Source organism: Arcanobacterium phocae (assembly GCF_900105865.1).
GTDB lineage: Bacteria > Actinomycetota > Actinomycetes > Actinomycetales > Actinomycetaceae > Arcanobacterium > Arcanobacterium phocae.
Map to the genome: position 1 here is coordinate 57672 of NZ_LT629804.1, position 115343 is coordinate 173014.

Consider the following 115343-nt stretch of genomic DNA (forward strand, 5'->3'; position numbering starts at 1 on the left):
AAAACTGTCCTAGCGACGATCAGTGTTACCTTTAACTAACGTGAGCGACCAAGAATTCATCATAATCATGACGCTGCTACAGAGGTACCTGTAGCATGCTTTTTATATCCGGATATGCCACAGTGTAAGAGTGCAAACACGTAAATCTTTTTATACCATTGGGCAAATAACAGAGAATTCCACATCAGTTTCTATGCCACTACGCGCAATACATACACCGATTTATTTACTCCTGGCTACGCTTAGTGTGTTGGCAGAAATCGGATTGAACCCAGCAGTTCTTCGGCTTGACCAGCCACAGTTGTGGATCGTTGTCGTTTTTGGAATTACCCTCGCAGTGAGCGCTTGGAAACATTCGGCACAAATCCTTTACATACTCATTTTCCTCGCGTCATCTTTTTGGCCAGCCACATCAAACCTAGCCTTACCCGCCTTGGGTGTTTATCTGATTTGTATTACTTGGATGATCCGAAAGCGGTTGATTCCAGCGCTCATCACACTTGCATTAACCGGATGTATGTTCCTAGATTTCAGCGAACCCCTACGCCCCCCAACTCTTTCGTGAAATCGTGATGTTTGCGTCGATAACATCTATTGGCACAGCCCTCTGCTTCCTAGTAAACCGGGTAAAGCTCTCTGCACAAAACCTAGAGGAAGCTCGTCAAGCAAGTGCGACTATCCGCGCAAATCTCGCCGCCGAACTTCACGACACGATCGCGAAAGATTTAGCACAAATCGCTATCACTGCACAAAACATTAGCCTGAACCATCCGCATCTAGCTCACGAGCTTGATCCCCTATCCCACATGGCACAAAACGCCGCACACCGGATCCGCCCGATAATCCTCAACCTTGACTCGCATGCACAACAGCAAAGCCTCGACGAAGCGATCACCATGTCCGCTACCATGCTCACCACTCGTTCGATCACACTCAATATCGATAGCGAATCTCACCTTGATGCCAAACTAGACCATCAAACCATCAACCTGACTTCACTATTTATCCGTGAAACTGCCACCAACGCACTCAAATACGCACCGCCTAACAGTATCGTTGACCTCATCATCGAACTAAGCTCAAACACTATCAGCCTAACCATGCGCAACGACATCGCCGAACAGAATATCCCTACCCACCTCACCGGGGGTTATGGACTAGCAAACCTCGAACAACACATTCACACCAGTGGCGGAAACCTATCCTTCTTCCGCCACGATAACGAGTGGGTTATCATCGCCACCCTCCCCCTAACCCAAGGAAATCATTATGAGTGACACTCTTCGCCTCCTGATCGCGGACGACGACGAAATAATCCGTGAAGGACTAGCAAACCTACTCGACCACCAAGAGGGTATCGCCGTCGTCGCAACCGCATCGAACGGAACTGAAGCACTTGCGACAATTGCACACACGCAACCCGATATCGCCCTCATTGACGTTGATATGCCCACCCTCGACGGAATTGAAACAGCGAAAATCTTAGCTAACGACTACCCACACATCACCGTCGTCATACTCACCGCGTTCGAACACGAAAACTCTCTCGCGCAATCACTAGCAGCAAACGTCCGCGGATTTCTCACAAAGGATATCCCCGCCCCACAACTTGCCACGCTTCTCAAGCAAGCACATGCAGGTATGAATGTACTCAGCCCGCGCCCCATCCAACTGCTAGCCCAAACCTATATTGAGAGCCAAGCGAGCCGGGAAGACTACCAAGAATTCATCGCCACAATCGAAAACCTCCCGCACTATCTCAGAGCGGTATTCGATCTCGTTATCAAAGCAAAACCCAACAAAACAATCGCCAAAACACTCAACCTCAGCGAAGCAACCACCCGCTCCTATATCAGCGAACTATTCACCCTCACCGGTTTTAATAACCGCGGCGAACTCACCATCACCGCACGCAAAGCCGGATACTAGCAGTGCAAACCGTCAGATAGCTACGCCTATTACTTGCAGCCAGAAGCCCCAACTTTCGCTTTTCTCTTGGAATCAACAAGATAAGCAACGCAAAAAACTAGCAACGATAGATAGCCAGGCAAGCCCGTTTCAATGACGTCAAATGCATAAAGCACAGCAAAAACAAAAGCGGCTAAACCTGAGAAAAACATGACGAAAGCAAGGAAAATTTTCATTAGCTGAGAGCCTTCCTCTATCTTCACATCACTGACACTTATAGGGATATTTTACCAAAGACCGATACGAAGCAATATTCGGATGGAGCAGGGCAATCACTCAATCCACTATCGGACACGCCCACCTACAAACAAACGCTCGCAACACAAAAGATGAACACGAGGGCTACCCATGTATTCCACCAAGAATATGGATGAACCCCACGCAGATTTCCACCTACTTTACTGAGAAAACTGACTGTATTTGACGGAAGTTATCTCAATGGGGGGGGAATTGGAGGTTGAATCCCATTATATCGTTCCATACACTAAATAATTGACGTAAATGCACACTATGTGACAACCATAAACTTTGCAACGAGGCCGGGCAATATGCTGAAAGAGATTCGCGATTTCATTCCAATGTTCGTAGCAACCCTCAGCATTTCCTCCATTTCTTGTTGCCTCATCACGCTATCTCTGAGCACGACTATCGCTGGCGCACAGTTACCAACTGGCCCAGCTGCAGAGCAATTCTCCGTTCTTGGAGGCTTCCAGATGGCGTTGACTATTATGGCAATACTTTTCTGCGTTCCAACCATTATCCGGCTAGCGGTCGAGGAAGATTCGAGAAGGATCGCACTATGGCAAGTCATTGGCGCTTCTCCAGCTGCAGCACGATTACGGTACGTTACTTTAGCCTACCTTGCGGCCGTTATCGGCTGTGTGCTTGGCACTGTACTTGCAATGTCACTATGGGATTTCTACATAGTTCTGATTCAGAAAACTGGACTTCTCCCAGCTGATTCAGAATACATACATCAAAGTATATGGGCAATCGTGTTCGCACCGATTACATCACTTCTCACCGTCATTCTTCCGTTAGTTTTAACGACTCGCTCTCTACTCAAACTCGATCCTGTTATCGCAGTAAATGGCCCTCTTGCAAATCCAACTGAACGCCAGTGGGTGCGCTATCTTTTCTCTTTCCTCGTGACTGGAGGAATGATCGCATCTTATATAGCAATATCAAAAGTGCCTATCACCACCAGCTCTGAGATTCTTAGCGGTTTGATCAGTGCTTATTGGGGAATCGGACTTGGGCTATTACTCGCGTTTGGCATATCAAGCAAAGCGATAGTTAAGTCCACGATCACGTTCATTGGACTATTCCGCCCATTTAATATTTTTGAAAGCTGGATGATTGCGTTTACTTCTGCGAAGCGCCGAGCATTTCGCTCCACAGCGTTCATCACTCCGCTAGTTTTAGCAGCAACCTCAGTCGGCCTAGTATTTGGCATGATTGTCCAAACACGTAACGTAATGTTCGCAATTGGGGCCTCCAAAGAGAGCCTTCAAGTCAGCCCTAGTTCCCAGATTCTATTAATTTTCAGCACACCAGTTATTCTGGCAGCGGCAAGCGGAGTATTAGCTGTCTATTTAACAAACCGTTCCCGAGTACACGACATTGCACTACTACAGGTTCTCGGTTGCAAGCCTTCGACCATCACACTCGCAGCATTTCTAGAATCCCTTATTTATCTACTGGTCGCATCCTTAATCAGCACAGCGATCCTTTTCATCAACAGTCTAGCTATGGGTTTGGCGCTCTCGGCTGGGCCAGTTCCAGATACGCAATCAAGTGGCATACCTCTTGAAACATACATTCTTTTAACCGCTGGATTTTTACTGATAACACTTTTTACCGAAATCTCAACTTTGATTCAATCTCGCTCACTAAATATGCAAGCTATTGTCCGATAAGAGGTTTAAGATGCAACCCATAGTCCAGGTAGAGGCTCTATCGAAGAGTTTCCCAATAAACAAGAATGAATCAGTACACGTGCTGAAGAACTTATCGTTCCAGGCTCAAGCAGGAGAGTTTGTGTCTATTGTTGGCCCTTCAGGGTCTGGCAAAACAACCTTTCTTTACTGCATGTCTGGACTAGAACAAGCAGATTCCGGGATAGCAAAACTATGCGGCAGCGATGTAGTGTCTGCCTCCAGAAAGGAAAGAAGCGCGATACGTCGTAAGAACGCAAGCTTCATATTTCAAGATTACAATCTGATTGACTCGATGACAGCGCTTGAAAACGTCAAACTTGGCCTTCGTTTCAATAAAAAACGACTCTCCGCAAAAGCTATCAAAAAACTATTCGACCGCTTCGGTCTTTCGGATAAGTTAGATTCTTATCCAGCCCAACTCTCCGGAGGTCAACGACAGCGAGTTGCAATTGTCCGGTCTCTCGCGGTACAACCAAAAATTCTTTTTGCAGATGAGCCCTCAGGAGCACTCGATTCAGCCTCAACGCGCCTACTTCTCGATCAACTCGCCCAGTTACATAAAACTGGGACCACTGTAATCATGGTTACCCATGACCTTGCAGCTGCCGCTAGAGCAGACAGAGCCATAGTTTTACGCGATGGTATCATCCATAGCGATATACTAAGCCCCACCGCCGAACAACTATTTTCACTCATAGGTTCCACGGACTGATCCGCCCAGAAGTTACCACTAGGAAAACCACGTCGTTTTGAGCTTTAGATAACTCCCACCTGTCCGCCGTCGCAAGACCCTTTGCCAGAACTCCGTGAAACGTCACGCTTCACAACTATGTGAAGCAAAAAGTGGTGGCACGGCACGCTAGACTAGAGGGCATGAGTGAAAATAATGCGCAACTCGCCCTGGAGACGGCAACATCGGATGCTTCGCTCGAAGCTACCCGCCAGATGAGCGAGAAAATCAACCTAGCTATTGACGAAGATCCCTCGAAGTTCCGGGTACTGACCGGCGCACGGCCAACTGGGCACCTGCATATCGGCCACTATTTCGGCACCCTGCAAAACTGGCGTAAACTCCAGCAGCGCGGCGTCGATACGTGGCTACTTATTGCTGACTATCAGGTGATTACGGATCGCGATGAAGCCGATTCGATCCGCGAGCGCACCATGTCTCTCCTCACCGATTATCTCGCGGTGGGTATGGATCCTGAAGAAACCGTATTCTTCGCACACTCGCAAGTCCCTGAACTCAACGAACTTGTTTTACCATTTCTTTCGGTTGTTTCCGACGCCGAACTGCGCCGCAATCCTACAGTCAAAGCCGAGTTTGAGGCAACGAACGGCCGGCCGATGTCTGGCCTTCTGCTCACCTACCCGGTTCACCAGGCTGCCGATATTTTGTTCTGCAAAGCGAACCTAGTGCCAGTTGGTAAGGATCAGCTTCCACACTTGGAGCAGGCGCGCGTGATCGCTGATCGGTTTGAAAAGCGTTACAACAAGGGTAAGAAGGCGAAGCGAATCTTCCCTCGTCCGCATGCCCTTTTGTCCGATGCGGCGCACGTGCTCGGTTTAGACGGTGAGAAGATGTCGAAGTCGCGCGGCAACACGATCGAGTTGCGGATGAGTGCAGACGAGACAGCTAAGAAGCTCAAGCGCGCAGTGACCGATTCGGATCGCCATATTACTTACGATCCAGTTAATCGTCCCGAAGTTTCCAACTTGTTACTTATTGCCTCAATGTGTACTGGACGTTCGCCTGAAGTTATCGCCGAAGAAATTGGCGACGGCGGTGGCGGCACCTTGAAGAAGGTCGTAACCGAAGCACTCAATGAGCACCTGGCTCCGATTCGTGCGCGGCGCGCTGAACTAGAGCAAGATCCTGAGTATTTGCGTAGCGTGCTGATGCGTGGCATTGAACGCGCCCGGGAGCAAGCTCAAGAAACACTGAGCGAAGTACATGCTGCACTTGGCATGACCTACTAATCACCTACACGTAGGACTTTTGAACTATAGCTGTGGTTAACTAGTACCGAAACCACTGCAAAGAATAAAAGTCCTACGTGAAATAATTTTCGCAACGTTACATCTACGCTACGATTACGATGTAAGGAATCGGGCTAACTGCCCGCAACAGTCCTGAAAGGGAAAACATGACCCGTCCTGATACTACTTCAGCAATCGGCATGCAGGTGCGTGCCGTGTCCGGTCGCAACGAGCATTCCGGAACTCCGATGGAATACTGGTCGGCAACGTCTAACGCCGTCGTCGACCGTATCGCAGACAACTGGCAGCGCACCGAAGAAACATACAACGCTACCCGTATGCAACACTACTTCTCCGCTGAGTTCCTCATGGGCCGTGCGCTCCTGAACAACCTCACCAACCTCGGAATGGTCGATGAAGCCACCGAAGCTCTCAACGCTTTCGGGCAGAACCTCTCCGACGTTCTCGAAGAAGAACACGATGCTGCACTCGGAAACGGTGGTCTTGGCCGCCTAGCAGCATGCTTCCTTGATTCGTGTGCAACGATGGATCTGCCAGTGCGCGGCTACGGCATCCTTTACCGCTACGGCCTTTTCCGCCAGCTGTTCAATGACGGCTTCCAAGAAGAAGAACCAGACGCATGGATGGAAGAAGGCTACCCATTCGTTATTCGCCGTGAAGAAGAACAGCGCATCGTCAAGTACGCTGATCTCGATGTTCGCGCAATTCCTTACGACATGCCAATCACCGGCTACGGCACCAAGAATGTCAACACCTTGCGTATGTGGAAGGCTGAGCCAACCAAAGAATTCGACTATGATGCCTTCAACTCCCAGCGCTTCACCGACGCTATCGTTGAGCGTGAGCGCGTCCATGATATTTGCCGTGTTCTTTACCCGAATGACTCCACTTACGAAGGCAAGGTCTTGCGTGTTCGCCAGCAGTACTTCTTCTGCTCGGCATCATTGCAGGCAATCGTAGACAATCATCTAGCACATCACGACGCCCTGGATGACTTCCACGAATTCAACTGTATCCAGCTCAATGACACCCACCCAGTTCTCGCAATCCCAGAGCTCATGCGCCTACTACTCGATGAGCATGGATACTCTTGGGAAAAGGCATGGGATATTGTCTCCCACACCTTCGGCTACACCAACCATACCGTGTTGGCAGAAGCCCTCGAAACCTGGGAAATGACAATCTTCGATCGTCTCTTCCCACGTATCAGCGAAATCGTGCGCGAAATCGATCGCCGGTTCCGCGAGGAACTCGCTGCCGGCGGGTATCACCCGGGCAAGATCGAGTACATGGCACCAATCCAGGGCAATCGTGTTCACATGGCTTGGATCGCCTGCTACGCCGCATACTCCATCAACGGTGTTGCCGCGCTGCACACCGAGATTATCAAGAAGGATACGCTCCACGACTGGCACGACATCTGGCCAGAGCGGTTCAATAACAAGACCAACGGTGTTACCCCACGCCGTTGGCTCAACCAGTGCAACCCACGTCTAGCATCACTCCTGACCGAGCTACTCGGTTCGGATGCTTGGGTACGCAATCTTGATGAGCTCAAGAAGCTGGAGCACTTTGGTGACGACGACGCCATCTTGGATCGCGTCAATGACATCAAGGCAGCTAATAAGGCTGATTTCGCAGCGTGGATCAAGAACCGTCAAGGCGTCAGCGTTAATCCAGATGCTATCTTCGACGTTCAGATCAAGCGCCTACACGAGTACAAGCGTCAGTTGATGAACGCACTGTACATCTTGGACCTCTACTTCCGATTGAAGGACGATCCAACTCTTGACGTTGCCCCACGCCTGTTTATCTTCGGCGCGAAGGCAGCTCCTGGCTACGTGCGCGCTAAGGCAATCATTAAGCTCATTAATGAAATCGGCCGATTGATTAACAACGATCCAGACATGGACGGCAAGATCCAAGTTCTGTTCGTGGAAAACTACAATGTTTCGCCAGCAGAGCACATTATTCCAGCCGCTGATGTTTCCGAGCAGATTTCTACTGCCGGTAAGGAAGCATCTGGAACATCAAATATGAAGTTCATGATGAACGGTGCGTTAACACTCGGTACCCTCGACGGCGCAAACGTTGAGATCCTCGACTCCGTAGGCGAAGAGAATGCTTACATTTTCGGCGCTAAGGAAGAAGAGCTTCCGGAGCTTCGCGCTAACTACAACCCACGCGCCACCGCAGAGCAAACCCCTGGTTTGAAGCGGGTACTGGATGCGTTTGTTGACGGCACGCTCGACGACGGCGGAACCGGAATGTTCCATGATCTGCTCAACTCACTCTACGAGCCAAGCTGGGAGCCGGCTGACATCTACTACGTACTCGGTGATTTCGCTTCTTACCGCGAGACTCGTGACAGGATGGCTGCTGATTACCGAGATCGTCGCCACTGGGCCAAGATGACGTGGAAGAACATCGTTGAATCTGGCCGGTTCTCTTCGGACCGCACCATCGGCGATTACGCCCGCGAAGTGTGGAAGATTACGCCACACACAATCTGATCAGCTGATCTTATCGTGGCAAGAGATTCTGACGGTAAGGCAACGTTCTAGAGCACTCCATGCAAACAGAGCAGTCTTACTAATAAGTCACAGTGGGCCGGGTTTCGAGAATTCTTTCGAAACCCGGCCCACTGACTACACATCTATGAGCGAGCTACGAGCTAATAGCATTGCATCAATTCTGCAGTTGAGCATTCTCCAGCTTGAAATAGCGCACGCCAAAAATCACACCAGCCAGAACTAGAGCTAAGAATGGTAGCGTTGCCTCATTCCAATAATCAAGATAAATATTAGGAATAGTGAGGGCGGTTTTACCGAAAATGATGACACCCGCCACAAAAGAAGCCCCAATTGTAGCAAGTATAAGATTAAGGAACAGTAAAACTCGTTGAACCCCAACTCGATTCAAATCGGCAATTATATTGATCGCAGCGAGGATGACAATAACTACGCCTGCAACATAAGTTGCAGGATACAATGGATTAATATCTGTATTCAAAATAGTGTGCCAAATCCACAAGGCAGGCAATATCACCCAAATCACCAACCTTGCCAATATTACGTACATAATCTCTTAAACCTTTCCCCTTTGAAAATATAAATTCTTAGGATACGTGGACAATATCATTGTGCATGCATGTAAATTATAAAAAGTTGCTCTAACCTAAAACACTCTTATCGCAGGCTCCACCAGCTTTTTGATGCAGTCGCCATACCAACCACAGGAGGCCGCCGATGCTCACCATCCCGCTTCACACCGGCGATCCCATTATCGATGCATACAGTTTTGCGCGTCCTGACCGACGGCGCTGTTATCACACAGATAACCTTCGTCCCCTACGAACACGACCCACAAACTGACCCGCACGATCCGCTCGCACCTCTCATCACCCAAGCACTCTCAGCCTGGTTCGACGGCGACGTCAGCAAACTCCATGCCCTCCCACTCGTCTCAGCAAACGACACCGAGAGCGGCCCCAATTCGCGCAACGCTACACAACTTTTCTCTCGATGAAAACTTAAGCTATGCCCAGCTTGCCGACCGTACCCATAACCCACGGGCAGTGCATGCCACTACCAGCGCCTGCGCCCGAAACCCGTTTCCGCTCGTCATCCCCTGCCACGCCGTCGTCCCCCAGCCAGCACAAAACCACCTCGAACGCGACCCCACACTCGTCTCAACCGAACATTTCCCAAGTGGAAACTACGCATTCGGCCCCGATCTCAACGAGCACTTCTAAAATTCGACCATCAACATTCATACCAAAACGTCTAATAATTTTTGAGACGTAGGTAACTATATTAGACTAGGTATTGTGACTACTTCGCAACGTAAAACCAGACCAGCTCGCAAGACTTCTCAGCAGCGAGTACGCGCTCCTAAGCAAACGCCAATCCCGGCTATTAGCCGCATCCCTATCGTTGAGGTAACTCCACAGTTGCTCGATGGGACGGCTCCAGTGAAGGCGACTGTTAATGAGTCATTCCCGGTACAAGCCACTGTTTTCCGGGAAGGACACGATAGGTTTGCAGCCGCAGCCGTCTTAGTTGACGCTAATGGGCATGTGCTTGAAGAATCTCCGATGCGCGACGTCTCCCCTGGCCTGTTCCGTTACGAAGGCTGGCTAACACCACATATACCTGGAGCTCATCGCTTTTACGTTGAAGCATGGTCTGATCCGTATGCTACTTGGTTGCATAATGCGGAAATCAAAGTGCCAGCTGGAATCGATATTCCACTCGTATTCGCCGAAGCAGAGATCTTGTTCAAAAAGGCAGTTAAGGCCGCTCCGGTACGGTCTGCCGAACGCGCTGCAGTACGCGAAGCTCTGACAGTCATCTCCAAGAAACGTGCACTGCCCGAAATCAAGCTAGCTGCCGCCCGAGCACCTGAAGTTCAAGAAGCGCTAGCTAAATATCCAGTTAAAGAACTGGTGTCTCGGTCGAAAGAATATCCGCTCTTCGTAGATCGGCAGCGCGCACTTGTCGGATCATGGTATGAGATTTTCCCACGCTCTATCGGAGCTAAAAAGGATCCGGCAACCGGCGAATGGACATCGGGTACCTTGCGCACTGCAGCCACTGATCTGGATCGTATTGCCGCGATGGGCTTCGACGTCGTCTACCTAACCCCAATTCATCCAATCGGAACGTCGAATCGCAAAGGCCGCAATAACTCACTTACTGCACAACCAGGCGATCCAGGTTCACCTTACGCCATTGGGTCAGCTGACGGCGGTCACGATGCTATCGATCCGACGCTCGGCACCTTCGAGGATTTTGATGCCTTCGTAGCGAAAGCTCATAAGCTGGGCATGGAAGTTGCCATGGACGTAGCCTTGCAATGTTCCCCGGATCACCCGTGGGTAACTGAGCATCCTGAGTGGTTTACCACCCGAGCTGATGGAACGATTGCTTACGCCGAAAACCCGCCGAAGAAGTATCAAGATATCTATCCGTTAAACTTTGATAATGATCCAGAAGGTATCTACCAAGAGATCAAGCGCATCCTTGAACTGTGGGCAAGCCACGGAGTTACTATCTTCCGAGTCGACAATCCGCATACCAAGCCGGTGGCATTCTGGCAGCGACTCCTTGGCGAATTCCGCCAAAACCATCCGGACATTATTTTCCTAGCAGAAGCCTTCACCAACCCGCCGATGATGCAAACCCTTGGCACAGTCGGATTCCATCAGTCCTACACGTATTTCGCGTGGCGTAATGAACGCCAAGAAATTGAGGAATACTTCTGGGAGATCTCGCACGAGTCGGCACATCGTCTGCGCCCAGCTTTCTGGCCCACAACCCACGATATTCTCACCCCGTACATGCAGCGCGGTGGAATCCCAGCGTTTGCAATCCGCGCGATTCTGGCGGCCACCGGGTCGCCAACGTGGGGAATCTACAACGGATACGAGCTCGTGGAAAATATTGCGCGCCCAGATGCCGAAGAACAGATCGACAACGAGAAATACGAGTACAAGCCCCGCAACTATGCGGTTGCTGAACATAACGGCATGTCTACATTGCTGAAACTACTCAATTCGATTCGCAACAAGCACACAGCTTTGCAGCGGTTACGCAATGTCACAATTAACGCCACCTCAAATGACAAGATCGTGTCGTTCACTAAGATTGCCCGCCCCGAGGAAACTCCGGATGGCACACTGGATGCAGTTATCGTCGTCGTCAATCTCGATCCGTACGCATCCCGGGATGCTAATGTGTATCTTGACCTCTCCCCGTTTGGTATTTCGCCGCGATGGGATAACGGACCAATCCTCGAAGTTACTGACGAAATGAACGGCGAAACCTATCTGTGGAACGAAGCTCCATACGTACGTCTTGATCCGCACGGTCAAGTTGCCCATATTCTATCTGTGAAGGTGTTACCTTGACCAAATCCGCTATCAATGTGCCACCGCTCGACCGTCCTGGCATCGTAACCGATCCCAACTGGTTCCGCACCGCCGTCTTTTACGAGGTGCTGTTGCGTGCCTTTGGCGATACACACGGCACCGGAACCGGTGATTTTCGTGGCCTGATCGATCACCTCGATTACCTGCAATGGCTCGGCGTTGACGCACTGTGGATTCCACCGTTCTATCCGTCCCCGATGCGCGACGGCGGATACGATATTTCGAACTATACTGCGGTTAATTCTGAATATGGTTCGATGGAGGATTTTGCCGAGCTCGTCGAACAAGCACATGAACGCGGTATTCGGATCGTGATCGACGTCGTCGCCAACCACACGTCCGATCAGCACCCGTGGTTCCAAAGCTCGCGGGCAAACCCGGACGGCCCCTACGGTGATTTTTATGTGTGGCGAGACACCGACGACGACTACGCCGACGCCCGCATTATTTTCATCGACACCGAAGCCTCGAACTGGACGTTCGATCCGGTTCGCCGGCAATACTTCTGGCACCGGTTCTTCTCCCATCAGCCAGATCTTAATTTTGAAAACCCGGCTGTACAGGACGCCATTATCGACGTCGTTAAGTTCTGGTGTGAGATCGGCGTCGACGGATTCCGCCTAGATGCTATTCCTTATCTTTTCGAAGAAGAAGGAACGAACTGCGAAAACCTACCGCGGACACACGAATTCATTGCGCGGTTGCGGCGGGAAATCGATGAGGCCTATCCAGGGCGAATCTTCATTGCTGAAGCGAACCAGTGGCCTGAGGACGTAGTCGAATACTACGGCACCGATGAGAATCCGGAATGCCACATGTGCTTCCACTTCCCCGTCATGCCGCGAATCTACTATGCGTTACGCGACCAGCGTGCCACCGCTATTCGCGAAATCCTCAAAGCTACCCCGGATATTCCAGCCGGCGGGCAATGGGGAACGTTCTTGCGCAATCACGACGAGCTGACCTTGGAAATGGTCTCCACCGAAGAACGCGCAAAAATGTATGGCTGGTATGCCGAAGACCCGCGTATGCGCGCGAATGTTGGTATCCGACGCAGATTGGCTCCGTTGCTGGGTAACTCCCGAGCCGAATTGGAGTTAGCGAACGCGTTGCTACTCTCGCTGCCCGGATCACCTTGCCTCTACTATGGCGATGAAATCGGCATGGGAGACAACATTTGGCTCCCCGACCGCGATTCCGTCCGCACCCCAATGCAGTGGACACCCGATCGCAATGCCGGTTTTTCCGATGCTGACCCGGGTCAACTGTATTTACCACTCGTACAATCACTTGCCTACCACTATCAAAGCACCAATGTGGAGTCCCAGCTGGCACAGTCCTCCTCACTGTTGCATTGGATGCACGGAATGTTGCGGGTACGTTCACAATATCCAGTCTTAGGCAATGGTTCATTTGAGTTGCGCGATGCCGACGACGAATCCGTCCTAGCTTTCACCCGTGTGAATGACGATCAAGCAATCTTGTGCGTGATGAACTTGGCTAACACTGCCCGCGCTGCGAAGGTCACAGTTTCCGAGTTCGCTGGTTACGCGGCGAGAGACGTGTTTGGCGGAGCGCAGTTCCCTGCTATTGGCGAGGACGGCGACTACCATATGACGCTCGGCTCTCGTGACTTTTTCTGGCTAGAGCTAACAAGGGATCCACAATGAGAATCGATTTCTCTCATGTTATTGCTGAGCTAAAACCGTGGATCGGCGGGGCGCGCTGGTTCCGCGGTTCGCAAGCCAAACAGATTACTGTGCTGGCAAGCTGTGCCTTACCGTCAACTGCCGACGATTCCCAAACCATTATCCACGTGCTCGATATCGACGGCCTTGTTTTTAGCGTGCCGTTGACCTATCAGATCGGAGCCCAAGAAGGCGCCGGACTTATCGGGATAATCGATGGAGGTAACAGCGATTCCGCGGCAGTGACGATATTCGATGCTACTGACCATCCCCATGGACAATCCGATCTCTACGCGTTGCTCGGGGGGACGACGGCGAACACTCCTACCCCGGCATTCACCGTTGACAATACTGGCGAAAACCTAGCACTCCGCCTCACCCCGGCCCGCAATTGCACTCAATTGCCACACCCAGTTAGTGCACACAAACTAACATCCGAGCAGTCAAATACGTCGATTATTTACCGCTACGATTCCGGTCTCTCCGGAGATCCCGTCGGCTTGATATGCAAGCTATTCCGAGTAGTCAATGCAGGGCACAATCCAGATGTTGAACTACAGCAAGCCCTCGATGCTCGGGGTGTTTCCAGCGTGCCACGCCAATATGGTTCAGTTATTGGATCGTGGCCGGGCGTAGATTACGCTGACTTGTTCGTCGCTCAAGAATTCCTTGCCGGCTCAGTAGATGCCTGGCAAGTTTTCACCGACGAATTAAACACGCATGGACCGGTCATGTCTGCCCCGCAGCGGGAACGAATCACCGCGTTAGGAGCCATGACTCGCGAGATTCACCAACAGTTAGCCCAACGTTTCGGAACACGTAAGATTTCGCCTGAGTCCGTCGTCGAAACATGGAAAGAACGCGCATCCCAAGCGTTACGCGACGCCCCGCAACTCAGTAATACGCAAGCCGATATTTTTGCCGTTTACGACGACGTCGCCCACATCGATTGGCCACTCGGACAACGCATCCACGGTGACTATCACCTGGGCCAAGTCCTCGATGTTCCACACCGCGGCTGGGTAGCATTGGATTTCGAAGGTGAACCATTACGCCCCCTGGCTCAGCGGACTGAACCTGATTTGGCGTTGCGCGATGTTGCTGGCATGATTCGATCGTTCCATTATGCTGCTGGTTCGGCCGCCAAAGCCGGTGCTGATAAGCACCAATGCGACGTGTGGGCGCAAGAAGCTCGCACCGCGTTTCTGGATGGCTACGGTGTTTTAGACGCTACCGCTATGCGCCTTCTGAATGCACTTATTTTGGACAAAGCTCTTTACGAAGTCAGCTACGAAGCGATTTCACGCCCCCATTGGATCGATATTCCTCTCGCCGGAGTAAAAACTGCACTTTTCTTTTCAAAACATACCGATTAATAGATGTACATCACACAAAAACATGGGAAAATAGATTTATGAACGCACAATTAGAACCAATTCATGTTGGCACCGATATCCTCGATGCCATCTCCAACGGCTACTATCACGCACCACACGATATTCTCGGACCACATTCGGACGGCAACAACGTGACAGTGCGCGTCATTCGGCAACTGGCAGACGAAGTTACTGTTATTACTTCGAATGACGAATACCCGGCTACCCACGAATACAACGGTGTATGGGTGGCGGTGTTACCCGGAAAAGATATTCGCGACTATCGCATCCGTGCCCGCTACGGCGATTTCGATTCCATCGGCGACGATGGATATCGTTTCTTGCCAACTGTTGGTGAAATGGACATCTACCTCTTTAACGAGGGACGCCATGAGCGCCTCTGGGAGGTGATGGGTGCACATCTACGAACCTATGAGACTTTGATGGGCCCTGTTTCTGGAACTGCCTTTGCAGTATGGGCTCCGAATGCGAAAGCCGTGCGCGTCGTCGGCGATTTCAATGCTTGGAACGGAACTGTCTCTGCTATGCGCACGATGGGCGCATCGGGCGTGTGGGAACTATTCGTCCCGGGTGCCAAAGAAGGCGCCCGTTACAAGTTTGAAATCCAATATGCGGACGGCTCCTGGCATCAGAAGGCCGATCCTTTTGCACGCCGCACCGAGGTTCCACCGTCAACCGCATCCATCATTACGGATACCCATTTTGATTGGAACGACGAAGAATGGGTCACTAAACGTGGCGAAATTGATCCACACACGGGTCCAATTTCTATTTACGAAGTACACCTCGGCTCGTGGCGGATGGGCCTCGATTTCAAAGACCTAGCAGAACAGTTGATCGGCCACGTCAAGTACTTGGGCTTCACTCACGTTGAGTTCATGCCGCTGGCAGAGCATCCGTTCGGTCCATCGTGGGGATACCAGGTTACTGGCTACTACTCCCCAACCGCTCGCTTTGGAAGCCCTGATGAGCTCCGTTATCTCATCAACGAACTACATAAGGCCGGCATCGGCGTCATCATGGACTGGGTTCCAGCCCACTTCCCGAAGGACGATTGGGCACTGGCCCGATTCGATGGCACTCCACTGTTTGAAGATCCAAACCCGTTACGTGGCGAACATCCAGACTGGGGCACATATGTGTTCAACTTTGGCCGTAACGAGGTGAAGAACTTCCTAGTAGCCAATGCACTTTACTGGCTCGAAGAGTTCCATATCGACGGTATCCGTGTCGACGCCGTTGCATCTATGCTCTACCTTGACTACTCACGTCAAGCTGGACAATGGGAGCCGAACCAGTACGGTGGCCGAGAAAACCTCGAAGCAATTTCGTTCATTCAAGAAACGAATGCTACCGCCTACCGAAACCATCCAGGCATCATGATGATCGCAGAGGAATCCACCTCATGGGAAGGCGTCACCCGGATGACCACCGAAGGCGGACTCGGATACGGCCTAAAGTGGAATATGGGCTGGATGAATGACACCCTGCGCTACATGCAAGAAGAGCCAATCAACCGGCGCTGGCACCATGGCGAAATCACCTTCTCCTTGGTGTACGCATTCTCTGAGCAGTTCGCATTGCCTATCTCGCACGACGAAGTCGTTCACGGAAAAGGCTCTCTATACGAAAAGATGCCTGGCGACGCTTGGCAAAAGCTAGCTGGTGTACGATTGCTGTTCGGTTATCAGTGGGCGCATCCAGGCAAGCAGCTTTTGTTCATGGGTCAAGAGTTCGCTCAGATCTCGGAATGGAACGAAGGCAAGGGTCTTGATTGGTGGTTGATTGACAATCCAAATCATGATGGTGTCATGTCCTGCTTAGCTCGGTTGAACCAGGTCTACAAAGAGCATCCAGCCTTGTGGTCGGACGATTTCACCCAGCGTGGTTTCGAATGGATTGACGGATCCGACGGCGACAATAACGTCCTAACATTCATCCGTAAGTCCTCGATTGACGACGACGTCGTTGTTGCCGCGATCAACTTCGCCGGTACACCACATATGGACTACCGCATCGGCTTACCAGAAGCTGGTGAATGGGAAGAGATCGTCAACACTGACGCCCTCGAATACGGCGGTTCTGGCGTTGGGAACATGGGCGCGGTCCACACCGAAGACGTGCCGTGGAACGGCCGGGCACAGTCCGCACTAGTCCAGCTGCCACCGCTCGGCGTCGTCTATCTGACACCGAAGAAGTAGCATACTAGATCATGTTGAGGGGCCCAGGTTCGTAATGAACCTGAGCCCCTCAACTATGCCATACCCCAGATACTGTCTGAGAGAATCGCTTCAGCTAAGAACATAAAGTGGCGGGATGAGCAGTGCGCTCATCCCGCCACTTAACTTGAGGCTTAGCCCTTCACAGCGCCACCGGTCAAACCAGAGACAATGTACTTTTGCAAGAACAAGAAGAGCAACAGAATCGGAACAGCCGCGATGATGGAACCCGCCGCGAACCAGTCCCAATTCTTTTCGTTGCCGCCAACCCACAGGTTCATACCGACTGCTAGTGTCCAGTTCTCTTGGGACGTGAGAATTGTACGCGCCAGAATGAAGTCATTAAAGGAGCTAATAAAGCTTAACAGCCCCACAACGGCGAGAATCGGTATCACGAGTGGCATAATGATGGTCCAGTACACCTGAGCGTGCGTAGCACCGTCAATCTTTGCAGCTTCATCTAGTTCCATCGGAATGGAATTAAAGAAGCCATACATAAGGAAGGTGTTAGCACCCAATGCGCCACCGAGGTAAACACAGATCAGCGCTAACTTCGAGTCAATACCGAGTACTGGGAAAACATCTCCCAGGGTGGTTAGCAACAAGAAGATCGCAACGAAGGTCAACAGCTGAGGGAACATCTGAATAACCATCAAGGACATCAGCGTCATCCTGCGTCCGGAGAACCGGAAACGAGAGAACGCATAAGCCGCTGCGGCACCCATCAGGACTGTTCCGATAGCAGTAGAGACACCAACGATCAGAGTGTTCGAGAACCACGTCCAGAACATTGTGTCTGACAATTCAGTGAAGTTTTGTGCCGACACTGATGAGAACATCTTGTTCGCACCCGTAAGAGTGGTTTTGATATTCGGATTTAGCGCTGCCGAGATAATGTACAGGATTGGAAATGCCGCATAGAGCACTGCCAAAATTGCGATGACATGCCGGAAACCAGTCTCACGGAACCATTTCCCGAACGGAACTTTATTTGCTGTTACCGCTGGAGCTACAACAGTTTTTTCCATGATCACAGCGCCTCCATCGACTTAGACTTCTTAAAGGAGTAGAGCGATACCGATCCAACGATCAAGAAGATAACTAGCGACATTGCCGCAGCCAAGCCGTAATTAGGTGCAGCCTCACCGGTCAAACCGGCTATCTTGTAAACCATCGAAATCAAAATATCAGTATGTCCAACTGGAACAGACGCATCACTCATTCGTGGGCCTCCTCCGTTCAACATGTATATCAAGTTGAAGTTGTTGAAGTTGAAGGCGAATGAAGCAATAAGGAGCGGGGTTAGCGAAATCATTAGCTGTGGCAACGTCACGTTGCGCCACACCTGGAACGAGGTCGCTCCGTCGATCTTAGCTGCTTCAGTTAACTCACCTGGAATCGCTTGCAAAGCACCGGTAACGATCAAGAACATGTATGGGAAGCCCATCCATAAGTTGACCAGGATTACCGAAACTTTAGCCATCGTTGGATCCGTTAGCCACGGAATTTCTAGGCCAAGCATCTGGTTGAAGAAACCATAGCTACGATTCATCAAACCTGCAAACAAGAACGCCGTCATGAATGATGGGAATGCATACGGCAGTAGCAGCAATGTTCGATAAATCTTGCGTCCCTTCAATCGTTCGTCGTTCAAAACGATTGCTAAGGCCATGCCCAACAAGAATGTCGTAACAACAGACATGAAGGCGAAGATAACGTTCCAAACAAGAACTTGGAAGAACGGCTGAGCGTAACGGCTATCACCGAAGCCCCTCACGAAGTTGTCAAATCCGACGACGACGCGCCAACCCACATTGATGGTTGATCCGTCTTCAGCTTCGAAGAAACCCGTCTCTTCGTTGGCTGTGAAGACTGTTCCAGTTGATAGGTCCGTCATGGTGTCAGCGTCAGCATCATATTTCACGGTTGAAATGAACTGATAGCCAACGGTACCGGTCTGCGTTCCGATAGCTCCCTCATCAGGGTCGTTGCTGATTGGAACACGAAGCTGGGTAACCTCATCTTGCCGTGCACCAAGTTCAGATAATGGAACAAGCGTGTAGCCAGATACTTCAGTAATTTGAGTTCCGGAGAACTTTCCAGCTACTTCAGAAAGCTGCTCTTTTTCAGTTCCAGCTTTCAAGACTTTTTCTTCCGGGTCAATAACAGCGAAACCGAGTTCCCCGTCCTTCTCAACTACAGCAAGTGGGTACTGAGGAGAATTCTCGACACGTTGAGATGAGTTTTGCAAAAGAATGGACTCGATAGCAGTCTGCTTATCCAACGTGTGCTGATGCCCGTAGTTTGTGAAAGCGATATATGCGGTGTACACGATAACAAACGCCTGGAAGATCAGCAAGAATACGAGACCTGGAGCCAAATACTTCAATGCTAAAGTGCGGCGTGAAAAATATACCCAGTCTAAAGCAAGGAGCAAAACTACCATGAGGCTTCCAAGCGTAAGGGACCCTACGCCGAAAGCGGTGAAAATAATAAAAATACCTAGTGCGTTGACGATACCCATCAACACGAGTTTGGTTATGAAGCCAGCTCCCCATTTCGTTGCGGAAGAGTCAAGCTTGGCCCGTTCTACCCGTTGTGCTGCGCGTTTCTTCGACGCCTCGCTAGGCTTGATCATCTGCGACATTTTATTCTCCTGATAAGAGGGCGGCCTCGCCATACCATGTGACGACGAGGCCGCTACTCTTAGCTAGATCACTTCTTGGCGATCTCGGTTTCGATGTCTGAGATCATCTTTTCCCACGTTGCGGTTGTATCTCCGCCACCCATTACCTGAGCTTCGGTTGCGCCCCAGAAGCCCCATACAGCACCCATCTGTGGGAGTGCTGGCATTGGCAGACCAGCTTCGCCAGCCTTAGCAAATCCAGCGGCTACTGGATCAGACTTGATCTTCTCTGCAGAAGCCTTGAGAGCTGGGGTACGCTGACCAGCTTGGTAAAGTGCGTCCTGAACCTCTTCGGTACCAACATAGTTGACAAGGAAGTCAGTTGCGAGGAGCTGGTTCTTGGAAGTTGCTGAAATGAAACCGCCCTGAACGCCAACGAATGGAGCAGCAGGCATATCACCAGCAGATGGAATTGGATCAACAGCAACGTTCATGCCATCGAAATCGCCGAGCATCCATGGACCACCAAGAATGAATGGAACTTCGCCGTTCTTGAAGGCTTCGACGACGATATCGTAGGTCCATGCAGTAGAAAGCTCACCGGCAGCAGACTTATCTGCCAACCACTGAGCGAATGCTGCACCCTTTTCGCCACCGAGGTTAAGCTCAGGCGTGTAGTTGCCATCAGCATCGGTCTTGAATACCGGGCCAGTGAAGGAAGACTCGAATGGGTACATGTGGAACGGATCGCCCTTTTCGCCAACCTGAACCATAAATGGAGTCTTAGCGCCAGTGGCCTTGCCTGCAGCAATCATTTCATCGAATGTTGCTGGGGTTGGATCCTTGGCGAGATCTGCATTGCGGATAATAGCGATGTTCTCTACTGCATAAGGAACACCGTAGGTCGTACCGTCGTACGTAAAGCCCTTGATAGCAATATCTGAGAATTCACTTGCCTTGTCACCCAATTCGATTGGAGCAACAATACCGTTAGTAACAAATTCGCCCAACCAGTCATGTGCACCGAATGTAATATCTGGGCCCTTACCAGTTGGAACCTGGGCGGCAAACTCAGAACGGATCTGATCGTTTTCCTTAACAACCAGTTCAACTTTGTTTCCAGTAGCTTCTTCATACTTATTAGCAGCAATTTCAAATGCTGGCTTACGGTTATCATCTACCCAAACGGTAAGAGCTGCATCCGACTTACCTTCAGACGCTTTTGTCTTGCCGTCATCCTTAGCCGAATCATTGGAACCACAGGCCGCTAGACCTGCAATTGTCATTCCCGCAACTGCCACGAGTGCAATGCCACGACGCATATTATTCTCCTCAAGTGTTAAACTTTGGCACCTATAAGCTTTACGCGAGCACTTCTCATATTGAGCGACGCTGCTCACATGCCGTGATAACAAGTATAGTGACGAATATTCCTTATGCAACATTTTGCACGGCACGTGTAAAAAAATTATTGATCTGTCATCAAAAATTCACTTTGCACAGCGGTTCATAGGGAGTTCTTTGGATAGAAATTCCTTGCAAAACGAGCAGTTCACACCAAATTCACGGTAGTGTAAGGGACTAGGCATAAAATAATTTCTGCAAACTTTCTTCCCGCAAGTCTCAAGCAAAGGAGCTCACATGGCGAAGCGGATTCGACTAGCGGATCTTGCAACTCAAGCAGGTGTATCAACAGCTACTGTTTCTCGCGTTCTTAACGGCAAACATTCGGTAGCACCAGAAACACGGCAGGCGGTACTCGCCGCATTGGACTTGCTAGGGTATGAACGCCCTGATCAGCTTCGCGAGCGCAACGGCGGACTTATCGGTCTGATACTACCCGAGCTCACCAATCCTATTTTTCCACAATTTGCGCAGTCACTCGAAGGCAGCATGGCCATACACGGTTACACGCCACTTGTTGGTACTCAGATCGCTGGTGGCGCTACCGAAGATTCATATGTGGAAGCAATGCTCGAGCATCACGTCGATGGGCTAATTTTTGTCTCTGGCCTCCACGCTGACTCAACTGCTAATCTCGAACGATACCACCGTATTACTGCCCGAGGGGTCCCTTTCGTCACGATGAATGGATATAATGCTGGACTCGAGACGCCTGATTTTTCTGCCGACGACGCGTCTGCCATTCGTCAAGCAATCCGACATCTGGTTGGCTTAGGACACCGGAAAATCGGCTTAGCAACAGGTCCGCTACGTTTTGGACCAGCTCGTACGAAAACAGAAACATTCCTCGAGACAATGGCGCGAGTTCTTCCTCATGAAACTCCGTGTCATGCACACACCTTATTTACTGTAGAAGGTGGTTTTTCGGCATGTGCCGAGCTCGTATCGCAAGGTTGCACGGGAATTATCTTCGCCTCTGACATCATGGCTTTTGGTGCTATCCGCTACTGCCAGTCGTCGGGCATGAGGATTCCAGAAGACTTATCGATCGTAGGATTCGATGATTCGCCGTTGAACGCTTTTACGAATCCTCCATTAACCACGTTACACCAACCGGTAAAAGCCATGTGCGATGCTGCAGTTACCACTCTTCTAGGCATGATTAATGGTACTCATTCACCAATCGGCCCCTTACTTTTTGACCCCGAGCTCATTGTTCGTGAATCTACCGCATTACCCCATCGATGACACTAGTTGGAAGGAACACAGTGATAATCCATCAGCAAACAACCCCACAACAATGGTGGCAAGACGCCGTCATTTACCAGATTTATCCGCGCTCATTCGCGTCATCACATGGAAAGATTGGGGATCTTGCCGGAATTAGCTCACGACTAGAATACGTAGCTGACCTAGGTGTCGATGCGATTTGGCTTTCCCCGTTCTATCGGTCACCACAAAAAGACGGTGGGTACGACGTCGCGAATTATCGGCTGGTGGACCCTCTGTTCGGCACAAACGACGACGCAGTTAACCTAATTGCCACAGCACATCGCAATAACCTCAAAATTATTGTTGATCTGGTACCTAACCATACCTCGGATGAACATGAGTGGTTCCAGGCGGCCCTTGCTGGCGACGAAGCTGCCCGTGCCCGCTACTACTTCCGGGATGGCATAGACGGCAACCCACCGAATGATTGGATCTCTATTTTCGGAGGCAGTGCTTGGACTCGCGTCTGTGACCGTGCAGACGCCCCAGGCAGTCCTTGGGAAAGCGATACAAGCTGGTACTTGCACCTTTTCGACTCGTCACAGCCTGACCTGAATTGGGATAACCCTGAAGTACGCGAGGAATTTGATAATATTCTGCGTTTTTGGCTCAACCTCGGAGTTGATGGTTTCCGCGTAGATGTCGCTCACGGCTTAGCTAAGGATCCAGCACTGCCAAACTGGCAGTATCACTGGGATATGGTTGCCGGCGGCTCTGAGATTCCAGAAAACGTTCCCCGACCCCCAATGTGGAACCGTCCCGAAGTCCATGAAATCTATCGACGCTGGCGCTCAGTCCTTGACGAATACGGTCCAGACCGGATGCTGGTAGCCGAAGCATGGGTAGACAGTGAAGAAGACCTAGCAAAATATGTCAGGTCAGACGAGATGAGCCAAGCTTTCAACTTTGCATTCCTGCTGACTCCGTTCACTGCGCATGATCTGCGTAAAACCGTCTTGACTTCCCTTGGCGCAATGGATTCGGTTGGTGCTCCAACTACCTGGGTATTATCGAATCACGACGTCGTCCGGGCCACCTCGCGCCTCGGCTTGTCACACACTGGTAAAGGACCCAACGGCATTCGTTCATGGGAAGAACAACCAGACGTGGAACTCGGCCACCGGCGTGCACTTGCCGCTCACCTACTACAGGCAGCGCTACCTGGTTCAACGTATATTTATCAAGGCGAAGAGCTGTCATTGCCCGAGCACATGGATCTACCAGACAACGTTCGCGAAGATCCTGCATTTTTCCGGACGCAGGGACGTGAAGCCGGACGCGACGGCCAGCGTGTTCCAATGCCGTGGGAAGCAGACCAGCCTGCATTTGGATTCTCTCCTAACGGAGAAAGCTGGCTACCGCAACCAGCTCAATGGGCAGACATTGCGGTAGATGTGCAAGCAGACCAGCCTCATTCTTCCCTCAACCATTTCAAACGTATGATTGCGCTGCGTAAAACACTCGCTATGGGCACAGCACAGCTGGTCGATCAAGAGCCACAAGCAGATTACCTGCATTACGTTTCGCAACGAAACGATCGGGCAGATATTCACGTCGTCGTAGCGTTTGATAATCCTGTTTCGTTACCTGAAGACGCAAATCTTCTGATCGCGACCTGTGAAATCTCGGATGGCATTCTCCCTGCTAATTCTGCCGTTTGGTTCGAACAGGACACCGAACGGGTGAATTAAAACAGTATGTTGGTCAGCGCTCTGCGAGTTTGTTGAACTAATTCAGAGTGCTGACCGACGACGTCGAACAACTCTAACAATCGGGTGCGGGCTTTATCTCGGTCATCTCCGCTAGTGACTTTAACCACTTCGAGAATGCGAGCAAAGGCTGACGCAGCATTTCCCGAAGATAATTCCACATCAGCAAGTTGTAGGTGCACCTCAACCTCAGTAAACGGCGCTACTGCATTAGCACTCTCCACCGACGTTGTCAGTACAGAAGTCGGTGGATTGATGTCTTGTACTCGTTGCAAAAGTTCTACTTGGTGAAGAGCTACCTTAGCTTCCTCATCACCTGGGTTCTCTTTTAATGCCTTGCTATAGGCCGCGTGAGCGTCGTCGAGGCGTCCAGCTTCGAGAGCAGCAAGACCTTCCTTGTGCAGCGGCGGGATCTCAGGTTCCGGGACAACACCCTCTGGATCCCCATCTAAAACTGCAGTTAAACTGTATTGAGTAGCCGCTTCCAGTAGTTTTGTCACAGTCGCCTTTAGTGATTGCTCATCTGGCAATCCTTGAAACAGCGGAACTGGTTGACCTTGCAACATAGCAATAGCGGTCGGAACGGCATTGACGCCAAAGGCTCCTGCCACTCCACGTTCCACGGAAGCATCAACCACCGCTAGCTGAAGCCGTCCAGCATAACTTTCGGTCACTTGTTTCAGTTGCGACACCAAGGTCAGCGAATGCTCGGATTCAGGAGCCGAAAAAACGACGACGACTGGCAAACTCATCGATGTTTGTAGTACATGTTCCAAATTCTTTTCCGTGACATCAACTACCCATGGACCTGGAATTGTTTGCGAAGGCGATTGTGTTCCTGTGTGTTGTTTCTCTTCTTTTTTTAAGGCCGAGAGATCAAATACGCCACTGGTATCTAGCATGCTCATGTTCTTATTCTGCTTTCGTTACGCTAACTAATGCCGGTACAGAGCCGCCAATCATATGAACTGGTTCTTCTGAACCTTTTGGCGGTACATAGAACGCCACTGACGTGGAATATTGAGCAACAACTGGCTTATCAACCGTGATGACTCCATCTTTCTTGCCTTCGCTCAAAGCTCCAATCAACGATCCTAATTTCAGTGTTGCGCCATCCTTGGTACGAGTCACAGTCATGTCATACCGCAACTCTCCAACCATCACGATTCCACCATCTTTTGTTGACACGGCACGGATATCTTTGTTAGGCACAGAGAAAGTTATCTTCGCCTCGCCCAGCTGGTTGAGCGCCGCAGTTAAATCACTGGCTTGCTTTGCCGTTTGCTCGTAGAGCGGATCTCCTTCATTGAACCTAACATCTCCCATTTCCCGAGCATTAGCATAGCTTGCATACGCATCAAGCACTCCTACCGGATCAGTAACAAAATCATCAGCATTCATAGCTACATAGCCTTCGCTGTCATTTTGTGTATTTATAATTTCGATCTTGGGTGGAGAAGGAAACATGTCAATAGCTGCCCATAGTTGGTAATTTTCTCGTGCAGTAGCTTGTTGCCATACTGCAATAGTCCCAATGCCTCGCGGAGTTTTACTAACATCGATCGCCATTAGTGTTCGCGGAAAGGCAACACCTGATGCCATGGTCGCTTCTTTTGGATCAAGTGCAAACGGGGTTGGTGCAGTTACTTCAGTTGCCTTAGCAAGGCTATACTCTGCTTTTCGCTGCGTTAATAGCGGGCCCGCGATCCGAGATCCTAAAGCATCCGGATCGCGGTTTTTATCAGCCTGAGTCAGCGCTTCAGACACTTCATCGACGAGTTCAGAATATTTTTGCGCAGAAATAATATTCCCGGATTTCGTGGACGCCTCTGGCTCCGGTAAGGAGCTATCCTGGGCACAACCAGCGAGGCCAAGCACACCTACTACAAGAAAAGCAATAATTATCCGTGAATTACGCATCGTGTTCCTCTTTTCCTTGCGGACCCCAAGAAAAATTCCATAACGAACGCCAATCTTTCGAGTTTTGTCCATTCGGAGAATCTTGCAGGCTTTCTACCTCAGCGGGTTCCTCAGTCACATTATCCTCCATCTTGGTTTCTGGCGTTAAAGCTTGGAGGTCTTCTGCCGCTTGCGCAGTAAGCAGAATGCGGTCTTTCGGATCTAGCTCACGGCTACGGAACAATTCGCTATGGCTTGTTCCAGGTAGAATTGAGGCTCCTAGAGCCGATCCTGTATGCAACCGCTGAATATCTCGCTCAGTTTCAGGATCTGCTAGATTTCCATCAAAGGACGCCATAACTGATGGCATCCGATCCACATGAGCACGCGAGCGAAGTTTAACAGAAGGCTTCTTTATTCTTTGACGACGGGCTAATTCTTCCTGATACCAGTTGAGAAGCAAAAACGAGCCAATGAGAGCAATTAAGGCTCCAACAACATAGAAGAAAGCGGGATTTCCAATATCACGGGCACGAACCCACTCCAAGGTAATTCGTGGAGCTTTTCCTGCAGACGTGGTAGCTATGAGCGTTTTTCCGTCAATTTGCCGAGCGTCCAGCATAATCTTTATGTGATCTTTAGCCTGCCCATCTTTAGTCCACATATCCGAGCCAGTCAAGGTAAATTTCTCCGCATCAACGGCTTCTTTAACTATCTGTGCACCTTCGTCACTACCAGCATCTGTTTCTACAGCAAGAGCCTTCCAGGATGACAATCCTGTCACAGTAAGTGAGGCTGCTTGACCGGCAAACGCATCAACATCCGCCGAACTGCCTAGTCCCCATTGAATCTCTTGACCCGGCGCATCTAAATTAACTTTTACCTTATCATTGACGAGCGTCAAAACTCCGGGGGCAGTTTTCACGAAAACTGCAGAATCATCAGCAGTAGAAAGTTTAACATTCACCTCTTTTTGCTGAGCCATGGAGACCACAAAAGTACCAACTATCATCGCAACTCCAGCGATGAGGGCTATCATTCCAAGAATCCGCTTCATTCTTCCGCTTTCCTCGGCTACACACAATATGTAACGATTAAATAACGATACCTTATTCGGACGGCTTCGACACTCTGATGTGAGTTAAGTGACCTCCGGCAGGTAGTCTTAAGCTACAACATCTATTATATGGAGGAATTGACGTGGCAGAGGAACCTCTATTTCCAGTCGTCATGCGCGGCTATGATCGCGCACAAGTTGAAGAGCAGATTAATAGCCTAGAATCAAACCTTTCACAGACCCGGGCTCAAGTAGCGCATTTAGACGAGGAAGTTCTTAAGCTTTCAGCGCAACTTGCACAAGCTCAAGCAGCGCTGAAAGAAAACGATCGGCCGTCCTACTCTGGGCTCGGAACCCGTGTAGAACGTCTGCTCAAATCTACCGAGGAACAGGCACTAGATCTTATGACTCGAGCACGCAGTGAGGCCTCCGCAATCGTTTCGTCAGCTGAGGAGCGTGCTGATAAACTGCGCGAAGCAGCTCAACTAGATAGCCAGAAGACCCTATCAAAAGCACAGACCGAAGCGACTGTTGAACTCGAAAATGCGCGTGCCGAAGCCGAATCGATAACTGTGATTTCTCGCCGTACAAGCGAGGAAATCGTTTCCTCTGCAGAACGTGAAGCCGCGCGGCTACGCACTCAGTCTTCTGCTGATTGCGCAGCTATGCGCTCTACTGCTGAACATGAGGCATCACAGATGATTGCCAATGCACAGGCCGAAGTCGCCAAGCTTCGTGGTGACACAGAAACTGAGCTTTCCGAATTGCGTGCCGCGGTGACCACCGAAATCGCCCAAGCAAAGGCAGATCTTGAGCGAGAACTGACCGAAGCCAAGGCACACAGTGAACAAACTATTGCCGATGCTCGGCAAACTGCGGCACAAAAGCAAGCTGAGGAAAACGCCAGACTGACTGCCCAGATGAATGACATGGTACAAAAGGCAGAAGCAGACGCTCATAGTGCTGAAGAGCGGCTCATTCAAGCGACGCAACGCACTAGCGAATTGACCGCTTCATCTGAGCATGAAGCCGCTGAACTACTGAATAACGCCCGTAATGAAGCAACTGCTCTTTTGTCTGAAGCCCGCGAAGAAGCTGACCGTATTCTGTCCCAAGCGCAAGAGGACAGTGCACAGAAGCTAACATCTGCTAAAGATGAAATTGCAGCATTGAAAGAACAACGCGAATCGTTGTCGTCTTATATCGAAGATATGCGTGCGATCTTGACTGGTTCCGAGCGATCACTCGCATTAAACGAAGTGATCGACTCGGCCACCGATAAAACCGAATGAGCTGACGTACCCTACGTCATTTAGCTAGGTTGGCCCACGCGCGAAACGAACTCAGTAAGCGCCTGGGCCAGCTCTGCTGGTTTCTCATCAGCAGTAAAATGCCCTGCACCCTCAATTTCGATAATGCGAGGCTTCTTTGTCCGTAGCGATAGCTGCATGAAGTATTCCAACGAAGCCGTTGGATCATCAGTTCCACGAATGAAAAATACTGGACCATCGATAAGCTCGACGACGTCGGAACGATCTGAACGAGCCGCAAGCGCACGCTGAATCCAAGCTAATGCGTTCCCTGGCGCAGCCTTAAATCGAGCTTCTAACGATTCTTGAACTTGATCTGTAACCTCAGACCCCGTCATCGATTCTTTCCAGCCTTGCAAAATCTCAAAAGCTTTGCCTTCTTCTGCTAACTGCGCCATGTTACGGCGAAATTCCTGACGCTCCGGCGTGTCAGCACCAATGCCAGTATCCATGAGAGCTAATCCGGCAACCATGTCTGGATAAGTAGCAGCGAAATCAGCTGCAACTGAGCCTCCCATTGACAGCCCGCCAAGCATGATCCGAGAAACTCCCACGCGGTCTAGTGTCTCTTTGAGCGCCTGGACATAGATAGTTGTTGATGGCTCTGAATCTGCCAATTCCTCACCTGCTGGCGATTGGCCAAATCCTGGCGCATCGACAGTAATTACATCAATTGGCGCTAAAATTTCACGGACTTGATCCCACATACTTGAATCCAGCGGCAAAGCATGCAAGAGGACGAGTGGGCAATCAGAAACATCGCCGGTACGGCGGAAACTCAACATAGTCATGTAACCACCGTAGCACCTCACGAGGTCAGGTTCGTGAGTTACGCTAGTAGAGGTTATCGACGTCGACCACGAGCGTTCCAGCAGCCGGTATGCCAATGTCGCCGATCCTGCTGACCAAAATCTTTTCCTAAAATATGGTCTTCTGTCCAGGCCACCTCATGCGGCTCCCCTACCCGGATTGTTCCGTAGCAACCCGGACACACATATTCCTTCTCACCAGCATTGATATGATGGACTTTAAAATCACGTCCATCACGTCCCTGCTCAATTCGGGTGTAGCCCATTAACGCATAAGAATTGAGCTCACGTACCGGCCGATTATATTTTTTGGACCGCCGCATCAGAATAGCCGGTCCTCTGGATGGTCTACTCCGCGCATAGCATCATAATCTAAAATGACGCATTCAATACCGCGGTCCTCTGCCAGTACACGTGCCTGCGGTTTGATTTCTTGCGCTGCGAAAATCCCACGTATAGGTTGCAACATGGTGTCACGGCTCAGCAGGTCTAAATAGCGCGTCAGTTGTTCGACGCCATCGATTTCTCCTCGCCGCTTCACTTCGACGGCGATGTGTCCACCAGCAGCGTCCAGCAGCATCAAATCAACCGGGCCGATAGGTGTAGGGTACTCGCGACGGACCAGTTCTAGATTCTGTCCTAAAACATTTACCTGCTCAGCCAACAACTTTTGTAGATGTGCCTCTACACCGTCTTTAATAAGTCCCGGCTCGACGCCAAGATCCTGGGTGATGTCATGGATTAGTTCGTAGATATTAATACGGAGCACGTCGTTTGTTTTGTTATGCTCAATCGACCATGTTTCAACCACTCCAGCCTTGCGATCCGCGTCAGCGACGTCGACAACACTGAATGTGGCTGGCGGTGACATCCAGTTGAGTGGCTTGTAGGAGCCCCCATCGGAATGGACGAGAACTGAGCCATCTTGTTTCAACATCAAAACTCGAATAGCCGGCTCTAGATGTGCATCGAGCCGACCAGAATAATCGACACTACAACGAGCGATGACAATACGCATAGATGTCTCCTCACATCCAACAGGCAACGCTGGTCGAGCACAAGGCTCGACCAGCGTTACCTGTTACTTAAAACAATTCGGGTTCTTCTACTGGCGGCGCAGAATCTATCCACGAGACGATACCAGATACGGCGAGCGGAGTCGTTGCTAGGCTCCACGACTGATCTCCGCGAGTAATATGCACAACCTGGATATCGCCGGAAGCTGGCATTACCTTGAAATCAAGTTCGCCACGTTTCCATTGAACATTCGGCCATGGACTCAAGGAGTGAGTCGAATACCAATTCAGTTGGAAAGGCTCGAACACCGCTACCCCAGTTTGCCAACGCTCCTGGTTTGCTTGCCGTAATGCCACGTGGAAAGAGCCATTGCGCGAAAAAAGTATCCGCAATCTTATGAGCGAGTATATACCAACGATAATGATAAATACTGCTATGGCAACAATAGCCCACCACATGAATGACGGCATAAGTCATTACTCCTCGTGATTTTCTACGACAACCATGACCGAGTCATGATCGACTGTCAAAAACCCTTTACCAACAACAATTTCTTGCTTGTCTCCGGTGGAAGTCACGAAACGAACTAGGCCAGGCATGACTACCGATAGAACCGGAGCACGTCCCGGAAGGATGCCCAGTTCACCATCATACGCTGGAACTACTATCTCGCTGACTTCCCCGGAATACAGCACTCCAGAACGCGCAACAATATCGAGCTTCATCAGCGCATATCCTGTTGGATCTTGTGCCAGGCACGTTCGATATCTTCGATACCACCGATATTGAAGAAGGCCTGCTCTGGAATATGGTCATATTCGCCGTCGGTAATTCTCCGGAAAGCTTCAACCGTTTCAGCGATTGGAACAGTTGAGCCCTCAACACCCGTGAACTTCTTAGCAGTGTAGGTGTTTTGCGAAAGGTACTGCTCAATACGACGAGCGCGTGCCACCGTGACCTTGTCCTCTTCAGATAACTCATCCACACCAAGAATCGAGATGATGTCTTGGAGTTCTTTGTTCTTCTGCAGAATGGACTTGACCTTGGTAGCCACCTCGTAGTGTTCTTTTCCAACATATTGTGGATCCAAAATACGAGACGTCGAGGTCAACGGGTCAACTGCTGGATACAAACCACGCGACGCGATGTCACGCGACAGCTCGGTAGTTGCATCCAAGTGTGCGAAGGTCGTTGCCGGGGCCGGATCGGTATAATCGTCCGCTGGCACGTAGATTGCCTGAAGCGAGGTAATCGAATGTCCACGGGTAGAAGTAATACGCTCCTGCAACGCGCCCATTTCATCAGCCAATGTTGGCTGGTAGCCCACTGCCGATGGCATACGGCCCAACAACGTCGAAACTTCAGAACCTGCTTGGGTGAATCGGAAGATGTTGTCAATGAACAACAACACGTCCTGGTTTTGAACATCGCGGAAATACTCTGCCATCGTCAAGCCAGAGAGCGCAATACGCAAGCGCACCCCTGGGGGTTCATCCATCTGTCCGAATACAAGAGCGGTCTTGTCCAACACTCCAGCATCAGCCATCTCGTGGATGAGGTCGTTACCTTCACGGGTACGCTCGCCGACTCCTGCGAACACTGACACACCGCCGTGATCCTGGGCAACGCGCTGAATCATTTCCTGGATCAGAACGGTCTTACCAACACCTGCACCACCGAACAGACCGATCTTTCCTCCTTGAACATAAGGAGTGAGAAGATCGATAACCTTGATACCAGTTTCGAACATCTTAGTTTCTGGTTCTAGCTCATCGAACTGCGGTGCCTTCCGGTGAATTGGCCAGCGCTCATTGACTTCCAGCGTTTCGCCCTCATCAAGATTGAGGACTTCTCCGGTCACGTTAAATACGTGTCCTTTAGTCACGTCACCCACTGGCACGGTAATTGGTGCACCCGTGTCGATGACGGTAGCACCTCGTACCAAACCATCAGTTGGTTTCATGGCGATGGTACGAACGATGCTGTTACCTAGATGCTGAGCGACTTCGAGAGTCATCTTCAGCTTGCTTTCACCTTCGCCTTGACCTGACAGGTCAACCTCGGTGATGAGCGCATTGTTCAGCTGTGGCAGGGAATCTGGCGGAAACTCCACGTCCACAACGGCACCCACGACTTGGACGATACGTCCTGTGGTTACACCCTGCATATTATCAATTGCAGTCATTGTTATTCCTTACTGTGTCCCGAGCAGAAGGGACGTTTAGCTTTTACCCAGACTGTCTGCGCCTGAGATGATTTCTGTAATTTCCGTGGTGATTTCCGCCTGGCGAGCGTTATTAGCCAGACGCGTGTATGACTCGATCACTTCGCCCGCATTCTCAGTAGCAGAATGCATTGCTTGCTGACGTGCCGCTAGTTCAGAGGCAGCCGACATAAGCATGACTGAATGAATACGCTGACCGACGTACATCGGTAGTAGCTCATCAAAAACTTGCTGAGCTGACGGCTCGAATTCGTACAATGGCTCATTATCTTCCGGGGACTTGTCATCTACCGAGGTCTCACCGAGGTCGTCGACGTCGTCAACAACTTGAATCGGTAGCATACGCCGGACTTGAACGGTTTGAGTCACCATGGAAACGAACCGAGTAAAGATCATGTACAGTTCTGCAACACCGCCGTCGTCAGCATCAGCCAAGAAGCGTGTCAAAAACTCAGTACTGATTTCATCCGAGGTTTCGTCTGATGGTTTATCAGATTCCCCAGTCCATGCGCGTTCTACTGGAACACCACGGAATCGGAAATAGGATGCCCCACGACGTCCCGAAACATATAGAACTGGCTCTTTACCATTTTCCTTCAGCTCGTTGATGAGTCGCTCAGCTTCACGCAATACCGACGACGAGTACGCGCCAGCCATGCCGCGATCTGATGTCACGACAAAGACAATCACCCGATTAGTATCAGTTCGCTCTTTGATCAACGGATGGTCTTCGTGAGCATGAGCCGCTACTGTCCCAATCGATCGCGTCAGAGCCTGCGTGTACGGATCTTGTCCGAGCGCACGGTCACGAGCCTTGCCGATACGGGAAGCTGCAATGAGCTCCATCGCCCGGAAGACCTTTTCAAGAGTTTTCGTTGCTCGAATCTTCTGTTTGTAAATCCGCTGTGACCCTGCCATCATCAGCCTCGCTTAGGACGAACGATCTGCTCTTGGGACTGTTCAGCTTCCTGCTCTACGTCGTTCAGTTCCACTGTTCGATTGTTGGCAATAAAGCCAGCACGGAATTCCTCGACAGCAACACGCAGTTCGTCTTCTATTTCTGGTTCCAGTTTGCCAGTCACCATCATCTTCGCAAGGACATCACTATTGGTATGCAAGTGACGGATAAGTCCCTGCTCAAACTTTGGAACATCGGTAACGTCAATATCGTCAAGATAACCGTTAGTACCTGCCCATACGGATGCAATCTGATCCTCAACAGCATACGGGGTGTATTGTGGCTGCTTAAGCAAGGCCATCAGCCGCTCACCACGGGTGAGCTGTTGGCGTGTTGTTGCATCAAGATCAGAAGCAAACATGGCAAATGCAGCTTGGGCACGATATTGAGCGAGGGTGATCTTGAGAGTGCCTGCGACCTTCTTCATCGCTTTGATCTGCGCGTCACCACCAACACGTGACACTGAAATACCAACATCAACTGCTGGACGCTGATTCGCGTTGAAAAGGTCAGACTGTAAGAAGATCTGTCCGTCAGTAATAGAAATGACATTAGTTGGGATATATGCCGAAACGTCATTTGCTTTAGTTTCGATAATCGGTAGACCGGTCATCGAACCACCACCGAGTTCGTCGGAAAGCTTGGCACAGCGTTCAAGGAGACGCGAGTGTAAATAGAACACGTCACCAGGGTATGCTTCACGCCCCGGTGGACGGCGTAGCAACAATGATACTGCTCGATATGCTTCAGCTTGCTTCGACAGATCATCGAAAACAATCAGTACGTGTTTTCCGTTATACATCCAGTGCTGTCCAATGGCAGAACCGGTATATGGAGCTAGATATTTGAAACCAGCGGGATCCGATGCTGGTGACGCCACAATCGTGGTGTACTCGAGCGCACCGTTACGTTCTAGCGTTGCCCGGACTTCTGCAATTGTCGAACCCTTTTGCCCGATAGCTACGTATATACAACGTACTTGTTTCTGCGGATCCCCGGTTTCCCAGTTTGCTTTCTGGCTAAGAATTGTATCGACGGCGAGCGCAGTCTTACCGGTCTTGCGATCACCAATAATCAGCTGACGCTGACCACGTCCAATTGGAATCATGGCATCGATAGCTTTGATCCCAGTTTGTAGTGGCTCATGAACTGACTTACGTGCCATAACACCAGGAGCCTGGAGTTCTAGTGCACGGCGCGTGTCGATTCCATCAATCGCACCAAGCCCGTCGATTGGAGTTCCCAATGGATCCACGACGCGACCAAGATAACCGTCACCGACAGGTACTGATAGTACTTCGCCTGTACGGCGGACTTCCATTCCTTCATCGATGTCAGAGAAATCGCCGAGGACAACAACTCCAATTTCACGCTCTTCAAGGTTCATCGCCAAACCAAGAGTTCCATCTTCAAACTTCAAAAGCTCATTCGCCATTGCGCCCGGTAAACCGTCAACGCGGGCAATGCCGTCTGCGCTGAGGGTGACATGACCGACTTCTTCGCTACTGGCTTTTGCTGGCTCGTATGAGCTTACAAATTTGTCCAGCGCAGATCGGATGTCATCGGGCTGGATTGTCACTTCAGCCATTCATCATTCCTTCGCTCCAAGCAGCCGAATGGCTGCACGTTTTATTTCAGTTAGTAAATTGCTCCCGCAACGCCGTAATTCGGCTCGCAAGAGTTCCATCGATCACATCATCACCAACATGAATTCTAATTCCTCCAATAACGGAAGGGTCTAGAGTCACATGGATAGCAACAGCTGTGTTGTAAGTACGGGTAAGAATCGCAGTTAAGCGTGCTTCTTGTTCGCGAGTCAACGGAATCGCACTGGTAACCGAGGCAACGATATGGTGGTCAAGTTCAGCTGCCAGATCGAGATATATGGTTAACGCTTGGGCTAGGGTTCGCCCTCGCTCTAAGCGAGCTACTGCTCTAGCTAGCAATTCCTTGGTGTATGAGCTGTAACGCGCAAATATTTGCCGAGCCAAATCACTTCGTTTATTAGGTTTGTAAACCAAGTTACTGAGAGTTAAACGCAGACCGCGTTGGTTGCGCAAGGTCCGCATAATGACATACAGCTCTTGTTCCACGTCAGTGAGTTGATTGGTGTTGCGCGCCCCTATGAGCAGCGTATGGACACCCAGATAATCAAGTGCCAGCGGAAGATCGCCGTGCTCTGACCAGTGATCGCGTGCGAGACCCATAAGAAGCTCGACGACGTGGTCACGCACTTTACCGCTGAAGATATCGCTTACTAAGCGTGCTCGATCGTCAGCTTCACGTGCCGTATCTTCAATAGCAGCAACAACATTAGGGTTTTTATTGAGAATATCAACAACCCCAAATACTGCTTGTGCTACCTCGATTTCCGAGTTTGGGACAGTGCGTAGAACGGCTTCCCAACGGTCACGGGCGCGGTCAAGAGCTGCTAAACTTCCAGAACGCATTATGCCTCCTGGTTAGCTGGGATCATTGCAGCTTCAAGCTCATCCAGGAAGCGGTCAGTGACTCGTTGCGCCAGCGCGGAATCGGTGATTGCTTCGCCTACGATACGCGCAGCTAAATCGGTTGCTAAAGTACCCACTTCAGAGTGCAGAGTCCGCCGAGCAGCGTCTGAGTCTGCTTCAATTCGACGTCGTGCAACCTCCAAGATTTGACCTGCTTCCGAGTGTGCTTGAGCCTGTGCCTGAGCGACGATGGTTTTAGCGTTGTCAGTAGCTCTTTCACGAATGACCTCAGCCTCGCGATGCGCATCACGAAGTTGTTCGCCAAGCCCAGCACGCTCCTGCGCAATTTCAGCTCGAGCAATCTCAGCAGCTTGAATGCCCTTTTCAATCTTATCGGCACGTTCATCAAGTGTTGCCGAAAAAGAAGGCCAAGCGAACTTGTAGATAGCTATGGCAACAATAAGGAAGGCGACAGTACCCCAAATCAGATCCGGCACTGCCGGAACTAGCAGTGAGAAGGTTGAGTGGCCTTCTGTTGCAAGGATAGTCGAACTTATCATACGTATCACGCAGCGAAGACGAAGCCAGCCACGAAGCCGAGGAGACCGAGTGCTTCAGCGAATGCGATCGACAGAATCATGTTAACACGCAAGAAGCCCTTGAGTTCTGGCTGACGGGCAGTTGCTTCTTGGTTCTTTGCGCCAATAAGACCAATACCGATAGCTGGTCCAATGGTTGCAATACCGTAACCGATGGTGGCAATGTTACCAATCATAGGATGTTTCCTTTTTGTTAGTTTCTCAGTGTTCTGAGATGGATAATGAAATGTAGACGGCAGCAAGCATTGCAAAAATGTATGCCTGCAACGCGCCAACAAATAGCTCGAAGACGACGAAGACAACGCCCACGAGAAGAGTGAGGCTTCCTAATCCCGCACCAAAAATACCGCTGATCTCGAAATAGAGATAATGCGTTCCCAAAAAACATAAAACCAAAATAAAGTGTCCAGCAACCATGTTTGAGAGCAGACGAACGGTGAGAGTTAGCGGGCGGAGAATGAAAGTTGAAAAAAATTCGAGTGGAGCGAGCAGAAAATAAACTAGTTTTGGCACTCCAGGTGGAAAGAGCTGTTCCCGAAAGAACCGACCAAACCCACGAGATTTAACTCCGGCAAGAACGAAGCCGAAGAAGACAAACAGAGCAAAGATGAGTGGCATAGCTACCAACGACGTCCCGGCAATTTGTAAACCTGGGATAACACCCGTGAGGTTCATGAAAAGGATGCCGATAAAAACGGTGGCGATCATTGGCTGATACTTGGCTGCCTTGTCTTCGCCGAGGATTTCTTCGCCGATTTGGACTCGCGAAAAATCGAGTAGTGATTCAACTGCCGCTTGACCACGTGAAGGTACTACTTTAGCAGTACGTGAGTACCATAACATCACACCAAAAAGTGCAATGACCGCGATCAAACGGACCAAAAGGAGACGATGAATTTCAAACGGTGTTCCAATGAAAAACAACGGATCAGGATTGAACTCGTGATCTAGCGTCGGCGGAGTGAATGAATCACCCGACTTTAACGCAAGAATAATCGGCGCAGCTCCCAGAGCGTTCACAAAAGAAAGCACAGTTCTTATTTCCCTCAGTATCACATGGATTGAATTTGGAGCCGGGTACGAACACTCGTATGGTCGACTTCAAGGTATGAACATGTTCAACTCTACCTGAGTTTTGAGTTCATAGCCAAAGGGCACAAGCTCAATAGTTCACACTTTAGTCCTATTCCCCGATGGGTGGTCCGCCATCTCGCAGAATCACGCTTGTTCCAGTGATCAGCCCCGCTATTATGCCAAAAACTAAAGCAAGCATAACAATTCTTAAGTCCAAAATAGATACCTTCACGGATACCACATATGCGAGGCCGATTACTCCAATTTTCACAACATACCCACATACCGCCAGCATCCCTACAAGGTGACCCCGTGATAGCAGGTATCGGTCAAGTAGAAAGGAAATTATGTGCATCATACTTACCACTACACACCCAAAGATGACTGACGGAACACTTTGCAGAAAACCGCTAATTACAAGCCCGATCGAAATCACAATACTCACAACGATCAACGTCGCAATATTCCATTTCGCAACAAGCTCACTCAACTCTTTCGCAGTATGACCCCGGCTCAGTTTATGAGTCATGCTCGGAGTCACCGTTTCCACCGCCAGGCACAAGTCGCTTTGCCTGTGCCGCCATTAATACCCACCATGTAGCAAAGACTCGCGATGTGACGATAACTGCACCGATAATTCCAAGAGTCGTCACCGGCACAACCCACTTCAATGGAAAGGCAACCGCCGCTACCGCACTAAAAGAGGCAACTGCGGTCCATATATACAATACTAAAACAGCATGCGTGTGCGAATGTCCATGTCGCAATAGCCGATGGTGTAGATGTCCAGCATCTGCCGAAAATGGTGACCGACCTTGAGCCACTCTACGCACAACCCCCCATACGAAATCGACCAGCGGGATGATCAAAATGAGTAGTGGCACAATCAACGGCATATAGGCTGGAATCGCCTCCGGAGTATTTGCCGCTGCCGGATCAATTTGCCCAGTAACAACAATTGACGCGCCGGCGATAATCGTTCCGAGCATCAGTGCTCCAGAATCCCCCATAAAGATTTTCGCAGGATGAAAATTATGAGGCAAGAAACCTACACAAATTCCTACCAATGCAGCCACTAAAGCAGTTGCAACTGAGGTGAAGTCACCCGGCGAGTTCTCTCTGGTTAGATAATAAGTGTAGGCAAAGAACGCCAACGCGGCTATGCCGACAACCCCAGCTGCTAAGCCGTCCAGACCATCAATAAAATTAACTGCATTGACGACGACGACAATCGCAATAATTGTGACAAATAAGGTTAATCTCGCTGAACCTACAGTTAATCCCAGCAGCGGCACGCTCACAAGTTGGACGCCGAACCACACCATGACTCCGGCGGCCAACATTTGCCCGGCAAGTTTGGCATACCACGACAACTCGTAGATATCGTCAATGACGCCAACACAGCAAATAATGCCGGCCCCAGCAACTACTGCCCACGCCATGGAATTATTACCCAAAACATCCTGGAAATATGGAATTTGCGAAGCAATCACTAGAGATATGACAAATCCCAAATACATCGCCACTCCGCCCAAGCGAGCAATTGGCACGGTGTGAACATCACGCGCACGAATTTCAGTAATAGCCCCACTTGCTAGTGAAATTCGATGCACTAACGGAACCAATAAGTACGTTACGATTCCGGCGATAACCATAATCAACAGATAGGCTCTCACGCTGACTCCTGGAGCTTAATTACGCGTGTTAAATCTTCTCGGCTCAGTGCTCCTTGACGTAACACCTCGTATGAATCATCTGCACTATTCCACCGAATAATGGTTGATGGAACTCCCCCAGGTGAGGTCCCGCCGTCGATATATACTGCAACAGCATCGGACAGTTGCTCAACTGCACGCGAAATATCTGTTGCCGGTTTTTGTCCGGTCTTGTTTGCAGACGTTACGGCAAGCGGACCTACTCGGCGTAAGAATTCAAGCGTAACTGCGTCATCCGGCATGCGTACTGCAACAGTGCCAAATGTCTCGCCTAAATCCCAACCTAATTCCTCGCGGGCAGGCAAAATAACAGTCAAAGCGCCAGGCCAAAACTCGGCCATGACAGCACGTGCGCTATCAGGCAATTGCGCGACAAGAGTCTGTGCCTGTTCAACCGACGACACCAAAACCGGCGGCGGCATCGCACGGGTACGCGACTTGGCAGTCAATAATGCGGTCACTGCATCATAAGAAAACGGGTCTGCACCAATCCCATAAACAGTGTCGGTTGGCAGACAGACTACTTGGCCAGCTTGAATAGCCTGCTGGGCAGTATCTAACGCATAGCCAAGTTTTTCACTGCTAACAACAACCATCGCTACTCCCCTCTTTCCGCATATAACCAGCGATCCCGGCCGGTTAAATCAACTCCGGTAGCAACATTCACCAAACCACACGAATGCGCTTCTTGAACCAACGCTACACCCTGGTCATCCCCATGTTCCATAATAAGGACGCCTCCAGCCTTCAATAACGTTACCGCTCTGCGGACCAATTCGCGTGGTAAATCTAGGCCATCCTCACCACCGCCGTATAACGCCATCGAAGGATCGCACGAAACATCTTGTGGCACGTTCTGTGACTGTGGAACATATGGCGGATTTGTGATCACAAGATCGACTTTTCCAGCTAGCTCAGGCAATGCACCGCGGGCGTCGTCGAAAATAAAAGTTACCGGACTGCCATATTTCTTGTTATTTTCGCACGCAATCTCGAAGGCTTTTTCGTCACGTTCAACACCCCACACCTGGCTTGTTGGCACTTCGGTTGCGATCGCCAACGCAATTGCTCCCGAGCCAGTACACAAATCGACGACGACGGGATTCGACGTCGACATTCGCGTCAAGGCATCAATACCCGCTTGCGCAACCATTTCAGTTTCCGGACGCACAATAAACGCACCGGGCGTACTAATCAGTTCCAAATATCTGAACCACATGACGCCCATAATATGCTGTATCGGCTCATGATGTGCCCGACGAGAAACCGCTTCATCGAACTTTCGTTCAAGTTCAACCGTAACGTGCTCACTTGCCAGCGGAACATACCCAGCGCACCATTCAGCTAACAACCGAGCATCAACATCCGGAGACGGTAGCCCAGCATCGGATAACAGTCCACGCGCGCCTCGTAGTTTTTCTCCCCACGTGACCATGTTCTACTTCGTCTCAGTCGCGTCCTTGGCAGCCTGCTCCAAACGTTCCGATTCATCCATTAACCGCAATGACTCAATAACTGGCGCTAAATCACCATTAAGTACCGCGTCAAGGTTATGTGCCTTGTAGCCAGTGCGATGGTCTGCAATACGGTTTTCCGGGAAGTTATAGGTACGTACCCGTTCCGACCGGTCCACAGTTCGCACCTGGGATCGACGCTGATCAGCTTCTTTGGCAGCTTGCTCTTCTAGCTGTAACTGACGCAACCGAGCCAACAACACGCGCATAGCCGCTTCCCTATTCTTGATCTGCGACTTCTCATCCTGCATCGACACCGTAATTCCGGTAGGCAAGTGGGTAATCCGAACGGCAGAATCAGTTGTGTTCACCGACTGTCCACCCGGGCCGGAAGACCGAAAGACGTCGATGCGTAGTTCGTTGTCATTAACTTGGACTTCTTCGGGTTCATCAACTTCCGCAAACACCAAAACCCCTGCTGCAGACGTGTGAATACGTCCTTGAGATTCAGTGGTTGGCACACGCTGCACTCGGTGAACTCCCGCTTCATATTTCAGATGCGCCCACACGCCCTCTGCTGGATCTTCTGGAATCGAAGAGGCTTTTACTGCTATCTGGATATCTTTATACCCACCCAATTCAGTTGGCGTGGCAGACAAAGTTTGTACGCTCCACCCTTTGGATTCTGCATAACGCTGGTACATCCGGACAAGGTCAGCGGCGAACAGTGCTGATTCTTCGCCACCCTCACCGGCTTTCACTTCCACGATCGCATCGCGCGAATCATCTGGGTCACGTGGGATGAGCGCATCACGCAAACTGGTCGCAGCAGCGGCTTCCTCTGCCTCCAGCCGTGGTAGTTCAGATTCAAACAGTTCGCCGTCTTCGCCACCGAGTTCTACTATTTCGCGTAAATCTGCAAGGTCTGCCCGCGCTTTTTCCCATGTCCGGTAGCGGCTCACAACACGACCGAGCTGAGCATAACGGCGTCCCAAGCTTCGTAACTTCTCCGGACGGGATAGCACTTCTGGGGAAGACATCTGGTTTTCAATCTCTTGATATTCAGCTACCATCGCATCGGCGGCGGGAAATGCGCTCATTATCATCCTTATACGTTACCGGCTAGAGCCGTAGTTTTTACTGGCGACGACGTGTCACCGTATTTCATTGTCTGCTGTAGTCAAGTGTAAAACAAACGCCGGTACGACGAATCGTACCGGCGTTTGGGCATGAAGCTACTTGGTGCGCTTACCGTAGCGTGCTTCGAATCGAGCCACGCGACCACCGGTGTCAAGAATCTTCTGCTTACCGGTGTAGAACGGATGGCATGCCGAGCATACGTCTACACGCAATTCTCCACCTTGAATGGTGGAGCGAGTTTCAAATTCGTTACCGCAGGTGCATGTTACGTGCACTGGTGCGTATTCTGGGTGAACACCCTTTTTCATAGGAAATCTCCTTGGATCGTTTTACGCCCTGGGTCCACATCGCACTCGCAAAATATGGATTCTGCGCAGTTTGCTGACAATGTTGTTACATCCAGCGGCCATGTGGTGAACCAAAAGCCGACGCATTATTACATCATATTGGCCATGATTTTTCTCCCCAAAGTGAGAAAAATCATGGCCAATATGGCTAGTTTATTCTTCTACTCCCGCGCCTTGCACACCACGGACAATAGACATGAGAAGAGCTGAATTAGATTCAGTTTTTCGCATCCGACCAAGGAGTTGATCGGATGCCTCTTGAACATCCATCTGCCCCAAACCGCGACGCAAATGCCACATAATCTTGAGTTCTTCTGGGGAAAGTAACTGTTCTTCACGGCGGGTTCCAGAAGCGTTAATATCGACCGCTGGGAAAATACGCCGATCAGCAAGCTGGCGCGACAGGCGCAATTCCATGTTGCCAGTACCCTTGAACTCCTCGAAAATAACTTCATCCATCTTCGAGCCAGTTTCCACCAAAGCCGATGCGATAATGGTGAGTGAGCCACCATTTTCAATGTTACGTGCCGCGCCGAAGAACTTCTTTGGCGGATATAGTGCACCCGCATCGACTCCACCGGAAAGAATACGGCCAGAAGCCGGAGCCGCAAGGTTGTAGGCACGTGACAAGCGGGTAAGAGAATCAAGCAAAATGACAACGTCTTGACCCAATTCGACCAGGCGCTTAGCACGTTCAACTGCTAGTTCAGCGACAATCGTATGGTCGGTAGCCGGGCGATCGAAGGTCGAAGCGATAACTTCACCTTTGACCAAACGCTGCATATCGGTAACTTCTTCTGGACGCTCGTCAACCAAAACAACCATCAAGTGGACATTGGGGTTATTGTTAGCAATCGCCATCGCAATTTGCTGCATAACTACTGTTTTTCCAGCCTTAGGCGGGGAAACAATCAAACCACGCTGACCCTTACCAATTGGTGCTACCAGATCGATCATACGAGTGGTGAGTGCCTTCTGAGTAGTCTCAAGACGCAACATCTCTTGAGGATAAAGCGGTGTCAGTTTGTTGAACTCCGGACGCAACTCAGCTTCTTCAATGCTCAAACCGTTAATTGTCTGCACGTCAACCAACGGATTATACTTATGCTGACGACCACGTGAGTTTTCCGCGTGCGGCCGAACCGAACCTTGAATAGCATCACCCCGGCGCAGCCCGAAACGACGAATCGTTTGTGATGACACATACGCGTCATTCTTGCCCGGTAGATAACCACCGGTACGCAAGTATGCGTTATTACCATCAATATCAAGGATTCCAGCTACCGGAATCAGTACTTCTTCAGTAGCTTGCTGTTCTTGGTTCGAATCAGCAGCTTGGGTATCGTTGGTGCGATCTTGGTTACGATCACGACGATTCTGATTGCGATCACGACGATTACGGTTGCGATCACGACGATTCTGATTGCGTTCACGACGGTTTTGGTTACGATTATCTTCGTCGTCGTTATCGTTATGCGATCCACGTCCCTCTTCAGCACGCCGTTCGGCAGCTTCACTAAGCGCGGCTAGGGCAGCTGCTTTTTCTTCGTCACTCATCTTCGCTTTACTGGAGCGCCGATCGTTGTTCCGATCGCGGCGATTACGGCCACGGCTATTTTCTTGCGGAAGCTCAATATCGATCTTGGATGAGTCGTTTTCTTCAGCAGATGCTGCCGACTCTTGCTTCGGCTGAGACGCCGAATCCTTTGTATTAACTTGCTTATTTGTACGTGCTGTCTTTTTCGACGACGTAACACTTCGAATCGCTGCAATATAATCAGCTTTACGCGACTTTGGGGGCATTTCAATCCCCATTGACGTAGCGAGTTCTTTGAGTTCCGGTAGCCGCATAGTTGATAATGCGGGCTTACGACCAGTAGTTGTTTCGCTCACGAGGTTCCTTCCTCGGCGGCCACAAGGACCTTCTAGACATAACCAAGCCTCAGGGGCTTCAGGATCATTAAGGATTAACGGCGAGATAATTCATCAGCCGCGCGGAATTTGACTCTACCAGAGACACAATACAGCCAGATGCGACTGCCCGCTCTTCTTATTGTACACTGTCGACAACTTATCCGCCACGTTCAACATTATTTTGTGCACTAATAACTGTTGCACCGGTACTAATCCGAGCATGGGAAGCGGTGAAACCATATTGACTAAAGATCTCTGCCATATCATTTTGCACACGGGCACACACAGCAATTGCTGGCCCAGAACCAAGCATCAATGCCGGCCAGCGAGACTTATGCAAGGCCAAAAGTAGGTGGATACTATCAGAAACAGCGCGATCCGGGGAGTCACTATAGCTGAAACTAGGGCATACGCTTGGTAGTAGATTCGGCTCAGTCACTAACGCATGCAGTAACATTGCCAGTGGACCTGAAATACACTGCTCGCCGTCGGATTCACGATGGGAACGTGGAATCAAAACTGTAAAGTCACTAGTTCCTTGCTGAGAAATTTGCTGTGATCGCACTAATCGATCATGTTTCCAATGCAAACTAATACCACCACGAAGCGCTGCATAAGCCCGGTCAGGCGCTACCCCTAGCGACACCGCCAAATTCACGGCTTCAGAATCAGAAAAGTTTGTCGGATTTCCTAGCAAATGTCGAACGAGGATTATTCCGGCCATAACTGCTGCGGTACGCGCTCCAAGACCAACAGCTGGTGGAATAGTTGTTTGCGCAATTAGTGTGACACCCGCGCGGGGTGCTTGCATGGCGTCCAACGTCGCATACATTGCTTGGATTGTTGGATGGTGATAATCACGCGGCGCAATATCTCTGCTGGGGCCAGTAACTGTAGCTCGCGTTTCTCCAGTGGTTATCGTCGCCGCGAAATCATCCCAATAGTCAAATGCGAGAACTACCCGTTCGTTGTCCCGGCTACCACCAATACGTGCGGTAGCCGGGACTCGAATACGTGCGTAGTCAGTGACCAAACGCATAACGCTAGGCTCGTCTCACATCTTTTCCGGAGCGCTAACTCCAAGAAGCGACAAGCCATTAGCAAGCACCTGTCCAGCTGCATCATTTAACCATAGGCGTGTCCGATGCATATCTGATACTGGTTCATCACCACGTGGTGTGACTCGCGATGCCCCATACCAAGCGTGGTATGCGCCAGCTAGCTCTTCCAAATAACGCGCCACTCGATGAGGTTCGCGCAACTGTGCAGATTGAGCGACAATTTCAGGGAATTGTGCCAGCTTAGCTACTAGCTCACCATCTGCCGGCGTATCAAGCAAAGCCGGGTCAAAAGCATCACGAGTGACTCCGTGCGATAGTGCATTAGCGTCCACAGATTTTGTCCGTGCATGAGCATACTGGACATAGTAAACAGGATTTTCATTAGTTCGTGAGGAAATTAAACCAAGGTCAATCTCCAACGTTGTATCCATGGCAGCGCGAACTAGCGAGTAACGAGCAGCATCCACGCCTGCAGCTTCCACCAAGTCAGACAGTACCACGATTGTGCCGGCTCGCTTAGACATCCGAACCGGCTGACCATTCTTTACTAGATTCACCAGCTGGCCAATCAGTAGTTCAAGATTCTCGCCCTTGCCCGCGGTATCGCCAAAAGCGCGTGCCATGGCGTACATTCGGCCAATGTAGCCGTGATGATCAGCACCGAGCATGATAATGACATGGTCTGCACCACGCTCACGTTTATTGAGATAGTAGGCAATATCGCCGGCAAAGTATGCGGCGTTACCATCAGATTTAATGATGACGCGATCTTTATCATCGCCAAAGTCAGTTGAGCGTAACCAAGTAGCGCCTTCATTTTCGTATATGACGCCTTTATCGCGTAAGTCAGCGATAGATTGATCTACAGCCCCTGATTCGTGAAGTGAATCTTCATGGAAGAAAACATCGAACTCTACACGGAAATCAGCTAGCTCTTTTTTGATTTCGCCAAACATACGAGTGACGCCGTGCTCCCGGAAGAATTCCTGCGCTGCGGGATCATCGAGTTTTAGTGGGTCTATGCTGGCATTTTCAGCCATCACTGCATTAGCAATATCTTCGATGTACTGCCCGCCGTATCCATCTTCCGGCGCTTCCAAACCCCGTGCCCGAGCAAGGAGAGACTTAGCAAAACGATCAATTTGTGAACCGTGATCGTTGAAATAGTACTCGCGAACAACGTTTGCTCCAGATGCTTCTAAGATCCTAGCCAGCGAGTCACCGACCGCAGCCCATCGCGCACCACCAATATGGATTGGACCAGTTGGGTTAGCTGAAACATATTCAAGATTAACAACTTCACCAGCCCGCGCAGAGCTGCGCCCATATTGCGTACCCTGTTCCAAGATAGTTCGTGCTAGTTCCCCAGCCGCTGCCGCATTAACAGTGATGTTGATAAAGCCTGGGCCAGCAACTTCGGCATGATCGACACCCTTGTCTGCAACGAGTTTTTCTACAACAAGTTGCGCAAAATCTCGAGGATTCATGCCAGCTTTCTTCCCCAGTTGCATCGCAACATTTGTCGCCCAGTCGCCGTGTTCGCGCACCCGTGGCCGTTCTACCTTTACCTCCGGTACGGCGTTAGGATCTAACGCAATTGCACCGGACATTGCTGCGTCGTGAATGATATTAAAGATAAGTTCTTTGAGTTGTTCTGGAGTCATAGTTTAAGTGTATCTGGCAACGCCACCAATTTTTAGTCACAGGATGCTCAGCTCTCATGTGCTTGGACACATTCGAGGGTGATTTTTACCGCGTAAGCTCATTATTATTTTTCTTAAATCAGGAATCCTGCTAAGCTAATTAAGTCTGAGCCCCGATAGCTCAGGGGATAGAGCGTCTGCCTCCGGAGCAGAAGGCCGCTGGTTCGAATCCAGTTCGGGGCACCAAAAGAAAACCGCTCCAGCACAACAAAAGCTGGAAGCGGTTATTTTTATGATTTCCATCAACTCCCCAATGGTGTGGACCTTGCAGTTCACTCTTATACACCAAGGCCGGATCGAATAGTCGATGGGACATCAGTAATAATTCCATCTACTCCGTAACTGAGGAGCTTGCTAGCAGATGGAACATCATTAACAGTCCATACATGCACAGCCCAACCTTGACTATGTGCAAAATCAACAAATTGTTCATCCACAATACGAATACCACCCATTCGTTCTGGGACCTGCACCGCTTGCACTCCATCTTTCCTGCTAGGAAGCGTACCTAAAATTGCTTGCTGGATTTGTGCGGGACTTTTTGACGCGAGCAATAATTTAGCTACTGCAGCTCCACCGATTGATGTTGCCACATGCGGTAACGCGTGGCGTAATTGTTTAAGACGATTTTCCGAAAATGATGCCAAACAAATTCGATCGTGTGCCCCAACAGTGTTAATTGCTCCAATAAGTGGCTTAATAACGCGAGATTCTTTTGCGTCTATGTTAAAAACTGTATCGGGAAATTCTCGCAACACTTCGTCAAGACGCATGAACGAGCCATTTTCATGATGCCGAATCCGAGACAGCTCCGTCCACGTGTAACGATTAAGTGGCCCATGGCCATCAGATACCCGGTCTATCTTACGGTCATGGAGAATAACGGCAACCCCATCTTTGGTTGATCTCACATCTGTTTCAATGAATGAAAAACCACGATTACGCATTAATTCAAAGGCAGCACGCGAGTTTTCTGGAGCCTCGAGCCCACCCCCACGGTGAGCAATCATCACTGGATCAGTTCCGTAATTCCACACCCGGGATTGGCCCATGATCACTCACTTAGTTCCACATATGTCATTAATATCAACAGCACCGTGTTCCTTCAAGAACGGTTCTGGATCAACTGCTGACGATATTTCGAGTCCAGAGAAGGCTCCCGGGTGAATTTCGAGATGGAGGTGCGGGCCGGTGGAATGCCCTGAGTTTCCAACGTCAGCGATATGCTGACCTAAACGTACATCGTCGCCTTCTTTTACATGTACCCCGGCACTAAAGGAATGCCAGTACCATGAAGTGAAAACGGTGCCGTCAATTTCGTGCTGAATAGCTACCACATGAGCACCAAGAGTTCGAGGGCTAGTTCCAGAATAGACAACTTTGCCATCAGCCACCGCGTAAATCGGAGTTCCTAGCGCCCCTGCAAAATCAACACCAGAATGCAATGCCGATGAACCATATATTGGATCCACTCGATAACCAAAGGGAGATGTTCGAGTGTAAGTTCCGGCAGCCATTGGGTAGATAAGTTTATCTACTTTATCGCGCAAATCAGCTGTCAGTGAGTTAGCACTAGCAGTGGTCTGACACACAATCGGTTTTCCCGAAAATTGCTCCTCATATGCCTGATAACGTGCCGAATCTGCAGCACCCATAAAAGCACGTAGCCGACTTGGCGTCTGGCTGCCTTCAGCCTCAATACCATGTAAAACACCGTCATCTTCATGGGCGATAGCGGAGCTACCAAAAACGAACGATCCAAGCCCAATCCCACCAGTTACCGCAAGTGCGAATGCGCATCCCACCGAGGCCACAGTTTTCACCATTCCATGGCTTTTAGCGAGCGTCTTCAAAGACGATATTGGACAGAAAAATCTACGACGATGTGCGTTTTTCAATTCAGCTTGAGCAAAATTATCTCCAGTCTTTTCCGAACATGGATTTTGCTCACCCAACGGGAGCACAACTGTTTCTTTAGTTTCTACCGAATCGAGATCTGGCACCGTATTCGAAAGTGTTGCAACTTGAGCCTGCTGCGCTTGCCGTGCAAGCCGCAAATCGCGACGCGACGGTCGAGTTCTGGTCTCGCTCACGCTGCTCCTTCAATTAAACGTATCGTAGATAAATTAATGATAACGGTTTGATAACAATTAAGCTACGCATCCGAGAGTGACCACAACCACAACTCAACGTTGCATTGCATCTCGGACTTCCCCGATAAGTTCCTCTAAAACATCCTCAAGGAAGATAACACCTTGCGATCCGTCTTTAAGATTAACCTCAGCCATGTGTGCACCCGCCTTCTGCATCACTCGCATAGCGGTTTCAATCTCATCATCCGGGTCAACGATAACTAAGCGGCGAATCTTCCACCCCGGGATAGGATCGAATCGTTTATCCGGGCTAATATCAAGAATGTCCTTCACGTGAACATAACCGATGAGAACCCCATTAGATGCCACTACCGGGAAACGTGAATAACCTGTATGAGCTACTCGGTCTTCGAGTTCATGCGGGGTCAACGAGTCCGGAACAGTTTCTAAGTCTTCTTCCTTAATCATTAGTTCACGTGCAGTTTGCTCGGAAAACTCGATAGCGGACGAAATTAAGCCAACATCAGCGTCCAGCACTCCGGCGGCCTTCGATACTTCCACAATCGAAGCTACTTCGTCAGCTGTAAAAGCAGAAGCAACCTCATTTTTTGGTTCAAAACCGAATAACCGAATCACATGGTTCGATACCCAGTTCATCGATGCCACAACGGGATAGAAGATTTTCGAAATAAACACCAACGGCGGCCCCAAAATCAATGCAGTAGTTTCCGGATTGGTCACTGCCAGATTTTTCGGAACCATCTCCCCAATAACCACGTGTGCAAACACCACAATCGCGAGCGCGATAACAATAGCAATCGGATGCGTCATCGACAATGGAACACCCAGCCGTTCTAGTGGGCCATCAATTGAATGAGCGATCGCAGGTTCAGCAACCGCACCTAGGGCAACTGACGCAATCGTTACTCCCAGCTGACATGTTGCCAACATCAAAGTGACGTGTTCGAGTGCATATAGCACAGTTTTTGCACTCTTTTTCCCATTGTCTGCAAGTGGCTCAATCCGCGATCGACGCGATCCCATCACTGCGAATTCAGCCGCCACAAAATACGCATTAACTGCTAGCAAACCACAGGTTGCCGCAATTGCCGGAGCTAAATTCATTCTTCTTCCTCCAGCTGTTCGTGTTCAACAGTTAGTCGCACTGTTTCAACGCGCCTACCATCCATTTTTTCCACTCGTGCAGTGATACCCGACTCCGTGTATTCGTCTCCGACATCAGGTATTTTGCCAAGCCCGGCCATCATCCAGCCGCCAAGTGTTTCCCACGGACCGTCGTCGGGAACATCGATATGGAATTCTCTGCTGATTTCATCCGGGCGCATCAGCCCCGGAACGATCGTTTCACCGGTTGCCAAAACTCGGGAACGCGTCCGCCGTCGATCATGTTCGTCAGCAACATCACCAACGATTTCCTCGATGACATCTTCTAGCGTAACGATCCCAGAAACTCCGCCGTATTCGTCGATTACGACGGCGACTTGGGAACCAGACGCCCGCAGACGAACCAGCAACGGTGCAAGTTCGAGAGTCTCTGGAACACGCGGGACTGGGATCATGAGCGACGACGACGTCACGCTAACATCGGCCCGGCGCTCGTAGGGAATTGCGATAGCTCGACGTAAATTCACGATGCCACGGATATCATCCATATCTTCCCCAATAACCGGGAATCGAGAATGCCCCGTTGAACGGGCAAGATCGACGATGTCTTCGGCTGTTTGGCTAACGTTCAAATGTCGCACCCGTCCCCGGTCTGTCATAACGTCAACCGCGGTCAACGCGCCAATATCGATAGAGCGCGTAAGCAAGCGTGCGGTGGAAATATCGAGGGTTCCTTGTTCTGCGGACCGGCGCACAAGCGCCGATAATTCGGTAGCCGATCGAGCTCCCGAAAGTTCTTCAGCTACTTCGATTCCAAAGCGGTGTAGAACCCAGTTTGCTGAGTTGTTTAGACCCGTTATCACAGGTTTGAAAACGGCAGTAAAACCGCGCAACGGCAACGATACGATTGCCGCGGTACGCAATGGTTCTGCCAGCGCCATATTCTTTGGCACAAGTTCGCCAAACACCATGGAAAAAAGATTGACGACGACGAATGCTGCTACGATGCCGGTAGCTAATGCAGCCGGGTAAGCAAGCGAGGTACGTCCGAGAAGCTTCACAAACATATCTTGTAGAGGTGCTTGTGCAACATAACCGAGAAGGATAGTCGTCAAGGTGATACCCACTTGGCAAGACGACAATTGTAACGATAATCGATGCAAAGCTTTTGTGACTTTCTTTGCCTGATGATCACCGTTTTCGGCTTTTGCGTCTACCGTCGCCGGGTCGAGGGCAACGAGTGAAAATTCAGCTGCCACGAACACGGCTGTACCAATTGTAAGCAAGACGCCTACGCCAAGCATGATGAGATCTACTAGCACAACCTATCACCAACATCGTTATTCATAACTCATATATTATCGCAGGGGTTAGATATTCCTCTTATCATGTGTTGGCCTTCATCTCAGATCGCTAAAACCACAGCTTGCAGAACTGAAAAATTCACCCAATTCACGTATAGTTTGAAGCTAAGATAACTCAACGATCGGCTAGCGAGGCAACGACAGTGACGTCATCTCAATCAGAGGAATTTGGAGCAAACCAAAACTTCATCGAAGATCTATACACCGCTTATCTTCAGGACCCACAAAGCGTTGGCCCGCAATGGAAAGAGATGTTTCGAGAGTGGAAAGTTGCCGGTCGAAAACCGATGTCAACACCACCTATTTCCGAACAAACCCAAGACGCGCAACGTTCGGTACATTCATCGCATAGCCGGAAAGCTACTGCATCCACCAACGTCACCCGCTCTGACCTACCGCCACAACCACGCTCGGCCGCACAGCCAGCAAAAACTCCATATGCAACTAAGTTCAATCTTAAGCCAAAGATTGATGAGATCTTTGAAAATGATCAAACCGAATACGTTCAGCTCAAAGGAGCAGATCGCGGCTTGGCCAAGAATATGGACGCCTCTCTCGAACTGCCAACGGCTACCACAGTCCGTGCGCTTCCGGCACGAGTCATGTTCGACAATCGGACAGTGATCAATAAATATCTTGCTGCTACGCGCGGCGGAAAGATTTCCTTCACTCATCTCATCGCTTATGCAATGGTCGAAGCTCTTTCTGAGATGCCGGAGATGAATTACTCTTACGAGGTAAACGAAGCTGGTAAACCTGCTCTAGTTAAACCAGCATCCGTCAATCTGGGAATCGCCATTGACGTTGCCAAGCCTAACGGTGAACGTACCCTCGTTGTACCGTCTATTAAGAGCGCCGAGCACATGACGTTTTCGGAATTCTTAGTCGCATACGAAGACCTCATCAAACGCGGCCGCGACAATGCGTTAACGATCGATGATTATCAAGGAACAACAGCGTCACTCACAAATCCCGGCGGTTTCGGGACTACCCATTCAATTCCGCGCCTTATGAAAGGCCAAGGTCTGATCATTGGCGTTGGCGCAATGGTCTATCCGCCAGCTTTTGCAGGGACTGCGGAAGCACAGCTTGCCCGCATGGGGGTATCTAAAGTTGTTCACATTACTTCAACGTATGATCACCGAGTCATTCAAGGGGCAGCCTCGGGACGGTTCTTACGATTACTCGAACATAAACTCTTGGGTCTTGACGGGTTCTATGATCGCGTCTATGTTGCGTTACATATCCCATACAAGCCATTTGTGTGGGAAACCGACGTCGAATACGATGCGGAACGCGAACTTGGCAAACCGGCACGTATCGCTGAGCTTATCCACGCTTATCGTTCGCGCGGACATCTTATTGCGGACACTGATCCACTATCGTTCCATATTCGCCGCCATCCTGACCTTGAAATCCGCTCATACGGGTTAACACTCTGGGACCTAGACCGTTCATTCCCGACCGGAGGCTTCGCTCATTCATCTCACCTGACACTGCGGGAAATCCTCGACCAACTCCGCGAGGCCTACTGCCGCACTGTTGGTATCGAATACATGCATATCGTCGATCCAGCACAGCGTCGCTGGTTCCAGGATCGTCTTGAACGGCCAGCCCAACCGGCAACCGCGGAGCAACGTCGTCGGATCTTAACGAAACTCAACCAAGCCGAAGCATTCGAAACATTCTTGCAAACCAAATATGTCGGCCAAAAGCGTTTCTCGCTTGAAGGCGGCGAATCGTTGATCCCGGCACTTGACGCTATTTTGGAAGGCGCCGCCGCTTCTGGCTTGTCGGATGTTGCAATCTGTATGGCACACCGTGGGCGCCTCAACGTATTAACCAATATCGCGGGTAAATCCTATGGCCAAGTGTTCAACGAATTCGACGGCAGAATCGATCCAACAACAGTCCAAGGATCTGGTGACGTTAAATACCACCTCGGAACTGAAGGCGTATACACCTCCCCCGATGGCCAAGAAGTTGGCGTCTATCTAGTTGCGAACCCCTCACACTTGGAAGCAGCCGACGGCGTGCTCCAAGGTATTGTGCGCGGCAAACATGACCGAATCGGCTTCGATGACTCGTTCTACCCCGTCTTGCCAATCCTTATTCACGGTGATGCTGCACTGTCCGGCCAAGGCGTGGTATGGGAAGTCTTCAATCTTTCCCAGCTTCCGGCCTACAAGAACGGCGGCACAATCCACATCGTGGTCAATAACCAAATCGGATTCACAACTTCGCCGTCGTTGGGCCGGTCTTCACGATACACAACAGATATCGCGAAAGGTTTGCAGATCCCGATTTTTCATGTCAATGGCGACGATCCCGAAGCTGTTGCACGCGTGGCTCGCATGGCACAAGAATATCGCGAAGCATTCCATAAAGATGTCATTATCGATCTCACCTGTTACCGCCGGCGCGGACACAACGAAGGCGACGATCCATCAATGACTCAGCCAGTTATGTACTCTCTTGTTGAGTCGAAGCGCACAACGCGACGTATCTACGCCGAAGCGCTCGTAGGCCGCGGCGATATGACTGCCGAGGAAGTGATCGAGCTGGAGTCGACGTATCACCAAACACTCGACGAAGCATTGAACTCCGTACGCGACTCTGCCAACACTCGTACCGAATCTGAAGAACAAGCAGCTGAGTCTCTTGGAATACCACAGTCACAAGCTGATGATGCAGGCGACATGCTCGGCTGGCAGACCGCAACCACGCCTGACGTGTTAGCGCGCATTGGCGCCGCCCATGTGCAAGTTCCAGAAGGGTTTACCCCACACAAGAAGATCATGCAGCTGTTCACGAAACGTGCACGCATGGCAACCGAGGGCAACATCGACTGGGGATTTGGCGAACTGCTTGCATTCGGGTCCCTGCTTATTGAAGGCGTTCCGGTACGAATGTCAGGCCAAGACGTTCGACGCGGCACGTTCGTACAGCGCCATGCAACTGCACATGGCGTTGGAACCGGTACCGAATGGACGCCGCTACAGCATCTGACTGAACACCAAGCTGAACTGAATATCTACGACTCCGCCCTATCAGAATATTCCGTGATGGCATTCGAATACGGCTACTCAGTCGAACGGCCGGACGCGCTTGTTGTGTGGGAGGCCCAGTTCGGTGACTTTGCTAATGGCGCACAGACCGTCGTCGACGAATTTATTTCCTCCGCAGAACAAAAGTGGAATCAAAAGTCCTCGCTAGTACTCATGCTGCCTCACGGCTACGAAGGCCAAGGGCCAGACCATTCCTCGGCTCGCATCGAGCGCTATCTGCAACTGTGCGCGGAAAACAATATGATCGTGGCCCAGCCGTCAACCCCGGCCAACCACTTCCATATGTTGCGTCGCCAAGCCTACCAACGTCCGCGTAAACCGTTGATTGCTTTCACCCCGAAGCAACTTTTGCGACGCAAGGGGGCTACCTCGCCAGTTGAGGCGTTTACCTCTGGAACATTCCAGCCGGTAATCGGGGAACATCGTAGTGATGTGAACGTGACCCGCGTGATTATGTGTACCGGTCGTCTTTACTACGATCTGCTAGAACGGCGAGATAACGACGGCGATACCTCAGTAGCAATTATTCGTCTCGAACAACTCTATCCACATCCAGTGGCTGAATTACAGGCTGAGCTAGCTAAATATCCAGGAGCGGAACTGCTGTGGGTACAAGACGAACCGGCCAACCAAGGCGCATGGCCACACTTAGCACTCGAAATGTTCTTGCCGATGGGTTTGCACGTACGGCGAGTATCCCGCCCAGCAGCCGCTTCAACGGCTACCGGTTTGGCAAAGATTCATCAAGCTCAAGCGACTACGCTTATTAACGAAGCGTTTGCTCGATAGGATGTGTGCGCCACAAACACGTACAGAATACGATGTGTGGCGCACTCAATCCACGTTTTCCTGATATTCCAACTAAGATAGGACAGTAGAAAACAGCTGAGCACAATTTTCGGAGAATGGCCATGACCAGAGACAGCATAGAACATCCGACGCGCATCCTATTCGTTGGTGACGAACTCGTTGCCGGATTTAGTGATGCCCGCGCCCTAGGGTGGACAGGTCGAGTCATGGCACGCACTGCCTGCGAACCGCCACTCATGGCGTTAACACTCGCCACCCCAGGCGAAGGCACCGAAGCGCTTGCCGCCCGGTGGGAAAACGACGTCGTTACTCGAATGGATCGTGGCGGCGATAATCGGCTTGTGCTTGGTCTGGGTTCACATGACCTCGACCACGGCTTGTCACTTGCCCGCTCCCGGCTCTATGTTGCCAACATTTTAGATAATGCAATGAGTTTAGGCTTGGCGCCGTTCGTCGTCGGACCACCGCCACGAAACGATCAACCGCAACGTAATCAACACGATCTCAGCCAAGCATTTGCTGATGTATGTACCCGTCGCAACGTGCCATTCGTCGATTGCTTCACGCCACTTTTCAATCACGAGCAGTGGATAACCGACATGTCAATGACCGCAACCTATACCCCACGACAAGCAGGATACGGGCTTATGGCATGGCTCGTGTTGCACCAGGGCTGGCATTCCTGGCTCGGAATTACCTCGCCAGAACAAATGGCGTAACAGTTATTCTGGCAAAATAACTAGCCGTCCGTCAGCTACTCGTGCTACTGTGATCGGCCAATCGTATACGCGCGACAGTAACTCACTGTTGAGTACAACGTCTGGGACGTCGTAAGCGGCAATCGAGCCGGAGCTCATCAGCGCGATTCGGTCGCAGTGCGCTGCAGCTAGTTGCAGATCGTGCATAACCGCGATCACCGCATGGCCAGCTGCTGCCAGTTCCCGGCAAATTTTCATTGTGCGTTCTTGGTGAGCAATATCTAATGCTGCCGTTGGCTCATCCAAAAATACGACACTCGCCTCTTGCGCGAGCACACGAGCTAAGGTCACTCGTGCCTTCTCGCCGCCAGATAGCCGAGTGACATCGCGGGTTTCAAAGCCGCCCACATCGGTGCGGATGAGTGACTGGGCAACAATCTTATGGTCTTTGTCTGGATCTGGATCCCAACATTGACGGCCCATCGCAACAATGTCATGGACCATATAGGAGAACGGGAATTCGATTGTTTGTGGCATGACTGAGCGGGTCTGAGCCAGTTCGCGGCGCGCAAAGTCAGTCAGATCTTTACCGTGATAGGCCACCGATCCGGACTGCGGTTCGAGATCGCCTGCCATAATTCCAACTAGGGTGGATTTTCCGGTGCCGTTAGGACCAAGCAAGCCAACTACTTCACCATAATTTACGGTAAGTGACACATCGTCGAGAATAGTGCGAGCGCCATAAGAAAAACGGATGCCGGAAACACTAATGGCGGTCGTGCCGTGGCGAGATGAAGAAGTCATATTATCGTCCCATCCGTAGTCGGGTTCGTAGCAGGATAAAGAACGTTGGGCCACCAACAAGTGCAGTGAAAATACCGATAGGGAGATCAGCAAACGGGATAATTGTGCGTGCCGCTAAATCCGAAAGAGTTATCAGAAGTGCACCGGCAAACATCGATGCCGGAAGCAAAACCCGATTAACTGGGCCGAGAGCTAGCCGCATCACATGTGGAACAATCAAGCCAACGAACGCAATCACACCAGCATAAGAAACAGCGGCTGCTGTTAACAGCGTCGCTAAGGTAATTGCGGCTAGCCGCAACCCTTGGACGTTGATTCCCACGTGCCCGGCGGCTCGTTCACCCAGTGATAGCGTATCGAGTTTTTGCGAGAGCGTAAATGACAGCGCAATCCCAATAATGACGACGACGGCGACAATCCATACATGCGACCAGACAGTTCCGTTCAGCGATCCCATCTGCCAGAAAACGATGTGGTCGCGGGCCGTCGTCGGCGCAATATAGGTAGCAATTGAGGCGAGAGCCGTGCATACTGCGGTAACCGCAATACCGGTTAAAACCAGCACAATCACATCTGCTTTGCCCTGCGAGCGAGCCAACATGTAAACGATCGCTGCTGCAGCGAGTCCAGAAGCAAAAGCAGCCAACGGAACCGAAAAGCCTGCTAATGCGTTGGGCGCAAAAACGAGTGCAAGTGCCGCACCCACCGATGCACCTGATGAGACACCGATAATTCCAGGTTCGGCAAGCGGATTGGAGAAGACCGCTTGCATAACAGCACCTGCCACAGCGAGCGCCGCCCCCACCAACAATCCCAGGCAAATACGTGGAAAACGAATATTCCACAGTGTTGAGAAAACTAGCGGATCTTGGGGATAGTCAGTTAAGCCAGCCGGTGCAAGAAGCGACCGGAAGACATCACTGACGCTGATCGCGTACTGTCCCAACAGCGCTGATAATAGGGTGGATAAGCATAGAGCGATAATAACAATTCCGAAACTGATCGTTATTCTCATTTTGCGTCGGGCAAATCCCGCTGCGGCAGATACCATAGTTTACTTAACTCCGTATAGGGCGCGGGCTACCGCCAAAAGCGTTTGCCCGGTTTGAGGTCCGAAGGATAATGATAACCCGTCTGGGATCGCGATAACACGTTGTTTTTGGCCGGCACGAGTTTCGGAAACTCCAGGCCGAGCAAGGAAGCCATCCATACCTTCAGTAGATTCCAACCCTGCACTCATCGTGAAAATGACTTCTGGGTTGAGCGACACCAGCGCTTCAGCATTCGCTGGGGTCACACCAGTAATGCCCTGTTCACTTGCTAGATCTTTTGCCCCGACTGCCGAAATAAGTTCGGTGGCTCCTTCCTTCGTTCCCAGGATAAAGAACACGCCACCGGTTCCACGCACATACAAAAATGCGGCTTCTAGTGGCTTCTCTGGTGTCCACTGCTTAATCTGCTCTAGAGCCTCATTCGTTTCTTTTTCAGTGCGCTCTGCTAGCGCCTTTCCTGCGGCTTCGTTTCCGAGCGCACGCGCGATAGCCATGATTAACGGGGTATTTTTGTCTAAACCACGCTCTGCATCAATCAGAACCAGCGGAATACCTGATGCCCGCAATTGGTCGATTGCTTCTGGTGGGCCAACGCTACGATCGGCAAGAATAACTGTAGGCTCGAGCGACAAAATTGCCTCGGTATTCAAGGTATGCCCATTTTGGGTCACAACCGGTAGCTCGGCAAGCTGTTTTTCCGTAGAAGAAACAGTGCGTCCAACCAAGTTTTTTCCGTAGCCGAGTGCGATAACTGTTCGACTCAATGTTCCGGGCAAATCCATTGCAAGGATCCGCGAGGTGTCCGTAATGGTTACTTCGTTGCCTTCGGCATCAGTGACGGTTACTGGTAGCTTTTGTGTGAATTTACCTTCGATAGGATCGGGATCCGCAATATCTGGAACTACCGTAAGACCGTTTAAATCGTGAGGATTTGGCAGATCAACAGATTGACTCGGTTGCGTTTGAGATGGTTGTTGCTCTTTGGCAGCTTCGCTGGGATGCACCGGCGTAGAACACGCGGTCAACGCCAGGGCTAGCACTGCTAGGACAGAAGTGACTTTTAGTTTCATATTTTTCTCACGGGACGGCGGTGTGGAGTACAAGATCTGTACTCCACACCGCTGGTTTGGTTAGCTATTCGGATGTTCCGTTTTACTTTTGGTCAACACCGGATACGACGTCGAACGTGTGACGACGGCGTAGCCCGATCATTCCCATGCCTGCAAACAGGACGAGAATCGACACAGCAAGTAAGCCTTGAGCGTCCAGACCGGTTTGAGCCAAGTTACCGCCGAATGCATCATATTCGATGAGTTCACCTGTTTCTGGGTCGCAAGCGGTGGCGGGAACAAGCTTAACGCTTGACGACATCGGCGCTAGTTGTTCGCCTGCCTTGTAGAACCCTGCGAATGCCTTTGCTCCAGCATCGGTTAAGTTAACTGAGGCACCGCTAAAGTTGAGTGCGCCGTCGGTAACGTTAACGCCACTGAAGGTGATGGTTGCGAAGTTGACTCGACCAAGGTTGAACTTCTTGCCACTCATATCGGAGCCAGAAACGGTCATGTACAACGATCCACGGTTTCCGTTGATAGCGATGCTCGGGTTGCTGATCGTCATGTCAAGGATGCCATCGTGGCCAGTGAAATGGACTGTTCCACCGTAGTAGATGTTTCCAGTGCGAGTTGAAGTGTTGAAAAGACCACCAGTTGCTGGGAAATTGAAGTTTGCTCCATCCCATGATGCTCCGCCACCAAGTGTCCAACCGCCGTGTGCGATGGATCCACGGATATAAGTGGTGAACGAGCTACGCAATGCCCAGGAGAGATTACCTGATGTGATGCGCTTCTTGTTTGGGTCTACCGCACACTTCTTGATCTGCTTGGCCTTTTGATCTTTGTTTGCATCAGAGTTCGATGACTTATCGTCTGAAGGCTTGGTTTGGGAGTCCGAAGCATTTGCATCAGACTTCTTATCTTCGTCTTTATCGGACTTGGGCTGGTCATCATTTGGTTTAGTCTGATTGTCGTCTCCAGTTGAACCGTTATTGTCCGGATTTGGAACATCTGACTTCTTGACGTACTTAGACTTCACAGTCACCGTGATTGGGTCAATAACTAATCCAGCATCGTAGAAGTCAGAGAAGGCATGAGCACCCTCAGTGGTCAGAGTTACTGTCGCGAACTTGAGCGTTGCTTCTTCCGCAACGGCCTTCTTTGGAGCGTCTAACGTTGCGGCCATTGGCTTAGCAGAATCCGTCTTGACAACGCGTTCTGGTTCAGAGAGTGTCGCAATAGCAGCGCGGACTGTCTTTAGCTCACCTGAAGGCTTGAACCCCTTTGGATCCAGCATTGCCTTAGGAACATCATTTTTATCAAAGGGACGTGAAGTGACAGTAGCATATAGCTTCCACTGTCTGTTCTCCTTCTTGATAGTAGGGTGTGAGATCGTAAGATCAAGTAAGCCGTGATGCCCGGTGAAATGTACTTTTCCACCGAAGTTAGCTTCAATAAAATCTGATGGCATAAAATCCTGACCAGCCTTGAGCGGGAACTTAAATATACCCGTAGCGCCTTCAGATAGTTCCCACTTGCCTTGGGCGATGACACCACTGATGTACTTGCGGAAAGATTCCTTAACACCCCAGTCAAGGTCTCCAGAGACAATCTTTACAAGTTGGTTTGCCTCTTCTTCGGCCTTACGAGCTTCCTCTTCTGCCTTACGCTTTTCCTCAGCCTTACGAGCCTCCTCAGCCTTACGCTTCTCTTCAGCCTTACGAGCCTCCTCAGCCTTGCGCTTCGCTTCTACTCTCTCCTTAATTTCTGCAATTTTCTTTTTTAGTTGCTTATCTTGATCTGCATGTTTCACTAGAACAGCATCTTTAGATAGAGGATTAAGTAACTTGTTGACATCTTCCTCGGCTTTCGGAAAATCTGCCACAACCTGCTTAATTCGATCAGTGTACTGCTCTTTCACTTTCGTGAGATCTTTAAGAGGGGACCAATCCGTAAAAGCATTTTGTGCAATTTTAAGACTTTGAACATAGTTGGCATAAGGTGCTTTTGCCCATATACTAAAAGGCGAGGGATCGGAAATAAAGTTATTCCTGATGTTCAGTTTTCGAATTCCCCTAGTTTCGGGAAGACTCCCCAAATCAGAAATCAGATTATGTGAAAGATCAATTTCACTAACGAAAGGCACTTTATTCCATTTGGAAATATCCGAAATACGGTTATGTGATAAATCAATATTCTCGAGAGTATCCTCAGTATCCCAACGAAGTTGGTCGATATTAGATATTCGATTATTGGAGAAATTTAAGGAAGTGATGTTATGTAAACCATTGATCGGCGATACGTCCTCGATATAGTTTCCCGACGCATCAATCTGCTGTATTTTAGGAGACTTTTCTAAACCTCTAAGGGACGTTAAAAGATTGTTGCTAACAGTAACATCTACTAATTTTTGCAAGCCACTTAAAGGACTAAGATCACTTATTGAATTCTGATGGAAACTAATACTGGATAAGTTTTTGGCATACTGAAGTCCCTCTAGAGATAGAATATTGAGCGCAGCACACTTCAAAGACTGAATGCTCTCCATCGTTTTATTGGTTATAGGCAGATGATGAGCTACGTCGTACTGACTGCGAATACACTTCTCCAATCCAGGATCTAAATCTTTCACCTCGATCAACGGATCATCACTATAAACCGGTCCGTTCGAAGGGTTTTTAAAGGCAGAGGGAAATAGCTCCCAAAGTATGGGTAGCGGCGCTTTCTCTCCATGCATTCCGACTGTAACAACAAATGGAGCGCCCACTTCTCCCTGGTAGAATCCGACGAGATCTTTGACTTTTTCAGTAAAAGTTGGCTTTAAGGATGAAATAACAACAAAACTACCTCTATCATCAATCGCCAGATCGTCTAGCTTGGCGAGAACTTCTCGCCGCAAGGTGACTTCTCCCTCTTTCGCCATAGTTCCTTTTGTATATCCATCCACAATAAGTTCTTTTTTCGCAAAGTCAATGGTCGGATTTTCGATCTTGACATGCAATATATCATTATACTTTGACCAAAATGCCTCTCCTTGAAATTCTAAAACACCCGTCTTACCCGACAGATCAATTTTCTGTCCAGGTTTAGCGGACCAAATCAAATTTCGACCTTCTCTCTCACCCGATGTAGAGACTCCAGTCAAGCGCTCACCTTCAATGCCAACATACTCACGGAAAGACTTCCGGAAATCCCAGTTGGCGTAGGCTTCCTTGACCTCAACCAACCCCTCGTCAACAGCAGATTTTTCGGCCGATTTTTCCTCAACTGATTCTTTTTCGGGAGCTTCCTGAACCAGCTTTTCCTCTGGCTCACTTTCAGTCGCGGCTGGAGACGCCTGAACAGTGACAGGTTCTTCCGCGGTTTCTTCGGTTTGCGGACCAGCTTCCGAAGCCTCATTGCTTTCTGAAGCGCCAGCTACTACCGGCGATTTTCCAGATTCTTGGTCGGCCGCAAATGCAGGCACAGCATTTGCGAACATCAATGCCGTAGCCAACGCAGTGGACACGAACATCTTTCTCATAGTGGAGCCCATTAGTGAATTATTCTCCTATATTTAGGCGACGAATACGTCAGTATCTTAGTGACAGCCTAATGTTACTTAGGCACACCTAATTAATCAAGACACTAACTATCGCTTGTCAGACATGTAATAGACAGCATAAGAACAAGAAACTGTTAGGGACACATACATTTTAGGGCGTCCTAAACATTCGAGTCCTTGACGCGAAACTCCCAACCTCCCCAGACCGGCTTTCATTACATTTGTTCGAAATCTGCACGGCTAGAAATTGACACTCTATACAATTTCGCCATTCACCACTGAATAAAGTCCTACGTTATACACGCGCTTAGGGATACAATGGGTAATTATGTTACACATAACACATTTCCGCACAAAGAATTAGGGTGACTATGTTTACTGAAATTCCAGCTCTGGATTACCCCGTGCTGTTTGCCTTTGAAGTCGGCGAATGGCAAGACTATCTCATGCTTATTGTCGTTACTGCAGCTCTAGCATTAACAGCTTGGTTAGCTCAGCGCAATAAGTGGGTTGTTCTTGCAGTTTTCGTTATCGCACCAGTTCTCCTGACCATTTTCTGGTGGCCATACTCCACTCAGGGCACGAGAGCGGAGGGATGGTTCCCTATTGTGAAGCAATACTCAGCGCTAGCTGGTTCTCTATCTCTTGTCGGACTGCAGTATTCACAAAAGCTTCGCAAGAACCAGTGGTACCTGATGATTCCACCAATTATTCTTGCGATCAACATTCTTGAAGCTGTTATTCGAGATTTCCAATGCGCAAACATTCATGGCCTGGATTCGGCAACCGGGTTAACCATTTCTGGCGGAGCTTGGAACTATATGAATGGCATTGCTGGCATTCTCAACCTTCTAGCTATCTCTGGTTGGGTTGGAATTTTCGTGGCCAGTAATAAGAGCAAAGCGATCATGTGGGGCGACTTAACCCTGGGGTGGATCATTGCTTATGACCTCTGGAATTTCGCTTACGTCTACAACTGCTTGCCCGATCGCGCCTGGTACTCTGGTCTTGCTCTGCTAGCTTCGTGTACAATTCCAGCCCTATTCCCGCGGATGCGTGGTTCATGGATCCAGTTCCGCGCCTACACATTAACTCTTTGGTCCGCAGTTGTTCTTACATTCCCGCATTTCATGCACGACTCAACGTTTGCTCACCGCTCAAGCTATAACGAAACCGCGCTATTCATCTTCTCGTTCCTAGCCCTTGTTGTAAACATCATCGTCTTCGGCTACCACATCTACCGGATTACCACATTCAAGCGTAATCCATTCAAGGTGGAGATCTACTCCGATACACCGGAATACATCCGCATGGTACGCAAGAATGCTTCCAATGAAGACAAGGTTACTATTGCAGCCCGCCTTGGCAAGACTCCAGAACAACTTGGATACAGTCGCGCACCAAAGCGACACAAGGGTCTACGCACGAAGCGCTGATCAACTAAAACACTAAAGTGAGCGGGGCAATATCAAGTAGGTATTGCCCCGCTCACCATGTTGAATTAATTATTCTTGACAATTTTCCCCACTTCTTCTAACACACCTTGCATGTTCGTTCTCTGCCTGCTTCGTATTTCGACGACGAAGTTTTCACTACACACATGACGATCTTTCTATAAATGACCATCTTGCAACACAATAACCATCGTGTTCGTATCTCAAAAACAGATAGAGGGGCAACGCCTTCCTGGCGCTGCCCCTCTAAAGTTATCTCTGATTACTTATCGCTAGCTGGCTTCTTCTTACCCCAGTTCTTAAGGTAAGTCTTCTCCTTCTTCTGGCGAATCTGCTCATCCCAAGAGAACTCTGGCTCTTCCCAATCAGTGAAGTAGTCTTCATCGACTATGTCAGCCCACGGAGTTCCTGGTCCTGTTGGTGGCCAGTTCGGGTTATCTGTTACCGGCTCACGGATCTCAGCAACGGCGGGCGCCTGCCGCCCGTAACGCATCCATTGCGTATACGTTTCTTCGAACAGTGGCGTGCCATCCCAACGACCAGCCGGCGTACCTGTATTAAACCAACGCCCACCTAGAATTCCACGCATAGCCTTTCCAGTATGGTGTTGCTTCTTCCGGAACTCAACTACTCGCTTCACATACAAGTTCTGCAAGTGGGTCATGACTCCACCAATCAATTCGATGTTAATCCAATTAATTGCGGAGATAGTCGGATTATCCGGCTCAAACCCAATGCGCCAATGGTTAATCAATCGACACCGATCACCCTTAAGTGGAACGAAGTAGAAGCACCATGCAGCAGCAAAATGCTTCATGAATGGGAAACGGAAGGCATAAGACCCCGGTGCAGCTGGCGGGTTCTTGGTATCAACCCACTGCACCATATACTTACCTGGAACGACGTCTGCCCATTCCATAGACATACCATGGAAATCGAATGCTGCGATATCGCCCGGCATCATAGAATCTGGTTGTTGAAACTCTTCTTGAATTTCGTATGAATTAAAGAACGGAAGGCGTGCGAATGTGCGCTCTAAGAACTCAGAGCTAAACGAGCCCGATTTCTCTGCACCAATTTGCTTAAAAATTCGATACACAGCATAAGCCGGTGCATCAATATCAATAGCGTAAGTTGAGGAGTATCCGTTCTTATAGTTAGCGTCGATTAAATCGTCACCGGGATAGACCCACTCTTGTTCTTCTTTCGTTGCCTTACCCGTCAATTGACTAAATGTCACCATACCAGCAAGACCACCGGCTGCAACAACACCACCGAGCTTGGCCCACGTTGATCTTTTCATTGATTCCCCTTTTCGTTTTAGTCACGGCCTGCGACCAGTCACGTCTCTGTGACGTTAGTCTCCAGTATCTCAGATTTTTATCGGTAACATTGAGGAGAAAGTCCCAACCTCGACAGAACGTCAACGTTGAGATGCCTTCTTTCCGCCTTATATTCAAAGGAATACTCATGTCATCACTTTTTTTGTGGGAAATTGGTACCCCTACTGTTTATATTGCCTGGATCATTGTGCTGATTGCTCAGATCGCTATTGCTGAGATTAACCGCCGATGGAACTGGACAATTTTTACACTGTGGACTCTTGCTGGGATTGCTGTTATGCCATACGTGATTATTCACGGTGTGCCAATGGTGGGCTGGTTCCCATTCGGTAAGTTCGTTATCATGATTGCTACCGCAACCATGACTGGATACCTATTGGCATTTGGAAAGCGTCACCCAGATAAGGCTCGCAAGTACGCACTATGGATGGGTGTAGCATTATGGCTTGGCCTGTCAATTAACATCATGGAAGCCAATATCCGTGACATTACCATCTTCTTCCAAGCCGACGAATACTACGCTTGCGCTGCCAGCGCTGACTGTCTACAAGGCATCAACGCGACACACTCTATTGATGTTCTCAATGGCTTGCCAGAATCTCGCAACATTACAGCCCCGCTCCATTCGGTCGAATGGTACCAGGCACTTGCTTCTAATTTTGAGGCAAACCACGTAGGTATTGATCCAGCAACTGGTTTCCGCACCATTGGCGGTCACTGGAACCTTGTTTCAGCACTTGCTGGCCTACTGAATATCATCACAATCACTGGTCTCGGCAAGATTTTTGTTACCTCAGAATCTAAGGCTAAGACTGCAGACGGCAAGAGTCGCGTTCGTGGTCTTATCTGGGTTGACATGGTGTGGCCATGGGTAATTGCTTATGATTTATGGAATCACGCTTTCCTCTACAACGCTCTGGCTGATTACACGTGGTACTGCACATTCGCACTGTTGCTCGCTTGTACGATTCCAGCATTCACATGGGCAAAAGGTCAGTGGATTTGGTTCCGTTGCTTCACACTCATGTTCTGGATCGCGGCAAACAACCTTCTGCCTGAGCTACTCGTCAAGCCAAGTTCGATGACGAACTATGCCACGATGAACCCAGTTGCCAATATCGTCTGTGCATGGGCGGCCCTCATCTTCAATCTCGGCTTGTTCATTTACTGGCTCTACAAGATCATCAAGCACAAGCGCAACCCACTCACCAACTGCTTGTACTTCGAGATGAGCGAGTTCCGTACGATTGTTCGCCACCACGCCGATGAGGACACCGCACGTTGGCTTACCAATGAAATTCCGGAAACTCCCGAGGAACTCGGATTTATCGATTCCACTTCAAAGCCTGCGAACAAAGCGAAGCATAAGAAGTAAGGGAGCTGGCGAGCATAGAATGCGCATGCCACGCAATAAATAGTGGTTATGGTCTGTTTTAAAGCCAGATATGCAAACTCTATGCACACTCTTCACCTAACCTCTAAAAAGTGATATCATTTTTATATCACTTTTTAGAGGTTAGGACTTTATATGGACACATCAACACCAGTCACGGTAGCCGCCGACCCGGTCGGCCACTCTGGCATCCGGGTAGATGTAACAGAAAAGAAAGCATGGGCACTAGGATCAGCTGGAACGATCCTTCTCTTTTTCAGCATCTTGGCAGCTATCGGACTCTCCTCATGGTTCTTCATCCAAGGCGCGATTGCGCAGGATAATGGCACTGCCACCACTCAAACAAATGTCGTCATGACTATATGCGGCATCGTCTTCTTACTGGCATTCTTTTTACTTACTGGATTCACGATCGTTTCCCCGGGTGAGTCTCGCGTCGTTCAGCTTTTCGGAACCTATATCGGCACGATCCGGAGTACTGGGTTCAGTTACACCATCCCATTCACTAATCGTAAAAAAGTTTCAGTGCGCGTACGCAACTTTGAAACCAACGAGACGAAGGTTAACGACTACTCTGGAAACCCCATTAATATCGCAGCAATTGTTGTCTGGCAGGTCGCAGACACCGCGAAGGCGCAGTTCTCGGTTGAAAACTATGAAGACTTTATTAAGTCCCAATCTGAGTCAGCACTCCGTCATATCGCCACTCAACATCCTTACGACTTTCCTGTTGATGGGCGTTCCTCTCTGCGCGGTTCAACCGAGGACATCAGCATTGAGCTAGCTAATGAAGTTGCCGAGCGAGTAAGTGTTGCCGGCTTAGAAATTGTGGAGACCCGCATTTCTTCCCTCTCTTACGCTCCTGAAATCGCCCAAGCAATGCTACAGCGTCAGCAGGCTGCAGCAATCGTGGATGCTCGCGAAACAATCGTTGACGGCGCCGTCTCCATGGTTGAGATGGCACTCGATCAGCTCGAACAGAAAAGCATTGTGGATCTTGATCCAGAACGACGGGCCGCAATGGTATCCAACCTGCTCGTAGTTCTGTGTTCTGATGGACAGACACAACCAGTCATTAATGCTGGAGGTCTTTACCAGTAAGCTTATGACACCCCGCAAAGCTATTTCGTTACGCCTCGACCCAGCGGTTCACGATGCCGTTGCCCGCTGGGCCGAGGACGATTTGCGCTCAGTCAACGCGCAAATCGAAGTCATTCTTCGAGATGGGTTACGAAGAGCTGGCCGACTCCCTGGCACTACCGGTCAGTTACCGAAACGCGGACGGCCGCCAAAAAAGCCTCCGCAGCAGACGGAGACGTAAGGCGCACTACAGGTATCCCAGTACTCCTGTTCTCCTGCTCTCGCATCCATTGGCGCTTTCGTGAAAACGAAAGGAAATGCCAACGAATAATCGATTCGGAGTTAAATAAACGTCTCCACGTTTCGATATTCCCATTGCATACATGCTCGCGCCTAATCACTCGTTTAATTGAGCGTTTAGTCAAGCGCCAGAGTGAGACGTACCGCGGATAGTCAAGAGCTACTAACAAATCTGCGCGCGAAAAAATGACATCTTTGAATTTTCCCCACGCTGAATCGCATACCCATTCGGGTAATTGCGTGAACTGATCTGCCAACGCACGCATCTCATTTTCGTCCCGATTTTGCCATACCGCTTCCGAAGCTGGCGCAAAACCAATTTGTTCGTCAACAAGACACAGCGGATAGTGACGGAGTTGCGCAAATTCCCGAGCTAACGTTGACTTTCCGCTTCCAGTAACACCATAAAACAGCACTCGCCGAGCTGACACGATCTCATGTTCATGTGCTATTGGCATTGGATACGCACCTTTCTCGTACAAACGTATGACAAATAAAAGAGAGCGACTAAAAGTCGCCCTCTTTTATTCGGATCTGTGATCCTCAAGCTTCGGACCCAAAATCAGGTGTTGGGACGCTTGCCGTGGTTAGAACCGCGCTTCTTGCGGTCACGGCGCTTACGCGAACGCTTCGACATTGTGTACTCCTTAACCTTCGGCCGTATTTTTACGGCACGACAAGACTATATTGTACCGGGTAATAACTCATCCCGTCACATCTATACATGATGTAACGACTCACGCCCAAACGACGACGTTATCCACAGATCACCTGAACAATTTTGGCACGTAATTCGGCCGGAGCAATATCTCCGTGGCATGACCGCTGTAACGCCAGCCGTACCCGTATTTCGCTCCGTATTGCTTCACCACAGTGATCACACGCCGCGCTATGTTGCAGAAGCCGCTCAGCTTGACTTGTTGGCATATCTGCATCAACTAATTCAAATAAGTGTGTGAGGACTTCGGAGCAATCACATTCGATATCAGCACAGTGACACTCATCTAGTTGCGCCAATAATTCATCGAAACGTTTCATTTTGTCTCCTTAGCCTTCTGCTTCACTTTATACCCCAACCCATGGGCATAGTCACGGAGAATCTCTCTGAGCTGAGTTCTCCCCCGATGAAGCCGCGACATAACAGTCCCGATAGGAACTCCAACAATATCGGCTATCTCTTGGTACGAGAATCCTTCAATATCAGCCAAATAAACAACTGCACGCCGATCATCAGATAATTGTTCCAGAGCTTCTTTGATCTCTGAATCTGGCAGGTTTTCTAAGGCCTCAGCTTCTGCTGACATCATGCCACGCGAATCGTGGTTAGCAGCCGCAAACTCTTGCCAATCTTCTACTTGATCCGAATCGGCTTCTTTAGGACGACGTTGAGCCTTACGATAGTTCGAAATAAAAGCATTGTTGAGGATGCGGTACAACCATGCTTTTAGGTTAGTCCCCTGCTTAAACTGATGAAACGCCGCAAAAGCTTTCGCATACGTTTCTTGCACCAGATCTTCTGCATCTTGCGGGTTGCGAGTTAGACGAAGTGCGGCACCATACAACTGATCGAGAAGCGGCAACGCCTGCTCCTCGAATTGGTGCGATAACAGCTTACGATCTTGGACTGAGACTACATCGTTCATCAGGAGATAGTTTACCGTAGAACGCCAATCCAATTCGCATCACAGTCCCACGATAAGTAAAACGGGTTATCAACACACTAAAGTGCCGATAACCCGTTTTAGAGCAAACGTATTATGCGCGCTGATAATGCACCATATTGAGGTCGCCATCAAACGCCACAAAGTTTGGCTTTTCGCCTTCAACAAAATCAACCGTCACACCTGGCTCGTCACCACGTAATGCGAGCGCACGAACTGGTCCAGCCACGCAACAACGGACAGCGGATTCCATGCTCAAATGGCCACCGCCCACCATGCGCTGAATTTCTTCAGCTAGCCGTGCCGTACCACCAGCGATAGCGCCACCATCAGTTAACCGGGCAACCCCATCCACGATAGTGACTGCCAGCGAGCCGAGCACGTAATCACCATCTGGCATTCCTGCACCAGCCATTGCATCGGTCACGAACACAACGCCATTCATTTGACCAGAGTTTTCGATCACTCGAACCACATCGGCCGCTAGATCAGGATGCACGTGAATCGTGTCTGCCACAAGCTCAACAACAGTTTCACCGCGGCACGCTGACGAAATCAGTTCGCGCACCGGACCTGGCTCACGATGAGCAAGCGTTGGCATAGCGTTAAATAAATGGGTGGCTGTTTGCGGTACGTCGATTCCCTTAGCACGACCGTATTCAGCAGTACGGGCAATCAACTCGCGTGCCTGCTCCGTCGTCCCGCTGGTGTGACCCCACGAAGGCAACGCACCAAAATCAAGTAGCAGACATGCCGCTTCGAAGGCGTTATCAACTTCCGGAGCAATTGTCATAGTTTTGATCCAGCCCTTGCCAGCTTCCAGCCATGTACGCAATTCGGCCAAATCTGGGTTGCGCACCGCAGCCGGATTCTGGGCGCCGCACTTGTGCGGGGAGATATACGGACCTTCCATGTGAATACCTAGCAATTCGCCGGCTTCACATGCTTTCACCAGATTCTTGATGGCTGGTAGTGGATCAATCATGGATACGGTCGACGCAATCATTGCGGTAGTGCCCATGCGTCGGTGTGCCTCAATCGCCGTGTAGACGCCCTCAAGGTCAGTCTCATCTGGGAACGAAGCTCCGCCACCACCATGATTGTGAATATCAATCAGACCAGGAGTAATCCAGCCTTCAGGTAACTCATCGCCGGCAGGCAGAATACGAACCAGAACGCCGTCGTCGTCCACTTCCAAACCGGCGCCAACAAGTTCACCTTGGCCGTTAAGAACTTTTCCTGCAAAAACGCTCATCGTAGCGACTCCCAGCGTTCCATGTAGAACTCTTTAAGTTCAAGCTTGGCCGCGGCTGCTTCATCTAAGAAAACTACAGCTTCTTGGTGCATCTGCAAGATCGTTGCTGGCCACTTTGCCGAGACGCTGCCTTCTACGAGCTCGCGGACTGCGTCCGCTTTGCCAGCGCCAGTAGCGATCAGCAACGGCACACCACATTCCATGATGGTACCCAATCCTTGAGTGATGCAGCGGGTTGGGACCTTGGATAAGTCGTTGTCGAAGAAGCGGGCATTATCTTCACGGGTTTGAGCCGTCAACGCTTCGACGTGCGTACGGGAAGTTAACGCGCCGCCCGGCTCATTGAAACCGATGTGACCATCGGAACCGATGCCTAGAATCTGCACGACGACGCCACCGGAGTCCTTGATTGCCTTGTCATATGCTTGAGCTGCTGCATATGGGTCTTCCGCAGAGCCATCTGGCGTGTTGAGATCTTCTTCGCGCAAGCCGGTACGTTCATCACCAACGAGCTGGGTACGCAACACATTGCGGTAACGCTCTGGGTGTTCCGGATCGATGCCGATGTACTCATCGAGTGCAAAAGCCTTGAAACCTTCGAGCGAGAAAATGCCGGCAGCATGCGCATCGCGCAATTCCTTGTACAGTGGCAGTGGCGTTGACCCTGTTGCTACTCCAACGACTTTCCGATCGGATTCGTTGAGCTTGGTCATGAGATAGTCAGCAGCTGCTTTTGCCAGCGTTTCTTCATCTTTAAAAATACCGACGTACATATTCGTCTTCTTTCAGTTGAGGAGTAATTGAGTGAAATATTATTTTGTTGCGTTGATGAACCAGGATGTGATCGAGGTTGGGTGAGTGATGGCAGTCCCGACGACGGCGGCAAACGCACCTGCTTCAAGAACCTGCCGTGCCTGGTCTGGGGTGTGGATCCGCCCCTCGCAGATGACTGGCATATCCGGGAATGCCGAAACCATCTGAGCAAGGAGCTCAAAATCTGGACCATCGGTTTTCGGGCGGTCTCCGGTATAGCCGGCGAGCGTGGTTGAGATGATGTCAGTACCAGCTTCCACTGCACGCTGAGCATCTTCGAACGACCCGCAGTCTGCCATGGTCAAGATTCCGTCTTTTTTCAGCTCAGCAATTGTTTGAGCGTAAGTCAATCCGTCTGGACGCGGCCGACCCGTTGCGTCAATAGCGACGATGTCAGCACCGGCCGTTGAGCAGGCGCGGGCATGGCGCAATGTTGGAGTAATGTAGACGCCTTCATCGCCCTCTTTCCACAAACCAATAATTGGAAGTTTTACCCGGCCTTTAATCGCCGAAATATCTGCCAGACCTTGACACCGGATTGCTGAGGTTCCGCCTAGTTCAGCTGCCCGCGCCATCTGTGCCATGGTTTCGGGGTGACGCAACGGTTCACCCGGATAGGCTTGCACTGAAACGATAACAGTGCCCCGTAACGATTCGATGAGCTGATTCATCAGTGATTCTCCCTTGAATAGTAATAGAGGGCGGCGCCGAATAATGGGGCGTCTGATCCTAATTCACCGTTGCGTAGCTCAAGGCCCGCAACAAAATCCATAGCGCTCGCGCAGTATCCGCGGCGCACTTCTTTCCACCACAGGTCCCCGGATTTCGTCATTGATCCAGAAAGGACGACGACGGAGGGGTCAATCGCATTAGCTAGGGAACCAAGCGCCTCACCGAGGGCGTATCCCGACTCCGCGAAGGTGGCAATGGCTAATTCGTTTCCACTTTCAGCTAGGTCTTGGAGTTCGCGCCCGTTAGCTACGGTTATCCCGTCGGCGCGCGAATTAAACCAGTCGGTTATTCCTGAGCCTGAGCAAATGGCTTCGATATGGCCTTCACGTCCACATGAACACGGCTGCCCGGCGGCATAGTGGTGGTGAATATGGCCGAAATGGCCAGCTAAGTTATGATCCCCGAATACAATATGGCCATCAACAATATGTGCACCGCCAATTCCCGTGCCCACGGCGCATGCCAGAACAGATCGGAATCCACGCCCCGAACCTAAGAGCGATTCGCCTAACCCATGAGCGTGAACATCATTAATAACCCAAACGGGCTTACCGGTTAGTTCCCGGAGCATCAAACCTAAGGAGGTTCCGCCCCACCCTGGCATAGTGCCAGTTGCTGAGACAATTGCACCAGTTTCTGGATCTACTACGCCGGCTGATGCCACGGCTACGCCGTCGGCGTCGTACCGGGAGACAAGTTCGGTTGCTAACTCACCGATGCGCTGAGCTACTCGTGGACCGCCGTCGAAAGCTTGAGTCGGGATTGAACCACGCTCAGTTACCATTAACGCGTCCGGCTGTCCTGCTACAATGGCCCAGCCAACTTTAGTTCCGCCAATATCTAAAGAAAGAAGAACCACCTTTGCTCCTGTACTCCCTCGTCACATTACACACCGTTCCAACACAATGCGCTAAACTTGTTAGCACATTCTGTTAAATAACAGGGCAACGTTGCCTTGTGTTCGTTACAATTAAGCCTATGTTGTCAGACAAATCATTGCAAGCGATTCTGGATAAATACAGCACTCCGTCATCGAACGAAAACACGATGATCGGTACCGTGATGCGCTCAACCGCCACTATGGACGCCATTAAAGGTTACATTCTCAACCATCGGTTGAAGCCAGGCGACCCGCTTCCTACCGAAGCAGAGTTGTGCGCAGATCTAGGAGTTTCTCGTTCTTCGGTGCGCGAAGCCCTCCGCCAACTCGCTGCACTTGATATTGTCACTGTTCAACAGGGACGTGGCTCTTTTGTGGGTGCGATGTCCCTTGAGCCACTGATCCAGACGCTAATCTTGCGTAACGCTCTTGATCAGACGTCTGGAAAAGCTAGCTTGCGACAGGTTGTTGCTACCCGGAAAGTTTTAGACTTGGGCATTGCCGACGACGTCGTCACACATTTCACTGGCACGCACAATCCGAAACTCCACGCGCTTGTTGATACGATGGTCGAGCATGCAACTCACGGTCAGACATACCTCGATGAAGACATCGCCTTTCACGAAGCCCTGACCGAGTTCGCTGGAGATTCGCTTATTTCGCAGCTGATGAGCGCGATGTGGCTTGTGCATCAAGCATTCATCCCTGGTCTTGAGGCACCGGCAACAGATGAATTGACTGCCACCGCGCATGCCCACCGCGACATGTTGGAAGCAGCCGAAGCTGGCGATGTGGAAGCCTACAAACGGGCAGTTGATGCACACTACGGGCCACTGGCTAGAATTATTGACCTGTAACTTCATTTTCAGCGCAATTTTCGCTGTTCGCCAGACTATGGTGGACGTGGACGGTAAGCTGTAAGCATGGCTATTGTAAATAAACTTGCTCGTCCGTTACTCGCAGCTCCGTTCATTGTTGCTGGGCTCGATGCTTTATCTAAGCCTCAAGGACATCGTGCGCCAGCGCGCAAGCTTTGGGGATTAGCTCAAAAGTGCGGAATTGATCGTAAACTCGGCATCAGCGAACCAACTGATGACACTCTTGACCTTCTGACTCGTTCGTGCGGTGCTGTGGTCACTGTTGCCGGTGCCCAGCTTGCTCGTTCCCGCGCTCCGCGTACTACCGCTCTCATTTTGGGATTAACCCAAATCCCACTTGCACTGGCTAATAACCCGGTGTGGGAGAAGAAATCTTACACAGAGCGCAAGAAGGACATTTCCGGATTATTAGCTGCAGCTGGACTCATCGGTGGTGCCCTCATCGCTTCTATGGACCGTTCTGGTAAACCATCGGTGGGCTGGCGTGCGGCTCGGCTAAGTGAGCGTGCCGTTGAAAACGCTTCCCAGCGTTTCGATCAATTATCGGCAGGACGCTAAGTCGCGAGGCTTCATGAGTATTCGCTCATGAATAAAATATCTGAATGCCGTGGCGTAGCCTGGTGGCAGGCTCCGGCTTTGCCACCGTCTGCGCATCTGTCTAGCACGGTTCGGCTACCCGGTTCTAAATCACTAACTGCACGCTGGATGCTACTAGCGGCAATAAGTACCCAGACAACTCGCCTTGTCGGTGCTCTCGACTCAGCCGACACCCGGGCAATGGGCCGCGCACTGGCGCAACTTGGTGCTCGCGTGCATTGGAATCTCGACGCTTGCGTCATCAAGCCTTTTCCACGTAGTGACACCGGGCAACTCATCATTCGTGGCGGGGTACATATTAATGCCGGCCAGTCCGGCACGGTCATGCGCTTTATCTTGCCATTGGCCGCTATGGCACACGGCACGGTGACGGTTGATTGTGCCAATAATGCACGCCATCGTCCCATCAGCGGGCTTGTTACAGCGCTAGGCGGGCTTGGTGTTTCTATCGCTTCGCAGCCCGCCAATCGGTCTGGCTTCCCGCTAACTATTCATGGGAGAGGCCAGCTTCTCGGCGGTACAGTTACAGTTGATGCACGAGCATCTTCACAATATATTTCAGCCTTGTTGTTGGCTGCCCCGCTCATGAAAAATGGACTCACCATCCATCTTGCACATCACGAGCTGCCGTCAGCTCCCCATGTGGAGATGACGATTCGCGTACTGCAAAGCTGCGGGATCGACGTCGTCGTCAGTGACGGATCGTGGGCAATTCAACCACCGGATTCTTCTCAGATCACTCTCCCCCACGACGTTACAATCGAACCTGATCTTTCCAATGCCGGTCCATTCCTAGCAGCCGCGATGGTCGCAGGTGGGACTGTCACAATAGAAAACTGGCCAGCTTACTCACAACAACCGGGGATGGCTTACCTCGCGTTACTTCACCGCGCCGGCGCAACATTCGCTGAGAAATCCCCCGGCAACCTCACATGTCACGGACCGGCCACTATCAGGCCACTTTCGGTTGATATGCACGACGTCGGCGAACTCGTCCCAACTATTGCTGCAATATGTGCATTCGCAGATGGGCAAAGCCACTTATCCAATATCGGACACCTGCGCGGACATGAAACAGACCGGCTACAGGCCATTACCAACGAATTGACTAAACTCGGCATTTCCGCAACCACCACCGCAGATGACCTGATCATTAACGGACATTCGCGAGCGCTCCACGGCACAGACCTCGATTCATATGCCGATCACCGTATGGCAACATTCGGCGCGATTCTTGGATTACGTGTTCCCGGCATTCGAGTTGCTAATATGGAAACAACGGCAAAAACATTCCCACAATTTGTCAACATGTGGGAAACAATGGTCACGAATGGATGAGCATAGGTGAGTAGACGCGATATTGGCACTGATGATTACCGGGTAAAAGTACGTCCGGGTAAACCCTCACGCCCACGCACCAAAATTCGTCCAGACTATTCGGCAGCACCACGCGGACGCGTCTACCGCGTTGATCGGGGACGCTACCATGTACGGATGCTGGGAGACGGCACGAACGTTGTGGCAGTAAAAGCGCGTGAACTAGGCCGGCGCGGAATCGTCGTCGGCGATATATGTGCGATGGTTGGTGATTTGTCCGGCCGAAAAGATACGCTGGCACGCATTGCCGAAGTTGACGAACGCCAAACTGTGCTACGCCGTGTGGGTGAAGAAGGCGAAGCCGCTGGAAACGAACGCATTATTGTGGCCAACGCGAACCAGTTGGTCATCGTGGCGGCGTTAGCTCAACCAGAACCACGCACGGGCATGATTGACCGGTGTGTGGTTGCCGCCTATGACGCTGGCATGGACGTTATTTTAGTTCTGACCAAATCTGATTTAGCACCGGCAGATGAGTTACGTGCAATCTACGAACCGATGGGTTTAGATATTGTGGTTACCAGCGTGGTCGACGACGCCGATTCCGACGACGGTCTGGCTCGCCTGCGCGAGGAACTAACTGGTCGTGTCTCGGTACTTGTGGGACATTCCGGGGTCGGCAAGTCAACGTTAATCAACGCGCTGATTCCGCAAGCCACCCGAGAAACTGGGCACGTTAATGAGGTGACTGGCCGCGGCCGGCACACCTCGACGTCAGCGATGGCATTCGATTACCTTGGCAATGGAACTGTTATTGATACCCCCGGAGTGCGCACATTTGGGTTAGCGCACGTTACCCCAGACGGTTTGCTGCGCGGATTCCCTGATTTAGAAGAGATTGCCGCCAACTGTCCGCGTGGATGTACCCACGAAGACGGCGTGATCGAGTGTGCACTGGATGATCCAGAATTCGTTGAGCCCGGTTCAATGTTGGAAACTCGGGTAGAGTCCTTTAGGCGGCTCTTAGCTTCGCGTGGGAAGCAAGAGTGGTGAGACTATGTTTACGCGTCGTCGGTTGCATGTCATCATAGAGCACTCCATGGTGATTGGGTAATCTATCCCAATCACCATAGAAATGGGCACGGTATTACGAATGGTATTGCCAGCCCGATGCGATAGCATGCTCTAACGTCTGTTGATGCCGGATAAAATCTCGAATATCAGCACGATAGAGCTGTATAGCGTGCTATCGTGTCAGATCTCGTGATTTTGTACGTCACCCCTGCATGATCAGCACTTTTGCGTGGATTTCTAGCACGATGCGAGACAGCGCGTCAAAGTTCTCAGTACCGTTAGCCTCGATGAGTTCACCTTGGAAATTAGTCAGGCGTTCATGGGAAACATGAGCATGATCAATCGCTTGGGAAACTGTGACGTTAGCGGAATCTATGATCTCTGGCATTGTTACTTCGCTAGCCGACATTTGCCATAGCTCGAGTAGCTGACGCGGAATCGAAATCGCATGGAGTACGCGGTCCATGTATTTGGCGATGTCTGCAGCAAATTCTTGGTAGGTTTGGGCGTCCTTCTGAATTGTCTCGACGTCAGCCATCAAGACGGAACTGAGCATTTCTAAGGATTCTAGCCGCTCGCGTATCTCGCGTTCTTCCGGTGTTTCATTCTTGGCAACATCGAATACTTCGCGCGTCACAAATCCGGGGGCTAAGCCAGGGACGCCGATCTTAGCGTCGTATCCAGTGTCGATCAGTTCCGCAATGAAAATGCCACACATATCGGAATGCAGGCGCGATAGTGCTATATGGAATCGGGTCTGCGCAATATGCGAATTCAGTGCAGTGATCTTAGAGATTAATGAGTTGAGGTATGTCCGAGTAACACCTTGCATCCGGTTCCACACCAACAATGGTTCAAGGGTTGTGGCCAGTGCTGGATTACCTTCGCCGAGTTGTGTGAACTCATGCGACACTGCAGACATTTTCTCCATGTCGTTACGTACATGTTCAACGACGGCGGTCAGCCGCTCACTCATCCGCACAAGTTCGTCTTGGTGACGCATCCACGTATCCAACGTGTCATGCTCGTTGTGGACGGCGAGGAGCATGTCATGAAGTTGGGAGTCCCCGTCACGTTGCGGAAATTTCGCACCGGCAGCTTCTCTGATGGCGACTTCTTCTGGTAACGAACGGGTTTGGAAATCTTCATATGATTCGATTCCGATTTCACTGAGTGCCTGTGCTAGAAATGGTACGGCGGCTTCGGCGGCTTGCCGACGGTTGAGCCCGCCGTCGATCAGGGACTTTTCGTGGTCAAGTACGCGAGCATAGACGCCACGAATCTGAGCAAAAACGTCCTCGCGCATGGGCCGGGCACGCACGGATAAGTATCCACCGCCAGGCAACGGAGTGATAGTTGCAAACACATCGTATTCGGATCCATCGCCAGCTAAGTTGAGCATATACGCCGCGAATGGCTTGCCTGTTTCGAGATTGTCCCATACTAGTTTAAAAACAGAGGCAGGCATATCTGGGTGGCGAACGATGTTATGCGGTGCGCCATGCAACTGGTCGACATCGTAACGTGATAGCCGGGTAAAGACGTCGTTCGAAAGTTTGATAACGCCTTTTGAGTCCGTAGTGGAAAAGAACAGTTCGTGTGGAGCGACGTTTTGGATTTCTCCAGTAGGTTCAGGTTTCACGTAAATCTCCTTGAGGAACGACGGCGATGCCAAAGCCTGACAAGTTTTCATTTTACCAGTTTGCTAACCGGTGGGTATGCTCAGCTCTGTTCGGACCCCAAATTTCAGGGTGTACCAGAAACTATGTGGGAGGTGCTCGCTAGACTTGTATACATGAAGTTTCTACATACATCTGACTGGCATTTAGGTCGCACTCTACATGGCGCGGATTTATACGATGCATTTATTTTGTGGTGTGATCACGTCGTGGAATTGGCACGTACACGCAACCTAGACGCAGTGCTTATTGCCGGCGATGTATTTGACCGTGGAATCCCGCCCATTGCCATGGTCCAGGTATTATCGGAAACCTTGCAGCGGCTCTCGCAATACACAACGGTCATTCTTACCCCTGGCAATCACGATGCGCCCACTCGGCTCGGATTCACAGCAGGATTGTTGAAAGACGAAGTTGTTATTGCATCAGATCCACGGCTATCGGGTAAGCCAATTGATATTTGTCGTGATGGTGAGCTCGTAGGGCAAGTGTATGCGCTGCCCTATTTAGAACCGGATGTTGATCGTGTACGGTTAGCGGCTGATCCCGAAAAACCATTGGCGCGCAGTCATGAAGCGGTTGTTAGCGCAGCTATGGAGCTAGTCCGTGAGGATATTGTGGCTCATCCAGATGTTGATGTTCCGCGCGTTGTGATGGCTCATGAGTTCGTTGTAGGTGGTGAACCATCAGATTCCGAACGCGATTTGCATATCGGTGGTGTTGATAGTGTTCCCAGCGCAGTTTTCGATGTCAGCGTTGATGGAAAATCAATGATCGATTACGTTGCACTTGGGCATTTGCATGGACCACAACAAGTGAGCGAAAAACCGTTAATGCGTTATGCGGGTTCCCCTATCGCCTTCTCTTTTTCGGAGGAGCACCACCATAAATCCACTGTGATTGTCACAATTGATAGGCCAGGCGATAGTCCGGAAATTGAGCTTGTACCAGCACCTATCTATCGCCCGTTGGCGACTATTCGCGGTACATTTGAAGAACTTTTATCAGAACAATTTGCCGGCTACCGTAATCATTTTGTTCGAGTTTACGTCACCGATATTGATCGTCCACCTCGAATGGTTGCCCGGCTTCGCCAACGTTTCCCGCATCTACTTGAAGCTCATCATGATATTCCGCTACGCCACATACAGACACAAGAAATATCGCTCTCTCGCACTCGGCCGATTGATGTGTTAACCGAATTTTTCACCAGCGCTGGTGGCCGTGAACTACATGCTAACGAACGGGACTTAATTATTTCGCAGTGGGAAAATCTAACCAAGGGAGAAAACTGAGATGTTGTTTCGTCGCTTAGTTATTGACGGCGTTGGCCCTTTTGGCGGACACCATGAAATCGATCTTGATGCTCTTACCGCTGGCGGATTATTCCTGCTCGAAGGCCCAACCGGATCAGGGAAATCGTCCCTCATAGACGCCATAGTTTTTGCACTTTACGGCAACCCGGCAGGGGCGAATTCAGACTATAACCGAATCCGTTCTACGCACGCCGAGGAAACAAAACCATCGCGCGTAGAGCTCGTTTTTACAGTCAGTTCCGGAACCTATCGAATCGAACGGATGCCCCGTTGGGATAAACCAAAGCGTGGTGGGGGCACAACTCAAGTTTCGGAAAAGGCAAATTTAATTCGGCTCTCCGAAGCAGCAGTAGAACAAGGCCAATGGAGTAACGGTGAAGTTCTCGCTACCGGAGCTCGCGAGGTCGGAACTGAGCTAAACACTATCTTAGGATTAACTCGGGAACAGTTTGTACAAACTGTTGTTCTGCCACAGGGCCAGTTCGCAGATTTTCTGCGTCTGAAGTCCGAAGACCGGTCTCATCTTCTGGAAACACTTTTCAACACTCGCCCGTATCGGGATTTTTCCCAAGCCTTGCACCAGCAGGCCCTAGATGCATCACAACGGATCGATAAAGCGAGACTTGCTATTTCACAAGCGGTAGCAACTTGGTCTGGCAATTCTGCCGTTTCTCAGTGGGAACACGTCATACAAGACTTAGTTGATAGTCTCACCGAACCTGATGATACTCGATTGTTAGAGTTTCTAGACCAACGGGATCAAGAACTACGTGTCACTCAAGCTACAACACATGAAAATCTCAACCATCGAGTAAAAGAACTCGAAGAAGCAACAACCGCACTTGCTGATGAAAAAAGACGTTCCGAAAATCTCCAGAAACGCGCCGATTATATAGTGCAGAAAGATAAACTAGACAAACAGCGTTTCGGGATTGAGGAAGACAAAAAACGTATTGCTCAGCATCATCGCGCAGTGATACCAATGGAGCGTCTCAAGGTACTCCATCATCTTGAAGACGATGTTCATCAGCAACAAGAAAGCGTCAGCTCTGCGCTGTCCAAAATCGACTCATCTTTAGTTGTTTATGGAACATCAGATACCACGGATTTAGCATTTCTGTCCTTTGGAGAAACAACGCAAAAAATTGAATCCCAACTCGAGGAGTATCGCGAACGAGTTGTGCATTTGCAACAGGCAGATGCACTTAGTAACAATGTCCGCGCTCGGGAAGAAAACATCAAACAGTCCTTAGCAAAGCGTGACAAGCTCACTAACGCTATAGACAAAATTAGTTCCAAATACAGCGAGCTTCCGGACCAGATAGCTCAAGCTGAAACCGAACTTGAACAGGCTCAATCTAGTGCACTCACGTTACCGAAGATTATTCAAGATATCGATAAGCTTAAAGGCATATCTCAAGCTCTAGAAGCATTGACGCAAACACAAGATGAAGTATCTCAAGCAACGGAAAAGCACTCTGATCTTCTCACATCATTTTCTGTCACCAACCAACACTTCCAAGATGTCAATAACCGCTGGATTGCTTCTCAGGCAGCAATATTATCCTTGGATTTAGCAGCGGGTCTTCCCTGCCCAGTGTGCGGATCGTTAGAGCATCCACACCCAGCGCAAGCCACTGCCATTCATGTCGATAAGTCTGATGTGGAATCAGCACAACACGAGTTAGACATTTCGCGCAATAACGTAGAAGAGTCCAAAACCAAACTCGCTGCGCTACAAGCACGATGCGAAACACTACAAACGCAGATTGGCGATATTGACGGTGAGCATATCTCCAGCCAGTTGTCTGATTTAGACACGCAGCGAAATGTTGCTGTGCTAGCTCAACAGCGCGCCAAGGAGCTGACAGAAAGAATCGCTCAGCTACGAAGTGAACGCGAAGAGAGTTTTACCGAGCTCACAGAACTGAAATCTACACTAGTCACGCTCAATGAATCATTGGCAAAGGAACAAGAAAGCCAACACCATGATCGCGAAGAAATATCTCGCGCACAAGGCGAAGCCGATAGCATCAGCGAACTCATAACCGAGGCTAAGACACACATAGCACACCTATCAGATGCTCATCAAGAGCTGCATGATTATGCTTTATTGTTATCGAAATTCCAGCAGTCTAAAGAACTCCTAGACGAAGCACTCCGAGAAGCTGAACTCTGTCAAAACGAAGCGCAAGAAGCGTTTATCGAACCAGATCAACTAGATTTGCTAACAGATCGCGTCAGTTCCTTCGATTCAGCATGGGCTTATGTCACCACCCAGCTCAACGCTCCAGAGATTGCTAGTCTAACTGGGGATGAGAAAATTGATATAGGGTCGGCCGAAGAACGTTTTAGGCTAGCACAAGAGAACCATCAAGAAGCCACTCAAGCCTCAGCACTGGCTAACGATGCAGTTAACACTGCACAGCGTGCTCAAATCGCAGTAACAAAGGCATACCAGCACTGGGCAACTGAAGTGAATAATTCCGGTCCAATAGCTCGATTAGACCAGCTCGCTCAAGCAGGTAAAGCTTCACATACCAACGTCAGCCTACACGTATGGGTCTTAATGCGTCGCTTCGATATGGTGATCGATCACGCTAACGAATATCTTGCTCGTTTCTCGCGCGGACGTTATCAACTGGTGCGATCTGAAGGAGCTGAAAAAGAACGCAAAACAGGCCTTGGTATATCTGTTATTGATTACGATGCGCACGGCGAAGGAGAAAGCGATATCCGGTCAACACGTAGCCTATCCGGTGGAGAGACATTCTATACTGCGCTTTCACTTGCCTTAGGCCTAACTGATGTAGTCCAACAAGAAAATGGCGGGATCCGAATAGATACCCTCATGATTGACGAAGGATTTGGAACTTTATCCGGCGAAGTACTTGATGAAGTAATGAGCACCTTAACAGAACTAGCCCGGGACGGCCGTAAGGTCGGCATTATTTCGCACGTCGAAGAGCTCAAGTCCCGAATCCCCAATCAGGTTCGTATCAAGCCAACGAAAGGTCAGGGATCTACACTAAGCATTATTAGCTAGTCTAAGCCACCATGGCTTAGACGGTTGCGTTCGCTAATATCGAACCATAGTAATTCGATGTCGCCTGTCGCTAAGAAAGCATCTTCGTCGCCCTCGATAGCACGCTGAACAAGTTCCTCTGAACCAGGCGCATCAATATGGAACGATTCCACGTTCTTCCAAAGTACCTGCACGTCTAAATCAATTTCAGTTGGTAGATCTGGCTTAGATGCAGGAAGAAGACTGCCATCTGGGACCTCGGCTACCGCAACTATTCGTCGGCGGCGTTCATCCGGGTAGTTACTCAGTAGCCGCAACGAATCGTCTGCTGCAGCTAGTGTTACCATATATTCGTATGATTCATCGTCCTCATGTGGCACCGATGCGCGTAACGCTGGTGTCACTGCATGGACACGACGTGGGGAAACATGGTCGGCTAGCAACTCGCTGAAAATCATTGGAATGTAGATGCGCATACCTGCATTCTATCCTCAATCCAGGAACAAACCCGTGCAACATCACGAGAATACCCACTTTTCGGGAAAGAAACAGGCATTGAGCTACCTTGAATCAGCACCTTGTCCAGCTTATTCCTATCATCACGTATACCAAAAATAGGAATATCTCCTATTCCCACTTCTCGTAGAACGTTTTGCGCCTGAAATAATGGGCGGAGACCTAAAGCGGTCGACCTTAGTGACGTCAAAACAACGGCTTCGTGTTCAACACGATCCTCCGCCAACGCATCCCAATGTTCGATAAGCCTACGCAAACCGATTGGCGTAGCAACAGCAACATGCAAGCGAATATCTGCCTGGTCAACAAGGGATCGAGTTAGACCCCACCGGTCGAGCCGCTCCGCCTTGTCATCCAGTCCCCCGGAGCTATCCACTACGACGGCATCGTATTCTGCACATAACGCTGGCCACAATCGATCTGCTACAAACCGTGATATCTCACGCCATCTCTGACCAGTATTCATACCAGCTAACAAACTAACATTTCCAAACGATGGCGAAAGACTCGAGAGCATTCCTTCAATATCCACCTTCCGACCTTGATCAATCATTCTAGCTACACCGATCAAACCCGAGCTTTCATCAACGTCAAATAACTGTGCTAACGACGGTGAAAAGCTATCACCATCACAAGCCAGAACTCGACGACGTTCAGAAAGGAAAACACTACAATCACGAACAAGCGTAGATCTGCCATTGGACCCCACCGGCCCCCAAAACACTGTCAATGCTCCTTTGGCCGTTTGTGCTCTACTCGTAAAGACGTCGTCATTGATAACTGAAGGTGCTCCCAAACCTTTGGATTTTCTAATGTGGTTGGCGATCTCATGCGGAAGTGGAGAAAGAATATCGACATCGCTTAAATAGCGTCTCACAGCACTATCGCATGTCGGCGAACTACCAGCAACAATCGCCACTGCAACGTACTGGCGTAGCTCCGCAATTGCTGTCATATCTAAACCGTCAAGATCTTCAGAAATGACAGCCATCTGCGCTACCCGTGCACGTGCACCTGCTACTACTTCTACTAGATCGGCACATCGCCGCGCAATCAAATGCGTTTGCCCTGTCTCCGATAATTGAGCTAAAACTGCAGAGTCGAGTTCAGACGGCAAGCATAGAAGAACACTCATTATTCATCACTCGAATCCACAATAACAAAACTGTCCCCACGACTTAACGAATCAATAATGTTGGCTACTCCACCACGAGATACCCGAACTTCTACCGTAACTTTCCCGTCTACCATTGTTCGGTTCTCTTTCACTTTCACAAAGGTGGCATGCTGTGCCACAACTCCACCACCATCGTCCTTACTTCGAGGAACTCGCCATATAGTTACTTGGTCTCCGCTTTCCATATCCGTTGGCACCGAGAGTGCAAGCGGTAACGCCATAACTATCCCGGTTTTCTGTTTCCCTAGCGTTTCGGTGGACAATAATTCACCAGCAGCGATCGATCGTTGCGCACGGCTCTCTAATGGGATTGACATCCCATGCACATAACTCCCAGCAATACTCTGTGGGACCTCCACCAACCTAAAATTTTCTTCATAAAGAGGACTCCCCACAGCGATACTCTCAATAGCTTGCGGTACCAGAACCGTAGAAGACGTGCCAGCTAAAGCAGCTCCTGCTACTCCGCCACCTAGAATTAACACCATACCCAAAAGCAAACGTGGATCTCGTGCACGTTGTGAAAATCTTTGTAACAATACCATGCACATATCGTCTCAAAAAGTGTCAAATCGATACTAAAGTTATCCACAGGATCCAAACCTGGGGATAAAGTTCTGCGATAAGGGCAAAGACGTGGGAAAATATGATTATGCAAAAATTTCTTACAATCGCAGATGTTGCAGAAAACTTGAGTGTTTCAGCAGGCCAAGTGCGGACCCTTATTAAAAATGGCGAGCTCGCGGCTATTCAGGTTGGCGGACGAGGGCAATGGCGGATCTCCGAACAAGCTGTCGAGGATTATATTCAAGCTAGCTATGAGAAAGCTCGAGTCAAGATAAACGCCGACGAATTTGATAACTAACTATTATCATTTTCTACCGTTGCGCACTTTCCTCGCCACTAACAATAGAGATCTGTTTGATTGGCACATATATTTCTGCTGCGGATTCTCCACTCACCGCAGATATTTCATAAGTATGTACCCACCCGGTCATCAACGGCAAGATCACAATATAGTCACTTCCAACTGCTAACAGTTCACCATGCAGCGACTTTCCATAACGATTGATTACAATTCGCAATCCTATCAATCTACGCAAGACTGAGTTAAGCGTCGGCACATATCGTGACCCGCTGGGGATTGCAAGACTCAACCCGCTGAGCTGGGAAACATGATCAAGCGAGACTATCTCCACTCCTAGTTGAGATTGATAGGTAAACCAGTCTGCACCGCATTCGATGAGCATTCCAGACAACTCGCGATCATCAACATAGAAAGTCACATACTTTCCAAGGGAACCACGTATCCTTTGACTCAAAGATACGCTGGCATGTTCAGCTTGCGAAAAATCTTCAGCTTCATCGAGTAAGGCCGCTCGTTTTTCCCATTCGATCCGAGCGCCAATTCGTTCAATTTCTGTCTGCCAGGTCATAAGCTCTAGTCTAAAATTTTCCAATCTGCAACCGTCATTTTTATCCACAAGATTTAGCCGGGCATGCCCTCTTCCATTTTCATAAATATAGCTAACAATATTAAACATAATCAAACAGCATCAAACAAAGGCTAGATGATGATTAAGATTTCCTTTTTAGGCGGTGCAGGATGCTTATCCGGCTATCTCGCCTTCCAGCTTTGGCACGCGTCCACCACCCTGACAGCAAATACGGCATTAGAATTATTCGGGTTGTGCGTTTTGATGCTTGTATTCTTATGGAATAGTTTATCGCATTTATTGGTCGATGTTGCCATAAATGGTCAATATCGTCGTATCTTACGATTCGTTGCACGGTTTGGATCACCCAGAGCACGCCGCATAGCCCTCGCGGCCGCACTTCTATCCCCTACGCCAGCATACGCAAGCCAAATAAGTGATCACTCACCAAACTTAGAATCATATGAATATAGCATTCAAACCGCACACAGCACCCCACCATCTCTCCGCCGAGTGCAACTCAAGCCAGCGGTGCTGAACACGAGCGTAGCGGCGCAACCTGGCATAACAGTGCAGCCTGGCGACAGCCTTTGGTCGATTGCCCAAGAAATCTCTCCGGATTACCCCAACGTTTCAATTGCTCAGATTGCAACAAATTTATGGGAAAACAATAGAGACCTCATTACTGACCCGAACATCATTTACCCCGGCCAATACATTCAGCTTCCCTCATTCCGAAAGTAACCCTCATGTCCAGCGTCCTAGACACCTCGCCAGTTTGCTACGAGTCGCCCCGTTTCACGCCAATTCAAAACAGTTCGCTTCCTGCCCTGTCGCCATTAAAGTCACATAAGCAGCATAGTCCTAGTACCATACCGACCTCCTCTCCAGAAGATCCTTATGATCGGCTCACTATTTTTGTGAAAGCACAGCAACCAATAGATTTTGACGACGACGATCGCTTTGCACTCGACCGCCCCTTACCAACAGATATCGTGCCTGCCACAACATTTTCTGCCCGAATAGTTGGCCAAGCAATCGAAGTATTGCACGGGCATCGTCCGGTCCGTCAGCTACAGTCTTGGCTTGCTTCTGGTGTTTATCGTGCACTAGTTTCCAGAGCAGGGCTAAATCAACGCTTACACGGACCAGCACCGCAAACATCACGCCCTGTGATCCGTCGTATCCACGTTAACCATCCACGACGCCGCATTGCCGAAGTCTCAGTCGTTGTCCATGACGGTTTTCGGATAAGAGCAGTGGCATTGCGCCTAGAAATTCATCGAAACCACTGGATTGTTACTGCTCTCGAAATCGCCTAATACTCACTGTCAGCATAACAGTCGCGGGGCATACAGATTATTCTGTATGCCCCGCGACCTAGGTTTAATGCGAACTACTTCTTTTTCTTAGCTGCCCGGCGCTGTGCACGATTCATCTGCGGTTCGCCAGAGCCTGCTGTTGTTTGCCCATGTACTTCACGACCTTGTGCATTGGTTGCCCGAGCTTGACCAGATCCATCTTTCGCTGAAGACGTATACGTCATCTTTGTAGCTGTCGTTGGACGCTTTAAACCAAGAATCTTCTCGGTAGCGGCTTTCGTCGCTTCCGACTTGGAAGCTGCTGCCGCCGCGGCAGCACGTGACACGGCTTGAGCATTCATCAATGATTCTTGACCGGCCATCACTTCAGCAGCCTCTGCTGCTTCTCGAGCAAGACGCTCCGAAGGTAGCTCAAATCCCATCAAGAATGTTACTGTTTCACCGCGGATCTGATCATTCATAGACTGGAACATTTGGTAACCTTCTTGCTTGTATTCAACAAGTGGATTACGCTGAGCCATGGCCCGCAAGCCAATGCCTTCCTTCAAATAGTCCATCTCATACAAGTGCTCACGCCAGTTGCGATCCAAGGTCTGCAACAAAACTTGCCGTTCGATGAGTCTCATCTGCTCATCTCCGAGTTCTTCTTCACGTTCTTCATACAATGCATGAATATCTTGTTCGAACTCTTCTCGAACCACATCGGCAGTTAACAGCTTCTGGTCACCATGCTCTTCGATGAACTCCGCCGGAGTAAAGCTCGGTTTGTAGTAGCGGCGCATATCTGCCCACAACATATCCAAATCCCAATCATCGGGAGAGCCCTCAGTATTAGCTGAAACGATATCGTTAATAACAAAGTCCATGAATGACTGGATCTGGTTTTCTACATCGTCTCCAGCCAAAATACGTCGGCGCTCAGTATAGACAACAGTTCGCTGATCATTCATAACGTCGTCATACTTAAGCACATTCTTACGCTGTTCCGCATTGCGGCCATCAAGTTGTGCCTGTGCTTTTTGAATAGCGTTCGCCATCATCTTAAAATCAAGCGGTTCGTCTTGAGCCGAGTTACGTAGTGTATTAACAATTGTGGAACCGAAAAGACGCAACAGATCATCGTCGAGGGAAAGATAGAATCGAGATTCACCCGGATCGCCCTGACGTCCTGCACGACCACGCAACTGGTTATCAATACGACGCGATTCGTGGCGTTCTGAGCCGAGTACATATAAGCCACCCAGCTCGGTTACCTCGTCATGCTCTGCAGCAACTTGGTCCTTTGCCGCCTGAAGTATTTCTGGCCAGCGCTCTTCGTACTCTTCCGTATTTTCTTCTGGGTCAAGACCGAGCTTACTCATCATCTCCAACGCAATATGTTCGGCGTTACCACCGAGCATGATGTCGGTACCACGACCAGCCATGTTCGTTGCCACAGTTATCGCGTGCTTGCGTCCTGCCATCGCCACAACCGAAGCTTCACGCTCATGCTGTTTAGCATTCAGTACTTCGTGCGGAATATGAGCTTTCTTCAGCAGACCAGATAACAATTCCGAATGCTCAACCGAGGCAGTACCAACCAAAACCGGCTGCCCCTTGGCATAACGTTCCTTAATATCCTCAACAATCGCTGCGAATTTCAGTTCCGAGGTCGCATAAACGATATCGCGATGATCCACACGTGCAACTGGCTTATTGGTTGGAATAGGCACCACGCCAATATCATATGTTGAAGCAAACTCCTCAGCTTCGGTCTCTGCCGTACCCGTCATGCCCGAAAGCTTGTTGTACATGCGGAAATAGTTCTGCAAAGTAATGGACGCCAAAGTCTGATTTTCAGCCTTGATCTCCACGCCTTCTTTAGCTTCAATCGCCTGGTGCATACCGTCGTTGTATCGACGTCCAGGCAAAACACGGCCGGTATGCTCATCAACGATAAGCACCTCACCATCACGCACAATATAATCTTTGTCGCGGTGGAACAGTTCCTTGGCCTTAATAGCATTGTTTAAGTAGCCAATAAGCGGGGTATTAACAGACTCGTAGAGGTTATCAATACCGAGCAGATCCTCTACCTTGTCAATACCTGGTTCAAGAATACCCGCGTTGCGCTTCTTCTCATCAACCTCGTAATCAGTATCTCGACGCATCTTGCCCACTGCGTCAGCAAACGCAACATACCAGCGGTTGGCATCGCCGTCGGCCTGACCCGAAATAATCAACGGAGTACGTGCCTCATCAATAAGAATCGAATCAACTTCGTCGACGATAGCAAAGTTATGGCCACGCTGAACCATTTCGCTTTCATCCATCGCCATGTTGTCGCGCAAATAATCGAAACCAAACTGGTTGTTCGTTCCATAAGTAATATCAGCGGCATACTGCTCACGACGCTGCTGCGGAGTCTGACCTTCCAGAATACAGCCGGTCGTCATCCCCAGGAACCGGAAAACACGTCCCATGAGTTCCGACTGATAAGACGCCAAATAGTCATTGACGGTTACGACGTGGACGCCATCTCCCGACAAAGCATTCAAGTATGAAGCCAGCGTCGCCACCAAAGTTTTACCTTCACCGGTTTTCATTTCGGCAATGTTTCCCAAGTGGAGAGCCGCGCCACCCATAATCTGCACATCATAGTGACGCTGACCGAGGGTACGCACCGAAGCCTCACGTACTGCTGCGAATGCATCTGGCATCAGCTCATCGAGAGTCTCACCCTGCGCTAACCGTTCCCGAAGATCACCAGTGACGGCCTTGAGCTCATCATCAGTCATGTCTTTGTAGACATCTTCAAGCAAGTTTACTTGCTTAGTTATAGCGGTCAACTTCTTGAGAATCCGGCCTTCACCAGCTCGAAGCAGTTTATTGAGAAGATTACGCACGTGCGACTCCTAGGTTCTGGGCGCTATGATTAGCGCATACACTGCACCCTATTTTACTCTGTTTTACCGGAATGAGAATAGCGAGATCATGTGGGATTCGCTCTAAGCGAGGCGATCGACCATTGCCTGTGCAAACATCTCCAAGCCTTTTTTGACTTTTCGTTGCGAAACAAAGTCAAGATGCTTTAGCGCATCATCTACCCATTGATGAGCTAGTTGTCGTGTTTCTTCGACGACGGAGTGCTCACGTAACATGCTCACAACAGTGGCGAGATTATCTCCCTCACTAAGGTCACGTTCGTCAAGATAGGTCAAGATACGTTTTCCCGCCTCATCGAGAGTGCCGTGCTGGGCTCGTTGACGAAGAAGCAACGTTGGCATTGTTGGTACACCTTCGAGTAGGTCAGTTCCCGGCGTTTTTCCAGTCACTTCAGGGTCCGAGACGAGATCGATAACGTCGTCGGCAATCTGAAAAGCGACGCCAACTTTTTCACCGAACTGAGCAATATCGTCAGCAAGCTTCGGATCTCCACCAGAATAGAGCACTCCATAACGCCCCGATGCCGCGATAAGCGATCCGGTCTTATCTGCCAAAACTTGAATATGGTGTTCGATCGGGTCTTCGCCGTCACGTGGTCCAATGGTTTCATGCAGTTGCCCCATGCACAGCCGTTCAAATGTTTCGGCGTGCAAAAGTACTGCTTCGGGACCTAATTTAGCCACAATACCAGATGCGCGAGCGAACAGAACATCGCCGGCAAGAATGGCAGATGAATTTCCATAAACGTATTGGGCTGTTGGCACGCCGCGACGCAGTGGAGCTTCGTCCATGACGTCGTCGTGATAAAGAGTGGCCAGATGTGTCAGCTCTACTACCACTGCCGAATCTAAAACATCTTTATCTGCTGGACGCGGACCAAGCTGCGCGGTTAACAAGCACAATGCGGGCCGAAGCCGCTTCCCGCCCGCTTTAGCTAGATGAGAAGTGGCTTCGTCCACAACAAGATCATCAACTTGAACAGCCTCTCGGAGCAAGCATTCAACTTCCTCCATCCGGGAAGTAAGCTCGGTGACGAGTGGCGTCGATTTTTGATCAAATAGTTTCGATATAAGACTCACTGGAAAATACCCGTAATAAAGTTGAGGACCGGACTTGGGAAGATACCAAGAACGATAGTACCAGCCAGTGCGGCGCTAATGGCAACTATACTTAGGCCTTCCGATGAAACAACCTCAATCTGTTCGGTCTCTGGCTCGGTGAAGAACATTAGCTGGATCAGACGGAAGTAGAAGAACGCAGTCACTACCGAGGCAATGATTGCAATAATAACGAGCACTGAGTTGCCAGCCACGATGCCAGTACTGAACACCTCGAATTTTCCAATGAATCCTGCTGTTAGTGGGATGCCAGCGAAAGACAACAAGAACACAACCATTGCTGTAGCAAGGAAGGGGTTAGTCTTGCCCAAACCTGCCCAGTGCGAAAGCTTGGTAGCCTCGCCACCAATATTGCCATCACTATCTTTGCTACGTACCAAAGTGACAACGCCAAATGCGCCGACTGTTGCCAAGCCATAGGCTAATAGGTAGAAAACAATCGAGCCTAGTGCTGCCAGTTGAACACCGTTAACATGTGCTAATACCGACTTAACAGCTATCAAAATGAATCCTGCATGGGCGATCGACGAGTATGCAAGCAGACGCTTGACATCATCTTGTACTAAGCCCATAACTGTTCCCACAACAATCGTGGCGATAATGATCACCCACATAAAGATCTGGAATGATTCCGGAACAACCGCAACTATCCATGCGAACACGCGGACCATTGCGATAAACGCAGCAGCTTTTGTTCCAGCGGCCATGAATCCGGTAATCGGTGTAGGTGCACCCTGATAAACATCTGGAGTCCACGAGTGGAATGGAACTGCACCGACTTTAAAGAGTAAACCGATGACGAGCATAATTGCACCAACGGCGAGGAACAGAACCGTTGCCTGCTGTTGCTGTGCCAAAATGGCTACACCATAGAAGCTGAGCGTTCCGGTGGCTCCGTAAATAAATGCGGCGCCCATCAAGAAAATTGCTGACGAAAAAGCACCGAGTAAGAAGTACTTTAACGCCGCTTCCTGGGACAGCAGGCGACGTCGTCGAGCAGTTGCGCTCAAAACGTACAGTGGCAAGGACAGTAGCTCAAGAGCGATGAACATTGCCAGTAAATCGAATGCAGAAACGAATGCCATCATGCCACCGGTAGCAAAGAGAGCCAGTGGGAAAATTTCAGTTTGTTCCCGCTGTGCTTCAGTTGATTCGCGCTCTGCAGCGGAACCCGGGCGTGTCGCTGCCGAAGCAACGAAAGCTCCATCACGCAACGAGGTGCGATCAGCAATCAGCATGAAAGATAGCAAGGCGCAGAGCACAATAACTGCTTGACCCATGACTGAAAATCCATCTTCAACAAAAGCAACGCCAGAGAACGGAGCTTCTTGCGCAATGGACAATGGACGCAACATACCAGGAGTTTGCTGGTGGGACAGATCTGTCCACCGCCAAATAATGGTGACAAAAGCAGCGGCAAGTGCCAAAAGGGAAACTACTACCTGCACAAGACGACGAACAGAGCGCGGTAGAAAAGCTTCCAGCAATGTACCTAGCACACCGGCACCCAGAACAATAATTAATGGTAACGATGCGAGCCAATTAATCGTGAGATTCACTTGTCGCTCCCTTCAATAGAAACCTGGGTATTGTCCGTTACAGTGACCGGAATAATCGTGGCATTGTCAGCAACCGGGGATACCATCTCCAAAACCGGAGCTGGATAAAAGCCCAGAGCTAGCATCGCAACAATCAAACCACCTGCAACAACTTTTTCTCGTCCACCCATGTCTTGAACTTCAATATCTGGCTTTGGTCCGGTGAAAGCTCGTTGGTATGGCAACAAAATATAAATCGCGGCTAGAACAACACCAATTACTGCACACAGTGCGACCACCGGCCAAACACTATATGTTCCCATCAAGACTAGGTACTCCGGAATAAAACCAGATAGACCAGGTAGCGCAATGGTCGCTAGTCCAGCGATAAGGAATGTTCCCGCAATGATTGGTGTTACTCGTTGCCAACCTCCGTAAGAGGAAATCAAGTAGGAATGTCCACGTCGTTCTAAGAATCCAACGATGAGGAACAAACCAGCTGTACCAATACCGTGTGCCACCATGTAAAGAATCGAACCTGTTAATGCGAGTGCCGATCCAGAGAAAATACCCATGACCATAAAGCCAAAGTGAGAAATAGATGTGTAGGAGACAAGTCTCAAGAGGTTATCTGATGAGATTGCCATGAGGGCACCCCAGATAATCGAAATAATAGCCAAAGTAAGCACTACCGGTGCTGCAACAGTGACAGCGCGCGGGAAAAGTGGCAAGCAAATGGCAATCATGCCAAAGGTGCCAAGCTTATCAAGGATTCCGACCAGCAGAGTTGACGTTCCGGTAGAAGCCGAAGCAGCTGTATCAGGTAGCCACGTATGTACCGGCCACATCGGCGCTTTGATCGCAAACGCAATAAAGAATGATAGGAACACCCACATCTGAGCAGTATCGCTCAACCGCAGCGTACCTTGGATGTGGTCGAGAATGAACGCTTCGGATCCGCCTTGACCATAGGCATATACAGCGATGATGCCAGCAAGCATGATGAGACCACCAGCAAGAGAGAACAGCAGGAATTTCATTGCTGCTCGCACACGGCCGGTTCCACCGTAACGACCGATCATGAAGTAGACCGGAACGATCATGGCTTCGAATAAAACATAGAAGAGGAATACATCGCGAGCAGCAAAGAGACCAATCATCACTGCTTCTAGAACTAGTACCCAGGCAAAATAACCTGAGTCTTCGTGCGCTTCAAAGTCTTCCCATTCTGCGAGGATAACAAACGGAACCAGAAGTACTGCTAGGCCGATCATGACCGCGCCCATGCCGTTGATTCCCCATGTTAGCGAAACACCGATTTGAGGGATCCACGGATAGGACTCGTAGAGTTGGGTAGTACCAGCATTGGCCATATCAAAACTCGTTGCTAAAGCAGCAACAAATCCTGCTAGCACTAAAACAGAAATAGCTAGAGCGAATTGCCGAGCAAAAGTCCGAAGTTGCGGAACAAGCCACAGCACCAGTCCGCTAACAAACGGAATCGCAACGAGGACAGTGAGCCACGGAGCGGTTGCTTCAATGATGTTCATGTGAATAAATCTCCTAGTCTCACATCGATGCTTGAACTGCTAAAGCCAAAGCCAGCACAACTCCGAATGTAATCCAGCTGGCATAGGTTCGAACATATCCTGTTTGTAGTTTTCCAACCAAATGGCCAGAAGAGTGGGTCGCCTTTGCTAGTCCTTCAACGCCACCATCGATCAACATGTGATCAGCTACTGATGTGCCCTCAACAACGGCGATACCTGGTTTCATAAATACGTTCTCATTGAAAGCATCTTGGTAGAGGTCAACACGGGCAGCCCGCACAAGTGCGTTGCTGTGCGGAGCGAGCATCGGAACTTCGCTAGCAATATACATCTTCCAAGCTACTCCGACGCCGATCGCGACGACGCCTAGCGTCGCACCCGTGATGAGCCAGACCGGCAACACTGGGTCTGGATGCTCACCGTGCCCGATAGCTGGCTCAAGCCAGGTCAGGAATCCGGTGTAGTTTAGAACCGCACCTAAGCCCAACGAACCAAGTGCAAGAATTGCCATTGGAACCCACATGAACGGTGATGGATCATGCGGATGCTTTTCGTTGTGGTCCCAGCGTTCGTTGCCTAAGAAGATTGCGAAGAACACGCGCGACATGTAGAAGGCGGTTAGCCCAGCAACCAACACTGTGATTATTCCGAAAATCCACGGCCGCATACCACTACCAGTGAATGCTACTTCGATGATCTTGTCTTTGGAGAAGTATCCGGACAGGAACGGGAATCCAATGATTGCCAAATAGCCAGCCATAAATGTTACGAATGTGATCTTCATGTGGCGGGCCAAGCCACCGAAGCCACGCACGTTAACTTCATCGTTCATAGCGTGCATAACTGCACCGGCTCCCAAGAACATGTTCGCCTTAAAGAAACCGTGGGTAACGAGATGGAAGATAGCAAACGCGGCACCCACCGGCCCCATTGTTGCAGCGAGCATCATGTAGCCGATCTGCGACATTGTCGAAGCCGCCAAGACTTTCTTCATATCGTCTTTAGCCGCACCAACAACAGCTCCGAATACCAAGGTAATCAGGCCGATAATTGCGACTGCTAACGATGCCGTTGGCGAGGCAGCGTAGATAGCTCCAGAACGTACCATGAGATAAACACCGGCGGTAACCATAGTGGCTGCGTGGATGAGTGCCGAAACTGGGGTCGGGCCGGCCATTGCATCGCCTAACCACGCTTGCAATGGGAACTGCGCTGATTTACCACAAGCTGCTACCAATAAGAACAGACCGATAAATGTTGCGGTGCCAGGAGTTATCGCGGAAGCTCCAGCTACGACGTCGGTAAACGCGACTGACCGGAAGGATACAACCATTGCCATCATTGCGATAAGCATTCCAAGATCGCCAATACGGTTCATAACGAATGCTTTCTTACCGGCTGTGGCGTAAGCGGGAACGTGGTTCCAGAAGGAAATCAGCAAGTAAGAAGCTAAACCAACACCTTCCCAGCCGAAGAACAACACCAGATAGGAGTTGCCGAGAACAAGAAGAAGCATCGAAGCTACGAACAAATTCAGATAGGCGAAGAAGCGACGGCGGTCCGAGTCATGTTCCATATACGAAATCGAATAGATATGGATAAGCGTTCCGACGAACGTTACCAGCATAACGAATGTCATGGACAGCGGATCAACACGGGTTCCAAAATCAATACTGAGTTCGCCTGCCGGTACCCAAGTATAAAGTGTTGATTCAAGAACGCGTTCGGTACCTTCCATGCCTAAAAGTTGCACGGTTGCGGTTAAACCGACGACGAAGGCTGCAGCGGACGCGAGCGTACCGAGCCAATGTCCCCAGCGATCAAGACGGCGTCCACCGACAAGAAGAATTCCACAAGATACGAGCGGGATCGCTACAGCTAACCAAATCATGCTAGCTGCCCCAGTTGCCTGCCCAACCTGTGCTACTGCGGTTAGATTAAACAAGAGATTCACACCTGCTTTCCGTCAGTGCTTCATGAGGTTGGCACCGTCGAGCGATGCAGACCTACGGGTTCGGAAAATAGAAACAATAATAGCGAGTCCGACGACAACTTCAGCGGCTGCGACAACCATGACGAAGAACGCGAACTGTTGTCCGGCCAAGTTGCCATGCATTCGCGAGAATGTAATGAATGCAAGGTTGCATGCCGAAAGCATCAGTTCGATGCCGAGAAGTGCGATCACACCGTTGCGACGCGTGAGAACTGTGGCAGCTCCAATCGCAAACAAGATGGCCGCTAAAGCAATGTAAAACATGAGGTTCATCAGTTTTCCTCCGACTTCTCAGTGTTTTCTTCAGTAATGTCGCGCTCACGCTTGAGCGTCTGTGCATCGGGTACTGAGGACTCAGTTTGTTCGGAAGCCACAGCATCGGACTGTCGAGAGGTGAGACGCGACAGCGCGCCATCATGATCTGGAGCTTGTTCACCAGGCATTCCGGCGACGCGAGCACGGCCAGTTGTGCCGTATGTTGCTGGGCCATCAATTCCACCAGAGACGACACGCTTAACCGTTACTGGCGAAATTTCGCCAACAGTGCGGACTTGGCCTCGAATGTGGAGCACTCGGCTGGTAGATTCCTCAACTGGCTGCCCACCAGTTGTTAGCGCTGGATTGGCAGACGAATTTGATTCTGCATAGACACCCGGCGGTGGCTTCTGGCCAACATGGACCGCTTGCGAGGTGAATTCTTGCATCCGCTGGTGGGCTAGTTCTTCTTGAGAAATGCGCTTTTGCACCCGATCTCGATGAGTAAGTGTCATTGCGCCTAAAGCGGCCACAATCAGAAGTGTTCCGGTTAGCTGTAGGGTCAGTATCGAGCTAGAGAAGATCAGCTTTGCCACGCCCACTGGATTAGTCTCGGCATTTGCTTGTTCTAACCCGATGCCGGCCGGAGCGTGTGCGCCGAAAGCAACACCGATCAAAATAGCTGCGATTCCTACGCCACCGAGAGCAGCAACGGGACGCTGTATCTTCAGTGTTTCGTGTCCTGAATCAGCTGAATCAACACCGATGAGCATCAGGACGAACAAGAACATCATCAAAATTGCGCCGGTGTAGACAACTACCTGAACCACACCCATAAAAGGTGCTTCAAGCGCGGTGTAGAGTACGGCCAGACCGACCATAACTCCGATGATGCTCAAAGTTGTGAGTACGGCTTTACGAGTAATAAGGAGACCAAAAATAGCTAAGGCCACCATACATACTGAAGTGACTGAGAAGAGGATGGTCTCCCCCATACCAATTGTTAGCGTTTCGCTAGGCATCAGTGCTGAGCCTCCTTCTGCGGCGCGGACGTCACTTGTGCTGAGGTAATAGTCGGATCTTCAGGACGTGCCTGCTTGACCCATTCGACTTGGTCTTGAGTCGGACCAGTGATGTTACCTTTATAGTAGTCCGCGTCAGTAGTGCCTTCGGCCATCGGATGCGGAGTTGAGAGCATTCCCTCGGCTAACGGTACGAGCAAATCTTGTTTCTCGTAGATCAACGATTCCCGGCTCTGATCTGCCACTTCGTACTTATTAGTCATTGTCAACGCGCGTGTAGGACATGCTTGAATACAATACGAGCAGAAAATACACCGCAGATAATTGATCTGATATACCCGTCCATAGCGCTCGCCAGGTGAGTATTGCTCTCCTGGATGGTTCGAGGAAGCTTCGACGAATATAGCGTCTGCCGGACATGCCCACGCACATAGTTCACAGCCAATGCACTTTTCCAGACCATCTGCATACCGGTTCAGCTGGTGCATACCGTGATAACGCGGCCGAGTTGGTGTTTTCTGTTCTGGCTTATGCGGCAAGTACTGCTCGGTAACAGCTGGCCGAAACAGCGTGGAGAACGTGACACCGAAACCGGCTACCGGTGCGAATGCTCGTCCCAGAATTCCTTTTTTGTTCGGACTATAGAGCGATTCGTCTGGCTGTGTGAATTCTTTGTCAGACATTCCTCACGCCTCCTCGGTCGTAGTTGATGCAACATGGGCTACTCGGCGCGTGGCACGCGGCGACGGCGGCAAGTGTTGCCCGGGCAATGGTGGAACTGGGTAACCGTCTTCAAATCCATCAAATTCTTCGCTTTCGCGCTGGGCAATAATCTCAGCTTGTGACAACGTTTCATCATCGCGTACAAAAGCCCAGATCAGCATAATGACCGCGAAACCTGTAGAGAGAATGATCGTTGGCCAACGATCATCAAATTGCGGATTGACCATCTGATAGCCCCGAAGTACGAGAACAATCGTCAGCCAGATAAGCGCCGATGGGATCAGGCCTTTCCAACCGAGCTTCATGAATTGGTCGTATCGGAAGCGCAAAAGTGTGGCGCGAACCCAAACGAAGATTCCGATAAACATCCACACCTTGACGATAAATACCAGCATTGGGAACCATCCAACATTCGGGTTAAAGCCAATCAAGCCACCAAGAGATGTCAGGATTGGCCCTGAGCGCCAACCGCCGAAGAATAGCGTCACAGCAAGCATTGACACGTTGAACATGTTGACGTATTCGCCTAGGTAGTACCATGCGAACTTCATTGATGAGTATTCGGTGTGTGGGCCTGCGACGATTTCACCTTCGGCTTCTGGAAGGTCGAATGGTAACCGGTTAGTTTCACCGAACATCGTTACCAAGAACACTAAGAAAGCTGGGAGTAGCGATACGACATTCCACAAATCTTGCTGAGCCGCCACGATTCCCGACGTCGACATCGTTGCAGTTGCAAGGAAAATCGTCACGAGGCTGAGGCCTTGGGCTAGTTCGTAGGAAATCATCTGCGTTGCCGAACGTACAGATCCATAGAGCGGCAACGTTGATTTAGCAGACCAGCCGCCGAATACCAAGCCGTATTCACCGAGTGCAGCAACTGCTAGCACAAACAGCATAGCCACCGGTGAATCAGTCAGTTGCAGCGGCGTATGCAGCCCAAAGATGGAAACTGACGGGCCCATTGGAATGACTGCCATAACCGAAAATGCACAGATAGCAGTGATCACTGGCGCTACCAAGTACACAACTTTTTCAGCGCCAGCAAGCCAAAAGTCTTCTTTCAACAGAAGCTTGATAGCATCTGGAAAGGACTGGCCCAGACCGAATGGTCCAACAGTATTTGGTCCAACACGATTCTGGAACCGGGCGATGAGTCGTCGCTCGAACCACAGCGCAAAAATCACTGAGAAGATCAAGAATACGACGATAAATAGGGCTTTAAGGGCCGCAATCCACCAGGTGTCGTTAGAGAAATCAGCCGCGACCTGGGTAGCGATCATCGGATTCACTTCGTAACCTCCGTTGCTTGGATAGAGACGACGTCGCCGGCAACACTTCCGATCTCGGAGATGCGACTGCCTACTGAATTTTGTGGCACCCAGACAACGCCTTCTGGCATATCAACTTTGGTAACTGGCAAGGTTAGGGACCCTTCTGGGCCGGTAATCTTGACCGCGCTACCAATTCCAGCATGGGCTGCTGTTGCTGGTGACATCACTGCAACAGCGCGGCGTGCAGTTCGCGCCAAGTTTGGTTCATTACTCTGGAGTGCACCTGCATCAAGCATAAGCTTCCATGATGCCAAAACGGCTTGCCCCTCACCAACAACTGGTGCCGGTCCAGGTTGCACTATCGGGTCTACACCGCGCTGGCCATCCCAATTTCGCATCATTGCCCATTCGTTCACTGCGTCAGCTAATGTTGCGAGTCCAAGATTTACCCCAAACTCGGCAGCTAAATCGTTCAGCACACTTCGATCAGGTGAATTAGTCGATACGAGAGTTTGGCCAAACGGGCGCAACCGGCCTTCCCAGTTAACAAACGTGCCACCCTTTTCAGACGGTGGCGCCACTGGCAAGACAACATTAGCGAATGGCGCGATATCGGTTTGACGGACATCTAGTTGAATCACAAAGGCTTTTTCTAGTGCACGTCGAGCAACCGCCGGAAGATCGTTCAATTCGACTCCGGCCACGATAAGTGCACCAAGTTCGCCCTTCGCAGCAGCTTGCAACATATCAAAAGTAGAACGACCAGGCTTTTCTGGCAGGCGCTCCACTCCCCAAGCAGCCGCAATATCAACACGGGCTGCTGGATCGGTTACTAGGCGTCCTGCTGGAAGAAGGTGTGGAACAGCTCCAGCATCAAGAGCACCACGATCTCCGGCACGGCGTGGAATCCATGCCAACCGTGCACCAGTTCGTTGTGCTAACCGAACTGCTGCCGAGAACGCACCCGACGCATCAGCGCAGCGCTCACCCAACAAGATAACGCCGGCCCCGCCGTCCAAGTCGCGGAAAGTATCGGCAAAAATACCGGTGCCAGATTCGTTCATCGCGTCCAAGACTTCGGCTTCAGTTCCAGGAGTTGCCGGCACAAACCGTGCATTCATCTTTGCGGTACCGCGCGTCTGGTAGGCCGAGACAACCGTCACCGACGTCGTCTTTGCCAACGCAGCTTTTCGTAACCGCAAGAACACCGAACCGATTTCTTCTTCAGCTTCTAGACCAACTGTCAAGACATGGCTGGCATGCTCAATATCTGCATAGGTGACACCGAGTTCGCTACCCGCTACGCGTGCGGCTAAGAAATCATCTTCTTCAACCGAATGGTTACGGGTACGGAAATCAATGTCGTTAGTTCCCAGCACAACACGGGCAAACTTTGAGTACGCGTATGCGTCTTCGAGCGTCAAACGTCCACCAGTGATAACACCAACGCCTTTGGCTTGCGCAGTCTTTAGCCCATCTGCCGCCACTTCAAGAGCTTCCGCCCACGAAACTGGCTCATTCGGATCAACACCGGCAAGTTGTGGATAAATAATACGATCGTCACTGTGCTGCCAGCGGAATGCGAAGCGATCCTTATCGGTGATCCAGTCTTCGTTCACATCCATGTCTTCACGGGCCAACCGGCGTACGATTGTGCCACGTCGGTAATCCACGCGAATAGCAGAACCCGAAGCATCATGCTCCGAAATTGAAGGTACAGAGACCAGATCGAATGGGCGGGCCCGGAAACGATATGAAGCCGAGGTAAGTGCACCTACCGGACAAATCTGAATCACGTTACCGGAGAAGTAGGACGAGAACGGAGCACCCGTAACGTCCACTTCGCTTGGCTCAACTGGCCCGGAAGCGTATCCAACGGCAAGTCCAGATTCACCACCAGGACCAGCGAATCCGTTCAGTGCCGCAATAGGCTCGTCGCCATCACCGGCAGAGTAATCAAGAACGCCAGCATCAAAATTACCGATTTGTGAACCGTGTAGTCCGTGAACTTCCATACCAGCGGTTCCGCCAGAACGACCGTGGAGCTGGATGAACGGATCACCCGCAATCTGGGTAGAGAATCGAGTACAGCGCTGACACAAGATACAACGGTCACGATCTAGCAAAATGTTGGCAGACACCGAAATTGGCTTGGGATATGTGCGTTTAATATCAATGAAACGCGACTTCGTCCGGCCGTCAGTCATGGCCTGATTTTGGAGTGGACACTCGCCACCCTTGTCACAAACTGGGCAATCCATCGGGTGGTTGATGAGCAAGAACTCCATCACCCCATGCTGAGCCTTCTTTGCGACGTCGGATGTTTGTGCCGAATACACTTCCATGCCGGGCGCAACGGTTACTGCACAGGCTGGCTGTGGCTTAGGCATTTTCGCAATCTTGCCGTCGCGGCCCGGAGCTGCCACCTCAACCAAACACTGCCGGCAAGCCGCTGCTGGCTTCAACAGTGGATGGTCACAAAAGCGTGGGATATGAACCCCAACTTTTTCGGCTGCTCGAATAATCAAAGTACCTTTAGGTACGGAAACTTCACGCCCGTCAACGGTTAGTGTGACGAGTTCTTCGGTTTGTGAAACCTGCGCTGTCATCGAACACCTACTTCACTGAAAAGAGCCGATTTTTCAATCGGATACTGCTGTGCTGGTGCAGTTGTACACGCATCAACAAACTCTGACCGGAACAAATCGATTGCCGACCTAATCGGGGTTGACGCCGCATCGCCCAAGGCACAGAATGAACGTCCGGCAATATTTGAGGCAATTTCGTAGAGCAGATCAATATCTTCTTCTCGCCCTTCGCCAGCTTCGAACCGGTGCATGATTTGGCGCATCCAGAATGTTCCCTCACGGCACGGCGTACATTTTCCGCACGATTCGTGCTGATAGAAATCGGTCCACCGAGAAACTACCCGAACCACAGATACGGTCTCGTCGAATACTTGAATTGCTCGAGTTGCCAGCATCGAACCGGCCGCTGCAACTTCTTCATATCCCAACGGCACGTCGAGCTGTTCTGGGGTGAACAACGGTGCTGAGGAACCGCCGACGGCGAAGAACTTCAGTTCGTGCCCGTCCCGGATACCGCCAGCCATCTCGAGGAGCTGTCGCATAGTGATACCAAATGGCGCCTCGAACTGCCCTGGATTCTTCACGTGCCCGGAAATGGAGAAAATACCGTGACCTGGCGAATTCTTGGTGCTAGCTCCCATTGCGGTGAACCATTCGGTGCCGTTCTTAACAATGCCTGGCACGGAAGCGATTGACTCTACGTTGTTGACGACGGTTGGTCGTGCATAGAGACCAGCGACTGCCGGGAACGGTGGCTTCAATCGGGGTTGTCCGCGGAAGCCTTCGAGCGAATCGAGCAACGCTGTTTCCTCACCACAAATGTAGGCGCCAGCACCGGCATGAACCGTAATGTTGATGTCGTAATCGCTTTGTGGCCCCAAGCCTTTGCCAATGATTCCAGCCTGCTTGGCTTCGCGTACAGCGGCAAGAAGACGGCGATAGACGTGGACTACTTCGCCACGCAAATAAATGAAGCCATCATGGCCACCGATGGCCATCAAACAAATAGCCATTCCTTCGATCAGGAGATGCGGATTTGCCATCAGGAACGGCATATCTTTACAGGTACCTGGCTCGGATTCGTCGGCATTAACAACAAGGTAGCGAGCACCACCGTCTTCTGGTGGCAGGAATGACCATTTCAAGCCAGTAGGGAATCCAGCACCACCGCGGCCACGCAATCCTGATTCTTTGATCAGATTTGTTAGGGCGCCTTTTTCTTGGTTGATCTCCCAAGCTTTAGCGAGTGCCTGGTAGCCACCCGTTGCTTGGTATCCGCTTAACGTCCAGGGGCGTTCAGTATCCCAATTGTTTGATAGCACCGGGCTAAGGACGCCCGGTTCACGCATTTTCGTCACTGTACGTCTCCTTCTTCTGGACGCGGTGCCGTCCAGTCGTTCGCACGAGCGATCTTCAGACCGCGCAACGAGGCTTCGCCAGCTGCCGGACCTTCGTCAGCATGCCCATCTTCAAATCCCGCGAGGACTCGTGAAACTTCTTTGAATGTGTGGACTTTTTCTGGTCCACGGGTTGGGTGGATATCGCGACCAGCACGAATATCATCAACGATTTGTTTTGCCGACGACGGAGTCTGGTTGTCGAAGAACTCCCAGTTGACCATAATGACCGGAGCGTAATCGCATCCAGCATTACATTCAAGCTGTTCGAGAGTAATCTTTCCGTCTTCTGTTGTTTCGTCGTGTCCAACGCCAACATAGTTGGATAGTTCTTCCCAGATGATGTCTCCACCCATGACGGCACACAGCGCATTAGTGCAAACACCAACGTTGTATTCACCGTTTGGATGACGACGATACTGCGAATAGAAGGTTGCCACTGCAGAAACTTGGGCACGGGTCAAACCTAAAATGTCTGCCACCAAGGTAATACCGCGTGGCGAGCAGAACCCATCAACTGACTGCACTAGATGCAATAGCGGCATGATTGCAGATCGTGAATCGGGGTATCGTGCCACGACCTCGGCTGCGTCTGCCCGGAATTTTTCTTCTACTTCGGGTTCGTATGAGGTACTCATTAACGATCGACTCCTCCCATAACTGGGTCAATACCAGCAAGAGAAACAACAAGGTCAGCTAGCATTCCACCTTCAGCTATCATCGATAGAGACTGGAGGTTATTGAAACCCGGGTCCCGGAAGTGGGCACGATATGGACGGGTACCGCCGTCGGAAACCAGGTGAACGCCAAAGATACCCTTCGGATGTTCTACCATGGTGAAACTCTGCCCCGGTGGGACTCGGAAACCTTCGGTTACCAGCTTGAAATGATGGATCAGCGACTCCATTGACTCGGTCATGATTTCTTGGACGTGCTGCGGTGTGGAACCTTGACCGTCACCGGCAATCGAGAGTTGCGCCGGCCAAGCGATCTTCTTATCGCCAACCATTACTGGCTGCCCTTCGGTCTTATCGAGTTCATCGAGGACCTGATAGCAAATCCGCAGTGACTCGTAGCATTCGCGGTACTTGACGTCGATACGGTTGTATGCATCGGCTTTGTCCGCTACTGGCACATCAAATTCGTACTTTTCATACCCACAGTATGGCTGGGTTTTACGTAAGTCCCACGGCACACCAGCGGCGCGCACTGACGGTCCAGTCATCGACAACGCCATCATGGATGATAATGGCGAAACGCCAACATTAACATGACGATCCACGTAGATCGGGTTCTTCATTGTCAGGTCTTGCATTTCGGAAATTGTTAACCGAATCTTCGGCAACAATTCGCGGCAATAATCGGTGAAACCTTCCGGAACATCATTCAGTACCCCGCCAGGACGGATGTATTCGTGGTTCATCCGCAGGCCAGTGACATCCTCAAGAATACGCAGGACATCTTCGCGAGCGCGGAAGGTGAGGGTCAACATGGTTGTTGCACCAAGTTCATTTCCACCTGAACCGATTCCAACGAGGTGCGATGAGATTCGGGTTAATTCCATCAGCAGGACACGAATTGCTTGGGCGCGCTGCGGTACTTGATCTGCAATACCAAGCATCTTTTCTACGCCAAGGCAGTAAGCAACTTCTTGGAAGATCGGTGCAACATAGTCCATACGAGTACAGAAGGCTACGCCTTGGGTCCAGGTACGGTATTCCATGTTCTTTTCAATACCGGTGTGCAAGAACCCAGTTGCAGCACGCACTTCTTTGACGTTTTCGCCGTCGAGCTCTACTTGGACGCGCAAAACACCGTGCGTTGACGGGTGAACTGGTCCCAAATTGACGACGATGTGTTCTTCACCGACCTGTTCGGCTTGGCGCGTTACGTCAGCCCAGTCACCACCGACAGCTTCATAGGTGGTGTAGGAGCTGACTTCTTCTTCGTTTATTCCACGTGTTGCATGTGGCATTGGATTCGTCATTAGTTGTACTCCCTCCGGGTATCCGGTGGCGGAATAACCGCGCCCTTGTATTCAACTGGGATACCTCCCAAGGGGTAATCCTTGCGTTGTGGGTGTCCCACCCAATCGTCTGGCATGACGGAACGTGTTAAACCAGGGTGACCGTCAAAAATAATACCCATCAAATCCCAGGCTTCACGCTCTGGCCAATCGTTGCCTGGGTAGATACCCACGATTGATGGGATATGCGGATCGTTTTCCGGTGCGGTAACTTCGATAGATAGGCAGCGGTTGTGAGTGATTGAGAAGAATGTGTAAAAACCGTGGAGTTCACGATTTTCGTCTTCTGGATAGTGGACGGCAGAGACACCTAAGCACAATTCGAAGCGCAGGTCTTGGTCATCGCGCAGATAGCGGGCAATGTTGACCAGATATTCGCGTTTAACGAAGATAACGAGCTCACCGTATTGCGTGGTCACCTTTTCAATGACTTGATCGGGACGCAGTCCATCCGCGGCCAGTAGCTCTTCGAGGATGTCGACGACGTCGTCGAACCAGCCGCCGAACGGACGGTGAGCTGGCTGGGCAAGGGTCACAACCTCTTGTTGACCGCCGAAACCGGTGGTGTCTGCACCGTTTTTCACTCCCCACATACCGCGGCGAGTGGTGACGTATTCAGCGCCAACTTGGTTGGGTGTTAAGGAACTGTGATCGTTCATGCAAGCAATCCCTTCTGCGATTCAGTCGGGAGAGCAGCTAATGCAGCCGCTTCAGCCTTACGAGCGACTTCTTTACGGTGTTCACCCAATGGCCGGTTCTTCATAACATTGTTGCGAAGCTCAAATACCGCGTTAATCAACATTTCTGGACGCGGTGGGCACCCCGGCAAGTAAATATCAACTGGAACAATATGATCAATACCTTGCACAATTGCGTAGTTATTGAAGATACCACCCGATGATGCGCATGCCCCCATGGAAATAACCCATTTCGGATCAGGCATCTGATCGTAAATATTGCGAACAACTGGAGCCATCTTATGGCTGACGCGACCCGAAACGATCATGATGTCGGCGTGACGCGGAGAGGCGCGGAAAACTTCCATACCGATACGTGACGCATCGAAACGAGTAGCGCCGAAGGACATCATCTCAATAGCACAACATGCCAGTCCCATTGTGACTGGCCATGGTGAACGTTGTTGTGCCCAACCGGCTAGGGCTTCAACTGTTGTTAAGCCGATTCCGGCAGGAATCTTTTCTTCAATACCCATAACTCTTACTCCCAGTCCAAACCACCACGACGCCACTCATAGATGAATGGGATCGTAATGAGGAAAACGAATGACGCAATTGCAATGAGGCTCGCTAAACCGAGGCGGTTAGCGGCGACCGCCCACGGGTAGAGGAAAACAACCTCAATATCAAAGATGATGAACGTCATTGCGGTTAAGAAATACTTAATTGGGAAACGTCCAGAAGCACCAGCAGATGGTGTTGGTTCCAAACCGCATTCATAGTTAGCAACTTTGACTCTGTTGTAGCGCTTCGGGCCCAGGATGGCACTAACTGCCAAACCTCCGATGCCAACTAATGAGGCGACTGCAATCATAATCAGCAGTGGCACGTAGGGATTCATGCGACCTCCAACCCTTCAGATATATTTAGCCTATGCTTTTGTGGTAGCCCTGTGGGAAGTGTTTTCATGCTTTCGGCACCACTTTCGTCAAACTTGTGATTACTTTGTCCATCCAATCCCCATCATGACGGTCATAAGAATCAGACAAAATTTTCATGACCAGTTTCATCAAGGTGGGACGAGGTAGCCCATATTTCACGCATAGATGCATGATTTCCGGGCGTTCAATAAGCGCCGCAAAAACGCGCCCAAGAGTGTAATAGCCACCGAGTTCTTGGCGAAGCTCGTATGGATATTGAGCCATGACGTGATCTTGTGCACGTAAGGTGGGACGGACCAATGCTTGTGCAATTGTATCGGCCACCATGCGCCCGCTGGCCAAAGCGTAGGCAATGCCTTCTCCATTAAACGGTGAGACCATACCACCAGCATCGCCAACCAACGCTAACCCGTTGGCATAATGCGGTTTCCGGTTAAACGCCATCGGCAAGGCAGCACCGCGTAACCGGCCGATTTGGTTTTCCGGAGTCAATCCCCACTCTTTTGGAGTGTTTGCGATCCACTTGGCAAATACGGAACGATAATCCACGCCAGCAGGTTGGGCGGTTGAAGACAACGACCCTAGACCGACGTTGACGAGGCCGTCTCCTACTGCAAACATCCACGCATATCCCGGGAGCAGTTCGGATTCACCAGGTTTCCCAGCCCACAATTCCAGCTGTGATTCCATCATGTCAGTATTAGCTAACGGCGAGCGGAAGTAAGTGCGGTGAGCTACTCCCATAGGACGGTTCATTGCTTTTTCTCGGCCAGTCGCAATAGCTAGTCGCGCCGAAACACCGCCACAGTCTACAACGAATCGAGCTGAAATAGTGAATTCTTCACCGGCTGAGCCGTCTGCGGTATTGCGGGCACGCACACCGACAACTCGTCCAGATTTTTCATGGATAACAGGGCCAAGAACAGTAACGCCTTCTCGTAGCCGCGCTCCTGATGCTACTGCGTGTTTGATAAGTAAGTGATCGAGATCTTTGCGTGGCATAGCCGAACCAAAATGAGGCACCGAAGCCAATTCCGGCCATGGCACTTCGATAACATGTCCGGCTCCGTATCCACGTACGCCCCAATTGCGAACCCAGCCGTCTTCTTCGCGCACAGATATGCCCATGCGGATTAGCTCACCAACGGCGCGTGGAGTTAGCCCATCCCCACAAACTTTATCGCGGGGAAAAGTAGCTTTCTCTAGGACGAGGACGTCCACTCCGTTTTGAGCTAAGTAATGTGCAGTCGCAGAACCACCCGGGCCAGCACCCACCACCACAACATCAGCGTGTTCAGGCCGAGACACTCTTCACCGCTTTCGATCAGAAAATAGGACTTCTCTCCCCAGTCTACGGACTTTCGCAATCCGCTAAGAACTTGAGACAGATACATTTACGTCAGTATTTCGTTGCCAAAATACGGTCGTATCCTACGCCACATCAAAATAGAAGGCGGAAATAGCGATGTTACTCCCGAACCGCGCGATGCAATGCCACGATTCCGTTTGTGAGGTTCTTGTATTCAACCTGACGCCATCCCATTTGGGACATCAAGCGCGCTAATTCTTCTTGCGAATGCCAGGCCTCTATTGATTCACGTAAGTATTCGTAGGCCGGCGCATCTGAAGAAAAGAGCCGGGAAAGCAACGGCATTCCAATGCGCATAAATTCAAAGTAGGTAGCGCGGAAAAGCGCATTTTTCGGCCGCGAGAACTCCGCAATAACGATCTTTCCGCCACGCTTGGTTACTCGAAGCATATCGCGTAAGGCCGCCTCGGTATCGACCACGTTTCGTAGCCCGTAGGAGATAGTAACGACGTCGAACGTTTCGTCGTCGAACGGCAACGCGGTGGCGTCACCAACACGCAAATCAAGACCCGGATGAAGCTCCAAGCCGCGCTCAATCATACCTGGGGAAAAGTCACAGCCGATCACGTCTGCTCCGTCAGCCGCATATCCCGCTGCAGAGGCTCCTGTTCCACACGCTACATCGAGAACGGACAGTCCCGGCTGAGCACCAACAGCGTCCCGAGTTACGCGACGCCAGACATGGACTAAACCACCGGTGAGGACGGTGTTGGTGATGTCGTAGTGTTGTGCTACGTCGTCGAACATCTTCGATACGTCAGCGGGTTTTTTCTCCAACGATGCTCGGTGTTGCGAACTAGCGGACTCTGATTGTGTATTTTGCGATAGCAGACCTTTCATGTCTGCATTTAATCACTTTCCGCACTAACATTCGAAACATGTTTACCATCCCACATTTGCGCGTCCAAACAACACGGCTTCCCAACACCCCTAAATTGGCCCATCTACTCACCGCTAAGCGCGGGCAAATTGCTTGGTTGAAGAATCGTACCGGGTTTGTGTGTGCCGGTCAGGCAGCTCGCTACGAGCTAGGTCCTAGTTCGGCTGAGCTTACCGACAATGGCCGCCGGTTTGCACTGGCTTCACAGTGGTGGAAGGATCTCCAAAATAATGCAGAGATACGTGATGACCTAGCCCTTCCCGGAACAGGTCTGGTAGCGCTCGGCTCATTCAGCTTTGTTCCAAATTCACCGGCGGGCTCCACCCTGATCGTCCCACAAGTTATTGTTGGGATTACTGGGCCAGGAACTGGTACCACAACCGCAAGAACAGCGTTCTTAACGCTTATTGGTCCAGACGATCAGGACATTTTCGAAACACTCGATGAGCAATCGCGTGCTTTGCTTGACGCCGTACTTGTTGGGACGGAAATTCACTACGATTCCAGTGGAATACGTCAGGCGCAGCCACGCGAATCGCTGGCAGATTATCGCCAGCACGTTGCACAGATTAAGTCGAATATTAACGCCGGTACGCTGACGAAGGCAGTCCTTGCCCGCCAGCTTAACATCACGAGCGATTCGCCTATTGACGAGCGACATATCGTCGCACAGTTAGCCGGTTCTTACGATGATTGCTGGACTTTCGGAATCGATGGGCTGATCGGCGCCACTCCAGAGCTACTTGCCCAAAGCGAGGGTAATCAGGTGGTCACCCGGGTTTTGGCAGGCACATTCCCGAACACAGAAGCTTATGACGACGACGCTTTGCTCAACTCAGCAAAAAACATGCACGAACACGAGGTGGCAGTCGTTTCCGCCGTAGATTCACTGCAAAAGGTCGGCGAGGTCCAGGCAAGCCAACCGTTTGTTTTGCGGTTACCAAACGTATCTCATCTTGCTACGGATATTGTTACTACTCTTGCTGCAAACACTGATGTTTTATCGGTAACTGGACTGTTGCACCCAACTGCTGCTCTAGGAGGTACCCCTACCGATAAGGCACTAGAACTTATTACCAAGTTAGAGGCAACTGATCGTGATCGGTTTGGTGCCCCCGTCGGCTGGGTTGGTTCTTATGGTGCTGGCCAGTGGTGTGTGGCACTTCGCTGTGCTCGTATCGACGACGAATTACACGCACGCGCTTGGGCTGGCGGTGGCATTATGGCGGATTCGGATCCAGATGAAGAATATGCGGAAACGCAAGCTAAATTTGCTCCAATTATGGGAGCTCTTGGAATAGCACTGTAAAACCATGCGCAGGGAGGCTGACAGAAGTGAGTCTGTCAGCCTCCCTGCGTGCTTGAGGAAATACTACGGACGTGGATCTGGTCGAGTTGCTAAGGTAACATCGACTTCCATCAGTTTTCCGCCACGTTCGATTTTCACATTAACTACATCACCAGAGCGGTATTGCCGGATATAGCCGGTCAAAGCAGTAGCCGTAGAAACTTTTCGGCCGTTAACTTCAACGATGTTGTCATCTTCTTTCAAGCCAGCTTTAGCTGCTGGCGTGCCTGGCTCAACAGTCTTAATCGTTGCAGCTGTGCGTCGCGTATCGTCAAACTTTGCTAGCCCGTTGGTGATAGTGACCCCCAAATAGGCATGCTCGGCGCTACCCTTTTCGATCAGCTGGCTAGAGATGTTCTTAGCCAAATTCACGGGGATAGCAAAGCCTAAACCAATCGATCCAGCTCCTTGGCCACCAAAACTTGTTTTCACAGTAATGATAGAGGAGGCAATTCCAATAACCTTACCCTGCTGGTCAAAAACTGGGCCACCAGAGTTACCTGGATTAATTGCCGCATCGATTTGGATGGCGTTTGTGACGACGTTCGCACCTTGATCAGCTTGAGTTGGCCGATCTAGCGCCGAAATAACACCTGTAGTTAGAGTTGAGTCTAATCCCATCGGATTACCGATAGCAGCCACAGCTTGACCAACGTTCAGATCTGACGAATCGCCCAGTTGAGCAACAGCCAAATCTTTTGGTGGATCTACAAGTTCTACAACAGCCAAATCTGTAGCCTCATCCGTTCCCATGACGTGTCCTTCAAAGACTCGGCCATCAGAGAACATGACGAACAGTTTTGTGGCTCCCGCGACAACGTGATTGTTGGTTAAGATTCGACCAGATTTGTCAATGATCACGCCTGATCCTTGAGCTTGGCCACCATCTGTAGTGACATTGAGCGAGACCACTGTTGCGCCCACTTCGTCCGCTACTTTTTCCCAATCGGGAGCCGCAACCGTACTGTTGACTAGCTTGGTTGTCCCGCCATTGTGTTGTGGTGCTGCAGTCATGGTTGCTGGCCGTAGCCCCGTAGGGTGAATAAAGCTGTTCCCGGCGATTCCCATTCCAGCGCCTGCTAGTGCAGCAACTACCGATGCCGCAACTAGGGCAAACCAACCTGGCCTGCGCCGTTGCTTCTTCTGCTGAGTAAAGCTTGTTGGCGGGGCAAAAATTGGTTGATACTGCGAATGCGGTTGCCACTGCATCGGCTGCTCCCAATTGTTAGTTGCCGATTGCGCGGATGGCTCAGGTTCGGCGGTAGCAGAGGCTGAAGCAACAGGTGTTACGGGAACTGGATCTGGCTGCGCCGGAACCTCTTCAAAATCATTTCCGGCGTATGGCATATCCCCTGATAGCGGTTGTTCCATAGGCTCACTGACATGTGGAACCCCACTAGGGTTATGTTCATGATTTTCCTCAGGACGTGGAACGTTGTTCTCTTCCATCATTTCCTCCAAATGTCAGTTAAATCTCGGTTACAAAATTTAGATTCACACTGCGATCTTTCAATATCCGCAAAGGAATCTGAAAGTTTACTGAAAACTATTTAGCCTGCGGTGAACAGCGTCCAATACGCGTTGCCGATTATCGTGCCGCAGTGCCCTATCGGACTTCATACTAGTACGCCCCAGACCGATGTGTACGATGCGTACCTTCGCCGGCAGGTTCGCTAAGACAACAGCCAGTTCTTCTCGGCTTGCCACCGGGCAGTACTCCGCGCCAACAGCTGCCGCATAAGACGCAATATCGAGGTCTTTAGCGGTACGGAAAACTCGATCATATGAGTCCGTATCGCCCTGCCCGTATTCGAGGGTAGCGAATAGCGAGCCACCGGCGTCGTCGATAACCACTACGTCAAGCGCAATAGCGGCTTGTCCCGCGGTGTGGACCAGTGCTCCGAGATCGTGGATGAACGTTAAGTCTCCCAAAACCACACGCACTGGCTCTCCGGTTGCTAACCCGATGCCGATGGCGGTGGACATTGTGCCGTCAATCCCGGCTAGCCCACGGTTTGCATGAACTGGGCGAGCTGGCAAGGAAGCATACAGGTTCATCTCACGGATGATGGACGATGCGCCAACAACTAACTGAACATTGTGGCTGAGTTGGCTAATATCGCGGCCAATACTCGCAAATGTTAGTCCGGCCAGATGCTGCGCGATATGTTCGTTTGCCGCCATGCTCGCAGCTTGCCATTGTGCGAGCCATGCCTGATTCGGTGTCGCCCACGTCGCTAGCTCAGCCGCCGAAATCACCCGTGCACGCCCGGCTACATCGGCGTAGGTCGGGGCGTCGTCCAGCACGTACACCTCAACTGATTCATCCGCCAGCAACGCAGAAATTTCGCGAGTTAGCGTTGGGTGCCCGACGACGATCGCCCGGTTAATCCGTTGCCGCAACTCAGATTGAAGCACGATCGGATGAGCCGTGATCGCATCGGGATGGCTCCGCAACGGCGATGAAGGCTCGGCCAAGATCGGCAGTCCAGCAAACACCTGCGGGTCAAGGTTACGATGACGCACCGTAGATCCGGCAACGACGACGCAGCGCACGTCATCTGCCGCAATCTCATGTTCAGTTTGGCGAGCATCCGCAATATCTTGGCTGAGAGTTGTCCAGGTATCAGCCGGCATCAATGGTTCTACAAACCCAACGTTCAGGTGTACTGGACCGGGAACACTCCCCTGATCGAGTCCACGAGCTGCCCGCACAGCCCGCCGCACCAAACCACCCGCATTTGTCAGTGAGCCGCCAGCTGGGAACTCCCGAAAATGTCGGACTGATCCAGCTAGCACTGCTTGGTGGTCGGTCGTCTGGCTAGCTCGTACCCCACGCATATGATGTGGCCGATCCGAACTAAGCACAATCATCGGCACGCCACCGTAATAGGCTTCTTCAACTGCAGGATGAAGATTGGCAACCGCGGAGCCCGACGTCGTTACCACCGCGGCTAGTTCCCCCGCTACGCCTGCACCGAGCGCAACAAATCCGGCTACTCGTTCGTCTGTTTCGATATGTAACCGAATCAGCCCGGCACGTTCGGCGTCGTATAACGCGTAGGCGAACGGAGCTGACCGCGATCCCGGACACAAGATAAACGTACGCACATCGCACGCAATGAGGTTGGCAAGGAGGGTACGGGCGGTCGTCGTCGAATCAGTCACGCTAGTTTCCTTCTCTATTGTATGCATCGGTATGTAACGTATAGCTGGCGTCAATACCCGCATAGGTCCACATCTGCGCTAACCGTTCTTGCCAACGCGCAACTAATTCTGGTTCCGGTGCCGGAAGTGAGCTTGGGGCCACGTCACGTATCTGGATCTGCCCATCTACTGGCAACAATGGTTCCGGAGTTGGGTCACTGACCCATAGCTGGCTGGTAGCCAACCCGCACGCATGATTCAATTCCGGCAAGGCAGCAGCGAACGCCAACCCGGCACGGATTCCGATCGAGCTTTCTAACGCGGATGAAACCACCACGGGCAACTCAATATCGTGGGCAATCGCGAGCGCAGCTTGCACCCCGCCGAGCGGCTGATTTTTAACAACCACAATATCGGCGGCCGCTAGTTTTTTGACTCGCATCGGATCACTAGCTCGCCGGATGGATTCGTCTGCTGCGATCGGCACGCTAGACTGCCGGCGAACGCGCGCTAAATCTTCCACCTCTGCTACTGGTTGTTCAACATATTCCAACCCGCCAGCTGCCCGATCCAACGCTGGAATAGCATCGCGGGCTTCCACCACACTCCACGCGCCGTTAACGTCGACCCGGATTTTTCCAGCCGGTCCCAACGCCTCGCGCACGGCCGCCACACGGGAGACATCATCGGCTAAGCTCTGCCCGGGCTCCCCAACTTTCACTTTTGCGGTGCTACATCCGCCGCGCGCCGCAATCTGGAAGGCACGTTCGGTAGTGGTGGCAGGAACAGTCACGTTCACCGGGATCGAGTGGCGCAATGGTTCTGGG

The 115343-nt window shown here is 50.6% G+C and carries 103 protein-coding genes and 1 tRNA gene (1 of these 104 only partly in view); 32 read left to right on the forward strand and 72 right to left on the reverse strand.

Annotated elements, in window-relative coordinates:
• Positions 1-130 precede the first annotated feature (130 nt).
• Genes BLT51_RS00240 through BLT51_RS00250 form a run of 3 tightly spaced genes read left to right on the forward strand, consistent with a single transcriptional unit; the run spans position 131 to position 1929 of the window.
• Positions 131-565 carry a hypothetical protein gene (locus BLT51_RS00240; RefSeq protein WP_157672833.1) on the forward strand — a complete coding sequence of 145 codons (435 nt, stop codon included), beginning with the start codon at positions 131-133 and terminating at the stop codon, positions 563-565.
• Between the two features lie 4 nt (positions 566-569).
• Positions 570-1277, forward strand: coding sequence for a sensor histidine kinase (locus tag BLT51_RS00245; protein ID WP_157672834.1), 708 nt, complete (start codon positions 570-572; stop codon positions 1275-1277).
• Positions 1270-1929 carry a response regulator transcription factor gene (locus tag BLT51_RS00250; RefSeq protein WP_091278502.1) on the forward strand — a complete coding sequence of 220 codons (660 nt, stop codon included), beginning with the start codon at positions 1270-1272 and terminating at the stop codon, positions 1927-1929. Before BLT51_RS00245 ends, BLT51_RS00250 begins: the two co-directional genes overlap by 8 nt.
• A gap of 29 nt (positions 1930-1958) precedes the next feature.
• Here BLT51_RS00250 and BLT51_RS00255 read toward each other — a convergent pair whose 3' ends face one another.
• A complete protein-coding gene (locus tag BLT51_RS00255; protein WP_172801274.1) occupies positions 1959-2171 on the reverse strand; it encodes a hypothetical protein in 213 nt (70 codons plus the stop codon).
• Positions 2172-2516: 345 nt separating this feature from the next.
• On the opposite strand from BLT51_RS00255, the gene BLT51_RS00260 reads away from it, so the two are divergent.
• The 4 genes from BLT51_RS00260 to BLT51_RS00275 all read left to right on the forward strand — a co-directional run bounded on the left by BLT51_RS00260 (position 2517) and on the right by BLT51_RS00275 (position 8422).
• Positions 2517-3887, forward strand: coding sequence for an FtsX-like permease family protein (locus BLT51_RS00260; protein ID WP_091278509.1), 1371 nt, complete (start codon positions 2517-2519; stop codon positions 3885-3887).
• 10 nt (positions 3888-3897) lie between these two features.
• Positions 3898-4620, forward strand: coding sequence for an ABC transporter ATP-binding protein (locus tag BLT51_RS00265; RefSeq protein ID WP_091278511.1), 723 nt, complete (start codon positions 3898-3900; stop codon positions 4618-4620).
• Positions 4621-4781: 161 nt separating this feature from the next.
• Positions 4782-5888 carry a tryptophan--tRNA ligase gene (gene trpS, locus BLT51_RS00270; protein ID WP_091278513.1) on the forward strand — a complete coding sequence of 369 codons (1107 nt, stop codon included), beginning with the start codon at positions 4782-4784 and terminating at the stop codon, positions 5886-5888.
• Between the two features lie 167 nt (positions 5889-6055).
• Positions 6056-8422, forward strand: a complete 2367-nt coding sequence (locus tag BLT51_RS00275; protein WP_091278515.1) for a glycogen/starch/alpha-glucan phosphorylase — start codon at positions 6056-6058, stop codon at positions 8420-8422.
• Between the two features lie 175 nt (positions 8423-8597).
• Here the strand turns inward: BLT51_RS00275 and BLT51_RS00280 are convergent, their stop codons facing one another.
• Positions 8598-8990, reverse strand: a complete 393-nt coding sequence (locus tag BLT51_RS00280; RefSeq protein WP_157672835.1) for a hypothetical protein — start codon at positions 8988-8990, stop codon at positions 8598-8600.
• A gap of 207 nt (positions 8991-9197) precedes the next feature.
• On the opposite strand from BLT51_RS00280, the gene BLT51_RS09175 reads away from it, so the two are divergent.
• The 6 genes from BLT51_RS09175 (at position 9198) to glgB (ending at position 17127) form a co-directional block, all read left to right on the forward strand.
• A complete protein-coding gene (locus tag BLT51_RS09175) occupies positions 9198-9437 on the forward strand; it encodes a hypothetical protein (RefSeq protein WP_172801270.1) in 240 nt (79 codons plus the stop codon).
• Complete coding sequence (locus BLT51_RS09435; RefSeq protein WP_091278520.1) at positions 9358-9663, forward strand: methylated-DNA--[protein]-cysteine S-methyltransferase; 306 nt, start codon at positions 9358-9360, stop codon at positions 9661-9663. The genes BLT51_RS09175 and BLT51_RS09435 overlap by 80 nt, the downstream gene beginning before the upstream one ends.
• A 75-nt stretch (positions 9664-9738) precedes the next feature.
• Positions 9739-11820, forward strand: coding sequence for an alpha-1,4-glucan--maltose-1-phosphate maltosyltransferase (locus BLT51_RS00290; protein WP_091278523.1), 2082 nt, complete (start codon positions 9739-9741; stop codon positions 11818-11820).
• Complete coding sequence (gene treS, locus BLT51_RS00295; RefSeq protein WP_231943954.1) at positions 11817-13511, forward strand: maltose alpha-D-glucosyltransferase; 1695 nt, start codon at positions 11817-11819, stop codon at positions 13509-13511. The genes BLT51_RS00290 and treS overlap by 4 nt, the downstream gene beginning before the upstream one ends.
• Positions 13508-14905 carry a hypothetical protein gene (locus BLT51_RS00300; RefSeq protein ID WP_091278529.1) on the forward strand — a complete coding sequence of 466 codons (1398 nt, stop codon included), beginning with the start codon at positions 13508-13510 and terminating at the stop codon, positions 14903-14905. Before treS ends, BLT51_RS00300 begins: the two co-directional genes overlap by 4 nt.
• Positions 14906-14943: 38 nt before the next feature.
• Positions 14944-17127 (forward strand): 1,4-alpha-glucan branching protein GlgB, encoded by a 2184-nt coding sequence (gene glgB, locus BLT51_RS00305; RefSeq protein ID WP_091278532.1) that lies wholly within the window; start codon positions 14944-14946, stop codon positions 17125-17127.
• Positions 17128-17279: 152 nt separating this feature from the next.
• Here the strand turns inward: glgB and BLT51_RS00310 are convergent, their stop codons facing one another.
• The 3 genes from BLT51_RS00310 to BLT51_RS00320 all read right to left on the reverse strand — a co-directional run bounded on the left by BLT51_RS00310 (position 17280) and on the right by BLT51_RS00320 (position 21093).
• A complete protein-coding gene (locus tag BLT51_RS00310) occupies positions 17280-18173 on the reverse strand; it encodes a sugar ABC transporter permease (RefSeq protein ID WP_091278535.1) in 894 nt (297 codons plus the stop codon).
• Positions 18174-18175: 2 nt separating this feature from the next.
• On the reverse strand, positions 18176-19792 hold the full coding sequence (locus BLT51_RS00315; RefSeq protein WP_091278538.1) for an ABC transporter permease subunit: 1617 nt from the start codon (positions 19790-19792) through the stop codon (positions 18176-18178).
• A 68-nt stretch (positions 19793-19860) separates the two neighbouring features.
• Entirely contained in the window at positions 19861-21093 is a 1233-nt protein-coding gene (locus tag BLT51_RS00320) for a sugar ABC transporter substrate-binding protein (protein WP_091278541.1), read from the reverse strand.
• A 319-nt stretch (positions 21094-21412) separates the two neighbouring features.
• On the opposite strand from BLT51_RS00320, the gene BLT51_RS00325 reads away from it, so the two are divergent.
• Positions 21413-22423: a LacI family DNA-binding transcriptional regulator gene (locus BLT51_RS00325; protein WP_091278544.1), complete on the forward strand. Its 1011-nt coding sequence runs from the start codon at positions 21413-21415 to the stop codon at positions 22421-22423.
• A gap of 20 nt (positions 22424-22443) precedes the next feature.
• Entirely contained in the window at positions 22444-24138 is a 1695-nt protein-coding gene (locus BLT51_RS00330; RefSeq protein WP_197672577.1) for a glycoside hydrolase family 13 protein, read from the forward strand.
• On the opposite strand, the gene BLT51_RS00335 is transcribed toward BLT51_RS00330, so the two are convergent.
• Genes BLT51_RS00335 through BLT51_RS00345 form a run of 3 tightly spaced genes read right to left on the reverse strand, consistent with a single transcriptional unit; the run spans position 24135 to position 27112 of the window.
• Positions 24135-25064 (reverse strand): tetratricopeptide repeat protein, encoded by a 930-nt coding sequence (locus BLT51_RS00335; RefSeq protein ID WP_091278550.1) that lies wholly within the window; start codon positions 25062-25064, stop codon positions 24135-24137. The genes BLT51_RS00330 and BLT51_RS00335 overlap by 4 nt on opposite strands.
• Before the next feature lie 4 nt (positions 25065-25068).
• Complete coding sequence (locus BLT51_RS00340; protein ID WP_172801275.1) at positions 25069-26148, reverse strand: hypothetical protein; 1080 nt, start codon at positions 26146-26148, stop codon at positions 25069-25071.
• Positions 26069-27112: a hypothetical protein gene (locus BLT51_RS00345; protein WP_091278556.1), complete on the reverse strand. Its 1044-nt coding sequence runs from the start codon at positions 27110-27112 to the stop codon at positions 26069-26071. Before BLT51_RS00345 ends, BLT51_RS00340 begins: the two co-directional genes overlap by 80 nt.
• A 143-nt stretch (positions 27113-27255) precedes the next feature.
• Between BLT51_RS00345 and BLT51_RS00350 the strand changes: the two genes are divergently transcribed.
• Positions 27256-28404, forward strand: a complete 1149-nt coding sequence (locus BLT51_RS00350; RefSeq protein ID WP_091278558.1) for a hypothetical protein — start codon at positions 27256-27258, stop codon at positions 28402-28404.
• A 20-nt stretch (positions 28405-28424) separates the two neighbouring features.
• On the opposite strand, the gene BLT51_RS00355 is transcribed toward BLT51_RS00350, so the two are convergent.
• The 21 genes from BLT51_RS00355 to argS form a co-directional block, all read right to left on the reverse strand.
• On the reverse strand, positions 28425-29213 hold the full coding sequence (locus BLT51_RS00355) for an alpha/beta fold hydrolase (protein WP_091278561.1): 789 nt from the start codon (positions 29211-29213) through the stop codon (positions 28425-28427).
• A 53-nt stretch (positions 29214-29266) separates the two neighbouring features.
• Positions 29267-29554 (reverse strand): ATP/GTP-binding protein, encoded by a 288-nt coding sequence (locus BLT51_RS00360; RefSeq protein WP_091278563.1) that lies wholly within the window; start codon positions 29552-29554, stop codon positions 29267-29269.
• A complete protein-coding gene (gene nucS, locus BLT51_RS00365; RefSeq protein ID WP_091278565.1) occupies positions 29554-30249 on the reverse strand; it encodes an endonuclease NucS in 696 nt (231 codons plus the stop codon). The genes BLT51_RS00360 and nucS overlap by 1 nt, the downstream gene beginning before the upstream one ends.
• A 67-nt stretch (positions 30250-30316) precedes the next feature.
• Entirely contained in the window at positions 30317-30718 is a 402-nt protein-coding gene (locus BLT51_RS00370) for a DUF2550 family protein (RefSeq protein ID WP_091278567.1), read from the reverse strand.
• 6 nt (positions 30719-30724) lie between these two features.
• On the reverse strand, positions 30725-30973 hold the full coding sequence (gene atpC / locus BLT51_RS00375; protein WP_091278568.1) for an ATP synthase F1 subunit epsilon: 249 nt from the start codon (positions 30971-30973) through the stop codon (positions 30725-30727).
• Positions 30973-32433, reverse strand: coding sequence for a F0F1 ATP synthase subunit beta (atpD, locus tag BLT51_RS00380; protein WP_172801276.1), 1461 nt, complete (start codon positions 32431-32433; stop codon positions 30973-30975). Before atpD ends, atpC begins: the two co-directional genes overlap by 1 nt.
• A 36-nt stretch (positions 32434-32469) precedes the next feature.
• Positions 32470-33390: a F0F1 ATP synthase subunit gamma gene (locus tag BLT51_RS00385; protein WP_091278570.1), complete on the reverse strand. Its 921-nt coding sequence runs from the start codon at positions 33388-33390 to the stop codon at positions 32470-32472.
• A gap of 2 nt (positions 33391-33392) precedes the next feature.
• Positions 33393-35018, reverse strand: coding sequence for a F0F1 ATP synthase subunit alpha (gene atpA / locus BLT51_RS00390; RefSeq protein ID WP_091278571.1), 1626 nt, complete (start codon positions 35016-35018; stop codon positions 33393-33395).
• 46 nt (positions 35019-35064) lie between these two features.
• Positions 35065-35880, reverse strand: a complete 816-nt coding sequence (locus tag BLT51_RS00395) for a F0F1 ATP synthase subunit delta (RefSeq protein ID WP_091278573.1) — start codon at positions 35878-35880, stop codon at positions 35065-35067.
• Positions 35880-36440 carry a F0F1 ATP synthase subunit B gene (atpF, locus tag BLT51_RS00400; protein ID WP_091278575.1) on the reverse strand — a complete coding sequence of 187 codons (561 nt, stop codon included), beginning with the start codon at positions 36438-36440 and terminating at the stop codon, positions 35880-35882. Before atpF ends, BLT51_RS00395 begins: the two co-directional genes overlap by 1 nt.
• A 5-nt stretch (positions 36441-36445) precedes the next feature.
• Positions 36446-36655: an ATP synthase F0 subunit C gene (gene atpE / locus BLT51_RS00405; protein WP_091278578.1), complete on the reverse strand. Its 210-nt coding sequence runs from the start codon at positions 36653-36655 to the stop codon at positions 36446-36448.
• A gap of 25 nt (positions 36656-36680) precedes the next feature.
• Positions 36681-37511 carry a F0F1 ATP synthase subunit A gene (atpB, locus tag BLT51_RS00410; RefSeq protein WP_091278581.1) on the reverse strand — a complete coding sequence of 277 codons (831 nt, stop codon included), beginning with the start codon at positions 37509-37511 and terminating at the stop codon, positions 36681-36683.
• 151 nt (positions 37512-37662) lie between these two features.
• Entirely contained in the window at positions 37663-38082 is a 420-nt protein-coding gene (locus tag BLT51_RS00415) for a hypothetical protein (RefSeq protein ID WP_091278584.1), read from the reverse strand.
• Entirely contained in the window at positions 38072-39229 is a 1158-nt protein-coding gene (locus tag BLT51_RS00420) for an MraY family glycosyltransferase (RefSeq protein WP_091278587.1), read from the reverse strand. The genes BLT51_RS00415 and BLT51_RS00420 overlap by 11 nt, the downstream gene beginning before the upstream one ends.
• Entirely contained in the window at positions 39226-39864 is a 639-nt protein-coding gene (locus BLT51_RS00425; protein WP_091278590.1) for an L-threonylcarbamoyladenylate synthase, read from the reverse strand. Before BLT51_RS00425 ends, BLT51_RS00420 begins: the two co-directional genes overlap by 4 nt.
• Positions 39865-39866: 2 nt before the next feature.
• On the reverse strand, positions 39867-40703 hold the full coding sequence (gene prmC, locus BLT51_RS00430; protein ID WP_091278593.1) for a peptide chain release factor N(5)-glutamine methyltransferase: 837 nt from the start codon (positions 40701-40703) through the stop codon (positions 39867-39869).
• Between the two features lie 3 nt (positions 40704-40706).
• Positions 40707-41822, reverse strand: coding sequence for a peptide chain release factor 1 (prfA, locus tag BLT51_RS00435; RefSeq protein ID WP_253281582.1), 1116 nt, complete (start codon positions 41820-41822; stop codon positions 40707-40709).
• A 135-nt stretch (positions 41823-41957) separates the two neighbouring features.
• Positions 41958-42170, reverse strand: a complete 213-nt coding sequence (gene rpmE / locus BLT51_RS00440; protein ID WP_091278596.1) for a 50S ribosomal protein L31 — start codon at positions 42168-42170, stop codon at positions 41958-41960.
• Between the two features lie 192 nt (positions 42171-42362).
• A complete protein-coding gene (rho, locus tag BLT51_RS00445) occupies positions 42363-44102 on the reverse strand; it encodes a transcription termination factor Rho (protein ID WP_436231442.1) in 1740 nt (579 codons plus the stop codon).
• 178 nt (positions 44103-44280) lie between these two features.
• Positions 44281-45162 carry a GHMP family kinase ATP-binding protein gene (locus BLT51_RS00450; RefSeq protein WP_091278599.1) on the reverse strand — a complete coding sequence of 294 codons (882 nt, stop codon included), beginning with the start codon at positions 45160-45162 and terminating at the stop codon, positions 44281-44283.
• Positions 45163-45177: 15 nt separating this feature from the next.
• A complete protein-coding gene (gene argS, locus BLT51_RS00455) occupies positions 45178-46848 on the reverse strand; it encodes an arginine--tRNA ligase (RefSeq protein ID WP_091278601.1) in 1671 nt (556 codons plus the stop codon).
• A gap of 149 nt (positions 46849-46997) precedes the next feature.
• On the opposite strand from argS, the gene BLT51_RS00460 reads away from it, so the two are divergent.
• Positions 46998-47073, forward strand: a tRNA-Arg gene (locus BLT51_RS00460).
• A gap of 92 nt (positions 47074-47165) precedes the next feature.
• Here the strand turns inward: BLT51_RS00460 and BLT51_RS00465 are convergent.
• The 4 genes from BLT51_RS00465 to BLT51_RS00480 form a co-directional block, all read right to left on the reverse strand.
• The gene (locus BLT51_RS00465; RefSeq protein ID WP_157672836.1) at positions 47166-47939 is read right to left on the reverse strand and encodes a glycerophosphodiester phosphodiesterase family protein; all 774 of its coding nucleotides are present in this window, start codon (positions 47937-47939) and stop codon (positions 47166-47168) included.
• Positions 47940-47945: 6 nt separating this feature from the next.
• Positions 47946-48980, reverse strand: coding sequence for a M23 family metallopeptidase (locus tag BLT51_RS00470; protein WP_091278607.1), 1035 nt, complete (start codon positions 48978-48980; stop codon positions 47946-47948).
• Between the two features lie 93 nt (positions 48981-49073).
• On the reverse strand, positions 49074-50105 hold the full coding sequence (locus BLT51_RS00475) for a hemolysin family protein (protein ID WP_091278610.1): 1032 nt from the start codon (positions 50103-50105) through the stop codon (positions 49074-49076).
• Positions 50102-51409, reverse strand: coding sequence for a hemolysin family protein (locus BLT51_RS00480; RefSeq protein ID WP_091282428.1), 1308 nt, complete (start codon positions 51407-51409; stop codon positions 50102-50104). Before BLT51_RS00480 ends, BLT51_RS00475 begins: the two co-directional genes overlap by 4 nt.
• A 203-nt stretch (positions 51410-51612) precedes the next feature.
• On the opposite strand from BLT51_RS00480, the gene BLT51_RS00485 reads away from it, so the two are divergent.
• Together BLT51_RS00485 and BLT51_RS00490 are read left to right on the forward strand one after the other, a co-directional pair.
• Positions 51613-55326 (forward strand): multifunctional oxoglutarate decarboxylase/oxoglutarate dehydrogenase thiamine pyrophosphate-binding subunit/dihydrolipoyllysine-residue succinyltransferase subunit, encoded by a 3714-nt coding sequence (locus BLT51_RS00485; RefSeq protein ID WP_091278613.1) that lies wholly within the window; start codon positions 51613-51615, stop codon positions 55324-55326.
• A gap of 122 nt (positions 55327-55448) precedes the next feature.
• Positions 55449-56066: a GDSL-type esterase/lipase family protein gene (locus tag BLT51_RS00490; RefSeq protein WP_172801277.1), complete on the forward strand. Its 618-nt coding sequence runs from the start codon at positions 55449-55451 to the stop codon at positions 56064-56066.
• Between the two features lie 3 nt (positions 56067-56069).
• Here BLT51_RS00490 and BLT51_RS00495 read toward each other — a convergent pair whose 3' ends face one another.
• The 4 genes from BLT51_RS00495 to BLT51_RS00510 all read right to left on the reverse strand — a co-directional run bounded on the left by BLT51_RS00495 (position 56070) and on the right by BLT51_RS00510 (position 62476).
• On the reverse strand, positions 56070-56849 hold the full coding sequence (locus BLT51_RS00495) for a heme ABC transporter ATP-binding protein (protein WP_091278618.1): 780 nt from the start codon (positions 56847-56849) through the stop codon (positions 56070-56072).
• 1 nt (position 56850) lies between these two features.
• A complete protein-coding gene (locus BLT51_RS00500; protein WP_091278620.1) occupies positions 56851-57900 on the reverse strand; it encodes a FecCD family ABC transporter permease in 1050 nt (349 codons plus the stop codon).
• Between the two features lie 3 nt (positions 57901-57903).
• Complete coding sequence (locus tag BLT51_RS00505) at positions 57904-58971, reverse strand: heme/hemin ABC transporter substrate-binding protein (protein ID WP_091278622.1); 1068 nt, start codon at positions 58969-58971, stop codon at positions 57904-57906.
• 82 nt (positions 58972-59053) lie between these two features.
• Positions 59054-62476: an HtaA domain-containing protein gene (locus BLT51_RS00510; protein ID WP_172801278.1), complete on the reverse strand. Its 3423-nt coding sequence runs from the start codon at positions 62474-62476 to the stop codon at positions 59054-59056.
• Between the two features lie 392 nt (positions 62477-62868).
• On the opposite strand from BLT51_RS00510, the gene BLT51_RS00515 reads away from it, so the two are divergent.
• A complete protein-coding gene (locus BLT51_RS00515; protein ID WP_091278627.1) occupies positions 62869-63933 on the forward strand; it encodes a DUF5692 family protein in 1065 nt (354 codons plus the stop codon).
• 280 nt (positions 63934-64213) lie between these two features.
• Here BLT51_RS00515 and BLT51_RS00520 read toward each other — a convergent pair whose 3' ends face one another.
• Positions 64214-65254 carry a hypothetical protein gene (locus BLT51_RS00520; protein WP_091278629.1) on the reverse strand — a complete coding sequence of 347 codons (1041 nt, stop codon included), beginning with the start codon at positions 65252-65254 and terminating at the stop codon, positions 64214-64216.
• A 167-nt stretch (positions 65255-65421) separates the two neighbouring features.
• Between BLT51_RS00520 and BLT51_RS00525 the strand changes: the two genes are divergently transcribed.
• A complete protein-coding gene (locus BLT51_RS00525) occupies positions 65422-66669 on the forward strand; it encodes a DUF5692 family protein (RefSeq protein ID WP_091278631.1) in 1248 nt (415 codons plus the stop codon).
• Between the two features lie 153 nt (positions 66670-66822).
• Entirely contained in the window at positions 66823-67788 is a 966-nt protein-coding gene (locus BLT51_RS00530) for an SPFH domain-containing protein (protein ID WP_091278634.1), read from the forward strand.
• Positions 67789-67943: 155 nt separating this feature from the next.
• On the opposite strand, the gene BLT51_RS09015 is transcribed toward BLT51_RS00530, so the two are convergent.
• From BLT51_RS09015 to BLT51_RS00565, 8 genes are all read right to left on the reverse strand, one after another.
• Positions 67944-68525 carry a P-loop NTPase family protein gene (locus BLT51_RS09015; protein WP_157672837.1) on the reverse strand — a complete coding sequence of 194 codons (582 nt, stop codon included), beginning with the start codon at positions 68523-68525 and terminating at the stop codon, positions 67944-67946.
• A 104-nt stretch (positions 68526-68629) separates the two neighbouring features.
• Positions 68630-68704: a 50S ribosomal protein bL37 gene (locus BLT51_RS09440; RefSeq protein ID WP_372443439.1), complete on the reverse strand. Its 75-nt coding sequence runs from the start codon at positions 68702-68704 to the stop codon at positions 68630-68632.
• A gap of 119 nt (positions 68705-68823) precedes the next feature.
• Complete coding sequence (locus BLT51_RS00540) at positions 68824-69105, reverse strand: mycothiol system anti-sigma-R factor (RefSeq protein WP_091278638.1); 282 nt, start codon at positions 69103-69105, stop codon at positions 68824-68826.
• The gene (locus tag BLT51_RS00545; protein WP_091278641.1) at positions 69102-69710 is read right to left on the reverse strand and encodes a sigma-70 family RNA polymerase sigma factor; all 609 of its coding nucleotides are present in this window, start codon (positions 69708-69710) and stop codon (positions 69102-69104) included. Before BLT51_RS00545 ends, BLT51_RS00540 begins: the two co-directional genes overlap by 4 nt.
• A gap of 112 nt (positions 69711-69822) precedes the next feature.
• Complete coding sequence (locus tag BLT51_RS00550) at positions 69823-70983, reverse strand: N-acetylglucosamine-6-phosphate deacetylase (RefSeq protein WP_091278644.1); 1161 nt, start codon at positions 70981-70983, stop codon at positions 69823-69825.
• Positions 70980-71756 carry a glucosamine-6-phosphate deaminase gene (locus BLT51_RS00555; RefSeq protein ID WP_091278646.1) on the reverse strand — a complete coding sequence of 259 codons (777 nt, stop codon included), beginning with the start codon at positions 71754-71756 and terminating at the stop codon, positions 70980-70982. The genes BLT51_RS00550 and BLT51_RS00555 overlap by 4 nt, the downstream gene beginning before the upstream one ends.
• A gap of 39 nt (positions 71757-71795) precedes the next feature.
• A complete protein-coding gene (locus tag BLT51_RS00560) occupies positions 71796-72467 on the reverse strand; it encodes an N-acetylmannosamine-6-phosphate 2-epimerase (protein ID WP_091278649.1) in 672 nt (223 codons plus the stop codon).
• Positions 72467-73387, reverse strand: a complete 921-nt coding sequence (locus BLT51_RS00565; RefSeq protein ID WP_091278650.1) for an ROK family protein — start codon at positions 73385-73387, stop codon at positions 72467-72469. Before BLT51_RS00565 ends, BLT51_RS00560 begins: the two co-directional genes overlap by 1 nt.
• 119 nt (positions 73388-73506) lie before the next feature.
• Between BLT51_RS00565 and BLT51_RS00570 the strand changes: the two genes are divergently transcribed.
• From BLT51_RS00570 to rsgA, 4 genes are all read left to right on the forward strand, one after another.
• Positions 73507-74265, forward strand: a complete 759-nt coding sequence (locus BLT51_RS00570; RefSeq protein WP_091278653.1) for a FadR/GntR family transcriptional regulator — start codon at positions 73507-73509, stop codon at positions 74263-74265.
• A 66-nt stretch (positions 74266-74331) separates the two neighbouring features.
• Entirely contained in the window at positions 74332-74844 is a 513-nt protein-coding gene (locus tag BLT51_RS00575) for a hypothetical protein (protein WP_091278655.1), read from the forward strand.
• A 27-nt stretch (positions 74845-74871) separates the two neighbouring features.
• Complete coding sequence (gene aroA, locus BLT51_RS00580) at positions 74872-76221, forward strand: 3-phosphoshikimate 1-carboxyvinyltransferase (protein WP_091278656.1); 1350 nt, start codon at positions 74872-74874, stop codon at positions 76219-76221.
• A 6-nt stretch (positions 76222-76227) separates the two neighbouring features.
• Entirely contained in the window at positions 76228-77253 is a 1026-nt protein-coding gene (gene rsgA, locus BLT51_RS00585) for a ribosome small subunit-dependent GTPase A (protein WP_091278659.1), read from the forward strand.
• Between the two features lie 223 nt (positions 77254-77476).
• Here rsgA and BLT51_RS00590 read toward each other — a convergent pair whose 3' ends face one another.
• On the reverse strand, positions 77477-78967 hold the full coding sequence (locus BLT51_RS00590; RefSeq protein WP_172801279.1) for a PAS domain-containing protein: 1491 nt from the start codon (positions 78965-78967) through the stop codon (positions 77477-77479).
• Between the two features lie 102 nt (positions 78968-79069).
• Here BLT51_RS00590 and BLT51_RS00595 point away from each other — a divergent pair, with 102 nt between their 5' ends.
• Both BLT51_RS00595 and BLT51_RS00600 read left to right on the forward strand, forming a co-directional pair.
• On the forward strand, positions 79070-80248 hold the full coding sequence (locus BLT51_RS00595) for an exonuclease SbcCD subunit D (RefSeq protein WP_172801280.1): 1179 nt from the start codon (positions 79070-79072) through the stop codon (positions 80246-80248).
• 1 nt (position 80249) lies between these two features.
• Entirely contained in the window at positions 80250-83315 is a 3066-nt protein-coding gene (locus BLT51_RS00600; RefSeq protein ID WP_091278670.1) for an AAA family ATPase, read from the forward strand.
• On the opposite strand, the gene BLT51_RS00605 is transcribed toward BLT51_RS00600, so the two are convergent.
• The 3 genes from BLT51_RS00605 to BLT51_RS00615 are packed head-to-tail and all read right to left on the reverse strand — an operon-like array spanning position 83312 to position 85475.
• Positions 83312-83770, reverse strand: coding sequence for a DUF6912 family protein (locus BLT51_RS00605; RefSeq protein WP_091278673.1), 459 nt, complete (start codon positions 83768-83770; stop codon positions 83312-83314). The genes BLT51_RS00600 and BLT51_RS00605 overlap by 4 nt on opposite strands.
• A complete protein-coding gene (locus tag BLT51_RS00610; RefSeq protein ID WP_091278677.1) occupies positions 83749-84945 on the reverse strand; it encodes a hypothetical protein in 1197 nt (398 codons plus the stop codon). Before BLT51_RS00610 ends, BLT51_RS00605 begins: the two co-directional genes overlap by 22 nt.
• A complete protein-coding gene (locus BLT51_RS00615; RefSeq protein WP_157672838.1) occupies positions 84945-85475 on the reverse strand; it encodes a hypothetical protein in 531 nt (176 codons plus the stop codon). The genes BLT51_RS00610 and BLT51_RS00615 overlap by 1 nt, the downstream gene beginning before the upstream one ends.
• A 164-nt stretch (positions 85476-85639) precedes the next feature.
• Between BLT51_RS00615 and BLT51_RS00620 the strand changes: the two genes are divergently transcribed.
• Complete coding sequence (locus BLT51_RS00620) at positions 85640-85852, forward strand: helix-turn-helix domain-containing protein (RefSeq protein WP_172801281.1); 213 nt, start codon at positions 85640-85642, stop codon at positions 85850-85852.
• Between the two features lie 13 nt (positions 85853-85865).
• Here the strand turns inward: BLT51_RS00620 and BLT51_RS00625 are convergent, their stop codons facing one another.
• On the reverse strand, positions 85866-86423 hold the full coding sequence (locus tag BLT51_RS00625; protein ID WP_091278686.1) for a hypothetical protein: 558 nt from the start codon (positions 86421-86423) through the stop codon (positions 85866-85868).
• A gap of 138 nt (positions 86424-86561) precedes the next feature.
• On the opposite strand from BLT51_RS00625, the gene BLT51_RS00630 reads away from it, so the two are divergent.
• Positions 86562-87167, forward strand: coding sequence for a LysM peptidoglycan-binding domain-containing protein (locus tag BLT51_RS00630; protein WP_172801282.1), 606 nt, complete (start codon positions 86562-86564; stop codon positions 87165-87167).
• A 176-nt stretch (positions 87168-87343) separates the two neighbouring features.
• Positions 87344-87745, forward strand: a complete 402-nt coding sequence (locus tag BLT51_RS00635; RefSeq protein ID WP_091278692.1) for an Rv3235 family protein — start codon at positions 87344-87346, stop codon at positions 87743-87745.
• 74 nt (positions 87746-87819) lie between these two features.
• Here the strand turns inward: BLT51_RS00635 and secA are convergent, their stop codons facing one another.
• The 18 genes from secA to BLT51_RS00725 form a co-directional block, all read right to left on the reverse strand.
• Positions 87820-90630 carry a preprotein translocase subunit SecA gene (gene secA / locus BLT51_RS00640; protein WP_091278693.1) on the reverse strand — a complete coding sequence of 937 codons (2811 nt, stop codon included), beginning with the start codon at positions 90628-90630 and terminating at the stop codon, positions 87820-87822.
• A 102-nt stretch (positions 90631-90732) separates the two neighbouring features.
• Positions 90733-91683 carry a polyprenyl synthetase family protein gene (locus BLT51_RS00645; RefSeq protein ID WP_091282430.1) on the reverse strand — a complete coding sequence of 317 codons (951 nt, stop codon included), beginning with the start codon at positions 91681-91683 and terminating at the stop codon, positions 90733-90735.
• A gap of 62 nt (positions 91684-91745) precedes the next feature.
• On the reverse strand, positions 91746-93347 hold the full coding sequence (nuoN, locus tag BLT51_RS00650) for an NADH-quinone oxidoreductase subunit NuoN (RefSeq protein ID WP_091278696.1): 1602 nt from the start codon (positions 93345-93347) through the stop codon (positions 91746-91748).
• Positions 93344-94876: an NADH-quinone oxidoreductase subunit M gene (locus BLT51_RS00655; protein ID WP_091278698.1), complete on the reverse strand. Its 1533-nt coding sequence runs from the start codon at positions 94874-94876 to the stop codon at positions 93344-93346. The genes nuoN and BLT51_RS00655 overlap by 4 nt, the downstream gene beginning before the upstream one ends.
• A gap of 19 nt (positions 94877-94895) precedes the next feature.
• Entirely contained in the window at positions 94896-96767 is a 1872-nt protein-coding gene (gene nuoL / locus BLT51_RS00660; protein ID WP_091282433.1) for an NADH-quinone oxidoreductase subunit L, read from the reverse strand.
• A 75-nt stretch (positions 96768-96842) separates the two neighbouring features.
• Positions 96843-97142: an NADH-quinone oxidoreductase subunit NuoK gene (gene nuoK, locus BLT51_RS00665; protein ID WP_091278700.1), complete on the reverse strand. Its 300-nt coding sequence runs from the start codon at positions 97140-97142 to the stop codon at positions 96843-96845.
• Positions 97142-98146, reverse strand: a complete 1005-nt coding sequence (locus BLT51_RS00670) for an NADH-quinone oxidoreductase subunit J (RefSeq protein WP_091278702.1) — start codon at positions 98144-98146, stop codon at positions 97142-97144. The genes nuoK and BLT51_RS00670 overlap by 1 nt, the downstream gene beginning before the upstream one ends.
• Complete coding sequence (nuoI, locus tag BLT51_RS00675) at positions 98146-98829, reverse strand: NADH-quinone oxidoreductase subunit NuoI (protein ID WP_091278704.1); 684 nt, start codon at positions 98827-98829, stop codon at positions 98146-98148. The genes BLT51_RS00670 and nuoI overlap by 1 nt, the downstream gene beginning before the upstream one ends.
• 3 nt (positions 98830-98832) lie before the next feature.
• Positions 98833-100152, reverse strand: a complete 1320-nt coding sequence (nuoH, locus tag BLT51_RS00680) for an NADH-quinone oxidoreductase subunit NuoH (RefSeq protein WP_091282435.1) — start codon at positions 100150-100152, stop codon at positions 98833-98835.
• Between the two features lie 5 nt (positions 100153-100157).
• A complete protein-coding gene (locus tag BLT51_RS00685; protein WP_091278706.1) occupies positions 100158-102752 on the reverse strand; it encodes an NADH-quinone oxidoreductase subunit G in 2595 nt (864 codons plus the stop codon).
• Positions 102749-104080, reverse strand: coding sequence for an NADH-quinone oxidoreductase subunit NuoF (gene nuoF / locus BLT51_RS00690; protein ID WP_091282438.1), 1332 nt, complete (start codon positions 104078-104080; stop codon positions 102749-102751). Before nuoF ends, BLT51_RS00685 begins: the two co-directional genes overlap by 4 nt.
• Positions 104081-104085: 5 nt before the next feature.
• Positions 104086-104766, reverse strand: coding sequence for an NADH-quinone oxidoreductase subunit NuoE (gene nuoE / locus BLT51_RS00695; RefSeq protein ID WP_091278707.1), 681 nt, complete (start codon positions 104764-104766; stop codon positions 104086-104088).
• Complete coding sequence (locus tag BLT51_RS00700) at positions 104766-106115, reverse strand: NADH-quinone oxidoreductase subunit D (protein ID WP_091278710.1); 1350 nt, start codon at positions 106113-106115, stop codon at positions 104766-104768. The genes nuoE and BLT51_RS00700 overlap by 1 nt, the downstream gene beginning before the upstream one ends.
• Positions 106115-106813: an NADH-quinone oxidoreductase subunit C gene (locus tag BLT51_RS00705; protein WP_091278712.1), complete on the reverse strand. Its 699-nt coding sequence runs from the start codon at positions 106811-106813 to the stop codon at positions 106115-106117. The genes BLT51_RS00700 and BLT51_RS00705 overlap by 1 nt, the downstream gene beginning before the upstream one ends.
• A complete protein-coding gene (locus BLT51_RS00710; RefSeq protein WP_091278713.1) occupies positions 106810-107367 on the reverse strand; it encodes an NADH-quinone oxidoreductase subunit B in 558 nt (185 codons plus the stop codon). The genes BLT51_RS00705 and BLT51_RS00710 overlap by 4 nt, the downstream gene beginning before the upstream one ends.
• A gap of 5 nt (positions 107368-107372) precedes the next feature.
• Positions 107373-107732: an NADH-quinone oxidoreductase subunit A gene (locus tag BLT51_RS00715; RefSeq protein WP_091278715.1), complete on the reverse strand. Its 360-nt coding sequence runs from the start codon at positions 107730-107732 to the stop codon at positions 107373-107375.
• A 64-nt stretch (positions 107733-107796) separates the two neighbouring features.
• Positions 107797-109080 (reverse strand): NAD(P)/FAD-dependent oxidoreductase, encoded by a 1284-nt coding sequence (locus BLT51_RS00720; RefSeq protein WP_091278717.1) that lies wholly within the window; start codon positions 109078-109080, stop codon positions 107797-107799.
• Positions 109081-109240: 160 nt separating this feature from the next.
• Positions 109241-109981: a class I SAM-dependent methyltransferase gene (locus BLT51_RS00725; RefSeq protein WP_091278719.1), complete on the reverse strand. Its 741-nt coding sequence runs from the start codon at positions 109979-109981 to the stop codon at positions 109241-109243.
• Positions 109982-110019: 38 nt separating this feature from the next.
• On the opposite strand from BLT51_RS00725, the gene BLT51_RS00730 reads away from it, so the two are divergent.
• On the forward strand, positions 110020-111330 hold the full coding sequence (locus tag BLT51_RS00730) for an isochorismate synthase (RefSeq protein WP_091278720.1): 1311 nt from the start codon (positions 110020-110022) through the stop codon (positions 111328-111330).
• Positions 111331-111393: 63 nt separating this feature from the next.
• Here the strand turns inward: BLT51_RS00730 and BLT51_RS00735 are convergent, their stop codons facing one another.
• The 3 genes from BLT51_RS00735 to BLT51_RS00745 all read right to left on the reverse strand — a co-directional run.
• Positions 111394-112818, reverse strand: a complete 1425-nt coding sequence (locus BLT51_RS00735) for a S1C family serine protease (protein WP_172801284.1) — start codon at positions 112816-112818, stop codon at positions 111394-111396.
• Between the two features lie 87 nt (positions 112819-112905).
• The gene (gene menD, locus BLT51_RS00740) at positions 112906-114537 is read right to left on the reverse strand and encodes a 2-succinyl-5-enolpyruvyl-6-hydroxy-3-cyclohexene-1-carboxylic-acid synthase (protein WP_157672839.1); all 1632 of its coding nucleotides are present in this window, start codon (positions 114535-114537) and stop codon (positions 112906-112908) included.
• A 1-nt stretch (position 114538) separates the two neighbouring features.
• On the reverse strand, positions 114539-115343 hold the 3' portion of the coding sequence (locus BLT51_RS00745; protein ID WP_172801285.1) for an o-succinylbenzoate synthase. Its footprint extends 185 nt past the window's final position; the window shows 805 of its 990 coding nt (coding positions 186-990); the start codon falls outside the window, past its right edge — the gene reads right to left on this strand; the stop codon is at positions 114539-114541.

Bases quoted from the DNA above. Each gene is read 5' to 3' on its own strand.
- BLT51_RS00250 (WP_091278502.1), top strand. From the start codon at position 1,270: ATGAGTGACACTCTTCGCCTCCTGATCGCGGACGACGACGAAATAATC.
- BLT51_RS00260 (WP_091278509.1), top strand. From the start codon at position 2,517: ATGCTGAAAGAGATTCGCGATTTCATTCCAATGTTCGTAGCAACCCTC.
- BLT51_RS00265 (WP_091278511.1), top strand. From the start codon at position 3,898: ATGCAACCCATAGTCCAGGTAGAGGCTCTATCGAAGAGTTTCCCAATA.
- trpS (WP_091278513.1), top strand. From the start codon at position 4,782: ATGAGTGAAAATAATGCGCAACTCGCCCTGGAGACGGCAACATCGGAT.
- BLT51_RS00275 (WP_091278515.1), top strand. From the start codon at position 6,056: ATGACCCGTCCTGATACTACTTCAGCAATCGGCATGCAGGTGCGTGCC.
- BLT51_RS00280 (WP_157672835.1), bottom strand. From the start codon at position 8,990: ATGTACGTAATATTGGCAAGGTTGGTGATTTGGGTGATATTGCCTGCC.
- BLT51_RS09175 (WP_172801270.1), top strand. From the start codon at position 9,198: ATGCATACAGTTTTGCGCGTCCTGACCGACGGCGCTGTTATCACACAG.
- BLT51_RS09435 (WP_091278520.1), top strand. From the start codon at position 9,358: ATGCCCTCCCACTCGTCTCAGCAAACGACACCGAGAGCGGCCCCAATT.
- BLT51_RS00300 (WP_091278529.1), top strand. From the start codon at position 13,508: ATGAGAATCGATTTCTCTCATGTTATTGCTGAGCTAAAACCGTGGATC.
- glgB (WP_091278532.1), top strand. From the start codon at position 14,944: ATGAACGCACAATTAGAACCAATTCATGTTGGCACCGATATCCTCGAT.
- BLT51_RS00310 (WP_091278535.1), bottom strand. From the start codon at position 18,173: ATGGAAAAAACTGTTGTAGCTCCAGCGGTAACAGCAAATAAAGTTCCG.
- BLT51_RS00315 (WP_091278538.1), bottom strand. From the start codon at position 19,792: ATGTCGCAGATGATCAAGCCTAGCGAGGCGTCGAAGAAACGCGCAGCA.
- BLT51_RS00320 (WP_091278541.1), bottom strand. From the start codon at position 21,093: ATGCGTCGTGGCATTGCACTCGTGGCAGTTGCGGGAATGACAATTGCA.
- BLT51_RS00325 (WP_091278544.1), top strand. From the start codon at position 21,413: ATGGCGAAGCGGATTCGACTAGCGGATCTTGCAACTCAAGCAGGTGTA.
- BLT51_RS00335 (WP_091278550.1), bottom strand. From the start codon at position 25,064: ATGAGCATGCTAGATACCAGTGGCGTATTTGATCTCTCGGCCTTAAAA.
- BLT51_RS00340 (WP_172801275.1), bottom strand. From the start codon at position 26,148: ATGGACAAAACTCGAAAGATTGGCGTTCGTTATGGAATTTTTCTTGGG.
- BLT51_RS00345 (WP_091278556.1), bottom strand. From the start codon at position 27,112: ATGAAGCGGATTCTTGGAATGATAGCCCTCATCGCTGGAGTTGCGATG.
- BLT51_RS00355 (WP_091278561.1), bottom strand. From the start codon at position 29,213: ATGACTATGTTGAGTTTCCGCCGTACCGGCGATGTTTCTGATTGCCCA.
- BLT51_RS00360 (WP_091278563.1), bottom strand. From the start codon at position 29,554: ATGCGGCGGTCCAAAAAATATAATCGGCCGGTACGTGAGCTCAATTCT.
- nucS (WP_091278565.1), bottom strand. From the start codon at position 30,249: ATGCGTATTGTCATCGCTCGTTGTAGTGTCGATTATTCTGGTCGGCTC.
- BLT51_RS00370 (WP_091278567.1), bottom strand. From the start codon at position 30,718: ATGCCGTCATTCATGTGGTGGGCTATTGTTGCCATAGCAGTATTTATC.
- atpC (WP_091278568.1), bottom strand. From the start codon at position 30,973: ATGAAGCTCGATATTGTTGCGCGTTCTGGAGTGCTGTATTCCGGGGAA.
- atpD (WP_172801276.1), bottom strand. From the start codon at position 32,433: ATGACTGCAATTGATAATATGCAGGGTGTAACCACAGGACGTATCGTC.
- BLT51_RS00385 (WP_091278570.1), bottom strand. From the start codon at position 33,390: ATGGCAGGGTCACAGCGGATTTACAAACAGAAGATTCGAGCAACGAAA.
- atpA (WP_091278571.1), bottom strand. From the start codon at position 35,018: ATGGCTGAAGTGACAATCCAGCCCGATGACATCCGATCTGCGCTGGAC.
- BLT51_RS00395 (WP_091278573.1), bottom strand. From the start codon at position 35,880: ATGCGTTCTGGAAGTTTAGCAGCTCTTGACCGCGCCCGTGACCGTTGG.
- atpF (WP_091278575.1), bottom strand. From the start codon at position 36,440: ATGATAAGTTCGACTATCCTTGCAACAGAAGGCCACTCAACCTTCTCA.
- atpE (WP_091278578.1), bottom strand. From the start codon at position 36,655: ATGATTGGTAACATTGCCACCATCGGTTACGGTATTGCAACCATTGGA.
- BLT51_RS00415 (WP_091278584.1), bottom strand. From the start codon at position 38,082: ATGACTCATAAACTGAGCCGGGGTCATACTGCGAAAGAGTTGAGTGAG.
- BLT51_RS00425 (WP_091278590.1), bottom strand. From the start codon at position 39,864: ATGGTTGTTGTTAGCAGTGAAAAACTTGGCTATGCGTTAGATACTGCC.
- prmC (WP_091278593.1), bottom strand. From the start codon at position 40,703: ATGGTCACGTGGGGAGAAAAACTACGAGGCGCGCGTGGACTGTTATCC.
- prfA (WP_253281582.1), bottom strand. From the start codon at position 41,822: ATGAGCGCATTTCCCGCCGCCGATGCGATGGTAGCTGAATATCAAGAG.
- rpmE (WP_091278596.1), bottom strand. From the start codon at position 42,170: ATGAAAAAGGGTGTTCACCCAGAATACGCACCAGTGCACGTAACATGC.
- BLT51_RS00450 (WP_091278599.1), bottom strand. From the start codon at position 45,162: ATGCGTTTGGTCACTGACTACGCACGTATTCGAGTCCCGGCTACCGCA.
- argS (WP_091278601.1), bottom strand. From the start codon at position 46,848: ATGACTCCAGAACAACTCAAAGAACTTATCTTTAATATCATTCACGAC.
- BLT51_RS00465 (WP_157672836.1), bottom strand. From the start codon at position 47,939: ATGGGCCAATCCCGGGTGTGGAATTACGGAACTGATCCAGTGATGATT.
- BLT51_RS00475 (WP_091278610.1), bottom strand. From the start codon at position 50,105: ATGAATTTAGCTCCGGCAATTGCGGCAACCTGTGGTTTGCTAGCAGTT.
- BLT51_RS00480 (WP_091282428.1), bottom strand. From the start codon at position 51,409: ATGCTTGGCGTAGGCGTCTTGCTTACAATTGGTACAGCCGTGTTCGTG.
- BLT51_RS00490 (WP_172801277.1), top strand. From the start codon at position 55,449: ATGACCAGAGACAGCATAGAACATCCGACGCGCATCCTATTCGTTGGT.
- BLT51_RS00495 (WP_091278618.1), bottom strand. From the start codon at position 56,849: ATGACTTCTTCATCTCGCCACGGCACGACCGCCATTAGTGTTTCCGGC.
- BLT51_RS00500 (WP_091278620.1), bottom strand. From the start codon at position 57,900: ATGGTATCTGCCGCAGCGGGATTTGCCCGACGCAAAATGAGAATAACG.
- BLT51_RS00505 (WP_091278622.1), bottom strand. From the start codon at position 58,971: ATGAAACTAAAAGTCACTTCTGTCCTAGCAGTGCTAGCCCTGGCGTTG.
- BLT51_RS00510 (WP_172801278.1), bottom strand. From the start codon at position 62,476: ATGAGAAAGATGTTCGTGTCCACTGCGTTGGCTACGGCATTGATGTTC.
- BLT51_RS00515 (WP_091278627.1), top strand. From the start codon at position 62,869: ATGTTTACTGAAATTCCAGCTCTGGATTACCCCGTGCTGTTTGCCTTT.
- BLT51_RS00520 (WP_091278629.1), bottom strand. From the start codon at position 65,254: ATGAAAAGATCAACGTGGGCCAAGCTCGGTGGTGTTGTTGCAGCCGGT.
- BLT51_RS00525 (WP_091278631.1), top strand. From the start codon at position 65,422: ATGTCATCACTTTTTTTGTGGGAAATTGGTACCCCTACTGTTTATATT.
- BLT51_RS00530 (WP_091278634.1), top strand. From the start codon at position 66,823: ATGGACACATCAACACCAGTCACGGTAGCCGCCGACCCGGTCGGCCAC.
- BLT51_RS09015 (WP_157672837.1), bottom strand. From the start codon at position 68,525: ATGCCAATAGCACATGAACATGAGATCGTGTCAGCTCGGCGAGTGCTG.
- BLT51_RS00540 (WP_091278638.1), bottom strand. From the start codon at position 69,105: ATGAAACGTTTCGATGAATTATTGGCGCAACTAGATGAGTGTCACTGT.
- BLT51_RS00545 (WP_091278641.1), bottom strand. From the start codon at position 69,710: ATGAACGATGTAGTCTCAGTCCAAGATCGTAAGCTGTTATCGCACCAA.
- BLT51_RS00550 (WP_091278644.1), bottom strand. From the start codon at position 70,983: ATGAGCGTTTTTGCAGGAAAAGTTCTTAACGGCCAAGGTGAACTTGTT.
- BLT51_RS00555 (WP_091278646.1), bottom strand. From the start codon at position 71,756: ATGTACGTCGGTATTTTTAAAGATGAAGAAACGCTGGCAAAAGCAGCT.
- BLT51_RS00560 (WP_091278649.1), bottom strand. From the start codon at position 72,467: ATGAATCAGCTCATCGAATCGTTACGGGGCACTGTTATCGTTTCAGTG.
- BLT51_RS00570 (WP_091278653.1), top strand. From the start codon at position 73,507: ATGTTGTCAGACAAATCATTGCAAGCGATTCTGGATAAATACAGCACT.
- BLT51_RS00575 (WP_091278655.1), top strand. From the start codon at position 74,332: ATGGCTATTGTAAATAAACTTGCTCGTCCGTTACTCGCAGCTCCGTTC.
- aroA (WP_091278656.1), top strand. From the start codon at position 74,872: ATGAATAAAATATCTGAATGCCGTGGCGTAGCCTGGTGGCAGGCTCCG.
- BLT51_RS00590 (WP_172801279.1), bottom strand. From the start codon at position 78,967: ATGAAAACTTGTCAGGCTTTGGCATCGCCGTCGTTCCTCAAGGAGATT.
- BLT51_RS00595 (WP_172801280.1), top strand. From the start codon at position 79,070: ATGAAGTTTCTACATACATCTGACTGGCATTTAGGTCGCACTCTACAT.
- BLT51_RS00600 (WP_091278670.1), top strand. From the start codon at position 80,250: ATGTTGTTTCGTCGCTTAGTTATTGACGGCGTTGGCCCTTTTGGCGGA.
- BLT51_RS00605 (WP_091278673.1), bottom strand. From the start codon at position 83,770: ATGCGCATCTACATTCCAATGATTTTCAGCGAGTTGCTAGCCGACCAT.
- BLT51_RS00610 (WP_091278677.1), bottom strand. From the start codon at position 84,945: ATGAGTGTTCTTCTATGCTTGCCGTCTGAACTCGACTCTGCAGTTTTA.
- BLT51_RS00615 (WP_157672838.1), bottom strand. From the start codon at position 85,475: ATGGTGTTAATTCTAGGTGGCGGAGTAGCAGGAGCTGCTTTAGCTGGC.
- BLT51_RS00620 (WP_172801281.1), top strand. From the start codon at position 85,640: ATGCAAAAATTTCTTACAATCGCAGATGTTGCAGAAAACTTGAGTGTT.
- BLT51_RS00625 (WP_091278686.1), bottom strand. From the start codon at position 86,423: ATGACCTGGCAGACAGAAATTGAACGAATTGGCGCTCGGATCGAATGG.
- BLT51_RS00630 (WP_172801282.1), top strand. From the start codon at position 86,562: ATGATTAAGATTTCCTTTTTAGGCGGTGCAGGATGCTTATCCGGCTAT.
- BLT51_RS00645 (WP_091282430.1), bottom strand. From the start codon at position 91,683: ATGGAGGAAGTTGAATGCTTGCTCCGAGAGGCTGTTCAAGTTGATGAT.
- BLT51_RS00655 (WP_091278698.1), bottom strand. From the start codon at position 94,876: ATGAACATCATTGAAGCAACCGCTCCGTGGCTCACTGTCCTCGTTGCG.
- nuoL (WP_091282433.1), bottom strand. From the start codon at position 96,767: ATGATTTGGTTAGCTGTAGCGATCCCGCTCGTATCTTGTGGAATTCTT.
- nuoK (WP_091278700.1), bottom strand. From the start codon at position 97,142: ATGAACCTCATGTTTTACATTGCTTTAGCGGCCATCTTGTTTGCGATT.
- BLT51_RS00670 (WP_091278702.1), bottom strand. From the start codon at position 98,146: ATGCCTAGCGAAACGCTAACAATTGGTATGGGGGAGACCATCCTCTTC.
- nuoI (WP_091278704.1), bottom strand. From the start codon at position 98,829: ATGTCTGACAAAGAATTCACACAGCCAGACGAATCGCTCTATAGTCCG.
- nuoH (WP_091282435.1), bottom strand. From the start codon at position 100,152: ATGATCGCTACCCAGGTCGCGGCTGATTTCTCTAACGACACCTGGTGG.
- BLT51_RS00685 (WP_091278706.1), bottom strand. From the start codon at position 102,752: ATGACAGCGCAGGTTTCACAAACCGAAGAACTCGTCACACTAACCGTT.
- nuoF (WP_091282438.1), bottom strand. From the start codon at position 104,080: ATGCGTGAACCGGGCGTCCTTAGCCCGGTGCTATCAAACAATTGGGAT.
- nuoE (WP_091278707.1), bottom strand. From the start codon at position 104,766: ATGAGTACCTCATACGAACCCGAAGTAGAAGAAAAATTCCGGGCAGAC.
- BLT51_RS00700 (WP_091278710.1), bottom strand. From the start codon at position 106,115: ATGACGAATCCAATGCCACATGCAACACGTGGAATAAACGAAGAAGAA.
- BLT51_RS00705 (WP_091278712.1), bottom strand. From the start codon at position 106,813: ATGAACGATCACAGTTCCTTAACACCCAACCAAGTTGGCGCTGAATAC.
- BLT51_RS00710 (WP_091278713.1), bottom strand. From the start codon at position 107,367: ATGGGTATTGAAGAAAAGATTCCTGCCGGAATCGGCTTAACAACAGTT.
- BLT51_RS00715 (WP_091278715.1), bottom strand. From the start codon at position 107,732: ATGAATCCCTACGTGCCACTGCTGATTATGATTGCAGTCGCCTCATTA.
- BLT51_RS00725 (WP_091278719.1), bottom strand. From the start codon at position 109,981: ATGAAAGGTCTGCTATCGCAAAATACACAATCAGAGTCCGCTAGTTCG.
- BLT51_RS00730 (WP_091278720.1), top strand. From the start codon at position 110,020: ATGTTTACCATCCCACATTTGCGCGTCCAAACAACACGGCTTCCCAAC.
- BLT51_RS00735 (WP_172801284.1), bottom strand. From the start codon at position 112,818: ATGGAAGAGAACAACGTTCCACGTCCTGAGGAAAATCATGAACATAAC.